Here is a 115343-nt window from a genome sequence, read left to right as displayed (position 1 = left end):
TAAAATACTTCCGCCATCAGTGCATCGCGGAAATCAATATAACGAAACAACGTAACGGTTCTCTGGGAACGATTTACCGGCGTTTTTATAACGGACATTTTCTGCCCGTAGACCAGGAAAGCGCACAGGTTCTTTCCACCCCAATGCGGCCATCCCAGCCGCGCAGATACAGCAACAAACGAACTGACAGCAGTAAGATGGAGCGCTTCTTTTGAACAACCAGACAATGACTTTTACCCCTGAACAATTGCGTAAACAGGCACAGGAAATGTTGCGACAGGCGGAACAACTGGAAAAAACAGGTGTAACAAAAGATGCCATTCGTCGGGATATGGTGCCGGCGCTCAGGGAACTGATGCAGGCGAAACATCGCGCACAAAAAGCAGTGGATGAGCTTGTTGATTGTGTGGCAGAACTGGAAACCAAAGTTGGAAAGTTTGAAAAAATGGTGCAGGAGGTGCTGCGCTGATGCGCCATGAGTTTATTTTACCTTATCCGCCGACGGTGAATACTTACTGGCGACGTCATGGCAATACGTATTTCATCTCGGAAGCCGGAAAGCGTTATCGCCGTGATGTGGCTCTAATTGTTCGCCAGCAGCGGCTGAAATTAAACCTGTCCGGAAGGCTGGCGATAAAGATTATTGCAGAGCCACCGGATAAGCGCCGTCGTGACCTGGACAACATTCTGAAAGCACCGCTGGATGCGCTGACGCATGCGGGGCTTCTCATTGACGACGAGCAGTTTGATGAAATTAATATTGTGCGCGGACTGCCTGTTCCTGGTGGTCGGTTGGGGATAAAAATCACAGAGCTGGAGCGTGCATGAATAACCAGTATTTACAGTTTGTGCGTGAGCAGCTCATTATCGCCACCGCCGATTTGAGTGGGGCAACAAAAGGTCAGCTTGAAGCCTGGCAGGAGAATGCCATGTTTGATACAGGGCGTTACAGGCGTAAAAAAATCCGGTACCGCGATGAAGTGACCGGAAAAATGATAACGCTGGATAATCCACCAATCCCGGGGAAACAATCGCTGGCGAAGGGGGCGTCAATTCCTCTGGTAAGTCAGGTTGAGTTTTCGACATCATCATGGCGACGGGCAGTTCTGTCTCTTGAGGAACACCATAAAGCCTGGTTGCTGTGGTGTTACAGTGGCAGCATTTGCTGGGAACATCAGATTGCGATAACTCAGTGGGCGTGGAATGAATTTAACGCGCAATCTGGTACCAGAAAAATTGCGGAGAAAACACGGGAGCGCCTGAAAAAATTAATCTGGCTGGCGGTGCAGGATGTGAAGAGCGAGCTGGCTGGGAGTGAGACTTATGAATATCAGGAACTGGCTGAATTGATGGGGGTTGCTAAATCCACATGGACAGAGACATACCGACCTCGCTGGGAGATTATGCGTGACTGTGTTACAGGCCTAGACAAAGATGCGCTTATATCGGCAATGCACTTACGTTCACAACAAAAGGTGTATCTAATACCAGGTTAAATATTGCAAAACCGAACTGAAAAGTGTATTTTGCGCATAAATCTGATATTTTGCCGATTTTTTACGCGATGGCAAAGTAAGCAAGGCCCGCCGCTGAGCGGGTTTTTTTATGCCTGAAAAATGGTACAGAACATTAAACGCGCTGGTGGTTGCGAATACTGGTCTTTCAGCTTGCTGGCTGTTTCGACAAGAGTTATTGGTATGTCACGTTAACCAGAAAAGGGAAAAGGCATGCTAAAACAGCAGGATATGACCGAAACCGCCAGAGTGGTGTTTAATGAATTAAGCGTCACCGAACCGGCGACCGTCGGGGAAATTGCGCAGAATACTTACCTTTCACGCGAACGCTGTCAGTTAATACTGACCCAGCTTGTTATGGCGGGTCTGGCAGATTATCAGTTCGGTTGTTACAGACGCCTTCCGCAGTGAAGGTTTTTTAATTTGTGGTAATGGGCGGCTGGTGGGTGTTAGCGGCACCTGTCAGTCATGCTCTTATGTGTTGATGAGAATTTACCTTTTGGGGCTATAATTGAGCCAACCAATTGCTAATTAAAGTAAAATTATAATGGCTGTTGTCTGTTCAGTTATCATGGTTTGCTCCCCAATTAATATTTTTCTTGAAAAGGATAAGTTGTCACTTAAGCCCGGCTCAGTCGTTCTGGCCACCAAATGCATCAGGGAACTGTTCCTTATGCATTATGGCAAAGTTAAAATTGTCGATATAAACCATTCCATAGTAAGTCAATATCTGGAAAGTCAGCATAAGCTGACGAGGACTCGTCTGACTGACATTCCGCTTTACCTGTTCCTGGAACCCAACAATCCTGCGTTGGCTGCGGCTTTAATTACCAGCCAGAGATTTTACGGAGATACCACGGATATGTTTCTTATGATGGCCTGCCTGTCGCTGTTTGAATCAGATGAACGGATGTCATTATTTTTAAGTGGATGTGTATCCAGTATAAGCACCAAAGTTAGAGCGATTATTCAAACAGATATATCATCAAGCTGGACGCTTGGTGCGATTGCTCTACAGTTGCATATGAGTGAGAGTTTGTTAAAGAAAAAACTCAAGGGTGAAGGTCTCAGGTTCAGTAGTTTGTTACTTGAGGAACGGATGCGGGTTGCTGTAAATATGCTATGTTCCCGACATGGATATGGGCAGGCTGTAGCAGAAAAATGCGGTTATTCAAGTAGGTCCTACTTTATCTCTGTATTTCACCGCTATTATGGCTTCCCGCCAGACAGATATGTATCTATGCAAGGGCTTGATTTTTGATTTCATCTGATTATTATTTTCGGCCCGGCCCTTTAGCTCAGTGGTGAGAGCGAGCGACTCATAATCGCCAGGTCGCTGGTTCAAATCCAGCAAGGGCCACCATAACGTACCGCCATTAGCTCATCAGGAAGAGCAGACGACACGATAACAGGGTTGTTGGTGCGGGGTTCGAGTCCTCGATGGCGGTCCATTATCTGCATCATGCGTTGTTAGCTCAGTCGGACAGAGCAATTGCCTTCTAAGCAATCGGTCACTGGTTCGAATCCAGTACAACGCGCCAGACTTATTTTTCCCGGCTCGCTTTGGCGGGCCTTTTTTGTATCCGCGCCACGCCCGGCGCATATCAAAAATCACAGGGTCTTACAGAAATGATTCAGCTTCATTGCGGCGACTGTCTTGATATCATGCCGCACATACCGACAGGCAGCGTGGACCTGGTTTTATGCGACCCGCCATACGGGACCATAAAAGGGCTTCCTCTTCGCACATGGAGTGGAGAGACGTAACCGGCTCATTTAAACCGTCTGGTCTGTTTCCTCCGGCTCTACAAAAATAATGTCCATCATTTTTAATGGACACTATCGTATGAAACACCGGACCTGGATCACTGAAGCTTTACGTCTTCACTTTGAAGAACATTTACCCCGGGTTGTGGCCGGGCGTCGCCTGGGTGTACCAAAATCAACAGTTTGTAGTATGTTCGTGCGCTTTCGGAGAGCTGGCCTTTCGTGGCCTTTGCCCGCAGGCATGTCGGAGCAGGAACTTGATGCCTGCCTTTACGGACAATTTTCCACGGTACCAGTCGTACGTCCTGAAAGCACCGTTATATCCGAAGCCCCCGTGGTAAAAAAACGTCCCCGGCGGCCCAACTTCCCTTATGAGTTTAAAATCGCCTTAGTGGAGAAGTCACTGCAGCCCGGAGCCTGTGTGGCGCAGATCGCCCGGGAAAACGGAATCAACGATAACCTGCTCTTCAACTGGCGCCATCAATACCGGAAAGGTGGCCTGCTGCCTTCCGGAAAAAATATGCCGGCACTGCTTCCCGTGACGTTAACGCCGGAGCCGGATAATAAAATCCCGGCCCCCGCACAGGAACCAGAGCAGATAAATACACCGTCCGACAGTCTGTGTTGTGAGCTGGTTCTGCCGGCCGGAACTCTCAGGCTTAAAGGTAAACTGACGCCGGCGTTATTACAGACACTTATCCGCGAAATAAAAGGGAGCAGCCACTGATGATATCTCTCCCTGCAGGTTCGCGTATCTGGCTGGTTGCAGGTATCACCGATATGCGAAATGGCTTTAACGGCCTGGCATCAAAAGTTCAGAACGTCCTGAAGGATGACCCGTTCTCCGGACACCTGTTCATCTTCCGCGGACGCCGGGGTGACCAGATAAAAGTGTTGTGGGCTGACAGTGACGGACTGTGCCTCTTCACCAAACGCCTGGAGCGGGGCCGCTTCGTCTGGCCAGTCACCCGTGACGGCAAGGTGCACCTTACTCCGGCTCAGTTATCCATGCTTCTTGAAGGTATCAACTGGAAGCACCCGAAACGAACGGAACGCGCTGGAATCCGCATATAACCCGTTGTAAAGTGAGGATATGGACACCTCACTTGCTCATGAGAACGCCCGCCTGCGGGCACTGTTGCAGACGCAACAGGACACCATCCGCCAGATGGCTGAATACAACCGCCTGCTCTCACAGCGGGTGGCGGCTTATGCTTCCGAAATCAACCGGCTGAAGGCGCTGGTTGCGAAACTGCAACGTATGCAGTTCGGTAAAAGCTCAGAAAAACTTCGTGCAAAAACCGAACGGCAGATACAGGAAGCACAGGAGCGAATCAGCGCACTTCAGGAAGAAATGGCGGAAACGCTGGGTGAGCAATATGACCCGGTACTGCCATCCGCCCTGCGCCAGTCTTCAGCCCGTAAACCGTTACCGGCCTCACTTCCCCGTGAAACCCGGGTTATCCGGCCGGAAGAGGAATGCTGTCCTGCCTGTGGTGGTGAACTCAGTTCTCTGGGATGTGATGTGTCAGAGCAACTGGAGCTTATCAGCAGCGCCTTTAAGGTTATCGAAACACAACGTCCGAAACAGGCCTGTTGCCGGTGCGACCATATCGTGCAGGCACCAGTACCTTCAAAACCCATTGCACGCAGTTATGCCGGAGCGGGGCTTCTGGCCCATGTTGTCACCGGGAAATATGCAGACCATCTGCCGTTATACCGCCAGTCAGAAATATACCGTCGTCAGGGAGTGGAGCTGAGCCGTGCCACACTGGGGCGCTGGACAGGTGCTGTTGCTGAACTGCTGGAGCCGCTGTATGACGTCCTGCGCCAGTATGTGCTGATGCCCGGTAAAGTCCATGCTGATGATATCCCCGTCCCGGTCCAGGAGCCGGGCAGCGGTAAAACCCGGACAGCCCGGCTGTGGGTCTACGTCCGTGATGACCGTAACGCCGGTTCACAGATGCCCCCGGCGGTCTGGTTCGCGTACAGTCCGGACCGGAAAGGTATCCATCCACAAAATCACCTGGCCGGTTACAGCGGTGTGCTTCAGGCCGATGCTTACGGTGGTTACCGGGCGTTATACGAATCCGGCAGAATAACGGAAGCCGCGTGTATGGCTCATGCCCGGAGAAAAATCCACGATGTGCATGCAAGAGCGCCCACCTACATCACCACGGAAGCCCTGCAGCGTATCGGTGAACTGTATGCCATCGAGGCAGAGGTCCGGGGCTGTTCAGCAGAACAGCGTCTGGCGGCAAGAAAAGCCAGAGCCGCGCCACTGATGCAGTCACTGTATGACTGGATACAGCAACAGATGAAAACACTGTCGCGTCACTCAGATACGGCAAAAGCGTTCGCATACCTGCTGAAACAGTGGGATGCACTGAACGTGTACTGCAGTAATGGCTGGGTGGAAATCGACAACAACATCGCAGAGAACGCCTTACGGGGAGTGGCCGTAGGCCGGAAAAACTGGATGTTCGCGGGTTCCGACAGCGGTGGTGAACATGCGGCGGTGTTGTACTCGCTGATCGGCACATGCCGTCTGAACAATGTGGAGCCAGAAAAGTGGCTGCGTTACGTCATTGAACATATCCAGGACTGGCCGGCAAACCGGGTACGCGATCTGTTGCCCTGGAAAGTTGATCTGAGCTCTCAGTAAATATCAATACGGTTCTGACGAGTCGCTTACGGAGAGACGACAACCTGGGACGATGTGATTTTACCGGAGAAGTTGTTTTCTTTGTGTGAGCGTGTATTGCGGGTGAATGGTGCGCTGGTACTGTTCGCTCAGGAGCTGTACACAAGTCAACTGATAACCAGTGCACACGGGAACCTGCCTTTTTCGTACCGGCTTGTGTGGAAAAAAGAGCATTTTGCTAATCCACTGAGTGTCCGTAAGGCTCCGGTATCGTTGTTTGAGGACGTGTTGGTATTTTTCAAAAAATACGATTCTGAAAAAACACACTCCCTCAGGGAGTACAGCCGTAGGGTCCTGGAGTTCACGGGGCTTAAATCCGGTAAGGCCGTTAATAAAGTTCTCGGTCATCGTCGTGCGGAGCATTTTTTCCAGTATGACACCCTGCAATTTGGATTGTGTACGCGCAGCACATACAGTGAGCTCGTATCCCGATTTGATATAGAGCGAATGGCGGGGTTTCTCACGTATGACGAGATGTTGAATATACACCGCCGGATTGCTGGCAGAGTATTTAATCTGCCACCGGGTCAGAAATATAAACCGAACGTGCTGGAGTACGACCGGGAGCGCGAACGATATCACCCGACACAAAAGCCGGTAGCGTTACTGGAGGACCTGATTCAGACCTACAGCAATCCGGGTGACACCGTTCTGGATTTCACAATGGGGAGTGGTTCAACGGGTGTGGCCTGCGTTAATACTGGCCGGCGGTTTATTGGTATCGAGAAAGAACCACAATATTTTGGTGTGGCATCTGAACGAATTGATGGCGCACCGATCCCAGCTACACAAATCTGAATAACACCACGCAAAATTGAACCGCCCCGGAAATCCTGGAGACTAAACTCCCTGAGAAAGAGGTAAACAGGATGACTAAAAATACTCGTTTTTCCCCCGAAGTCCGTCAGCGGGCGATTCGTATGGTTCTGGAAAGTCAGGATGAATATGACTCACAGTGGGCGGCAATTTGTTCCATTGCCCCAAAGATTGGCTGTACGCCGGAGACTCTGCGTGTCTGGGTTCGCCAGCATGAGCGGGATACCGGGGGCGGTGATGGTGGGCTCACCAGCGCTGAACGTCAGCGTCTGAAAGAGCTGGAACGTGAAAATCGTGAACTGCGCCGCAGTAACGATATCCTTCGCCAGGCTTCCGCTTATTTTGCGAAGGCGGAGTTCGACCGCCTCTGGAAAAAATGATGCCACTGCTGGATAAGCTGCGTGAGCAGTACGGGGTCGGACCGGTATGCAGCGAACTGCATATTGCCCCGTCAACGTATTACCATTGTCAGCAACAGCGACATCATCCGGATAAACGCAGTGCCCGTGCGCAGCACGATGACTGGCTGAAGAGAGAGATACAGCGCGTATACGATGAAAATCATCAGGTGTACGGTGTGCGTAAAGTCTGGCGTCAGTTGTTACGGGAAGGAATCAGGGTGGCCAGATGTACAGTGGCGCGCCTCATGGCGGTTATGGGACTTGCCGGTGTTCTCCGGGGTAAAAAGGTCCGCACTACCGTCAGCCGGAAAACCGTTGCCACAGGTGACCGCGTAAACCGTCAGTTCGTGGCAGAACGTCCTGACCAGCTGTGGGTGGCTGATTTTACTTACGTCAGCACATGGCAGGGCTTCGTCTATGTGGCGTTTATCATTGATGTGTTTGCCGGATACATCGTGGGGTGGCGGGTCTCATCGTCTATGGAAACGACATTCGTGCTGGATGCGCTGGAGCAGGCGTTGTGGGCCCGTCGTCCGTCTGGCACCATCCATCACAGCGATAAAGGCTCTCAGTATGTGTCACTGGCCTATACGGAGCGACTAAAAGAAGCCGGATTACTGGCATCAACAGGGAGTACAGGCGACTCGTATGACAACGCGATGGCTGAGAGCATCAATGGTCTTTACAAAGCGGAGGTAATACACCGTAAGAGCTGGAAAAACCGTGCAGAAGTGGAACTGGCCACACTAACGTGGGTGGACTGGTATAACAATCGACGATTGCTGGGAAGGCTGGGCCATACTCCTCCGGCAGAAGCAGAAAAAGCTTATTATGCTTCCATCGGAAACAATGATCTGGCAGCCTGAGTTCACAGATAAAACACTCTCCAGGAAACCCGGGGCGGTTCAAAGGCATCTGCGGGTACCTTTGATTGGGTGTTGTTTTTACGGGCCGCTGGTGGCCTTTTTTGTTTCCATTACACAACGCCCGCATCTGCGAGGTGGGGGTTATGAAATCCATGGACAAAATTTCAACGGGCATTGCCTACGGCACCTCCGCAGGCAGTGCTGGCTACTGGTTTTTACAGTGGCTTGATCAGGTCAGTCCGTCACAGTGGGCTGCGATTGGTGTACTGGGGAGTCTGGTTCTGGGCTTCCTGACTTATCTGACAAATCTGTACTTCAAAATCAGAGAAGACAAGCGTAAGGCTGCACGGGGAGAGTAATTCAATGACTCAAAACTATGAACTGATTGTGAAAGGGATCCGCAATTTTGAGAATAAAGTTACGGTAACTTTAGCGTTACGGGACAAAAAACGCTTTGACGGTGAAATTTTTGACCTGGACATCTCGCTGGACCGTGTTGAAGGTGCCGCGCTGGAGTTTTATGAAGCAGCAGCCAGAAGGCGCATCAGACAGGTCTTCCTGGATGTTGCTGCCGGGTTATGTGAAGGGGATGAGCAGTCGCCGGAAAAGCGCCCCGTAATTTTAGAGGCGCAGAATGTGTGGATAACCTACAAAGGAGAGCTACCAGGAAGAATTACTGGTTCTCTGAAGACTCCTCCGGAATCACAACCTTAAGTCACTGACCGGAACAGATAAACCTGTCCGTGGGCAGAAACCGATAAATCCTGATAAATATCCATGAACGCAAAAATCAGATACGGCCTGTCGGCTGCCGTTCTGGTGCTGATTGCTGCAGGCGCGTCTGCTCCTCAAATACTTGACCAGTTTCTGGATGAAAAAGAGGGTAACCACACTACGGCATACCGCGATGGTTCCGGTATATGGACCATCTGCCGTGGAGCCACCCGGGTGGATGGTAAGCCTGTTATTCCTGGCATGAAGCTGTCAAAGGAAAAATGCGACCGGGTTAACGCCATTGAACGTGATAAGGCGCTGGCATGGGTGGCGAAAAACATCAAAGTGCCACTGACTGAACCCCAGAAAGCGGGGATCGCGTCATTCTGCCCGTATAACATTGGCCCCGGTAAGTGTTTCCCGTCGACGTTTTATAAACGAATTAATGCAGGCGATCGCAGGGGAGCGTGTGAAGCGATTCGCTGGTGGATAAAAGATGGTGGGCGCGATTGCCGCATACGTTCAAATAACTGCTATGGACAGGTTATTCGTCGTGACCAGGAAAGCGCATTAGCCTGTTGGGGGATAGATCAGTGAGCAGAGTCGCCGCGATTATTTATGCTCTGGTTATCTGCATCATCGTCTGCCTGTCGTGGGCGGTCAATCATTACCGTGATAACGCCATCGCCTACAAAGAACAGCGTGATAAAAAAGTCAGTGAGCTGAAGCAGGCGACCGCCACCATCGCTGACATGCAGCAGCGCCAGCACGATGTTGCTGCGCTCGATGCAAAATACTCGAGGGAATTAGCCGATGCGAGAGCTGAAAATGAAACTCTGCGTGCTGATGTTACCGCTGGTCGTAAGCGCCTGCGGATCAACGCCACCTGTCCAGGCTCCGTGCGTGAAGCCACCGCCACCGCCCGCGTGGGCAATGATGCCAGCGTCGAACTCTCTCCAGTTGCTGGACGAAACGTTCTCGGTATCAGAGACGGAATCATCAGCGACCAGGCAGCATTGAGAACGCTTCAGGAATATATCCGTACTCAGTGCCTGAAATAGTTTTTTCAATGCGTTGTATCGTCGCCGTATTTCCGCATTAACAGAGACCGCAGCCCTACGGGGAGACTCCTCTGCGCGAGTGTGCGGGGATAATCAAAAACGATACACACCGGGGTTTACTGCGTTAACGGAGCGCGGCGTTGTCCCCTCATAGTCGCCTGGCCGGTGCGATGGTGGAAGAAACCGGAACACATTACAAAATGATAACAATTATCATTTTTCGGGTCCTCCTGGCGGGGTGGGCCTGTACACGGGGCGGGTCGGCGCGGAAAAAAGCGCATTTTTGTGATTTTATCGTCATCATCATCATGTATGTAAGCTGTTGTTTTTAATGTAATTGATGCAAAAAAGATGATGGTTGTGGCCAATTTTTGTTCGACATCTTTGGGTGGCGGCATTTCTTTACAAAAAAAACAGAATCACTTCTGTTCAGAGGGGTATGTGGAGGAGGCGTAGATGGACGGCGAGCTGAAAAATATGAAGTTAAATATTAATCAACTGGCAGCCCTTTCAGGCCTGCACCGGCAGACCGTTACCGCAAGAATGGCGGATGTTCCTCTTGCTCCGGGCAGTAATGAGAAGAAAAAACTTTATCTCCTGACGGACCTGATTACTGCGCTGCTGGCAAAAACACCATCCACCGAAGATGAGGAGATGAATCCACACGATCGCAAGGCATGGTATCAGTCCGAGCGCGAGCGTCTTAAATTTCAGCATGAAACTGTTCAGCTTGTCCCTGTCAGTGATGTCAGGCGGTCGTTTTCTGTCGTGGTGAAAGCGATAGTTCAGGTACTGGAAACCTGGCCTGACCGGCTGGAGAGGGACCGGGGGTGGACTGCATCACAACTGAATGAAGTACAGATTGTGGTTGATGAGATCCGCGACACACTGGAAAAGGCAGTCATTGACTGTTGTGATGAGGCCGATATGTGAATCAGGTGAACGAGAGCCATAGCCGCGCATCCGATATCTGGCGCGAAGTGGCCTCGCTGTTTCGCCCACCTGGCCGGTTACCAGTAGCGGAAGCCATCAGGCGTTATATGCGGGTACCACGGGGAGCCAACACTTCCGGTCCGTGGGAGTCATCACTGACGCCCTATATGATTGACCCCATTAATACATTATCAGCCCGTGAATATGACGCGGTGGTGTTTGTAGGACCGGCGCGGACCGGGAAAACCGAAGGGCTGATTGATGGCTGGATTGTGTACGGCATCATCTGTGATCCGGCGGATATGCTGGTGGTGCAGATGACCGAGACCAAGGCGCGGGAACACTCCAGAACGCGTCTTTCCAGAACGTTTCGTCACAGCCCGGAGGTCAGTAAGCGTCTCAGTCCTTCCCGTAATGACAACAACGTCCACGATAAAATGTTTCTTGACGGCTCCTTCCTGAAGATTGGCTGGCCGTCGATCACCGTATTTTCCTCCTCGGATTACCGTCGTGTGGCGCTGACGGATTATGACCGTTTCCCTGAAAACGTGGACGGGGAAGGGGATGCCTTCACCCTGGCATCAAAGCGTACCACCACCTTTATGTCTTCCGGGATGACCTTGGTCGAGAGTTCACCCGGGCGGGATATCACTGACACCAAATGGCGATGTGGCGGCACACATGAGGCACCCCCAACAACGGGGATCCTGTCCCTGTATAACCGGGGAGACCGCCGTCGGTGGTACTGGCCGTGTCCGCACTGTGGGGAATATTTTCAGCCGGTGATGGATAACATGACCGGTTACCGGAATAACCCTGATTTTGTGGCTGCCGGGCAGGCGGCCCGCCTGATGTGTCCGCACTGCTGCGGCCTGATTGCTCCGGAACAGAAACGTGAACTGAATAACCAGGGGATCTGGCTTCGTGAAGGTGAACGGGCGGCGGCGGACGGCAGTATCACCGGAACGCCACGAAATTCCCGGATTGCGTCATTCTGGATGGAGGGGCCGGCTGCGGCGTTTCAGACCTGGGAACAACTGATTTTTAAACTGCTGGCGGCAGAAGAAGAGTATGAGCGAACCGGCAGTGAAGAGACCCTGAAAGCGGTGGTGAACACCGATATCGGACGACCCTATCTGCCCCGTTCAGCCACGGAACAGCGTAAAAGTGAACTGCTTGAACAGCGTGCCGAGCCGTTTCCCCGGCGATCTGTGCCGGATGGTGTGCGTTTTATTGAGGCAACGGTTGACGTACAGGGCGGTAAAAATCGCCGTTTTGTTGTGCAGATCACCGGATACGGAGAGCAGGGGGAACGCTGGATTGTTGATCGCTACAACATCCGGCATTCACTGCGCTGCAGTCCCAACGGTGAAAGTCTGCCGGTTGATCCGGCGGCATATCCGGAGGACTGGGATTTGTTGCTGACGGATGTGTTCCATAAAACATGGCCGCTGGCTTCTGATCCGGATGTGCGCATGCGTCTGATGGCCATGGCGGTGGATACGGGAGGGGAAGCCGGGGTGACAGATAACGCCTATCGTTTCTGGCGTCGTTGCCGGAGTGACGGACTGGGCAACAGGGTGTTTCTGTTCAAGGGGGATGGTCTTCGCCGTGACAGGCTGATTAACCGTACCTTCCCGGATAATACCGGCAGAAGTGCCCGCCGTGCCAGAGCCAGTGGCGATGTCGCGCTGTGGCTGGTTCAGACGGATGCGTTTAAGGACCGTGTAAATAATGCCCTGTGGCGTGACACACCGGGGCCGAACTATATCCACTTTCCCGACTGGCTGGGGCGGTGGTTTTACGATGAGCTGACCTATGAAGAGCGCGGCAGTGACGGAAAATGGCGAAAACCGGGCAGGGGCGCTAACGAGGCGTTTGACCTGCTGGTTTATGCGGATGCGCTTGCCGTTCTGCATGGTTACGAAAAGATCCGCTGGCCCTCCGCACCGGACTGGGCACAGCGGGAAACGTGGCTCGTCTTCCCGCAGGAGCGTTCTGGTGAAACGGCATCCCCGGAACTGACGGCCGGGGCAGAAAAACGCCGTCGCCGGAAGAAAAAACTGCGGACGGAGCGTGCGGAAGATAATCCATGGATAACATCAGGAGGCTGGTTGTGAGCACAGAAGAAGCCAGAGAAATGATACAGCGGTACCGTGAAGCGGAAATGGCCGTACTGGAGGGGAAGTCTGTCACCTTCAACGGACAGCAACTGACGCTGGAAAGCCTTTCTCAGATCCGCGCCGGACGTCAGGAGTGGGAACGCAGGCTTGCCGCGATGGTGAGCCGCAGGCGGGGAAAACCGGGATTTAAACTGGCGAGGTTTTAATGGCAATTATTGATGATGTGATAGGCGTGTTCTCTCCAGGCTGGAAAGCGGCCAGACTGCGTTCAAGGGCGTTAATCATGGCCTATGAGGCGGTGAAACCGACCCGGACACATAAAGCCCGGCGTGAAAATCGATCTGCTGATCAACTCAGTAAATATGGCGCGGTTTCCCTGCGGGAGCAGGCCCGTTTTCTGGATATCAATCATGACCTGGTGATTGGTGTGTTTGACAAGCTTGAAGAGCGGGTGATTGGTGCCAGAGGAATTACTGTGGAGCCTCAGCCATTACGAAAAAACGGGGAAATGGCGGCAGAGCTGGCTGCGGATATCCGCCGGTTGTGGGCTGAATGGTCCGTGAGTCCGGATGTGACAGGGCAGTATACCCGTCCCGTGCTTGAGCGTTTACTGCTGCGGACCTGGCTGCGGGATGGTGAAGTGTTTGCGCAGATGGTCAGTGGTGCGGGAAACGGTCTGGAACGGACGGCGGGAGTGCCATTCTGGCTTGAAGCGATGGAGCCGGATTTTGTTCCCATGCACAGTGATGAATCCGCCGGGCTGAATCAGGGGGTTTTTCTTGATGAGTGGGGCAGACCGAAAAAATATCTGGTTTATAAAAATTATCCGGTCAGTGGTCGGCAGAGTGATACGAAAGAAATCGCCGCCGGAAAAATGATCCACCTGAAGTTCACTCGTCGTCTGCATCAGACGCGAGGCTCATCCATGTTATCGGGGGTGCTGATGCGGATCAGTGCCCTTAAGGAGTATGAGGATGCGGAACTGACAGCGGCGCGTATTGCTGCGGCGCTGGGACTGTATATCCGTAAAGGTGACGGACAGGACTATGAAGATCCGGGGATCAAAGAAACCGAGCGGGAAGTCCATATCACCCCGGGGATTATTTATGACGATTTGCGCAAGGGCGAGGATATCGGCATGGTCAAATCCGATCGTCCCAATCCCAACCTTGAAACTTTCCGCAACGGCCAGTTGCGTGCAGTGGCAGCTGGCAGTCGTCTGAGTTTTTCCAGTGCGGCGCGTAACTATAACGGCACCTACAGCGCCCAGCGGCAGGAGCTGGTCGAGTCCACGGATGGTTACCTGATCCTGCAGGACTGTTTTATTGGTGCGGTAACCCGCCCGGTGTACCGGACATGGCTGAATATGGTGGTTGCGGCAGGTCTGCTGAAAATTCCGGCGGATGTGGAGATGAAGACGCTATATAACGCGACGTATTCCGGTCCGGTGATGCCGTGGATCGACCCGGTTAAGGAGGCTGAAGCCTGGCGGATACAGATCCGGGGTGGTGCCGCGACGGAATCCGACTGGATCCGCGCAGGCGGGCGCAACCCGGATGAGGTCAAACGTCGCCGTAAGGCTGAAACTGAGGAAAATCGCAGGCTGGGGCTGGTCTTTGATACTGACCCCGCTAACGACAAAGGAGGCAACAGTGCCGGAACTGAACAACAGCGTCAGCAGGCCACCGACAGCCAGCATGAAGAATAAATCCTGGTTCAGGATGCAGGCGGGTGGTCAGGGTGAGGCGGATATTTATATTTATGATGAGATTGGTTTCTGGGGCGTCACCGCGAAGCAGTTTGTCAGCGATATGAATGCCCTGGGTGATATCACCCACATTAATCTCCACATCAACTCACCGGGTGGCGATGTCTTTGAAGGCATCGCCATTTTTAATGCCCTGAAAAATCACGGTGCGGCCATTACCGTGTATGTGGATGGCGTTGCCGCCTCGATGGCATCCCTGATTGCGATGGCCGGTGACACGGTCATTATGCCGGAAAATGCCTTCATGATGATCCATAAACCCTGGGGGATCAGCGGTGGTGATGCGGAGAAAATGCGCACTTATGCCGAACGTCTGGACAAACTTGAGTCGGTTATGGTGCCGGTATATGCGCAGAAAACCGGAAAAACCACCGATGAAATTGCCGCCATGCTGGCGGATGAGACCTGGATGTCCGGTGCCGAGTGTCTGGCACACGGATTTGCTGACCAGGTGACGCCAGCCGTTAAGGCAATGGCATGTATTCAGTCAAAACGTACAGAGGAATTTAAAAAGATGCCGGAATCCATCCGAAATATGATCACGCAGCCACACAACAGTGCCCCGCGTGATACCACAGTGACAATCCCTGCACCGGCGGTAACAGAACCATCACCGGTACCGGCAGTGTCTGATGAGGCGACCATTCGCGCCCGCGTTATGGCTGAGCAGAAAGCCCGCATGTCAGGCATTAACGATCTGTTTGCCATGTTTGGCGGGCGCTATCAGGCGCTTCAGGCGCAGTGTGTGGCCGATCCTGACTGTTCGCTGGAAATGGCCCGCGAGCGCCTTCTGAATGAAATGGGCAAGGAGTCCTCGCCGACCAACAAAAACACACCGGCCCATATTTATGCCGGAAACGGCAATTTTGTGGGAGACGGGATCCGCCAGGCGATGCTGGCCCGTGCCGGATTTGAAAATGTCGAGAAGGATAATGTCTATAACGGGATGACCCTGCGTGAATGGGCTCGCATGTCACTGACCGAGCGTGGTATTGGGGTGGCCAGTTATAACCCCATGCAGATGGTCGGGCTGGCGCTGACGCACAGCACCTCTGATTTTGGCAATATTCTGCTGGATGTGTCGAACAAGGGGCTGATCCAGGGCTGGGAGGAATCAGAAGAAACCTTCCAGAAGTGGACCCGTAAGGGACGCCTGTCAGACTTCAAAACAGCGTATCGCGTGGGGATGGGCGGTTTTGGTTCTCTGCGTCAGGTTCGTGAAGGGGCGGAGTATAAATACATCACCACCTCAGATCGCAAGGAGACCATTGCTCTGGCCACTTACGGGGAGATTTTCTCCATCACCCGCCAGGCCATTATCAATGATGACCTGAATATGCTGGTTGACGTGCCGATGAAGATGGGGCGTGCGGCGAAGGCAACGATTGGTGACCTGGTCTACAAGGTGCTGACGGATAACCCGAAACTGTCAGACGGTAAGGCGCTGTTCCATGCCGATCACAAAAATATTGCCACCGGCGGGATCTCCGTTTCCGGACTGGATGCGGCCCGTCAGATGATGCGCCTGCAGAAAGAAGGCGATCGCGCCCTGAATATCCGCCCGGCCTTCATGCTGGTCCCTGTGGCACTGGAGACGGTGGCGAACCAGACCATCAAATCGGCCAGTGTGAAAGGGGCGGATGCAAACGCCGGTGTCATTAACCCTATCCAGAACTTTGCTGAGGTGATTGCGGAAGCGCGTCTTGATGCGGCAGATCCGAAAACCTGGTATCTTGCGGCGGCACAGGGCACCGACACCATTGAAGTGGCCTGGCTCGATGGTGTGGACACGCCATACATTGATCAGCAGGAAGGTTTCACCACTGACGGCATTGCCACAAAAATCCGTATTGATGCCGGAGTGGCACCACTTGACTGGCGCGGGCTGGTGCGTTCGTCGGTGGCCTGATAACCGCGTTATCACAATCACTGCCCGAAAGGGCTTTTTTTATGCCTGAAAAACAGCCCCACAGGGGCTGTCCGGAGAAACAGCATTATGGCGAAAAATTTTGTACAGGACGGTACCACCATTGAACTGGTGAATGCCGGAGATCAGACCATCCTGAGCGGTGCCGCGGTGGTGGTCGGCAGTATGGTGGCAGTGGCCATTACCGATATTCCTGCCGGTGATGTCGGTGACGGTTTTGCCGAAGGCGTGTTCCTGCTGCCCAAACAGTCTGCTGACGATATTCAGGCCGGCGCGGTGGTTTATCTGAAGGACGGGGTTGTGCAGCTGGCTGCAGACGGTGCGGTGGCAGCGGGGGTAGCCTGGGAAAATGCTCCAGCAAACAGCGCCACTGTGGCGGTAAAAATCAATGTCTGATCTGTTTACGCGAATGTGTTGCCGGATGGACGTGGCGACCGTTCGGATGATGGGCAAACAGGCGGAGATTAACGGCGTCGTGTACGACGTGATGCCGGAGGAAGAGTCTGCGGAGATGGGGGCGCTTTCCGGCAGTCAGTTGTCACTGGTGGTGTTTTCAGCGCAGTACCGGCCGGCCCGCGATGATGTGGTTGTGTTTGACGGTCGCTCACTGGTGGTGACCCGTTATGACACGTACAACGGTAAACCCCGGATTTTTGTCGAGCAGGAGTAAGTATGGCGATAAAGGGAATGGCTCAGGCTATGCGAAATCTTGATGCGCTGGATCGCCGTGCCGTTCCCCGTGCGGCAGCCACCACGCTTAACCGTGTGGCGGAGTCCATCATCGCGAAAACGGCTTCTTCTGTTGCCCGTGAACTGGCGGTTCCACGCCGTCTCATCCGTGCCCGTATCCGTTTAAGTCGGGCACGGGCCGACAAGGTCAACGCAAAGGTTTACATCAATACCGGTAATCTGCCTGCAATAAAACTCGGGGAGGCCCGCGTGAGACTTTCCCGAAGCAAGCGGAGAAAGAAAGGTGAGCGTTCGGTCACGAAAGGCGGTGGCAGTGTGCTGATTGTCGGGAAACGGCGGATCCCGAATGCTTTTATTACCCGGCTGGAAAATGGCCGGTGGCATGTGATGCAGCGTATGCCGTGGGCGACGTCGTCAACCGGTGTTGACCGTAAGGGCAGGCCAGCGCGTTATCGTCTGCCGATTGAGGTGGTGAAAATACCGACGGCCAGACCGCTGGCGGAAACCTTTGAGCGCGAACGTGACCGGATGTACCGGGAGAAATTACCGGAACAGATGATGAAAGCCATGGCGTATCAGTTACGTCTCGTTATGAAACGAAAACTGTGAGGAGGTGGAATGAAACACCGGGAAATACGGGCGGCCGTTCTGTCAGCCCTGAAGGAAAATATTGTTGAGCGGGTGACATGGTTTGACGGGCGACCTGCTTTTATTGACGAGCTGGAACTTCCGGCAGTGGCGGTCTACCTGACGGATGCGTCGGCAGCTGACGAGTTCGTTGATGAGGACACCTGGGAGGCGGTACTGCATATCGAGGTGTTTCTCAGGGCGAAAGAAACGGATTCGGCACTGGATATGTGGATGGAAGAGAAAATCCTTCCTGCGCTGGAGGCGGTTCCCGGCCTCAGTGCGTTACTGCTGAAGATGAATCTTCAGGGGTATGACTACCGCCGGGATGATGAGTTTATGATGTGGGGATCGGCAGATCTCCTGTGGAAAATTACCTACGAGATGTGAGGACGATATGGCAATACCAAATCCTCTTGAGCCGGTGAAAGGTTCCGGCACCACACTATGGGTGTACACCGGCACTGGTGATGCTTATGCCAACCCGTTGTCAGACGATGAGTGGACGCGCCTGGCAAAAATAAAGGATCTGACCCCCGGCGAGATGACGGCAGAATCCTACGATGATAACTATCTGGATGATGAGGATGCTGACTGGGTATCCACCGGGCAGGGGCAGAAATCTGCCGGTGACACCAGTTTTACGCTGGCCTGGAAGCCGGGCGAGAAAGGGCAGCGCGATTTGATCGCCTGGTTTGACAGCAGTGAGACCCGGGCCTACAAAATCCGTTTCCCGAACGGCACGGTGGATGTGTTCCGTGGCTGGGTGAGCGCCATTGGTAAAGCGGTGACCGCCAGAGAGGTGATCACCCGTACCGTGAAGATCACCAATATCGGCCGTCCGTCGCTGGCGGAAGATCAGGGGGACATCACGCCGGTCACCGGTATTACCGTGACGCCATCAACGGGCAATGTGGCAAAAGGTCAGAATATCACCCTGACTGTGGCCGTTCAGCCGGAAGGGGCGACGGATAAAACCTTCCGCGCCACGTCAGCGAATCAGAATTTCGCCACCATTACCGTGAAAGGGAACACGATCACGGTGAAAGGTGTTGCGGCCGGTAAAGCGCAGATCCCTGTGGTGACCGGAAATGGTCAGTTTGCGGCAGTGGCAGAAATTACCGTCACGGATGGTGCTGCGGGTTAAGCTGAGGGAGTGATAAAAGCATGTTTCTGAAAACAGAACAATTTGAATATAACGGCGTGTCCGTCACCCTTTCCGAACTGTCTGCGCTGCAGCGTATTGAGCATCTTGCCCTCCTGAAACGGCGGGCAGAAGAGGCTGAAGCCAGCGGCAACCTGCAGGTGAGCGTGGAAGACCTTGTCAGAACCGGGGCGTTTCTGGTGGCGATGTCCCTGTGGCATAACCATCCACAGAAAACGCAGTCACCGTCAATGAATGAGGCCGTGATGAAGATAGAGCAGGAAGTGCTCACCACCTGGCCTGCTGATGCCATTGCCCGGGCGGAAGAAGTGGTGTTGTGCCTGTCCGGGATGAGTGAGCCTGTTCATGTGGATACGGATATCACCGAAGTGGCGAAAAATAATGCGCTTACTGATGATGATTTTTCTGCGGGAAAGTCTTCGACGGCGAGCTGAATTTTGCCCTCAGACTGGCGCGTGAGATGGGGAGGCCTGACTGGCGCGCCATGCTTGCCGGGATGACATCCACCGAATATGCCGACTGGCACCGTTTTTACCGCACGCATTATTTTCAGGATACCCAGCTGGATATGCATTTTTCCGGGCTGATGTACGCCGTACTCAGCCTGTTTTTTTGCGATCCGGATATGCATCCGGCGGATTTCAGTCTGCTTGCACCCCGACGTGATGATGAGCAGACGGAGATGCCGGATGAGGACGATATGCTGATGCGGAAAGCGGCAGGACTTTCTGGTGGTGTCCGCTTTGGGGCTGACGGGAAGGAAATCGTTACGGTCAGTGATGACATGCGGAGCAGTACAGAGGATGAAGCCATGCTGATGATGGTGTCTGAGGGAATTCCAGGAGGTGTACGCTATGGCGGGTAATTTTGCCGATCTGACAGCTGTTCTTACACTGGATTCAACCCGTTTTTCTGAAGAGGCTGCACGGGTAAAGAAAGAACTGGGTGAAACCAGTGACCTTGCGGATTTGATGGCCGGGCGTGTCAGCCAGTCTTTTAAGAAACAGGCCACTGCCGTTGAACAGGGCCTGAGCCGTCAGGCGCTGGCTGCACAAAAAGCCGGGATTTCCGTCGGGCAGTATAAAGCGGCCATGCGTACCCTGCCTGCACAGTTTACGGATATCGCCACGCAGCTTGCCGGTGGTCAGAATCCCTGGCTTATTCTGCTGCAACAGGGCGGTCAGGTGAAGGACGCCTTCGGCGGGATGCTCCCCATGTTCAGGGGGCTTGCCGGTGCGATCACCCTGCCGATGGTCGGGGTCACCTCGCTGGCGGTGGCGACAGGTGCGCTGGCGTATGCCTGGTACCAGGGGGATTCCACGCTTTCAGCGTTTAATAAAACCCTGGTTCTTTCCGGTAATCAGTCCGGACTGACTGCCGATCGCATGCTGACGCTCTCCAGAGCCGGACAGGCAGCAGGGCTGACGTTTAACCAGGCGAGTGAGTCACTGGCAGCCCTGGTGAATGCCGGTGTGCGTGGTGGTGAACAGTTTGATGCCATCAACCAGAGTGTGGCGCGTTTTGCTTCTGTATCCGGTGTGGAAGTGGACAAGGTTGCAGAGGCTTTTGGAAAGCTGACCACCGACCCGACGTCGGGACTGATGGCTATGGCGCGCCAGTTCCGTAACGTGACGGCAGAGCAGATTGCGTATGTTGCGCAGCTGCAGCGTTCGGGTGATGAGGCAGGGGCCTTACAGGCGGCGAACGATATCGCCACAAAAGGCTTTGATGAGCAGACCCGTCGCCTGAAAGAAAACATGGGGACGCTGGAAACCTGGGCGGATAAAACCGGGAAGGCATTCAAATTGATGTGGGATGCCATCCTGGATATCGGTCGTCCTGAATCCTCAGCGGATATGCTCGCCAGTGCGCAGAAGGCATTTGATGAGGCGGATAAAAAATGGCAGTGGTACCAGAGCCGGAGTCAGCGCCGGGGAAAGACCTCCTCTTTCCGTGCCAACCTTCAGGGTGCATGGGATGACCGTGAAAATGCCCGTCTGGGGCTGGCGGCAGCCACGCTGCAGTCGGATATGGAAAAAGCCGGTGAACTGGTGGCAAGGGACCGGGCTGAGCGTGAGGCGTCACAGCTGAAGTATACCGGAGAGGCGCAGAAGGCGTATGAGCGCCTGCTGACGCCACTGGAGAAATATACTGACCGGCAGGAAGAGCTGAATAATGCCCTGAAAGACGGGAAAATCCTGCAGGCGGATTACAACACGCTGATGGCGGCGGCGAAAAAGGATTATGAATCGACGCTGAAAAAACCGAAGTCGTCAGGTGTCAAAGTGTCAGCCGGGGAGCGTCAGGAAGACCGGGCGCATGCAGCCCTGCTGACGCTTCAGGCAGAACTCCGGACGCTGGAGAAGCATGCCGGAGCGAATGAGAAAATCAGCCAGCAGCGCCGGGATTTGTGGAAGGCGGAGAGTCAGTTCGCGGTACTGGAGGAGGCGGCGCAACGTCGCCAGCTGTCTGTACAGGAGAAATCCCTGCTGGCGCATAAAGACGAGACGCTGGAGTACAAACGCCAGCTGGCTGCACTTGGTGACAAGGTTACGTATCAGGGGCGCCTGAACACGCTGGCGCAGCAGGCGGATAAATTCGCACAGCAGCAACGGGCAAAACGAGCGGCTATTGATGCGAAAAGCCGGGGGCTGACTGACCGGCAGGCAGAACGGGAAGCCACAGAACAGCGCCTGAAGGAACAGTATGGCGATAATCCTCTGGCGCTGAATAACGTCATGTCAGAGCAGAAAAAGACCTGGGCGGCTGAAGACCTGCTTCGCGGGAGCTGGATGGCAGGCCTCAGGTCCGGCTGGAGCGAGTGGAAAGAGAGTGCCACGGACAGCATGTCGCAGGTTAAAAGTGCTGCCACGCAGACCTTTGACGGTATTGCACAGAATATGGCGGCGATGCTGACCGGCAGTGAACAGAACTGGCGCAGCTTCACCCGTTCCGTGCTGTCCATGATGACAGAAATTCTGCTTAAGCAGGCAATGGTGGGGATTGTCGGGAGTATCGGCAGCGCCATTGGCGGGGCTGTTGGTGGCGGCGCATCAGCATCAGGCGGTACAGCCATTCAGGCCGCTGCGGCGAAATTCCATTTTGCGACCGGGGGATTTACGGGAACCGGCGGCAAATATGAGCCAGCGGGGATTGTTCACCGTGGTGAATTTGTCTTCACGAAGGAGGCAACCAGCCGGATTGGCGTGGGAAATCTCTACCGGCTGATGCGCGGCTATGCGGAAGGTGGTTATGTGGGCGGTGCCGGAAGTCCGGCGCAGATGCGGCGGGCGGAAGGCATTAATTTTAATCAGAACAATCACGTGGTGATTCAGAACGACGGTACGAATGGTCTGCCAGGTCCACAGATGATGAAGGCAGTGTATGACATGGCCCGCAAGGGTGCCCGTGATGAAATTCAGGCACAGATGCGCGATGGTGGTCTGTTCTCCGGAGGTGGACGATGAAGACCTTCCGCTGGAAAGTGAAACCCGGTATGGATGTGGCTTCGGCCCCTTCCGTAAGAAAGGTGCGCTTTGGTGATGGCTATTCCCAGCGTGCGCCTGCCGGGCTGAACGCTGACCTGAAAACGTACAGCGTGACGCTTTCTGTCTCCCGCGAGGAGGCCACGGCACTTGAGTCGTTTCTGGCTGAGCACGGGGGCTGGAAATCCTTTCTGTGGACGCCGCCTTATGAGTGGCGGCAGATAAAGGTGACCTGCGCAAAATGGTCGTCGCGGGTCAGTATGCTGCGTGTTGAGTTCAGCGCAGAGTTTGAACAGGTGGTGAACTGATGCAGGATATCCAACAGGAAACACATCATGAGACGACACGCCTCACTCAGTCAGCCCAGGTGGTGCTCTGGGAAATCGATCTGACAGTGGTCGGTGGAGAACGTTATTTTTTCTGTAATGAGCAGAACGAAAAAGGTGAGCCGGTCACCTGGCAGGGGCGACAGTATCAGCCGTATCCCATTCAGGGGAGTGGTTTTGAACTGAATGGCAAAGGCACCAGTACGCGCCCCACGCTGACGGTTTCTAACCTGTACGGTATGGTCACCGGGATGGCGGAAGATCTGCAGAGTCTGGTCGGCGGAACGGTGGTCCGGCGTAAGGTCTACGCCCGTTTTCTGGATGCGGTGAACTTCGTCAACGGAAACCGTGACGCCGATCCGGAGCAGGAGGTGATCAGCCGCTGGCGCATCGAGCAGTGCAGCGAACTGAGCGCAGTCAGTGCCTCTTTTGTACTGTCCACGCCGACGGAAACGGACGGCGCTGTTTTTCCGGGACGTATTATGCTGGCCAACACCTGCACCTGGACCTATCGCGGCGATGAGTGCGGTTATCACGGTCCGGCGGTCGCGGATGAATATGACCAGCCAACGTCCGATATCACGAAGGATAAATGCAGCAAATGCCTGAGCGGTTGTAAGTACCGCAATAATGTCGGCAACTTTGGCGGCTTCCTTTCCATTAACAAACTTTCGCAGTAAATCCCATTTTATGACACAGACTGAATCAGCGATTCTGGCGCACGCCCGGCGGTGTTCGCCTGCGGAATCGTGCGGCTTCGTGGTGAGAACGCCGGAGGGAGACAGGTATCTTCCCTGCGTGAATATCTCCGGTGAGCCGGAGGCGTATTTCCGGATGTCGCCGGAGGACTGGCTGCGGGCAGAAATGCAGGGTGAGATTGTGGTGCTGGTCCACAGCCACCCCGGTGGACTGCCCTGGCTGAGTGAGGCCGACAGGCGGCTGCAGGTGCAGAGTGATTTGCCGTGGTGGCTGGTCTGCCGGGGGGCGATTCACAAGTTCCGCTGTGTGCCACATCTTACCGGGCGACGCTTTGAGTACGGGGTGACGGACTGTTACACGCTGTTCCGGGATGCTTACCATCTGGCGGGGATTGAGATGCCGGATTTTCATCGCGGGGATGACTGGTGGCGTAACGGCCAGAATCTCTATCTGGATAATCTGGAGGCAACTGGTTTTTACCGTGTCGCACTGACAGCGGCGCAGCCGGGCGATGTGCTACTGTGCTGTTTTGGTTCATCGGTGCCGAATCATGCCGCCATTTACTGTGGTGATGGCGAGCTGCTGCACCATATTCCTGAACAACTGAGCAAACGAGAGAGGTATACCGACAAATGGCAGCGACGCACACACTCCCTCTGGCGTCACCGGGCATGGCACGCATCTGCCTTTACGGGGATTTACAACGATTTGGCCGCCGCATCGACCTTCGTGTGAAAACGGGGGCCGAAGCCATCCGGGCGCTGGTCACACAGCTCCCGGCGTTTCGTCAGAAACTGAGCGACGGCTGGTATCAGGTACGGATTGCCGGGCGGGACGTCAGCACGTCCGGGTTAACGGCGCAGTTACATGAGACTCTGCCTGATGGCGCTGTGATTCATATTGTTCCCAGAGTCGCCGGGGCCAAGTCAGGTGGCGTATTCCAGATTGTCCTGGGGGCTGCCGCCATTGCCGGATCATTCTTTACTGCCGGAGCCACCCTTGCAGCATGGGGGGCAGCCATTGGGGCCGGTGGTATGACCGGTATCCTGTTTTCTCTCGGTGCCAGTATGGTACTTGGTGGTGTGGCTCAGATGCTGGCACCGAAAGCCAGAACTCCCCGTACACAGACAACGGATAACGGTAAGCAGAACACCTATTTCTCCTCACTGGATAACATGGTTGCCCAGGGCAATGTTCTGCCTGTTCTGTACGGTGAAATGCGCGTGGGGTCGCGGGTGGCTTCTCAGGAGATCAGCACGGCAGACGAGGGGGACGGTGGTCAGGTTGTGGTGATTGGTCGCTGATGCAAAATGTTTTATGTGAAACCGCCTGCGGGCGGTTTTGTCGTTTATGGAGCGTGAGGAATGGGTAAAGGCAGCAGTAAGGGGCATACCCCGCGTGAAGCGAAGGACAACCTGAAGTCCACGCAGTTACTGAGTGTGATTGATGCCATCAGCGAAGGGCCGATTGAAGGTCCGGTGGATGGATTAAAAAGCGTGCTGCTGAACAGTACGCCGGTGCTGGACACTGAGGGGAATACCAACATCTCCGGTGTCACGGTCGTGTTCCGGGCAGGTGAGCAGGAGCAGGCACCGCCGGAGGGATTTGAATCCTCCGGTTCCGAGACGGTGCTGGGTACGGAAGTGAAATACGACACGCCGATCACCCGGACCATCACATCTGCAAACATTGACCGATTGCGCTTTACCTTCGGTGTGCAGGCTCTGGTGGAAACCACTTCAAAGGGGGACCGGAATCCGTCGGAAGTCCGCCTGCTGGTTCAGATTCAGCGTAACGGTGGCTGGGTGACGGAAAAAGACATCACCATTAAGGGCAAAACCACCTCGCAGTATCTGGCCTCGGTGGTGGTGGATAATCTGCCGCCGCGCCCGTTCAACATCCGGATGCGCAGGATGACGCCGGACAGCACCACAGACCAGCTGCAGAACAAAACGCTCTGGTCGTCATACACCGAAATCATCGATGTGAAACAGTGCTATCCGAACACGGCACTGGTCGGCGTGCAGGTGGTTTCGGAGCAGTTCGGCAGCCAGCAGGTGAGTCGTAATTATCATCTTCGCGGGCGTATTCTGCAGGTGCCGTCGAATTATAACCCGCAGACGCGGCAATACAGCGGTATCTGGGACGGAACGTTTAAACCGGCATACAGCAACAACATGGCCTGGTGTCTGTGGGATATGCTGACCCATCCGCGCTACGGCATGGGGAAACGTCTTGGTGCGGCGGATGTGGATAAATGGGCGCTGTATGTCATCGGCCAGAATTGCGACCAGTCGGTGCCGGACGGCTTTGGCGGCACGGAGCCGCGCATCACCTGTAACGCTTACCTGACCACACAGCGTAAGGCGTGGGATGTGCTCAGTGATTTCTGTTCGGCGATGCGCTGTATGCCGGTATGGAACGGGCAGACGCTGACGTTCGTGCAGGACAGACCGTCGGATAAGGTGTGGACCTATAACCGCAGTAATGTGGTGATGCCGGATGATGGCGCGCCATTCCGCTACAGCTTCAGCGCCCTGAAGGACCGCCATAATGCCGTTGAGGTGAACTGGATTGACCCGGATAACGGCTGGGAGACGGCGACAGAGCTTGTTGAAGATACGCAGGCCATTGCCCGTTACGGTCGTAACGTCACGAAGATGGATGCCTTTGGCTGTACCAGGCGGGGGCAGGCGCACCGCGCCGGGCTGTGGCTGATTAAAACGGAACTGCTGGAAACGCAGACCGTGGACTTCAGCGTGGGTGCCGAAGGGCTTCGCCATGTACCAGGCGATGTCATTGAAATCTGTGATGATGACTATGCGGGGATCAGCATCGGTGGGCGTGTGCTGGCAGTGAACAGCCAGACGCGGACACTGACGCTCGACCGTGAAATCACGCTGCCATCCTCCGGCACCACGCTGATAAGCCTGGTTGACGGTGAGGGTAATCCGGTCAGTGTGGAGGTCCAGTCCGTCACCGACGGCGTGAAGGTGAAAGTGAGCCGGGTTCCTGACGGCGTTGCCGAGTACAGCGTGTGGGGGCTGAAGCTGCCGACGCTGCGCCAGCGCCTGTTCCGCTGCGTGAGTATCCGTGAGAACGACGACGGCACGTATGCCATCACCGCCGTGCAGCATGTACCGGAAAAAGAAGCCATCGTGGATAACGGGGCGCACTTTGACGGCGACCAGAGCGGCACGGTGAATGGTGTCACACCGCCAGCGGTGCAGCACCTTACCGCCGAAGTCACCGCAGACAGCGGGGAGTATCAGGTACTGGCCCGCTGGGACACGCCGAAGGTGGTGAAGGGCGTGAGCTTCATGCTTCGCCTGACCGTGGCAGCGGACGACGGCAGTGAGCGGCTGGTCAGCACAGCCCGGACAACGGAAACCACATACCGCTTCAGACAACTGGCGCTGGGGCGTTATATGCTGACGGTCCGGGCGGTAAATGCCCGGGGGCAGCAGGGTGATCCGGCGTCGGTATCGTTCCGGATTGCGGCACCGGCAGCGCCTGTCACTATTGAACTGATACCGGGGTATTTTCAGATAACGGCAGTCCCGCGTCTTGCGGTGTATGACCCGACGGTGCAGTTTGAGTTCTGGTTCTCGGAAAATCAGATTACGGATATCCGGCAGGTTGAAACCACAGCCCGCTATCTTGGTACGGCGATGTACTGGACAGCTGCCAGTATTAATATCAGGCCGGGCCATGATTATTACTTTTATATCCGCAGTGTGAACATCGTCGGTAAATCAGCGTTTGTGGAAGCTGTCGGCCAGCCGGTTAATGATGCTGAGGTGTATCTCAATTTTTTTGAAGGGAAAATAAACAGCACCCTGCTGGGGCAGGAGCTGAACGATCGTATTAATGCCTCGGCATTGCGCAGTGAAGTTGAGCAACTGGAGGATGAGATCAATCAGCAGATAGAGAGTGATATTGCTGAAGTGACCCAAAAAATCGGGGAGACAGAAAACAGCCTCACACAGCTGGTTGCGAAAAAAAATGATGAGCTGTCACTGGGTATATCACAGGTGAGCCAGAGAGTGGATAACGTCAGCAGCGAACTCACGCAGACGGTCAGTCAGAGTAATGAGGAGAATGCACGCCAGATAGCGCAGGTTCGCCAGTATGTGGATCAAAAAAGCAGTGAAATCATGACGACAACGGACCAGAAGCTGGGAGATCAGGAGGCCACCATCCAGCAGATACAAAAGGTTCAGACGGACACCAGTAATAACCTGAACAGTATGTGGGCCGTGAAACTGCAGCAGATGCAGGATGGTCGCCTTTATATTGCGGGTATCGGTGCCGGTATTGAGAACACCCCTGACGGCATGCAGAGTCAGGTGCTGCTGGCGGCAGACAGGATTGCGATGATTAATCCTGCAAATGGCAACACAAAACCGATGTTTGTTGGTCAGGGTGATCAGATATTCATGAATGAAGTGTTCCTGAAATATCTGACGGCTCCCACCATTACCAGCGGCGGTAATCCTCCTGCATTTTCCCTGACACCGGACGGAAAGCTGACCGCTAAAAATGCCGATATCAGCGGTAACGTGAATGCGAACTCCGGGACGCTCAACAACGTCACGATAAATGAGAACTGTCAGATTAAGGGGAAACTGTCAGCCAATCAGATTGAAGGCGATCTCGTTAAAACAGTGGGCAAAGCTTTCCCCCGGGACTCCCGTGCACCGGAACGGTGGCCATCAGGGACCATTACCGTCAGGGTTTATGACGATCAGCCGTTTGACCGGCAGATTGTTATTCCGGCGGTGGCATTCAGCGGCGCTAAACATGAGAAAGAGCATACTGATATTTACTCCTCATGCCGTCTGATAGTGCGGAAAAACGGTGCTGAAATTTATAACCGTACCGCGCTGGATAATACGCTGATTTACAGTGGTGTTATTGATATGCCGGCTGGTCATGGTCACATGACACTGGAGTTTTCGGTGTCAGCATGGCTGGTAAATAACTGGTATCCCACAGCAAGTATCAGCGATTTGCTGGTTGTGGTGATGAAGAAAGCCACTGCAGGCATCACGATTAGCTGAATTTTATAACCCAGATACGGGCGCCAGAAATGGCGCCTTTTTTATTGCAGAAAAGCGAGAGGTAATTATGCGTAAATTATGTGCTGTTATTCTGTCTGCAGTAGTCTGGCTGGTCGCCGCTGGTACGCCAGCGAGTGCAGCAGAGCATCAGTCCACACTAAGCGGCGGGTATCTTCAGTCCCATACTGATATGCCCGGAAACGATGACCTGAAGGGCATTAACGTGAAATACCGTTATGAATTTACGGACACGCTGGGGCTGGTGACGTCATTCAGCTATGCAGGAGACAAGAATCGCCAGCTGACCCGTTACAGTGATACCCGCTGGCATGAAGATTCCGTTCGTAACCGCTGGTTCAGCGTAATGGCGGGGCCGTCTGTGCGCGTGAATGAATGGTTCAGCGCGTATGCGATGGCGGGTGTGGCTTACAGCCGTGTGTCGACTTTCTCCGGGGATTATCTCCGCGTAACTGACAATAAGGGGAAAACGCACGATGTGCTGACCGGAAGTGATGACGGTCGCCACAGCAACACGTCTCTGGCGTGGGGAGCTGGCGTGCAGTTTAACCCGACCGAATCCGTGGCCATTGATATTGCTTATGAAGGCTCCGGCAGTGGCGACTGGCGCACTGACGGTTTCATCGTGGGTGTCGGTTATAAATTCTGATTAGCCAGGTAACACAGTGTTATGACAGCCCGCCGGTTCAGGCGGGCTTTTTTGTGGGGTGAATATGGCAGTAAAGATTTCAGGTGTCCTGAAGGACGGAGCGGGTGAGCCTGTCGTAAACTGTGCGATTGAATTGCGTGCCAGAAGAACCAGTCCGACAGTTGTGGTTAATATTGTGGCAACCTGTCTTACGGGAAGTGATGGCGGGTATACTATTAATGCTGAGCCGGGATTTTATGATGTATTTTTGTCCCGCTCAGGGCATCCTCCTGTAAAGGCGGGGGAAATTTATGTTGCACCGACAGATGAGCCGGATACGCTGAATGCTTTTCTGGATGCACCAAAGGAGGGTGATTTACGCCCTGAGGTAATGAAGCGTTTTGAGGAAATGGTAAATACCGTTGTTCGCTTGTCTGAGCAGGTGGTCAGTGACAGGGAGAGAGCAGAAACAGCTGCTGATGATGCAATCAATGCAGCAACATCTGCGGCGGTTAGTAAGGATGAGGCAGAAGAGCTAAAAAATCAGACACAGCAGAGCGCCGAAGCTGCAGCCGGAAACGCACAGCAGACGGCACAGGATGTGACGACAACCGCAACGGCCCGTGATGATGCGGAACGTTTTGCGGGTGAGGCAGAAAACAGCGCACAGTCATCAGGCACATCGCGGGATGAATCAGTCGATGCCGCCGAACGTGCCCGCCTTTATCATAATGCCGCATCATCAGCTGCAACCAGCGCGGAAAATGCAGCAAATGCTGCACTCGGGCATGAAAATAACGCTGCCGAATACGCCCGACAGGCTAAAGCCAGCCAGGATGCAGGTGCAGACAATGCGCAGGAAGCGAAACAGTACAGGGATGAGGCGCAGCAGATAGTTGATGACCTGAATGCAACAAATGCCTCCACGACAGAAAAAGGTCTGGTGCAACTGTGTAGTGATACGGACAACGACAGCGAGGAACTGGCTGCCACGCCAAAGGCTGTCAAAACCGTCATGGACGAGACGAAAACAAAAGCGCCACTGGACAGCCCGGCCTTCACCGGCACCCCAACCACCCCAACCCCACCGGATGATGCCGCCGGTCTGGAAGCAGCGAACGCAGCGTTTGTGCGCAAACTGCTTGCTGCGCTGGTTGGCTCATCGCCGGAAGTTCTGGACACCCTGAACGAGCTGGCAGCGGCGCTGGGCAATGACCCGAACTTTGCGACGACAATCACAAACGCGCTGGCAGGCAAACAACCGCTTAATGACGTCTTAACGGCAATCAGCGCACTGACGCAACGGTCAGATAATCTTCTGTACTTCAATACAGACGGGAATGCCTCACTGTCTCTGCTGTCAGAGAAGGGCCGCGCATTACTGGCGCATGACACAGCTGAAGCCATGCGCACGGAGCTTGAGCTGAAAGCAGCTGCGACGATGGAACCCCAGAGTGATATTCGCGACCGCACACCGGGCAGGCTGGCCCTGTCCGGGATGCATGGATTTGGTCAGGCATTCACCAGCGCCGACGCTCTGTCATTTAACGGACAGGCTGATTTCGTAGTATGGCTGCAGACAGTCACACCGGGGCGTTATGCGGTCAGTATTGCGGACTCCTCCACGCTGCTGAAGGGGACCACGAAATTTAACGGTATCATTGATGTGATGTGGTCACCCTCTGATAACGATGGTTCAGACTCAGCGCGTAAATTCAAAATGCTGCTGTACTACAACCAGTATTACGAGGATGAGCACAGCATACATTGTATGCGTTATCGCTACAGTGGTAACAGCTGGAATGCAACATCAAGCCTTATTGTGTATGACGGCAACTCCCTGGCATATCTGATGTCCTCAACCGCCGGTAATGGTCCGTTCTCATATTACCAATACCCGGCCGTCGGTGTGCCGATTATGGCGGTATATCAGGGAGAAAGTTTTGGTGAAAATGCTTCTCTGGGACTCGGTGATACTGTGCCGGGTTCCCGTCTTGGTCCTCTGGCCATGAGTGCACCGGTTAGTGATACAGGGACATACGCATCCTCACCGCAGGTTGTGATTGGCGGTGCCGGTGAATACAACTTCCCCGGTCGTTACACGGCGCTTTCGGGCCTGGGTAACAATTATGGTACTCAGCGTGGCTTTATCGGTCTTTTTGTACGCATTGAGTAATGAGGAAATCAGGCATGAAAATCAGAGCGGTGAAAGGCATCAGAAACGCACATTATCTTGAAAATGGTGCGGTTGACTGCGAGGTGTTATTTGAAGGTGAAACGGAGTTCGCCCTGTATACTGCCATACAGGATGATATGGCCCCGACAGGCCAGCATGTCTGGCAGGAGCTGCAAAGCGGGAAATGGGGCGAAATCGCCCCGTTCACCGTCACGCCGGAACTTATTGCAGCGGCAAAGGATGCCAAAAGGCGGGAAATTGAGGCATGGCGCGACAGTCAGGAAAACGTTGAGTTTATTTTCACGTTTGATGGCCGTCGTTTTGATGGCGGAAAAACCTCGCAGTCACGCCTTGCCCCCGTGGTTGCAACAGCGCAGGCCGGACTGCTTCCGGATGGTTTTTTCTGGACTGATGCGGATAATAACAACGTCGTACTGACCAGGGAGAAACTTATTGCGCTGAACGATGCCATGATGGTGGCCATGGTGGCGGAGGGCTTTAAAATCCACGAACGCCAGCGCGAGATGAAGGAACAACTGAATAATCTGAATGACTTGGCTTCAATTCGAGCGCTTGACGTTACGTAATAAAAATCACTGATATGCCAGCCCCTTGTAAAGATATTGATCAGGGTTGTTTTGATGTGAATTAGATTTACATGGGGTGCTTTGGGGCATGTATGGGACAGAAATGTCTGTTTTGGGACATTTTGGGGCATGGTTGGGACACTATAACACATACGAACTTAACCGAATTTCGTATGGTGTTAATTTTTAACGTGTTGAATACACTAGAGAAAGCGAATGCTCTTAGGCGTTCTTTAGTGATTTTTAAAATAGTCCTGTCATGCAGTTAAAGTGGCGGGCATACTCTTCAAGGCTGGTGATCCCCAACCGCACCCATTTAGGATGCGACCATTGCGGCAGACCGATGTAAATCATAATGCGTTGAGGATCTCTTCCACACTGCGCACACGGGCGATGCGTGGGTAGATATGGTTGATGCTGTTATTATGCTGCTCAGCGCTGGCGGCGCTGCAGGCGTCTTCGGCAATCACCAGATTAAAACCAAGTTCCCAGGCATTGCGGGCGGTGGATTCAACACCGATATTGGTCGAGATCCCACATAATACTATTGTATCGATACCCCGGCGGCGTAATTGCAACTCCAGATCCGTACCGTAAAACGCACCCCATTGACGTTTGATGATTTCAATATCGCTGTCTGTTGCACCCAATGCAGCAGGATGTTGCCACCAATTTTCGGGCAACACTTTAGCGGGGGAGGAGGCATCAACCGGCTGTTTTAATGCTTCGGCGTAATCGGTAGACCAACCAACGCGCACCAGAAACACGGGCTGACCGTTCGCGCGAAATTTCGCCGCCAGCTTCCCTGCTCGATTAACCACCTCATCGGCAGTATGAGGACCACCGGCAAAAGGTAAGATGCCTTCTTGTAAGTCAATTACCACCAGCGCAGTGGTATTAGCATTCAGTTCAAGCATATTGTCTCCTGATAAAACAAAATCGTGCCTCTCACCTTAATGCGATTAGCCGATGGCGGAACGACAAATTTTGTTAATTTTTATGAGTTCGGGCAACACCTTTATAGCAAACTGGCGTAGAGTCTGATTTCAGGCCCGATATAAAGTGGTAACGAGGCGTTCCAGCGCGGGCCAGGCTCTTACGGTGCGGCAGAATTTCCAGTATAATAGCCGCCTTTTTTCATTCAGTTGTGACATACAGCTAACGCTGCGACTTGGTCACCTGCGCAGCAGGGGGCATCCGCCGGCAGCTAAGTTAAGGGATATCTCATGCGTACAGAATATTGTGGACAGCTCCGTTTGTCCCACGTGGGGCAGCAGGTGACTCTGTGTGGTTGGGTCAACCGTCGTCGTGATCTTGGTAGCCTGATCTTCATCGATATGCGCGACCGCGAAGGTATCGTGCAGGTATTTTTCGATCCGGATCGTGCGGACGCGTTAAAGCTGGCCTCTGAACTGCGTAATGAGTTCTGCATTCAGGTCACGGGCACCGTACGTGCGCGTGATGAAAAAAATATCAACCGCGATATGGCGACCGGCGAAATCGAAGTGCTGGCCTCCTCGCTGACCATCATCAACCGCGCAGACGTTCTGCCGCTTGACTCTAACCACGTCAACACCGAAGAAGCGCGTCTGAAATACCGCTACCTCGACCTGCGTCGCCCGGAAATGGCTCAGCGCCTGAAAACCCGCGCTAAAATCACCAGCCTGGTGCGCCGTTTTATGGATGACCACGGCTTCCTTGACATCGAAACTCCGATGCTGACCAAAGCCACGCCGGAAGGCGCACGTGACTACCTGGTGCCTTCTCGTGTGCACAAAGGGAAATTCTACGCACTGCCGCAGTCTCCGCAGCTGTTCAAACAGCTGCTGATGATGTCCGGTTTTGACCGCTACTATCAGATTGTAAAATGCTTCCGTGACGAAGACCTGCGTGCTGATCGTCAGCCTGAATTCACCCAGATCGATGTGGAAACCTCTTTCATGACCGCGCCGCAAGTGCGTGAAGTGATGGAAGCGCTGGTACGCCATTTGTGGCTGGAAGTGAAGGGCGTGGATCTCGGTGATTTCCCTGTAATGACCTTTGCGGAAGCAGAACGCCGTTATGGTTCTGATAAACCGGATCTGCGTAACCCGATGGAACTGACTGACGTTGCCGATCTGCTGAAATCCGTTGAGTTCGCGGTATTCGCAGGTCCGGCGAACGATCCGAAAGGCCGCGTTGCTGCTCTGCGTGTTCCGGGTGGCGCATCGCTGACCCGTAAGCAGATCGACGAATACGGTAACTTCGTTAAAATCTACGGCGCGAAAGGTCTGGCGTACATCAAAGTTAACGAACGTGCGAAAGGTCTGGAAGGTATCAACAGCCCGGTAGCGAAGTTCCTCAACGCTGAAATCATCGAAGCCATCCTGGATCGTACTGCCGCGCAAGATGGCGATATGATTTTCTTCGGTGCTGATAACAAGAAAATTGTTGCCGACGCGATGGGCGCATTGCGTCTGAAAGTGGGTAAAGACCTTGGTCTGACCGACGAAAGCAAATGGGCACCGCTATGGGTTATCGACTTCCCGATGTTTGAAGACGACGGTGAAGGCGGCCTGACGGCAATGCACCATCCGTTCACCTCACCGAAAGATATGACGGCGGCAGAGTTGAAAGCTGCACCGGAAAATGCGGTGGCGAACGCTTACGATATGGTCATCAATGGTTACGAAGTGGGCGGTGGTTCTGTGCGTATCCATAATGGGGATATGCAGCAGACGGTGTTTGGTATTCTGGGGATCAACGAAGAGGAACAGCGCGAGAAATTCGGCTTCCTGCTCGACGCCCTGAAATACGGTACTCCGCCGCACGCAGGTCTGGCATTCGGTCTTGACCGTCTGACCATGCTGCTGACCGGTACCGACAACATCCGTGACGTTATCGCCTTCCCGAAAACCACGGCGGCAGCGTGTCTGATGACCGAAGCGCCAAGCTTTGCTAACCCGACTGCTCTGTCCGAGCTGAGCATTCAGGTTGTGAAGAAGGCAGAGAATAATTGATATGACTTATAAGCGTCCCGTTTCTATTCTGGTGGTTATTTATGCGCAAGATACGAAACGGGTGCTGATGTTACAGCGGCGTGATGATCCCGATTTCTGGCAGTCAGTAACCGGCAGTGTGGAAGAGGGGGAAACCGCGCCGCAAGCCGCCATGCGCGAAGTAAAGGAAGAGGTCACCATTGATGTTGTCGCTGAACAACTGACCTTAATTGACTGTCAGCGCACGGTGGAGTTTGAAATTTTTTCACATTTACGTCATCGCTATGCGCCGGGCGTAACGCGTAATACGGAATCTTGGTTCTGTCTTGCACTCCCGCACGAGCGCCAGATCGTTTTCACTGAACATCTGGCCTACAAGTGGCTTGATGCGCATGCTGCGGCGGCGCTCACAAAGTCATGGAGCAACCGGCAGGCGATTGAACAGTTTGTAATTAACGCTGCCTGAACAGGCAGGGCTATCTGGAGATATTTTTATGGCAGGTCATAGTAAATGGGCCAACACCAGACATCGTAAAGCTGCGCAGGATGCTAAGCGCGGTAAAATCTTCACTAAAATCATTCGTGAGCTGGTAACCGCGGCTAAGTTGGGCGGTGGCGATCCGGATGCTAACCCGCGTCTGCGAGCAGCTATTGATAAAGCACTGTCTAACAACATGACCCGTGACACCCTGAACCGCGCAATTGCCCGTGGTGTGGGTGGTGATGATGATGCAAACATGGAAACCATCATCTACGAAGGTTACGGTCCTGGCGGCACGGCAATCATGATTGAATGTCTGTCTGATAACCGCAACCGTACCGTTGCTGAAGTGCGTCACGCATTCAGCAAATGTGGCGGTAACCTCGGTACTGATGGTTCCGTAGCCTATCTGTTCAGCAAAAAAGGCGTGATCTCCTTTGAGAAAGGCGATGAAGACACCATCATGGAAGCAGCTCTGGAAGCTGGTGCTGAAGATGTTGTGACCTATGATGATGGCGCGATTGACGTCTACACTGCATGGGAGGAAATGGGCAAAGTACGCGACGCTCTGGAAGCTGCAGGTCTGAAAGCAGACAGCGCGGAAGTTTCCATGATCCCGTCCACCAAAGCTGATATGGATGCAGAAACCGCACCGAAACTGATGCGTCTGATCGATATGCTGGAAGATTGCGACGACGTGCAGGAAGTCTACCATAACGGTGAAATCTCTGATGAGGTTGCAGCGACTCTCTGATGAGGCCTGCTAAACAGCAAAACGGAGACGCGTGATGGCTATTATTCTCGGCATTGACCCGGGTTCGCGCGTGACCGGCTATGGCGTCATCCGCCAGGTGGGCAGGCAGCTGTCCTACCTGGGTAGCGGATGTATACGCACCAAAGTGGATGATTTACCGTCTCGTCTTAAGCTCATCTATGCGGGCGTGACGGAAATCATCACCCAGTTCCAGCCTGATTATTTCGCCATTGAACAAGTCTTTATGGCGAAGAACGCTGACTCGGCCCTGAAGCTGGGGCAGGCGCGTGGCGTGGCGATTGTGGCGGCGGTGAATCAGGAATTACCGGTATTTGAATACGCGGCACGTCAGGTAAAGCAAACGGTGGTAGGTATTGGTAGTGCCGAAAAAAGCCAGGTGCAGCATATGGTTCGCACCTTGCTGAAACTCCCCGCTAATCCTCAGGCGGATGCCGCTGATGCGCTGGCAATTGCCATCACCCACTGCCACGTTAGTCAGAATGCGATGCAGATGAGCGAATCGCGGCTGAACCTGGCGAGAGGGCGACTGCGTTAAGTTATACCGCCTCGGTCAATTCAGGCTGAGGCGTTTCTACTCCCTCCGCATGAATCAACACCAAACCCGGATGATGCCACAAACTGGCTGGCGTGACGGTTTTACGCTCCCACGGAATAGAACCTAAGAACCAGAATTTCCAGAAAGTGAGTTTTGCATTCGGATTGCTATTTAACAGTTCTCCAAACGTCTCAATTTCACCCACCGGGATACATAGCGCCTCTTTATAAATATCAAAAACGAATTTTGAACAGAACTGGCGGGAAGATTCGTATTTAAAACCGGTGTGGTAGAACTTATGCAACCGGGCAGGGACCTTTTCGACAAGAGCAAGTTTCTGCTCTGCGGTTAAACCTCCTGCCAGGCGGCGAACACCGTAGCGTTGATCGGTCGACCGTTCAATAAATCGTGACAAAGTTGTGATTGTGGAGAGCGGAACTCGACTCTCCGCAACCAGGTAATCATCACCGTCATGTCCGATGATTATCCCCACATGGTTGCTCCAGCATTTCGAGGCTGCAGAGATTTGCCCAAACAGGCGAGCACCGATGCAGGTAAAAACAATATCACCGGTTTCATATTTAGCTGGGTAATTTATTTTCACTATATCAATCCATTATTTATATATAAAACAGCATCTATCTTTCGTGATGGTAAAGCATTAGCATTGTATTGTAATAATGACAAGGAATGTTTTATGCGGTTATTTATTAATGTGATAATTATAGTTTCGATCAGTCAATGCGTGAATGTATTTGCTCAAGATAATGTCATTCGCTATCCCTGGCGATATGGACGTATTTCTTTAAATGAGAATAATGAGTTTGTGCCTCAAATTATTCATATGCGTGATGATATCTACGGCGTGGGTGAAGCTGGTGCAAGCCTTAACGATGCGAGAATGGCGCAAAGTGGTGTCACCGTGAGGCTTAGCGTTATACAGCAGGGGCAGGTGGTGAATGCTTTACTGGATTTCTACAATAGCAATAATCAACCTGCTTATATCTTTGAAGGTGGTTTGATGCCTTGCAATAAAGCCTTTGACATCACAACAAGCAACATTGTCCTTGATGGGATGTGTGGAATTTATGATGGGGTCGATGGCTGGCAAGTTATTCCTGCGGGTGATCATTATAAAGAATCATTTTCACTCACTCAGGCTTTTGAATTTCTGCCGGGAAAACATCATTATAAAATTAATGCCGGAAGTTTTATCATCAGAGTGGGGGATGATATTTTTGCAAGAGAGGACGCCGAAAGCATTCTTTTTGATTTGATTAACTGGCGATATGGCTATGTGCTAAAAAGTTATGAAAGGGTGTCGAAGGGGGATTTGATGGCAGGATATTATGCTCTGTATGAATACTCAGGCGCTGACATAATTGATGAGTATGATATTTACTCAAACCAGGTCTCGATTGATCTTAATGGTGACGAGTTAGCGCATACGGAGTCATATCAGTGGCGTATTGATAGTGGAATGATCCCGCAAAAATTCAGCGTTCAGGGACTCGCTGAATGATTAGTCCTCTACCTGCTTGCCAGATACAGAGGCGCGGATGAATTTATCAAGCGTATTCAATCAGCTTTTAATCTCATTTGCTCTTGCCGGGACGTTGATATTAAGCATCTATCTCATGGAAGCTCACTACCCACGTTTCAGGAAGCCAATTGCGCTCTTTTACTTCTTTTTAGCGATTTATACCAGTTATGCTGCCGTTCAGGAGTATGAGTACCACCGCAATAGCTTGACTACGCTCGCAAAAGTTTCTTCGATTCGTTATACCAGTAATTTTAAGCGTAGCGCCTCGCACTCCTGCAATTTACTGCGGGGAGGAAGGATTGATTGCTCGGGGCTGTATGCCTATGACCTGACCTGGCAGATTGACGGTAAGACATGGAATTTGCATGTTGAGGACAAGCGTATAAAACCAGGAATCACCATGTGCGTGAAGGTTGTAAAAGATCGCCCCGCCATCGGGAAACCCTGTGAAAACGTGTTTTTCAATATCAGCCCTTTGCCGATTCTGATAGCTATATGGGCAATAAGCGCATTTATATTTGCGGTCTTACTCCTTCACCAACTAAAAAAATGCCGCGAATGGAAGCACGCCAGCAAGGAACGTGGAAAAATTGGCCATTAGAAGTCAAAGAAAGAGTGCGATGTAAGGTGATTCATAGAAAATTTCAGATACCGTGAGCCAAAGGATTATCAGTTCTGAAATGATTTAATATCATCCCTCGCTGGATATCTATCCAGCATTTTTTTATCATACAGCATTATCTTTGATTCATTACGCAGGAGCGTCATGTGATAGGCAGACTCAGAGGCATCATCATTGAAAAACAACCCCCGCTGGTATTAATTGAAGTGGGCGGCGTAGGCTATGAAGTGCATATGCCGATGACCTGTTTTTATGAACTCCCTGAAGCGGGTCAGGAAGCGATCGTTTTCACCCACTTTGTGGTGCGTGAAGACGCGCAACTGCTGTACGGTTTTAACAATAAACAAGAGCGCACGTTGTTCAAAGAGTTGATCAAAACCAACGGCGTTGGGCCTAAACTGGCATTGGCAATCCTCTCCGGAATGTCAGCGCAGCAGTTCGTTAATGCCGTTGAGCGTGAAGAAGTCGGGGCTCTGGTGAAACTGCCGGGTATTGGCAAAAAAACCGCCGAACGCTTGATTGTCGAAATGAAAGACCGATTTAAAGGTTTACATGGCGATCTCTTTACGCCAGCTGCCGACCTGGTACTCACGTCACCTGCCAGCCCGGCGACCGACGATGCTGAACAGGAAGCGGTTGCCGCGTTGGTGGCGCTGGGCTATAAACCACAAGAAGCAAGCCGGATGGTGAGCAAAATCGCTCGCCCTGACGCCAGCAGTGAAACATTAATTCGTGAAGCCCTGCGCGCCGCGTTATGAGGTAAAGGATGATTGAAGCAGACCGTCTGATTTCTGCCGGTACCACTTTGCCGGAAGATGTGGCAGATCGCGCCATTCGCCCTAAATTACTGGAAGAGTATGTTGGTCAACCGCAGGTTCGTTCACAGATGGAGATTTTCATCAAAGCAGCGAAACTGCGCGGAGATGCCCTCGATCATCTGTTGATTTTTGGTCCTCCTGGTTTAGGTAAAACTACGCTTGCCAACATTGTCGCCAATGAAATGGGCGTGAATTTACGCACGACTTCCGGTCCAGTGCTGGAAAAGGCGGGCGATCTGGCAGCGATGCTCACTAACCTTGAACCGCATGACGTGCTGTTTATTGATGAGATCCACCGTCTTTCGCCAGTGGTGGAAGAGGTGTTGTATCCGGCAATGGAAGACTACCAACTGGATATTATGATTGGTGAAGGTCCGGCGGCACGCTCCATTAAAATTGATTTGCCGCCGTTTACCCTGATTGGTGCAACCACGCGCGCAGGTTCGCTGACATCACCGTTGCGCGATCGTTTTGGTATTGTGCAACGTCTGGAGTTTTATCAGGTGCCGGATCTGCAATATATCGTCAGTCGTAGTGCCCGTTTTATGGGGCTTGAGATGAGTGATGACGGCGCGTTGGAAGTTGCTCGCCGGGCGCGTGGTACGCCACGTATTGCCAACCGTCTGCTGCGTCGTGTTCGCGATTTTGCCGAAGTGAAGCACGATGGCACCATCTCGGCGGATATCGCCGCCCAGGCACTGGATATGCTGAATGTTGATGCTGAAGGTTTCGATTATATGGACCGCAAATTGTTGCTGGCGGTAATCGATAAGTTCTTTGGTGGGCCGGTAGGCCTGGATAACCTGGCGGCAGCTATTGGTGAAGAACGTGAAACCATTGAGGATGTACTGGAACCTTATTTGATTCAGCAAGGCTTTTTGCAGCGTACACCGCGCGGGCGTATGGCGACAGTGCGGGCGTGGAACCACTTCGGCATCACGCCACCAGAAATGCCTTAAGTTGAATAAGGCATTCAAGCCGCTTCCGACATTGGCGATAAGCCTGATGCGACGCTGTTCGCGTCTTATCAGGCCTTGTATTATCCCTCCTGTGCAGAGAAAATCGGCCAGTTTTCTCTGCCTGCAGTCCGCATGCCGTATCGGGCCTTAGGTTTTCAACCTGTTGCGTAGATTTATGCAGCGGACTGCCTTTCTCCCAAAGTGATAAACCGGACAGTATCATGGACCGGTTTTCCCGGTAATCCGTATTTGCAAGGTTGGTTTCACGATGGAACATGAACTTCATTATATCGGTATCGACACCGCTAAAGAGAAACTGGATGTCGATGTGTTGCGTCCTGATGGTCGTCATCGCACCAAAAAATTCGCTAACACCACTAAAGGGCACGATGAGCTGGTGAGCTGGCTGAAGGGTCACAAGATTGACCATGCGCATATCTGCATCGAAGCGACCGGCACCTATATGGAACCTGTCGCAGAGTGCCTTTACGATGCAGGCTACATAGTGTCAGTCATTAATCCTGCGTTGGGTAAAGCTTTCGCTCAGAGTGAAGGACTGCGTAACAAGACTGATACCGTGGATGCGCGCATGCTGGCAGAGTTCTGTCGTCAGAAGCGCCCTGCAGCCTGGGAAGCGCCTCACCCGCTTGAACGCGCGTTGCGTGCCCTGGTAGTACGCCACCAGGCGCTGACAGATATGCACACGCAGGAACTGAACCGCACTGAAACGGCGCGGGAAGTCCAGAGACCGAGCATTGATGCTCACCTTCTGTGGCTTGAAGCAGAGCTGAAGCGTCTTGAGAAGCAGATAAAAGACCTGACAGACGATGATCCGGATATGAAACACCGCAGGAAACTGCTGGAAAGTATCCCGGGTATCGGAGAGAAAACATCTGCGGTATTACTGGCTTATATCGGTCTGAAGGACCGCTTCGCCCATGCCAGACAGTTCGCCGCTTTTGCGGGTCTGACACCACGGCGTTATGAATCAGGCAGTAGTGTGAGAGGGGCAAGCCGGTTGAGTAAAGCCGGACATGTGTCGCTTCGCAGGGCGTTGTATATGCCTGCAATGGTAGCCACCAGTAAGACTGAGTGGGGACGGGCGTTCCGCGACCGTCTGGCGGCTAATGGCAAGAAAGGAAAAGTGATTCTCGGCGCGATGATGCGCAAGCTGGCACAGGTGGCGTATGGAGTGCTGAAGTCAGGCGTACCGTTCGATGCGTCACGGCATAATCCGGTAGCTGCGTAAAAATCGCGGAAGGGATGAAAAAAACAGCGCCTGACGGCGCTGTGTCTGGCATGCCTGCAATCTGGGAAACCAGGGTAGAAAAAAACTTGCAGGCCATAACAGTATCTACCAAAAGTAGCGAACCGTAGGTCGGATAAGGCGCTCGCGCCGCATCCGACAAATGTGTTCAGCGACATATTAGCTGGCCTGCTTTTTCATCATACTGATAATAAATAACAGTGCCGCACATAGCACTACCGACGGACCCGCCGGCGTATCGTAAAATGCGGAAAAGGTTAAACCGCCAGTTACCGCAACCATCCCCACCAAAACCGCGACACCCGCCATCTGTTCCGGCGTGCGGGCAAAGCGACGCGCAGTAGCTGCAGGAATAATCAGCAACGAAGTAATAATCAACGCGCCGACAAATTTCATCGCTACACCAATCGTCAATGCTGTCACCAGCATCAACAACAATTTCACGCGCTGTAATTTCACACCATCAACAAACGCCAGATCCGGGCTAATCGTCATTGACAGCAAATTGCGCCATTGCCAGAACAGAATCGCCACTACGATGACCACGCCAATCGCAATAGAGATGAGATCTTCTGGCGTCACTGCCAGCAAATCACCGAACAGGTAAGCCATCAAATCAACACGAATGTTAGACATCAGACTAACGACCACCAGGCCCAGCGACAGGGCACTGTGCGCCATAATCCCTAATAACGTGTCGATCGCCAGCTGTGGGCGCTTCTCCAGCCATACCAGACCGCCCGCCAGCAGCAGCGTAACGGCAATTACCGCATAGAATGGATTCACGTCCAGCAACAAACCAAACGCGACGCCAAGTAATGAGGCATGAGCCAGTGTATCACCGAAATAAGACATACGACGCCAGACCACAAACGAACCCAGCGGACCCGCGGCACAGGCGAGCATGATCCCGGCTAACCAACCAGGAAAAAGTAATTCAATCATGAGCGATCATTTCCCCGACGCAGAACAATTCGCCCCTGTAAATCGTGACGATGATTATGATGATGGCGATAGATACCCAGTTGTTCAGCTCCACGAGGACCAAACATTGAAATAAACTCCGGATGCAGGGAAACAACTTCCGGTGTGCCGGAACAACAAATGTGGTGATTCAGGCAAAGCACTTCATCGGTTTTTGCCATTACCAAATGCAGATCGTGAGACACCATTAAAACGCCACAATCCAGTTCGCGACGCAGTTGGTCAATAAGGTCATACAGCGCTACCTGACCATTTACATCCACGCCCTGAGTGGGTTCATCCAGCACTAATAATTGCGGTCGATTTAACAATGCTCGTGCTAACAGTACACGCTGCGTTTCGCCACCAGAGAGCTTTTGCATCGGTGCGTTAATAAGATGCCCGGCCTGGACACGTTTCAGTGCAGGCAAAATATCTTCTTTATGTGTTCCAGGGCGTAAGCGTAAAAAACGGTTTACGGTCAGTGGCAAAGTGGTGTCGAGATACAGCTTCTGCGGTACATAGCCGATGCGCAGTTTTCCGTTGCGCTTGATAACCCCTTCATCGGGTGTTACCAGCCCGAGCACTACCCGTACCAGTGTCGACTTACCTGCGCCATTTGGCCCAAGTAAAGTCAAAATTTTTCCAGGTTTAAGTTCCAGCGACACATCAGAGAGGACGCGGCGTTGGCCAAAAGAAACCGAGACATTTTCCAGGGAAACCAGACTTGTCATGTTAATTTTAGTCTTGCAGTAGTCATGAAATGTTATAATATCACACTTCTCATATTCATTACGATGATTGGTCGCATTATGTTACATAAAAAAACGCTTCTTTTCGCAGCATTATCTGCCGCTCTCTGGGGCGGTGCAACTCAGGCCGCAGATGCCGCCGTTGTCGCTTCGCTTAAACCCATTGGGTTCATCGCATCTGCCATTGCTGATGGGGTAACAGAAACGGAGGTTTTACTTCCTGACGGCGCTTCAGAACATGATTATTCACTGCGTCCATCAGATGTAAAACGCTTACAGAACGCGGACTTAGTTGTTTGGGTTGGCCCGGAGATGGAAGCGTTCATGCAAAAACCGGTAAGTAAATTACCTGAAGCCAAACAGGTAACGATTGCGCAGCTAGAGAATGTGAAACCGCTGCTGATGAAAAGTATTCACGGAGATGATGATGATCACGACCACGCAGAAAAAAGTGACGAAGATCACCATCACGGCGATTTCAACATGCATCTTTGGCTTTCCCCAGAGATAGCGCGGGCTACAGCGGTTGCAATCCATGGAAAATTAGTGGAACTTATGCCGCAAAGTCGAGCCAAACTTGACGCCAACCTGAAGGATTTTGAGGCACAATTAGCCTCAACCGAAAAGCAGGTTGGTAACGAGCTCGCGCCGCTCAAGGGGAAAGGTTATTTCGTTTTTCACGATGCTTACGGCTATTTCGAAAAACAGTTCGGACTGACACCGCTTGGTCATTTTACCGTTAACCCTGAGATTCAACCTGGCGCGCAGCGTTTACATGAAATAAGAACACAGTTGGTTGAGCAAAAAGCAACCTGCGTTTTTGCTGAGCCACAGTTCAGGCCAGCGGTCGTTGAGAGCGTCGCACGAGGGACATCCGTTCGTATGGGAACGTTGGATCCCCTGGGGACGAATATCAAACTGGGTAAAACAAGCTATTCAGAATTCCTGAATCAATTAGCCAACCAGTATGCGAGCTGCCTGAAAGGAGATTAATGAGGAAGTGATTACGTGCAACAGATAGCCCGCTCTGTCGCCCTGGCGTTTAATAATTTACCGCGACCACACCGCGTTATGTTGGGGTCGCTCACCGTTCTTACTCTGGCCGTCGCTGTCTGGCGGCCCTATGTTTATCACCGCGATGCCACGCCAATTGTCAAAACCATTGAGCTGGAACAGAACGAAATTCGTTCGCTCTTACCTGAAGCCAGTGAGCCGATTGATCAAGCTGCACAAGAAGATGAAGCCATTCCCCAGGATGAACTGGATGACAAAATCGCCGGTGAAGCGGGCGTGCATGAATATGTTGTTTCCACTGGCGATACGCTAAGCAGCATTCTCAATCAGTATGGTATTGATATGGGTGATATCACCCAACTGGCTGCTGCCGACAAAGAATTGCGTAACCTGAAAATCGGTCAACAACTTTCCTGGACATTAACCGCGGACGGCGAACTGCAGCGCCTCACCTGGGAAGTGTCTCGTCGTGAAACCCGAACCTATGACCGTACTGCCGCTAACGGTTTTAAAATGACCAGCGAAATGCAGCAAGGGGAATGGGTTAACAATCTGCTGAAAGGTACTGTCGGAGGAAGTTTTGTTGCCAGCGCCAGAAACGCCGGTTTAACCAGCGCCGAAGTGAGCGCTGTGATTAAAGCTATGCAGTGGCAAATGGATTTCCGCAAACTGAAAAAAGGCGATGAATTTGCGGTGTTAATGTCACGAGAAATGCTTGATGGCAAACGTGAGCAAAGTCAGCTGCTGGGCGTACGTTTGCGTTCAGAAGGTAAAGATTATTACGCAATCCGCGCTGAAGATGGCAAATTCTACGACCGTAACGGCACTGGTCTGGCGAAAGGATTCTTGCGATTCCCGACGGCGAAACAATTCCGTATCTCTTCTAACTTTAACCCGCGTCGTACTAACCCGGTGACTGGTCGCGTTGCACCGCACAGAGGTGTTGATTTCGCCATGCCACAGGGTACGCCAGTACTTTCAGTGGGTGACGGTGAAGTGGTGGTTGCCAAACGCAGTGGCGCAGCAGGTTATTATGTGGCTATTCGTCATGGTCGCAGCTACACCACGCGTTATATGCACTTGCGCAAGATTCTGGTGAAACCAGGACAGAAAGTGAAACGTGGCGACCGTATCGCGCTTTCCGGTAATACCGGACGTTCAACCGGGCCGCATCTGCACTATGAAGTATGGATAAACCAGCAGGCCGTAAACCCGTTGACGGCAAAACTGCCGCGTACCGAAGGACTGACTGGATCCGATCGTCGCGAATTCCTGGCGCAGGCCAAAGAGATTGTGCCACAGCTACGGTTTGATTAATTAACATCCATTCGCAGCCGGTACGCAGTCAGTACCGGCTTTTTTATTTGGTGCGGGGCAAGTTGCGCCGCTACACTATCACCAGATTGATTTTTGCCTTATCCGAAACTGGAAAAGCATGGAAACGAAAAAAAATAATAGCGAATACATTCCTGAGTTTGATAAATCCTTTCGCCACCCGCGCTACTGGGGTGCATGGCTGGGCGTAGCAGCGATGGCGGGTATCGCTTTAACGCCACCAAAGTTCCGTGATCCCATTCTGGCACGGCTGGGACGTTTTGCCGGACGACTGGGAAAAAGCTCACGCCGTCGTGCGTTAATCAATCTGTCGCTCTGCTTTCCAGAACGTAGTGAAGCTGAACGCGAAGCGATTGTTGATGAGATGTTTGCCACTGCGCCGCAAGCGATGGCAATGATGGCTGAGTTGGCAATACGCGGGCCGGAGAAAATTCAGCCGCGCGTTGACTGGCAAGGGCTGGAGATCATCGAAGAGATGCGGCGTAATAACGAGAAAGTGATTTTTCTGGTGCCGCACGGTTGGGCCGTCGATATCCCGGCCATGCTGATGGCCTCGCAAGGGCAGAAAATGGCAGCGATGTTCCATAATCAGGGCAACCCGGTTTTTGATTATGTCTGGAACACGGTGCGTCGTCGCTTTGGCGGTCGTCTGCATGCGAGAAATGATGGTATTAAGCCTTTCATCCAGTCGGTACGTCAGGGCTACTGGGGATATTATTTACCCGATCAGGATCATGGTCCAGAGCACAGCGAATTTGTTGATTTCTTTGCCACCTATAAAGCGACGTTGCCCGCGATTGGTCGTTTGATGAAAGTGTGTCGTGCGCGCGTTGTACCGCTGTTTCCGATTTATGATGGCAAGACGCATCGTCTGACGATTCAGGTGCGCCCACCGATGGATGATCTGTTAGAGGCGGATGATCATACGATTGCGCGGCGGATGAATGAAGAAGTCGAGATTTTTGTTGGTCCGCGACCAGAACAATACACCTGGATATTAAAATTGCTGAAAACTCGCAAACCGGGCGAAATCCAACCGTATAAGCGCAAAGATCTTTATCCCATCAAATAAAAAAAGCCTCTCAAATTATTGAGAGGCTGTACTTGATAAAAAATCTCAATGAGTGTTCCCACTATTTTGAGTTTTTAGGTTAGTACGCTATTGAGTTAATCGTAGCGTGATAATTTCAAAAGGTTTGAACTCAAGATTGCAATATTGATTGCAATAAAAACTGTCGGCTAACTTATTTTCTTGAAGATCGACATATTGAACGTAGTGATAATTACATACCCACGAAAGCATGGCTGAAATTTCTAATCCATGACTCTCATATAATCTTACGATTATACCGTCGCCGTCTTCAGCTAATTTTATTGTTTCGATGATAACGCTGTTAGTATCGATAGCAAAAAATGATAGTGAAGGGGGTAATTCACCCGGGTGCGGTTTGACAGGGACGACCTGTAAGGGATGATTCATTATATAGGCTTGATTAATAACACCACCCACACGGTAATCTCCATGATGAGGAAATAAGGAGAATATGAATTTTTGTTTACCAATATCTGCAAAATTATTAATCAGGAAATTATCATAATTGTCTGTCTTAACAACTTCCCCAGGTTTATGCTGCGAACGCAGCAAAGTTAATTCAAGCGTCTGGTCTTTGACACGATAGCCATATTTGTTTTTTGCTATTAAAGCTATGCCAGTTTCTTGATCAGAAAGGTCGACCCAGTGATGTGCTGGTATTTCATCTTTGGCAAAAGCGAACGAATCATCACTATGCGTTGGTCTGTCAATTACACCGAACTGAATTTGACATTGTGCAAGAGATGTTTGTACTGACACCGGGAATTTGACTTTGAGAGAAACATTAGGTTCGTGCCAATCAATAAAAGTTTGGACATCAACGCGTGGACTGTCCTGTGTCAGGGTAAATGCGAAGCGAAGATAAGAGGAATTGTAGTGATAAATCAGCGTCATCGTAGTTTTAGGACCGCTGATTACAGTTGTCATTTTTTCAGCGAGTAAAACATATGATTCCCCATCACGATAATTTGAAGCAAAATCCCAGGCCGCGAAAAAACCTGCATCTTCGTGGTATGCACGGATCTCACTGTGCATATTTTCAGTAATGTATTCTTTACCATATCTTTTATCATATAGCGAAATTAAATCACCGTTTTCTGAAAAAAGTAGTTTAATGTAATTATTTTCAATACTTCGAGATTCTGCCTTCAGACCATTTACGATCTTATTCTTTGGATCAATCACAGCATAACCATAAGAGTTTACTCGTGCTTTGAGCCAGTTGTTGTTTATATTGATCCATTCGTTACGAGCAAAACAGGTGGTATTAAATAAAATGTGTGGATCTTTATAAGATGAAGTGTCAATTTTACTTAATAAAGTAGACTGCGCATCAGAAATAATTTTCTCGGTTTTTGCTTCTAGTTTAAGATATTCCTTTTCAGTTTCATGATAAACTCTTGAAATACATGAGCCGGGAAGGATGTCATGGAATTGCAAGGTCAGCATCGCTTTCCATATTTCATCAAACTCACTGCGAAGAATTGATGTCATATTATTAGTAATAGTTATAAAAAATTCAGCATCATGGAGCTTATTTTCCATAATTCGATTATGGGCTTTAGTTGCTGACTCTGACGTATAGCACCCTTGATGAGCCTCGAAGTAAAGTTCACCCGAAATAATGGGCAAGGATTCGCGAAAGGCGTCGGCGTGTGTGAAGAACTTATCAACACGGCTGAAATCAACATGAGGTAAGCCATCAATATTGCGTATACGTGTTAATCGTTCTATATGTTCCTCACCGGGGCCAGCACCGCCATCACCGACGCCATACACCATAAGCGCATAGGGACAGATCTCTTTTTCATTATAGTTTTGTTCAATATATTCTAAAGAGCGAGCACGTGCTCGGCTATCATACGTATCTTCAGGAAAGTTATGCATCAGAATTTCTGAGCCATCCAGGCCCTGCCAGCGGAAAAGGTAATTATTAAATTTATTAATCTTGTTTTGTGAGAGCTTTTGCGATGCAATATAGTTAATGCCTGATTTTTTGAGAATTTGTGGAAGCGTTGCGGGGAATCCAAAGACATCCGGTTGCCAGACATAATTTATCTTCTTTGAAAAATTCTGCAATGTGAATCGTGTCCCATGCATGATTTGCCTTATAAGCGATTCACCACTTACCAGATTTAAATCGCATTCGACCCAAAAGCAACCTTGTAATTCAAAGCGGCCTGCGGCGATTTGTTTTTTTAACTTTTCGAAGAAATAGGGATAATCTTTTTTTATCCAGTGAAAAAGTTGATACTGACTAGCGCCAAAAATGTAATCAGGATATTTTTCAATGTTTGCAAGGGCAGTAGCAAATGTTCTTATTGCTTTTCTGCGTCCTTCTCTTAAAGGCCACATCCAGGCTATATCTAAATGGGCATGACCAGTAGCCATAATCCTGAACTGTGAAGGATTATTGTTTTTATTGATTATGGATTGGATTGCAATTTGACATTTAATTATTTCTTCATTGCTAAAGGTAATTAACGTATTATCAATATATTCGAGAATTCTTATGATTTCGTCAGTACGCTCGCTTCTTTTGGTGATAATTTTTTCTGGGATGATACCTTTAGGATGTATGGATTCAAACTTCTGACCATCATTAATCCAGTCGAAAAGCACTTCAACATCATAATAAAGGGATTTCAGTAGTTGATTACATGTCGCGATATGAACATCAGTAATAATCCCTCCATTAGTGACATAGCCAAATAAATCGTTGCACGCAGCATCAATCCAAAACTCAACCTCGTCATTTTCACTAACGAGAGAAAGATCAACCACCCATTTACCCGGTTTATCTGGCGGTACGCCATAAGATGATGTTTTATTCGTGATGCCGTAGATGGGTGAACCATTCTTATCCACAACAAGACCTTCGCCACCGATATCAACGAGAGCGACAAGTTTGTGTCTAAATTTATCTACTGGACGTTTACCATAAACTCTCATCCAGGCACAGTCAAAAAGTTGACCCCAGTCTGAGCCAACGGTGAGTTTCTGGTAAGCGCCGCTACGGCGATAAACAAAAGGCTGCGGTTCTTTTGTTATCCATGCTTCAATCGACATTTCAGAGACAACAGTATAAACTCTCTGACCTATTTTATTCGACAACTTGATAATATTATCAGTAAGATACATAAAAATCCCTTTAATTAATTATAATACTCGATAAATGTTAACTCTCTATATTGGAGAAAGTTACTTTGCGAAGAATAGTTTGACCAAATGGTATAAGTTTTCTGACTATTTTAGTCTTGTTTAAATAAAAACACCCTTCAATGTATTGTTTGCCCTCTGGTGAGGTTGAATATGAAAAAGATTCCAAATCAGCATAAGAGAACTGGATAGATTCATCAGCTCTACTACAGGGTATGTATCCTAAGTCACAATATTTCCCGTTTAGCAGGTTTTTTTTGATTAAAATATCGCTCTCAAGCTCAATTGCATATAAAACTGGACCTCTGGAAATATAAGTGTCACCACATAAGTCAGTATTAAACTGTATATCAGCTATAAATTTTATGTCGATCACATCATGATGTTGCCATGTTCTATCTAAAATAATAAGTGAGTTTTGGGTATCATTTTTAGTAAAAGTAACACCATTAATAATCATCACTTTTGCCCAGCTGGGGTAACGCAAAGTGAGAGCAAAACGAACAGATGACTCAGGCTCAATGAGACATTTTACGCTTAAATCATGAGGGTATTCAGTTAATTGTGTAATTTTAACTGCAACGTTATTATATGTACCATAAAACTCACACGGACCATAAAATAATGCAGTAAAACCATTGTTATTTTCGTGAAACATATTTTCGACAAAAGCCGGTATGGTTCTTGCTGTATTTGGAACGCAGCAGACAGCAGCCTCCTCATGAGTAGGGGAGTATTTATATCTGGTATTAAACTGATTACTGTCCGGATGTTTCCTTTCATTTGCTTCATAACAATTATCAGTCTTGCAGTACATTATCGCGTGATGTATGGGATGCTGCATGCCAAAACTGGCATTATAGAATAGCCACTCAGCATCATCGGCCAGACCAATGTTAGTGGTCAGTTTTATCAACATAACATAAGTGCTAAATAGCTCATGAACAGAACAATATTCATAGCCTGTATAAGTGGCATTAGCTGTGCGTCCTGTAATCCACTCATCACCAATGGGAGCGCCAGATGGTGTAAGATAATATTTCAACTGGGATAAAAAAATATCTAATGCAGTTTGATACTGTGGCCGTTGGCTCGCTGCGATGGCTAATGCTCTAATATGCTCATATGTATGCACGCCATGACCTTTAAGAAGGTAACCTGGGTCTATGACATTTTTATATTGCAGATCTTGCTCCGACACGCATCCTGCGGAATAATCTTCATACAGCCACAAGCAATATGATAGATATTCAATGTTATTGGTTATTTCATAAAGGCGGTAGAAAACATCTGTTATTGTTAATCCGTGGCTATGTCCAGCAAAACCATGTTTCACAACGAAAGGATGTGACGTTTCTTTAGGGTAACCAGCCATAATGCATTGTGCGGCTTGGGTAAGAGAAGTTAATAAACTCTCATTACGGGTGGACTCATAACATCCAAGCACAAAACGCAAGGCAGTAGCTTGTGCCCAGAACTCTCCGTTTTCTGCTTTACAGTTAAATTTTAATGATGAATCATAAATTCCAATGTAGCCATCATCATCTTGCGTATCGATAAGTTCCAAACATAAATCGCTCGCTTTTTCCTGCCATTCTTTATTATCTAACAAGTAGGCACTGCGGCAATATCCATCCTTCCAATTCGATTGAGTTTCACTATCCCACCAATAATATTGCATCATGTTATCATCGGGATTATTCTGTTTTTTGATAACGCTATCTTCAGCAGAAACAGTGAGTGGAGTTATACGATCTCTTCCATATATTTTATGCTCCGTAATAAGATGGGGAACTAATTTATCCAGTTCTCCTATATGACCGATCATATACCATTCCATCTTATTCTTTAACCAACCAGTGGGCTTTATATCGTTAAAAAAAATCATAAATATACCTTTGCATAAAAAAGTTTAGACGTTATAAAAGACAAATAGATTGTGATCGCCTACAGACGATCACAATGAAAGGAAAATATTAACGGTTTTTGCTATCACTCAAATGTTTTTCATCCTGCACCATATCATTGCCAGATTCATGCAAAGTATTTATTAATGCATTGGCATCAGGATATTGTTGCTGATACTTGGTTAGATATATATCACTATGGATATGTTCGGCAATTATATTGATAAGCAAGCGATTATTCGAGTATAACCCCAGTGATTCAGCTCGTTGTGAAAAAACCATTACTGTCTTCATATCAACAACAAGCATAAAACGATGAGAAGGGTAATATTCTTCTTCATGGTTGAAACGGTAATATAGTTCTACGCGTGGGTCAGGAGTAATAAGTTTATTAAATGAAAAAACAATAACTCGAACATGTCGATTTAGAGCCTCACAAATTTCATTTTTCAAAAAATGTAAATCAAAATCCGTGTTGAGGTAAATTTCATACTCTGCAGAAGAGAGCATCTCTTTAGCTTTCTGATGTAAATTATCAAAACCAGAGACATTATAAATGAATTCGCGTTCATTCTGAAACATCATCTGTGATAATTCTTTTTTCAAGATTTTTATATTGTCAATAGTGCTTTTTTCAATTTGCGAAAGTATGAGTTCAGGAGATTTTGCTTCATATTCTTTGGTTTCACCATCGACAAGAAAGATATAACCGTTCTTGTAAAGATTATCAATTGATGAGTATACAGACGAACGTGAAAGTGAAATTTCCTTTGCAATCTTGTAACCACTGCTACGACCGTTTTTCAAAAGACTGATGTAAACCTGTGCATCGGTACGAGTGAAACCAAAATTTATCAATTTATTTACCAAATGTATCATAGACGCGCTCCTGAACTGAAAATGAAATCTTACCAATTTTAACATTATTAATTAACATTTTCGAAAAAATTGCTGAGATAAAATGTGCATTTATCGTCATTCATCCTCAAGCTGGCTACAGGTCTACAGCACGTAAGCATTGTGAACTGTGAATCTGAATGCCCTCCAACTATGGTCAGAAGACATGCTCTGACCTAATTAGTGGACTCACTGAGTAAGCGGTGTTTTCAACGGTTTATTCATATATGCTCTTTTTTATTGATGGAATTTTGTAACTCAATTACCTGGATAAGAATCATTTCGTGAAGTTAATTACATTACCAATAGACAGTTCGAGCAGTAAGAAGCCTTATGGAATGGTAAGGGTTTAATACCGGTATTCAACCTGGGGTTATTATCATATCAATCACAAATAATTAGTTATATTTTCTTCTGTGTAAAAATCAAATATATGACAGAAGCTCGTATCAAGGTTGAAATACAAATTTTTTCCAATATCGGCTGTAGTAATTGATTGATCGTTGACTTTTGCAATAAACTCTTTGTTGTTAACGGTAAAGTAAAGATATTTTTCACTCCCCATATTTTCAATAATACTTAATGCACCTGTAACAGTATTCATTTCTTTGCAATTCACACTCAAAGAGATATGTTCTGGACGAATACCAAAACAAACGGGTTTATCTATATACGCTTTGAGTACTGATTGTTTATTCTCAGGTATATACAACCGAATATTTTGGGCAATGTCAATATAGAGTTTACCGTCTTCCTCACGTACAACCGCATCTATCAAATTCATTGACGGGGAACCAATAAAGCCAGCAACGAATCTGTTAGCAGGGTGGTTATACAGATTAACTGGTGTGTCGACTTGCATTATTCGCCCCTGATTAAGCACACAAATACGATCACCGAGGGTCAATGCTTCAATTTGATCGTGTGTAACATAAATCATGGTTGCTGGATGCCCTTCATCCTTGAGAGACTGATGCAATTGAGCAATTTTGACTCGCATTGAGACACGAAGTTTAGCATCAAGGTTAGATAGTGGCTCATCAAATAAGAAAACATCTGGCTTACGAACAATTGCACGGCCTACCGCAACACGCTGACGCTGACCACCCGACATTTCTTTCGGTTTTCGGTAAAGTAAATCGCTAATTTCAAGTTTTTCTGCAACTTCTTCGACAATTTTCTTAATCTCTTCTTTTGGCCTTTTTTGCATTTTTAAGCCAAAGGCCATATTGTCAAATACAGTCTTATGGGGATACAGCGCATAGTTCTGGAACACCATTGCAATGCTGCGATCTTTAGGCGGTAGGGTATTAACAAGGCGGTCGCTAATGTAAATTTCACCACCTGATACGTCTTCAAGACCTGCAATCATGCGTAATGTAGTTGATTTGGCACACCCAGATGGTCCAACAAAAACCATGAATTCACCATCGTTTATATCGAGATCAATGCCGTGAACAGCTTTGAATCCATTGTCATAAATTTTTTCAACTTTGCGTAGAATTACCGCGGCCATAATCTGCTCTCATTAACAAGAATTTTGGAATACTGATACTCCACCATTCAACGAATGTTGAATGGTGGAGTGCTAAAAATAACTATTTACATGGTGCTACCATGGCGGCTATTGCCTTTTTATCAGGACCAATTTGAATCGTCCAAACATACTTTCCATCGGCAGGAATGACGACTTTTGTATTTTTATCCATGCCGCCTTTTTTAAGTGTTTTAGCCTGATTTAATGGCAATTCAAGACCTGTTACAGTGAACTGCGGGTTCCAGTTCATAGTCGCAAATTGCATTGTTAACGCACCGGCTTTTTCTGAATAAATAAGCTGATAGATACCATCTCCTTTATAATGCATTTTTCTCTCTGGCTTCATTAACCAATAGCCTTCCGGGAGAGTTCCAGAAATGTAAAGACCTGCAGCAATTGGCCCTCTTTCATTTACATCGGGGAGGTTACATTCTGAATAGCGGGGATCCGCTTTCACAACACCTTCCTGACTGCCAGAGGGTGAATTGCCATCGACGCATCCTGAAAGAAGACCAGTCAACATAACAGCAATAAATAATTTATTTTTCATTTAAACTCTCAATAAAGGTAGCTTAGTTAAGCTATTTCTGTGTCAGTGTTAATGTATATAAATAATACTTCGCAACGACTCACTGTTTATATACACCATGTTGTTTAGTTAGTTTATTAAGGACAGCGAGATTTTTGTTATATTCTCGCGTATTTTTGGCAGGGTAACCAAAAAGGTCACTCTTTTCTGGACAAGAATGGCTTACACCTGATTTAGCCTTTATTACCGAATAACTACCAATTGATATGTGACCGGCGATACCGACTTGACCATGTGTAATAACATGGTCGCCTAAAACTACGTGTCCTGAAAATCCGCATTGTGAAACAATCAGGCAGTTATTGCCGATTATGCAGTCATGTCCAATTTGCACTTGATTATCAATACGAGTGCCTTGACCTATAATCGTATCTCCCAGTGTTCCTCGGTCAATGGTGTTGTTACAACCGATTTCAACATCATCACCTATGATAACGCGACCGATGCTATCAACTCGGACATATGAGTTACGCTCATCCGACATATATTCAAAACTATAATTACCGATGGAGTTATTAGAATCAATAATAACATCATTACCAATAATAGTGCCTTCTTTAATTACTGTATTCGCATGTATGGCAACATTATCACCTATGGTCACACAGTTCATAATTTTAACACCCGGCATAAAATGGCAGTTCATACCAATCTGGCAGTGTTTACCAATGTATACATCGGGTATTGTTGAAGTGTTTTCTTGCTCAAACAAACGATACTTATGTACCTTATAATATCTTAAAATTTTGTTAAGATTATTTACGTTCAGGTAATCGACTACAATCTTTGCTTTAGCATTAGAGCTAATGATCTGTTCCGGTCCGATAATTATATCCGCACCAGTCGTTGGTATATGCAACAAATCTCCAGGTGTCATAACAATCGAGAGTCCGCCAACTAAAGGACTGTTGATTGGCCGAATCGTATCAACCCTGAGCGATGGGTCACCATATAAAGTTCCTTGCATCAACGTTTTAATATCTAGTGCGCTGAACATAGGTTTCCCTCTGTTTAATTAAAAGCGATAGAAAGCATGTACATAAATATTATCCTGATTGAGCACATTATATTTTTCTTGATCTCTTGGATCATAGAAGTTTTTGTGTTCTTTCTCCCAGGCATGTTTATATTCAATCTTGGCTATCCAGTTGTCACCTATGTTTTGTTCATAACCAAGAGTGGCTTTTCGGATTGTCTTGAAATAGGTTCTGTTTGCATTGTATTGCAAACTATCTGCGCTTTCTGTTTTCCCGTGACCGAAGCGAGTTCGAAGATAAATATTACCTGCGTTTTCAAAAGCATATTTGATGATTGGCTCGTAGTAACTTTCGGTATAGATACCACGATCATTTATTTTACCGTGATTAAATTCATCGGTATGCTTTTTCTGGTAGAAAAACTCAACGCCAAATTCCCAGGCACCAAAACGCTTATAGGGTTGAAATAGTATGCTTTGACCTTCTTCTTCGCGTACCCCCCAGGAACTCTTATCATTTCGACTGTATAAGTATTCAACGTTTGAATAAAAACCTGCGTTCCAGTCAGAGTTGAAGTAAGTCAGCGTAGGGCGGAAACTGTTGTCAACTGTAACGGTATGTAAACCTGTTACATACGGGCTATCTATATTCCCGTCGGTATACATAATGTCGTAAACCAGACTGAAGTCGAAACCGTTACCAATAGTGAACGTTTTGTTTAGTGATATATAGTTTTGCAGACTTGTTTCATTTTCGTGATAGCCTTTTTCTTCTTGCCGGCGATCGATAGACTTAAGCCCATAGATAGCTGCAAATTGCCAATTAGGTTGGCTGAAATAGGCCTGGAAAATCTCGTGTGTTTTAGTATATTCTTTTACTGTTTTCCCTAAATAGTTATCAGTGCTTTTGGTCTCATATTCAAATGTAGTACCAACATGTCCATTAAAGCCAGCTTGTTCTTCTGACCAGTCACTGTCGGCGGTAAAGCCGCGATCGTTTGCCGCAAAGGCTCCTGTTGATCCTAAAAGGACTGTTGCAATTGAAGCCGATAAGACATTTTTTTTTATTAAAACCATAAATGAGTTCCTTCCAAAATATCAATCTAAGATATGATTTCTGCTATTCCATATAGTCGTACCTCATGTACTCCTAAATACTCTGCGGCAATAAAATATTTTTTTCCTCTACAAATTACTGCAAATGGGATATGCATCACTATTTACAGTTATTCATCATTAAAATCTTATTTGACAGTTGATTGGGCTTGATTTGTGTTGATAATGGCGTGAATGCTTATATAGGCGTACAGTATGTACTACTTACGAATGTTATTCACGAGGTAAATATAATGAAGCTTTCAAATATCGTCAAAGTTATAATTCTTGCAATTTCCAGTACGTTAACACCCCAGGCGATGGCAGAAAAATTGATTCCTGAAACTGATGCTGAGTTGTTGGTCTGGTCTGATGCAACAAGCGCGGAATATATGAAATATGCTGCAAAGGAATTTAATAAAGATTTTGGCTACAAGGTAAAGTTTACGTTTCGCAATATAGCGCCAATGGATGCAGCATCAAGAATTATGCAGGATGGTGGTACGACTCGTGTAGCTGATGTAGCTGAAATTGAACATGATACCTTGGGGCGGTTAGTCGTTGCTGGCGGGGTTATGGAAAACATGGTCTCAGCTGAGCGGATTAAGAAAACATTTATTCCAGGCGCAGTATCGGCAGCTACATATAATAACATCAGCTATGGTTTTCCTGTAAGTTTCGCAACGCTGGCGCTTTTCTATAATAAGGATTTGTTAAACGCCGCACCAAAAACATTCGAAGAAATTAATACTTTCAGTGAAAAGTTTAATAATTCATCTGAGCATAAATATGCTCTGCTGTGGGATGTACAAAATTATTATGTTTCACGTATGTTTATTACCTTATATGGTGCCAACGAATTCGGTAAAACCGGTAACGATCCCAAAGCTTTAGGCATCGCTTCATCTGAAGCGAAGAAAGGGTTAGAGACAATGAAACGCTTAAAGAAAGCGAATCCCTCTAATCCTCTTGATATGGGAAATCCACAGGTTCTAAGAGGTCTGTTTAATGAAGGAAAAGTTGCTGCTGTAATCGACGGACCTTGGTCCATACAAGGTTACATTGACAGCGGAATCAATTTTGGCGTAACACGCATCCCAACATTAGATGGTCATCAGCCTCGCTCATTTTCAACAGTACGGCTGGCCGTTGTAAGCTCATTTACCGAATATCCTCATGCCGCTGAATTATTCGCTGACTACCTGACAACGGATAAGATGTTGATGAAGCGTTATGAAATGACGAATCTCATCCCACCAGTCGATTCGCTTATGAAGAAAATTAGCCAGACAGGTAGTGAAGCTATAAAAGCAATTATTGCTCAAGCTAATTATTCTGATGCAATGCCATCAATACCGGAAATGTCTTATCTATGGTCTCCAATGACTAATGCTATTTTGGCTACCTGGGTTGAGAATAAAACACCGGATGAAGTTTTAAATCATGCACAAACAATTATTGAAGAACAACTTTCGCTTCAGGAGTAATTGTGAATACTCAACAACTGAAAATGAAGAGTGCACCTGTGCTACCCATTTCCTGTTTGATTATGGGCGGGACTCAGTTATCACGTCATTATTATGTGAAAGGCGGGATATTCTTTGCAATACAAGTATGCTTTTTGCTTTATCTTTCCGAGATTGTGCACACATTAATAGGTATGTTCACATTAGGTGATGTCGCGCAAATTCGAAAAGGGTTGACTGTCATTCAGGGTGACAATTCTATATTTCTGCTTGTAGAAGGCGTGATAGCGACAATTGTTGTTGGCTTATTCGCCACTATTTATATCCTTAATATTAAAGATGCGCGGAACTCATCTTATTGCCATCTGACTTTTAAACAACAGTTATATAAACTCTATGAGGATAAATTTGCCTTTATAGTTCTAACGCCCGCATTTTTAGCGAGTATAGCATTCATTGTTTTACCTATTGTAATTACAGTTCTTGTATCCTTTACAAACTATGCTGCGCCAAATCACATCCCACCAAAGAACCTGGTTGATTGGGCTGGGATTAAAAATTTTATTATGTTGTTTAAGTTTAAAATATGGTCTGATACGTTTCTGGGTGTCGCTCTCTGGACATTCATTTGGGCAATTTGCGCAACGATTTTTACTTTCAGTTTTGGCTTTATTCTGGCTTTGGCACTGGCTAAAAAAAATATACGTTTCGCAAAAGTCTGGCGATTGATATTTATACTGCCATATGCCATACCCACATTTGTAACGTTACTTATTTTCCGTCTTCTTTTAAATGGAATTGGTCCGGTTAACTCGTTTCTGAACAGTATCGGAATGAATTCAGTTGATTTTCTGTCGGTTCCATTAAATGCAAAAATAACAGTAATTGCCGTTTGTGTTTGGGTAGGGGCACCGTATTTTATGCTATTGATCGCGGGTGCATTAACCAACATATCCCGAGATTTGTATGAGGCTAGTGAGGTCGATGGCGCAACTAAGTGGCAACAGTTTAAGGAAATTACATTGCCAATGGTGTTACATCAGGTTGCGCCAATTCTGGTAATGACATTTGCTTATAACTTCAATAATTTTGGTGCAATTTATCTTCTGACTGAAGGTGGTCCGACTAATCCGGAATATAGATTTGCTGGGCATACAGATATTTTTATTACCTGGATTTATAAACTTACATTGAATTTCCAGCAATATCATATAGCGTCTGTAATCTCTATCATAATATTTATCTTCTTATCGGTTATAGCAATATGGCAATTCAGACGGATGAAATCATTCAAAGATGATGTAGGGATGTAACTATGGATAAAATTTTACGTAAAATTTCAACGCTCGTAGTTTATCTTTTTTTAATCTGCAACTCCATTGCTGTGCTTGGGCCAGTGATATGGACGATAATGGCATCTTTTAAAAAAGGGAATAATCTATTTAGTTCCACATTTAGTGGCATTGAGTTTACCTTTGATCACTACGTAACATTGTTCACGGATACGCCATATATGCAGTGGTATTTGAACACTTTCATACTTGCAACCGCTAACATGTTAATTTCACTGGTCGTTGTGACGATGACCGCCTACGTTTTTTCACGGTATCGATTTCGTGGAAAGCGTAATACTTTAATGAGTATTCTTGTATTGCAAATGTTTCCTGCATTTTTATCAATGACTGCCATTTATATCCTGCTTTCAAAAGCCAATTTGATAGACACATATACTGGGTTGCTTCTGGTTTATGTAACCGGTTCATTGCCCTTCATGACGTGGTTGGTAAAAGGTTATTTTGATGCTATTCCAACTTCTTTGGATGAGGCCGCTAAGATAGATGGAGCAGGGCATCTGACTATTTTTATTCAGATAATATTGCCATTGGCTAAGCCGATTCTCGTATTCGTTGGATTAGTTTCGTTCACTGGACCATGGATGGACTTCATTTTGCCAACGTTGGTGCTTCGTAGTGAGGATAAAATGACCCTGGCGATTGGCATTTTTAGTTGGATTGCTTCTAATTCAGCAGAAAATTATACGCTTTTTGCTGCTGGAGCGCTTTTAGTTGCAGTACCTATCACATTGTTATTTGTTTTCACGCAGAAGCATATAACTACTGGACTTGTTAGCGGTGCCGTTAAGGAATAATTTAGGGATTAGTATTTATGATTACAGTTAGTTCGTTAAAACATTCAGCAAAAAGTGAAGATAGCTATGCTTATGATAACGAAACTTTGCATGTACGGTTACGCACATTAAAAGGAGAAGTGGATAAAGTTATTCTCTGGATAGGCGATCCTTATAATTGGGCTGAAGGTGGTCTTGACGGCGGAAACATGGCCGGTACAGAAGCACTCGGCTGGATTGGTGGCAACGAGATCGAGATGGAACAAGAAGCTGTCTCCGAATTCCACGATCATTGGTTTGCCGTGTTCAAACCTCAAAAACGCCGTTGCCGTTACGGTTTTATACTTTTTGGGAAAGAGGGAGAGAAGTTTCTTTTTGGTGAGAAAAGGTGTGTTGATATCAGTTCACCGGAGTGCGAAGAACGAGAGTTAAGCCGCTTAAATAACTTTTTCTGCTTCCCTTATCTTAATAAAATTGACGTTCTAAATACGCCCTCATGGGTAAAAGAGACGGTATGGTACCAAATTTTTCCAGACCGTTTCTGTAATGGCAGACCTGAAATATCCCCAGAAGGGGTAGAACCGTGGGGCAGCACACCGACTTCATTCAATTTTATGGGTGGGGATCTGTGGGGGGTTATTGATAAACTCGATTATCTGGAAGATCTGGGTATTAATGGGATTTATTTTTGTCCTATTTTTACTTCAGCTTCCAACCATAAATATGACACTATCGATCATTTTAGCGTTGATCCACATTTAGGTGGGAATATTGCTTTTCATAATTTGATTGAGGAAGCGCATAAGCGTGGAATAAAAATCATGTTGGATGCAGTATTCAATCATTTAGGCGCTGACTCTCCCATATGGCTTGACGTCGTACGCAATGGTGCCAATTCTCGCTACGCCGATTGGTTCTGGATTCATAAATTCCCTGTTTATCCTGATACGCCAAAAAGTGAATGGGATTTCAAAAATTTTAACTATGAAACCTTTGGCAATGTTATTGAAATGCCCAAGCTTAACACTGAGAATGAAGAGTGCCGTGAATACTTACTTAGTATAGTTCGCTATTGGACGCAAAATTTTGATATTGATGGTTGGCGTCTGGATGTTGCGAATGAAGTGGATCATCATTTCTGGCGTGATTTCAGAAAAGTTATTAAAGATATCAACCCGGACTGTTATATTTTGGGTGAGATATGGCATGAAGGTACCCCCTGGTTGCGTGGTGATCAGTTTGATTCATTAATGAACTACCCCTTAACATATGGAATTATTGACTATTTTGCTTTGCAGGATACGACAAAAGAAGAATTTATGACATCCGTCACACGTTCTTATCTTTGTTATCCTAAAAACATAACTGAAGTAATGTTTAATCTTCTGGATAGTCATGACACCGCGCGTATTTTAAGCGTTTGTTTGAATGATAAACGGAAAGTTAAACTCGCGTATTTATTTATGCTGACTCAATCGGGATCTCCCTGTATTTATTACGGTGGAGAAATAGGTATTGATGGTTATAAAACAATGACGCTTGAGAACAACAGAAAATGTATGGAATGGGATGAAAGTAAACAAGATCTTGAATTACGGAAATTTATACGTTGGTTGATAAGTTTACGTAAAAAACATCCACAATGGTGTGAAGCATCAATACAATGGAAAGACGTTGAACATTCTACGGTGGTCGCTTATCAACGCGGTAACATTACGTTCTTCTTAAATAATAGTGAAGACACCGCTCACTTTATTTATGATGGAAAAAGTATGGAGATCCCAGGTTTCAGTTATGAAATTGTAGGTTTACCTGCTGCTGAACTATATGATTAATAAATTTCTATTAGGACATTCATTATGATAATTGATGCACACACTCATATTGGTGACTTTGTGAAAATCAGCATGCCAGAAGATGTTTTCCTGGCTTCGCTGGATAAGTATAAGATTGATTTTGCGTTATGTTCTTGTGGATCTGCCGTAGAAGTTGACCATGACCAGAACCCGATTCCGGATGAAGATCAAGTTACACAGCATGATAATAATGAACGTATGCTCAGACTTGTTCGTCAACATTCAAAGCGAATTGGCGCGTTTATGTGGATTAAGCCTCGTCTGGAAAGTTGTGATCAAGACTTTGAAGATATGATTGCCAGCAATCGCGATATCATTTATGGCATCAAAGTTCACCCATATCATTCAAAAATGGCTTTCAACTCAGAAAAAGTTCAGGATTATATACGCCTTGCGCAAAAATATGATCTCCCGGTAGTTAGCCATACTTCTAATGATTATGAATCCAGCCCACAGTTGGTTTATGAGATGGCACTTAAGTATCCAGACGTGAATTTTGTAATGTGTCATATGGGGCTCGCGACAGATAATCAGGAAGCAATCGAATTGATTGCAAAACTACCTAATCTCTATGGCGATACTGCGTGGGTTAGGGCGGATATGGTTTACCAGGCGATAAAAATCTGTGGTAGCGATAAGATTTTATTCGGTACCGATAATCCTATTAATGGACTAGATACGTATAATGATGATGATTTTTATAATACGTATTTTACTGAATTAAAAAGTAAATTAACGCAAAGTGAGTTTGAACAACTTATGTTTACGAATGCGAAAAAACTTTTTAAGATAAAAATATAGACATTAGTCATTTCTAAGTGCTCCCCATATAGAATGTGGTAGGGGAGTGCTTAGATGTTATATTTCTTTTGTGTATTGAGGTTAATTTAAATCATGAACGATATTGAGAACTATGGGAATCGCTATCATGTGTTGCAATCCTTTCCTATGCCACAATTGGCAAGTAGTCGAGAAATAAGAATATTACTGCCTGCGTCCTATTATGAATCTGATGTCAGTTACCCTGTATTGTATATGCACGATGGGCAAAATTTATTTGATAAATCTGTATCTTTTGGTCCACATGTATGGGATATACCTGAGGCGGTAGATGCTTTTTTCCCAAATTCACTATACGACGGTGTTATCATTGTGGGGATTGATAATGCATCGTCTCATGGTAAATTCAGCCGTATGGATGAGTATTCTCCATGGCCGCGAAACACATCTTTTTCCTTACCTGGCTGGGACCCTGATGTGGATTATAGTGGAGGAAAAGGTGCGCTGTATGTTGATTTTATTGTGGACACGCTCAAGAACTATATTGACAGCAATTTTCGAACTCTCCCAGATCGTAATAATACAGCGATAGCAGGTAGTTCTATGGGGGCGTACATCAGTTTGTTTGCCGCAATCCTTCGTCAGGACGTTTTTTCAAAAGTTGGCGTTTTTTCGCCAGCACTATGGTTTAATGATAGCGCAATGCTGAGTTTTATTCAGGACAATAATATAGTTGAAAATCTTACCCTGTATCTCGATGTCGGTACGCAGGAAACCAGTGGTATGCGCGAAAACTTTCCTGAAATTTATATTTCCGGTGCTGAAAAATTATGCGCGAGTCTTCGTAAACAACGCAATGTAACTATGGATTATCACCTATGGGGAGGTAATACCCACTCTGAGTCTGCATGGGCAAAACGCTTCCCAGAGATGTTGAAATTATTTTATTGCTGATGAAACATGTGAAGGATATTGAATGCATCATATTAAAACAGCCGCAGATCTTAATTGTTTTTTAAATTCAATGGTTGCCGTTTCGCAGCCAACTGTTGATAAAATTATTTTTGGTGCTGAGGCGACACTTATTAATAAAATTGGGACCTGCTGGGTTGCCTCAATGGATGTTTTAAGAAAGGCTGTTTTTGAAGGTGTCAATATCATTATTACTCATGAGCCTACATTTTATTCTTATGCTGATCTGGAGGGGGACGATCTTGAGTTTTCATGGGCCAGAAAAATAATGGATTATACTCGCGGTGAACTCAGTTATTTAAAAATAATTGAGCAAAAAAAGGAGTTTTTGCATAAAAATAATTTGGTAATCATTCGTTGCCATGATGTCATGGATCGAGAGCCTATGTTCGGAATGTCTAAGGCTTTGGCTCAGCAGTTAGAACTGGATGTTACAAATATTATTGCTTCTGATGAGATGTACCATGTATATGCTATAGAACCTGACAGTGCCATTAATATTACCAAACGTTTTGCCAAAAATTTGAAAACTTATAATCTTCCTGGGATCCAATTTTATGGAGATAGAGCCAGAATAGTTAGAACTATTGGGATTGGGGCAGGCTGTTTTTGTGATCCAATACAATATATGGAATATCAGGCTGATTATTATATTACGATTAACGATTCAATTAAAACATGGGTGCAGACACAATACTCCAAAGATAGTGGCTTACCGATGGCAGTTATTGGACATAGTGTTGCAGAGGAAGCGGGTATGCGACGTCTTGCAAGCTATTTAGATCTCCATTCAGGCTATCCCTGTATTCATTTTACAGGGGGCTGTGATTATGATTGGATTGAATGAGTAGTCCTAATTTATGTGTTGCTAAATACCCCGGTCATCAGCGGCCGGGGCAGGTGAGATTACTCTACAGTTAAAATACGCGTGGTATTAGTAGAACCCACGGTACTCATCACGTCGCCCTGGGTGACAATCACCAGGTCACCAGACATCAAGTAACCTTTATCGCGCAGCAGATTAACCGCTTCGCTGGCAGCTGCTACGCCGTCATTAGCGCTATCAAAGTGCACCGGCGTAACGCCGCGATAGAGAGCAGTCAGATTCAGCGTACGTTCATGGCGCGACATAGCGAAAATCGGCAGACCGGAGCTGATACGGGAGGTCATCAGAGCGGTACGACCCGATTCGGTCATAGTGATGATCGCCGTAACGCCTTTCAGGTGGTTAGCCGCGTACATTGCTGACATGGCGATAGCTTCTTCCACATTGTCGAACTGAACGTCCAGACGGTGTTTAGAAACGTTGATGCTCGGGATTTTTTCCGCACCCAGGCAAACACGCGCCATGGCTGCAACGGTTTCTGAAGGATACTGACCAGCAGCAGTTTCTGCAGACAGCATCACAGCGTCAGTACCATCCAGAACGGCGTTTGCTACGTCCATGACTTCTGCACGCGTCGGCATCGGGTTAGTAATCATTGACTCCATCATCTGGGTCGCAGTGATTACTGCGCGGTTTAGTTGACGTGCACGACGGATCAACGCTTTCTGAATGCCGACCAGTTCCGGATCGCCAATTTCCACACCGAGGTCTCCGCGAGCAACCATTACCACGTCAGAGGCGAGGATGATGTCATCCATTGCATCCTGGCTGCAAACGGCTTCCGCACGTTCAACTTTGGCGACAATTTTTGCATCACAACCTGCGTCGCGAGCCAGGCGGCGTGCATAGTTCAGATCTTCGCCGCAGCGCGGGAAGGAAACAGCCAGGTAATCTACGCCAATCAACGCTGCAGTCTTAATGTCTGCTTTGTCTTTTTCGGTCAGCGCTTCAGCCGACAAACCACCGCCGAGTTTGTTGATACCTTTATTGTTGGAGAGCGGACCGCCGACGGTCACTTCGGTGAATACTTTCATGCCTTGAACTTCCAGTACTTTTAACTGGACGCGACCATCGTCCAGCAGCAGGATGTCACCAGGCACGACGTCAGCAGGCAGGCCTTTGTAGTCGATACCGACTTTTTCTTTATCGCCTTCACCTTTACCCAGGTTGGCGTCGAGCAGGAATTTATCCCCAATATTGAGGAAAACTTTGCCTTCTTTAAAGGTGGATACACGGATTTTGGGCCCCTGGAGGTCACCCAGAATAGCCACATGACGCCCCAGTTTTGCGGCAATTTCACGAACTTTATCCGCGCGCATTTTGTGATCTTCAGGAGAGCCGTGAGAAAAGTTCATACGTACAACGTTTGCACCCGCAGCGATAACTTTCTCAAGGTTATTATCGCGATCTGTTGCTGGGCCTAACGTGGTAACGATTTTTGTTCTGCGAAGCCTTCTGGACATGTAATACTCCGTTGACTGAAACAACCAGGTGTTGCTTGAACATGAAATCCGAATGAAATAACGCCGTTATGGCGATAAAGTAATCTCATTCGGATGTCGTATAAGATTAGAACAGTGACAGTCGTTTTTACCGATCGTCACTTAAATTAAGTAACTGCTTATCAAAACGCGATTCCTTCAGCGCTTCCTTGACCCGCTTCAAGTTATCTCTGAATTTTGCACCGCGTCGCAAAGTAAAACCTGTTGCCAGCACATCTATCACGGTCAGCTGTGCAAGTCGAGAAACCATGGGCATATAAATGTCAGTATCTTCCGGTACATCGAGGGTAATTGCCAGCGTTGCTTCCCGGGCGAGCGGGGTACCCGCAGAGGTGAGGGCAATCACCATGGCGTCGTTTTCGCGTGCCAACTGCGCCAACTCGACCAGATTTTTTGTTCTTCCAGTGTGAGAAATCAGCACCACCACGTCTCCGTCGCTACAATTCATACAACTCATGCGTTGCAGCACGATATCATCGGAGTACACCACCGGAACATTAAAACGAAAGAACTTATTCATCGCATCGTGGGCAACGGCGGCAGAAGAGCCTAATCCAAAAAACGCGATTTTTTTGGCCTGAGTGAGCAAGTCGACGGCGCGGTTGACGGCAGATTTATCCAGTGAATGACGGACATGATCGAGCGTCGCCATTGCCGACTCAAATATTTTCCCCGTGTATGATTCAACGCTGTCATCTTCATTGACGTTGCGATTAACATAGGGGGTGCCATTCGCCAGACTTTGTGCCAGATGCAGTTTAAAATCAGGAAAACCGCGCGTGTCCATACTGCGACAGAAACGATTCACCGTCGGTTCACTAACATTGGCCTCCAGCGCCAGAGCAGCAATACTCGAATGGATCGCGTTATCGGGCGAAGCCAGAATGACCTCGGCAACTTTGCGCTCTGATTTGCTCAAATGTTCCAGCTGAGACTGGATTTTTTCCAGCATATTCATGATGTAAAGAGACTCACGGGTAATGACGATTTCCGCACTGAAAGAAATCGAAATGCAGTTTTGTCAGATATTACGCCTGTGTGCTGTGTTAATGACAAAAGCAGATAAAAAAGTTGTTATTTTTTTTCATAACATGATCAGTGTCAGATTTTTACCCAATGGAAAACGATGATTTTTTTATCAGTTTTGCCGCACTTTGCGCGCTTTTACTGTAATCGCACGGGTGGATAAGCGTTTACAGTTTTCGCAAGCTCGTAAAAGCAGTACAGTGCACCGTAAGAAAATTACAAGTATACCCTGGCTTAAGTACCGGGTTAGTTAACTTAAGGAGAATGACATGGCGGTAACGCAAACAGCCCAGGCCTGTGACCTGGTCATTTTCGGCGCGAAAGGCGACCTTGCGCGTCGTAAATTGCTGCCTTCCCTGTATCAACTGGAAAAAGCCGGTCAGCTCAACCCGGACACCCGGATTATCGGCGTAGGGCGTGCTGACTGGGATAAAGCGGCATATACCAAAGTTGTCCGCGAGGCACTCGAAACTTTCATGAAAGAAACCATTGATGAAGGTTTATGGGACACCCTGAGTGCACGTCTGGATTTTTGTAATCTCGATGTCAATGACACAGCTGCATTCAGCCGTCTCGGCGCGATGCTGGATCAAAAAAATCGTATCACCATTAACTACTTTGCCATGCCGCCCAGCACTTTTGGTGCAATCTGCAAAGGGCTTGGCGAGGCAAAACTGAATGCTAAACCGGCACGCGTAGTTATGGAGAAACCGCTGGGGACGTCGCTGGCGACCTCGCGGGAAATCAACGATCAAGTTGGTGAATATTTTGAGGAGTGCCAGGTATACCGTATCGACCATTACCTTGGTAAAGAAACGGTGCTGAACCTGTTGGCGCTGCGTTTTGCTAACTCTCTATTTGTGAACAACTGGGATAATCGCACCATTGACCATGTTGAGATTACCGTGGCAGAAGAAGTGGGGATCGAAGGTCGCTGGGGCTATTTTGATAAAGCCGGTCAGATGCGCGACATGATCCAGAATCACCTGCTACAAATTCTCTGCATGATTGCGATGTCTCCACCGTCTGATCTGAGTGCAGACAGTATCCGCGATGAAAAAGTGAAAGTACTGAAGTCTCTGCGCCGCATCGATCGCTCCAACGTACGCGAAAAAACCGTCCGTGGGCAATACACAGCGGGCTTCGCCCAGGGCAAAAAAGTTCCGGGCTACCTGGAAGAAGAGGGCGCGAACAAGAGCAGCAATACAGAAACCTTCGTGGCGATCCGCGTCGATATCGACAACTGGCGCTGGGCCGGTGTGCCATTCTACCTGCGTACTGGTAAACGCCTGCCGACCAAATGCTCTGAAGTTGTGGTCTATTTCAAAACACCTGAACTGAATCTGTTCAAAGAGTCGTGGCAGGATTTGCCTCAGAATAAACTGACTATCCGTCTACAACCTGATGAAGGCGTGGATATCCAGGTACTGAATAAAGTTCCTGGCCTTGACCACAAACATAACCTGCAAATCACCAAGCTGGACCTGAGCTATTCAGAAACCTTTAATCAAACGCATCTGGCAGATGCCTATGAACGTCTGCTGCTGGAAACTATGCGTGGTATTCAGGCACTGTTTGTACGTCGTGATGAAGTAGAAGAAGCCTGGAAATGGGTGGACTCCATTACTGAGGCGTGGGCGATGGACAATGATGCGCCGAAACCCTATCAGGCCGGAACCTGGGGACCGGTTGCCTCGGTGGCGATGATTACTCGTGATGGCCGTTCCTGGAATGAGTTTGAGTAATATCTGCACTCATCCTTTATGGTTATTTTACCGGTAACATGATCTTGCACAGATTGTAGAACAATTTTTACACTTTCAGGCCTCGTGTGGATTCACCCACGAGGCTTTTTTTATTACACTGACTGAAACGTTTTTGCCCTATGAGCTCCGGTTACAGGCGTTTCAGTCATAAATCCTCTGAATGAAACGCGTTGTGAATCATCCTGCTCTGACAACTCAATTTCAGGAGCCTTTATGAATCCACAATTGTTACGCGTAACAAATCGAATCATTGAACGTTCGCGCGAGACTCGCTCTGCTTACCTCGCCCGGATAGAACAAGCGAAAACTTCGACCGTTCATCGTTCGCAGTTGGCATGTGGTAACCTGGCACACGGTTTCGCTGCCTGCCAGCCAGAAGACAAAGCCTCTTTGAAAAGCATGTTGCGTAACAATATCGCCATCATCACTTCCTATAACGACATGCTCTCCGCACACCAGCCTTATGAACACTATCCAGAAATCATTCGTAAAGCCCTGCATGAAGCGAATGCGGTTGGTCAGGTTGCGGGCGGTGTTCCGGCGATGTGTGATGGTGTCACCCAGGGGCAGGATGGAATGGAATTGTCGCTGTTAAGCCGCGAAGTGATTGCGATGTCTGCGGCGGTGGGGCTGTCCCATAACATGTTTGATGGTGCGCTGTTCCTCGGTGTGTGCGACAAGATTGTTCCGGGTCTGACGATGGCAGCCCTGTCGTTTGGGCATTTGCCTGCGGTGTTTGTGCCGTCAGGTCCGATGGCAAGCGGTTTGCCAAATAAAGAAAAAGTGCGTATTCGCCAGCTTTATGCTGAAGGTAAAGTGGACCGCATGGCGCTGCTGGAGTCAGAAGCTGCGTCTTATCATGCTCCAGGGACATGTACTTTCTACGGTACCGCCAATACGAATCAGATGGTGGTGGAGTTTATGGGGATGCAGTTGCCGGGCTCTTCTTTTGTTCATCCGGACTCCCCGCTGCGCGATGCTTTGACCGCTGCAGCTGCGCGCCAGGTTACACGCATGACCGGCAATGGTAATGAATGGATGCCGATCGGTAAGATGATCGATGAGAAAGTGGTGGTGAACGGTATTGTTGCACTGCTGGCGACCGGTGGTTCCACTAACCACACCATGCACCTGGTGGCGATGGCGCGCGCGGCTGGTATTCAGATTAACTGGGATGACTTCTCTGACCTTTCTGATGTTGTACCGCTGATGGCACGTCTCTACCCGAACGGTCCGGCCGATATTAACCACTTCCAGGCGGCAGGTGGCGTACCGGTTCTGGTGCGTGAACTGCTCAAAGCAGGCCTGCTGCATGAAGATGTCAATACGGTGGCAGGCTTTGGTCTGTCTCGTTATACCCTTGAACCATGGCTGAATAATGGTGAACTGGACTGGCGGGAAGGGGCGGAAAAATCACTCGACAGCAATGTGATCGCTTCCTTCGAACAACCTTTCTCTCATCATGGTGGGACAAAAGTGTTAAGCGGTAACCTGGGCCGCGCGGTTATGAAAACCTCTGCCGTGCCGGTTGAGAACCAGGTGATTGAAGCGCCTGCGGTTGTTTTTGAAAGCCAGCATGACGTTATGCCGGCCTTTGAAGCGGGTTTGCTGGACCGCGATTGTGTCGTTGTTGTCCGTCATCAGGGGCCAAAAGCGAACGGAATGCCAGAATTACATAAACTCATGCCGCCACTTGGTGTATTATTGGACCGGTGTTTCAAAATTGCGTTAGTTACCGATGGACGACTCTCCGGCGCTTCAGGTAAAGTGCCGTCAGCTATCCACGTAACACCAGAAGCCTACGATGGCGGGCTGCTGGCAAAAGTGCGCGACGGGGACATCATTCGTGTGAATGGACAGACAGGCGAACTGACGCTGCTGGTAGACGAAGCGGAACTGGCTGCTCGCGAACCACACATTCCTGACCTGAGCGCGTCACGCGTGGGAACAGGACGTGAATTATTCAGCGCCTTGCGCGAAAAACTGTCCGGTGCCGAACAGGGCGCAACCTGTATCACTTTTTAAGACGACAAATTTGTAATCAGGCGAGAGAAAACTCTGATGAAAAACTGGAAAACAAGTGCAGAATCAATCCTCACCACCGGCCCGGTTGTACCGGTTATCGTGGTAAAAAAACTGGAACACGCGGTGCCGATGGCAAAAGCGTTGGTTTCTGGTGGGGTGCGCGTTCTGGAAGTGACTCTGCGTACCGAGTGTGCAGTTGACGCTATCCGTGCTATCGCCAAAGAAGTGCCTGAAGCGATTGTGGGTGCCGGTACGGTGCTGAATCCACAGCAGCTTGCAGAAGTCACCGAAGCGGGTGCACAGTTCGCAATTAGCCCGGGTCTGACCGAGCCGCTGCTGAAAGCTGCTACCGAAGGGACTATTCCTCTGATTCCGGGGATCAGCACTGTTTCCGAACTGATGCTGGGTATGGACTACGGTTTGAAAGAGTTCAAATTCTTCCCGGCTGAAGCTAACGGCGGCGTGAAAGCCCTGCAGGCGATCGCGGGTCCGTTCTCCCAGGTCCGTTTCTGCCCGACAGGTGGTATTTCTCCGGCTAACTACCGTGACTACCTGGCGCTGAAAAGCGTGCTCTGCATCGGTGGTTCCTGGCTGGTTCCGGCAGATGCGCTGGAAGCGGGCGATTACGACCGCATTACTAAGCTGGCGCGTGAAGCTGTAGAAGGCGCTAAGCTATAAAAGTCAAAATGCCCGATCGTGAATCGGGCATTTTTGTAGCGTTTTTCGCCGGGGTTAAGCTTGTACTTTTACCTGTGCTGCGGCGTGCTTTGCGCGCTCAATCGCTTCATCAACACTCTCAGCGGTCGCCAGCGCTACACCCAGACGACGGCTGCCATCAATTTCCGGCTTACCAAATAAACGAATCTGCAAACCTGCCCCTACGGCATTCTGCACATTATCAAACGTGACATTCTGACTGGTCAGTTGTGGCAGGATAACGGCAGAAGCTGCAGGGCCATACTGGCGGATCCCGCCAACCGGAAGTCCGAGGAAAGCACGCACATGCAGGGCAAATTCCGAGAGATCCTGAGAAATTAACGTCACCATCCCGGTGTCATGCGGGCGAGGGGAGACCTCACTGAAAATCACCTCATCACCACAGACAAACAGCTCGACACCAAACAGACCATAACCGCCCAGTGCCAGTACTACTTTGCGGGCAATCTCCTGCGCACGTTTCAGAGCCAGCTGACTCATTTGCTGCGGTTGCCAGGATTCACGATAGTCGCCATCTTCCTGGCGATGACCTACCGGTGCACAGAAATGGACGCCATCCACTGCGCTGACGGTTAGCAGGGTAATTTCGAAGTCAAACTTAACGACGCCTTCAACAATCACGCGGCCCGCTCCGGCGCGTCCACCTTGCTGAGCGTATTCCCACGCATGTGTAAGCTGCTCGGCGGAACGAATAAACGTCTGCCCTTTGCCGGAAGAGCTCATTACCGGTTTAACTATGCAGGGATAGCCAATAGCGGCAACTGCTTCGCGGAAAAGACTTTCACTATCGGCAAAACGATAAGTTGAAGTGGGTAGCTGCAGTTCTTCTGCCGCCAGGCGACGGATACCCTCGCGATTCATCGTTAATTTCGTTGCGCGAGCGCAGGGGACAACATTCCGTCCTTCCTTTTCAAGCTGGATCAGCATATCGGTGGCAATAGCTTCGATCTCCGGCACGATATAATGTGGTTTTTCCAGTTCAACCACACGGCGTAATGCATCACCATCAAGCATATTAATGACATGGGAGCGATGCGCGACATGCATGGCTGGTGCGTCGGCATAGCGATCGACGGCAATCACCTCGACACCGAGACGCTGACACTCGATTGCCACTTCTTTACCCAGTTCACCGGAGCCTAATAACATCACGCGAGTTGCTGCCGGACGCAGCGCAGTGCCTAATAACGTCATAACGAATATCCCCTGATTAATTCCGCGCGCAGTATAAACGAAAACGTTTGCGCGTGTCTTTATTGTTGCTGTTGATTTCCCAATCGAGAAGAAATATACTGTATAAAATCACAGTTATTATGAGAGGCTGCAAATGGCGGTTGAAGTTAAATACGTAGTCATTCGTGAGGGCGAAGAGAAAATGTCGTTTACCAGCAAAAAGGAAGCCGATGCTTATGACAAAATGCTTGATACGGCGGATCTGCTTGACACCTGGCTGACAAATTCTCCAGTGCAAATGGAAGACGAGCAACGTGAAGCCCTTTCGCTATGGCTGGCAGAACAAAAAGATGTGCTGAGCACCATTCTGAAAACCGGCAAATTACCGTCCCCACAGGTCGTCGGTGCTGAATCCGAAGAGGAAGATGCCTCACACGCGGCCTGAAGCAACTTGCGCTCCTGACAATTTGTACCATGCTTTCTCCTGAATCATTGTGCTATGGAGAAAAACATGAAAAAAAGAGGGGCGTTTTTAGGGCTGTTGTTGGTTTCTGCCTGCGCATCAGTTTTCGCTGCCAATAATGAAACCAGCAAGTCGGTCACTTTCCCAAAGTGTGAAGGTCTGGATGCTGCCGGAATTGCCGCGAGCGTAAAACGTGATTATCAACAAAATCGCGTGGCGCGCTGGGCAGATGATCAAAAAATTGTCGGTCAGGCCGATCCTGTGGCATGGGTCAGTTTGCAGGACATTCAGGGTAAAGATGATAAATGGTCAGTACCGCTAACCGTGCGTGGTAAAAGTGCCGATATTCATTACCAGGTCAGCGTGGACTGCAAAGCGGGAATGGCGGAATATCAGCGGCGTTAATGGCCTCTGATAATTCGATTGACCGTCGGCGGATGCGGCGCGAGTGCCTGGTCCGCCCTATAAGGCACTTCAATCGTAGGCCTGGGAAGACGCAACAGTGTCGCATCGGGCAATCAGCATCAAACAATGCCACTCAAAACGTCAAATTACGTTCACCTAAAATACCCTTATCACCTGATATACAGTGAACACCTTACCTGGCGCGAATTTCTTTGAATAACGGCCTGCCGACCGGCTTATTTGCGCATCTTTTGTCTCGATATACATTTTCTGACATCCTCATCCGCTATGCTACAGGCACTAAAAATGGTTATTGAGGAGCAAATATGGCTAACTGGTTAAATCAACTGCAATCCCTGCTTGGGCAAAGCAGTTCTTCTACCTCCTCGTCTGCGGATCAGGGATTGGGCAAACTTTTAGTGCCTGGCGCATTAGGCGGACTGGCTGGGCTGCTGGTCGCAAATAAATCAGCACGTAAACTTCTTACGAAATATGGCACCAACGCGTTGCTGCTTGGCGGCGGAGCGGTAGCGGGTACGGTGCTGTGGAATAAATACAAAGATAAAATTCGCGCGGCGCATCAGGACGAACCGCAGTTTGGCGCGCAAAGTACGCCGCTGGATGAGCGTACGGCACGTTTGATCCTTGCGCTGGTCTTTGCCGCTAAAAGTGATGGTCATATTGATGCCAAAGAACGTGCGGCAATCGACCAGCAATTGCGTGAAGCCGGCGTGGAAGAGCAGGGGCGTGTACTCATTGAGCAGGCAATAGAACAACCGCTGGATCCACAACGCCTGGCTACCGGGGTTCGTAATGAAGAAGAGGCGCTGGAAATCTATTTCCTGAGCTGCGCGGCTATTGATATTGACCATTTTATGGAACGCAGTTACCTGAATGCCCTGGGTGACGCGCTGAAAATCCCCCAGGATGTTCGTGAAGGTATTGAACGCGATCTCGAACAGCAAAAACGTACTTTGGCGGAATAATTCCGCTCTCTGGATAGCCTGAAGTTGACTATTTCGGGCTATCCAGAACCGCACAGCCATTTGAACAGGCTGATCTTCTCTGTCTGCATAACATTCGAAATCCGCGCCATTACCTGTCATCATCTAAGCAATGACTCCCCTGTTTCGCTTGCATCCCCGGTGAGTTTTGCCACCCTTATAAGATGTTTCAACCAGAAAGAACAATAACATGCTACCAAAAGCCGCTCGCATTCCCCACGCCATGACGCTTCATGGCGATACGCGCATCGATAATTACTACTGGCTGCGGGACGATACGCGTTCTCAGCCGGAAGTCCTGGACTACCTGCAGCAAGAAAATAGTTACGGTCATCGGGTGATGGCCTCGCAACAAGCCTTACAGGATCGCATCTTAAAGGAAATCATCGACCGCATTCCGCAAAGAGAAGTTTCTGCTCCCTACATCAAAAATGGCTACCGCTATCGGCATATTTATGAACCAGGCTGTGAATATGCTATCTACCAGCGTCAATCGGCGTTCAGCGAAGAGTGGGATGAGTGGGAAACATTGCTCGATGCCAACAAGCGCGCGGCGCACAGTGAGTTTTATTCGATGGGCGGAATGGCGATTACGCCCGATAACACCATTATGGCACTGGCAGAAGATTTTCTTTCCCGACGCCAGTACGGCATTCGTTTTCGTAATCTGGAAACAGGTAACTGGTATCCGGAACTGCTGGATAACGTTGAACCCAGCTTTGTCTGGGCAAATGATTCCTGGACTTTCTACTATGTTCGCAAGCATCCGGTGACGCTGCTTCCTTATCAGGTCTGGCGTCACGCCATCGGTACGCCAGCATCGCAGGATAAACTGATCTACGAAGAAAAAGACGATACCTATTACGTCAGCCTGCATAAAACGACCTCGAAGCACTATGTAGTCATTCATCTGGCCAGCGCCACCACCAGTGAAGTTCGCCTGCTGGACGCGGAAATGGCCGATGCCGAGCCGTTTGTTTTTCTGCCGCGACGCAAAGATCACGAATACAGCCTTGATCACTACCAGCATCGGTTTTATCTGCGTTCCAACCGCCACGGCAAAAACTTTGGCTTATACCGTACCCGTATGCGTGATGAGCAACGGTGGGAAGAGTTAATTCCGCCACGCGATAACGTCATGCTTGAAGGCTTTACGCTGTTTACCGATTGGCTGGTGGTAGAAGAGCGTCAGCGCGGGTTAACCAGTTTGCGCCAAATTAACCGCAAGACTCGGGAAGTCATCGGCATTGCCTTTGATGATCCGGCCTATGTGACCTGGATTGCCTACAATCCAGAACCTGAAACCGCGCGATTGCGTTATGGTTATTCTTCCATGACCACACCAGATACTTTGTTTGAACTGGATATGGATACCGGTGAGCGTCGTGTATTAAAACAAACGGAAGTTCCCGGTTTTGATGCGGCGAATTACCGCAGTGAACACCTGTGGATAGTCGCCCGTGATGGCGTCGAAGTCCCGGTTTCGCTGGTTTATCATCGCAAACATTTTCGCAAAGGACACAACCCGCTACTGGTGTATGGCTACGGTTCTTACGGCGCAAGTATTGATGCCGATTTCAGTTTTAGCCGCTTGAGTTTGTTGGATCGTGGATTTGTCTACGCCATTGTCCATGTTCGCGGCGGTGGTGAGCTGGGGCAACAATGGTACGAAGACGGAAAATTTCTGAAGAAGAAAAATACGTTTAATGATTATCTTGATGCCTGCGATGCATTGTTAAAACTGGGCTATGGCTCTCCTTCGCTCTGTTATGCGATGGGCGGGAGTGCGGGGGGCATGTTGATGGGCGTTGCAATTAATCAACGCCCGGAATTGTTCCACGGCGTTATCGCCCAGGTACCGTTTGTTGATGTTGTAACAACAATGCTTGATGAATCAATTCCTCTTACCACCGGCGAATTCGAAGAGTGGGGGAATCCGCAGGATCCGCAATATTACGAGTACATGAAAAGCTACAGCCCCTATGACAACGTCACCGCACAGGCTTATCCGCATTTACTGGTAACGACCGGTTTACACGATTCTCAGGTGCAATATTGGGAACCGGCAAAATGGGTCGCTAAATTGCGCGAGCTGAAAACCGATAACCATCTTTTATTGCTCTGTACCGACATGGACTCAGGCCATGGCGGTAAATCTGGTCGCTTTAAATCGTACGAAGGCGTAGCGATGGAATATGCTTTTCTGGTCGCGCTGGCGCAGGGAACATTACCCGCTAAGCCAGTAGATTAAGTATTTTCCAGATAATGCTTCAGTGTTAAACGCAGCTCCGGGCTCATGCTGTCCAGGTTATTAAATAACCAGCGCAGATAGCCCGGATCGCGTTCGGCAACGTCGGAAACCGCTTTGCCACGGTATTTGCCAAAGGTGAAGGTCGTCATCAACGATGGACGTCCGGTGATATCGGCCATCTGTTCTGCCGTCCAGCCGGAGGTGTTCATAATATCGATAAGCAACGCAGCGGTGATATAACAGTCATACAACGCGCGGTGATGATGCAGGCCCGGCGGCGTCTGTACATTGAGCTTCCGTGTTTTATATAACGCCATATTGCTGTACTTGATCCCTGGCCACAGACGACGGGCCAGTTTCATAGTGCAAATCCACTCACCGGGCATCTCAGGCAGTACGCGGCGGTCAAAGCTGGCGTTGTGCGCGACATACCATTCACTACCGTAATAGTGCGGGATCACATCTTCAATCCACGGTTTATCGGCGACCATGGCTTCGGTGATGCGATGAATCGCCATCGCCTGTGGACTAATAGGACGATCGGGGCGCACCAGGTGGCTCATGGGGTTGACGATTTTTCCGTCAATGACATCAACAGAGGCAATCTCAACGATCCCTCCCTGCAAACCGCAGGTTTCTGTATCGATAATGCGCAACATGGCATGCTCCAGGCCGAAAAAGCCTAGCGTAATGGAATGATATCGCCTTGCCAACCCTGTGATGAACGCTGACCGACTAACAATAATGAACCACGATCGGCGCGAACGATGAGACGACCATGTTCATCCCATAGTGCACTGTTACCACGGGCATTTGCCATCAGCACGGCAATTGAGTACTGATGTGAAAAAAATTGTAAGCGGCGGGTCGACGCCAGCAGGTCGGGTTCCCCCAGACATTGCCCTGTCGTAAATAGTGAACAGGTCGGATCCATATCCATACCTTGCGGTTGTTCATCGACCACCGTGATGGTTCTGGAACGACGGCCCAGACATGCACCATGACTCTGATGGTAGATCCCTGGCGTTTTTCGCCACGGTGCGAACACCGCAATTCCACGAATAAAGCGATCGTTATATTCAACGGGAAGGCCGGCAATGATGGTCATTCGCCAGGTCGTTGCAGCATAACAAAGCGGGTCTAACAGCGAGAGATCGGGTGGGGCAGGAAGGGCACGTCGCGAATAATCACACCCCAGTAAAGAAAGCGATGGAAAAACTAACAGCTGACATTGTTGCCTGGCGGCGGCCCTCACAAACTCCAGATGATGAGCTACCTGTTCGGTCAGTGAGGTTGTACGAGGCTCATATTGCGCTGCTGCAACTTTCCAGAACGACATAATGACTTCCTTTTCAAAATGACTGCAAATTATGGGTGCGGTTTAGAAAATACTCATAATTTAGCAGGCGTTATGTAAGAAAGTGTAACTCTGTATAAGTTTTATTTAAGTTTGGGCTCGTAAGGTAAACGTGACAGATTGACCGAAGCCAAACGGTGGGCGATAAGCCGCTCGCGAAACCAGCTGCGCAAATGTTCAGGCTGTTCACGTTCAACCGCTTCAGCGATCACCGGCATATTGTAGCGTTCTTTAAATGCCACCCCGGCTGCCGCCAAATCGACATTCACTTTATCCATTTCTGTTTGATCCAGTTTAGCCAGATTCTTCAGCATTCTTAATCTCCTCATCATTCGCGGGCAAAAGTTACTAAGAGTGAGCCTGGATGGCAAGCCGGAATTGATGATCCTCGACTCAGACATTAGACAAGGTTATGCTCTGTAAAAAAGTTATTACAAAAAGGAATAGATAATATGACTTCAACTGCACGCTCCCTTCGCTACGCGCTGGCAATCCTGACCACTACGTTGGTGACACCTTCCGTCTGGGCACATGCGCATTTAACGCATCAGTATCCTGCGGCAAACGCGCAAGTGACAGCTGCCCCGCAGGCAATCACTTTAAACTTCTCGGAAGGCGTTGAAACAGGATTCAGTGGTGCAAAAATCACGGGGCCAAAAAACGAAAATATTAAAACATTACCGGCGAAGCGGAATGAGCAGGACCAAAAGCAACTGATTGTTCCACTGGCCGATTCGCTGAAACCCGGAACCTACACCGTTGACTGGCATGTTGTTTCGGTGGACGGGCATAAAACGAAAGGACACTACACCTTTAGCGTGAAATAAATCATGCTGGCGTTTACCTGGATCGCGCTGCGATTTATCCATTTCACCTCGCTGATGCTGGTTTTTGGCTTCGCAATGTACGGTGCCTGGCTGGCCCCCTTAACGATTCGTCGCTTGCTGACGAAGCGTTTTCTGCGTTTACAACAGCACGCTGCCATCTGGAGTTTGATCAGTGCCACTGCAATGCTCGCCGTTCAGGGCGGGTTGATGGGAACGGGATGGTCAGATGTATTTTCGCCAAACATTTGGCAGGCTGTTTTGCAAACGCAGTTTGGTGGCGTCTGGTTATGGCAAATTGTTCTCGCCCTCGTAACGTTGATCGTCGCCCTTATGCAACCGCGGAATATGCCACGTTTGCTGTTTATGCTCACTACCGCGCAATTTATTCTGCTGGCGGGAGTCGGGCATGCGACGCTGAATGAAGGGGTAACGGCGAAAATCCATCAGACTAATCACGCGATTCACCTGATCTGTGCGGCGGCGTGGTTTGGAGGATTACTTCCGGTGCTCTGGTGTATGCAACTCATCAAAGGCCGTTGGCGACACCAGGCTATTCAGGCGCTGATGCGTTTTTCCTGGTGCGGGCATTTTGCGGTGATCGGCGTACTGGCAAGCGGCGTGCTTAATGCATTGTTGATTACCAGATTTCCCCCCACGCTTACGACTTACTGGGGCCAACTCTTATTGCTCAAAGCCATACTGGTGATGATTATGGTGGTCATCGCGCTGGCTAATCGTTATGTTCTTGTACCGCGCATGAGGCAGGATGAAGATCGTGCGGCTCCCTGGTTTGTGTGGATGACTAAACTCGAATGGGCGATAGGTGCGGTAGTGCTGGTGATCATCAGCCTGCTTGCGACTCTCGAACCTTTTTGATGGATTACGAAAATGATGAAAAAAAGTATTCTGGCGTTTCTGTTACTCACCAGTTCTGCAGCGGCGCTGGCGGCACCGCAGGTGATTACCGTCAGTCGTTTTGAAGTGGGTAAAGACAAATGGGCATTTAACCGCGAAGAGGTGATGCTGACATGCCGACCGGGCCATGCGTTGTATGTTATTAATCCGAGTACCCTCGTGCAGTATCCTTTGAACGATATCTCACAAAAGGAAGTCGCCAGCGGGAAGACCAATGCCCAGCCCATTTCGGTGATTCAGATTGATGATCCTAACAATCCAGGTGAAAAAATGAGTCTGGCACCGTTTATAGAGCGAGCTGAAAAACTCTGTTAATTACCTAAAATAGCCTTTTGATTTCCAATAAAAAACCGCCTCAGTTCTTTCACCAGAACAGGCGGTTTTTAACATTTAAGCTGATGACCACCACGCTTTTTATTGACCATTTTGCACGCAAACTGGAAAACCTGGCGTCGTCATCTATTCTTAAAGGGCAAGGCAACTAAGCCTGCATTAATGCCAACTTTTAGCGCACGGCTCTCTCCCAAGAGCCATTTCCCTGGACCGAATACAGGAATCGTGTTCGGTCTCTTTTTATCTGTTAAAAGCCAGAAGCATTCCCTTCGCTGACTTTATAGTCAACCATAACACACACTCTACTGTCTGAGTCCAGCGTTTTTTAACATTCTTGTTAAGATTATGTGATCTTTAGCGCGGGAGGAAAATATTGATGAAACAGCCTGCGCCCGTTTATCAGAGAATTGCGGGTCATCAATGGCGACATATCTGGCTTTCAGGCGATATACACGGTTCTCTTGAGCAGTTGCGCCGCAAATTATGGCATTGTCGTTTTGATCCGTGGCGAGATTTACTTATCTCAGTGGGAGACGTTATCGATCGTGGGCCGCAAAGTTTACGTTGCCTGCAGTTACTGGAACAACATTGGGTTCGTGCGGTAAGAGGCAATCATGAACAGATGGCGATGGATGCGCTGGCATCCCAGCAGATGTCTTTGTGGTTGATGAATGGCGGCGACTGGTTTATTGCGCTGGCAGATAATCAACAGAAACAAGCGAAAACGGCGCTGGAAAAATGTCAGTATTTGCCCTTTATTCTTGAAGTACACAGTCGCACCGGCAAACATGTTATTGCCCATGCCGATTATCCGGATGATGTTTATGAATGGCAAAAGGACGTCGATTTGCATCAGGTCTTGTGGAGCCGCTCACGATTACGTGAAGGCCAAAAAGGGCAGGGAATTACAGGTGCTGATCATTTCTGGTTTGGTCATACACCGTTGCGCCATCGCGTGGATATTGGCAACCTACATTATATTGATACCGGTGCTGTCTTTGGGGGAGAACTGACTCTTGTGCAATTGCAATAATTAAAAATCACCGTACTCCTGTGCAGGTCGCCAGAAACCATCTATAAAATCCTCAATCGGAAAACAACCGCCATGGCGGATCCGTTGATCGCTCATAGAATAAAGACACTGTTGTTCCGTGTTGTAGACATCCACAACAATATCTTCACAACCGCCATCCAGGTAGCAAACAAAAAGTACCAGCGCGAACATTTCATCCCCGAAGTGTGGTGCCGTACCGTTAAGTTTAGGAGAGATTTTACAACGGGGGAATAACCAGGACAAATAACCCGCCATGCCGACGGGTTCTTTTTGGATCAGGCAAGACGCATAATCCAGGCATCAGATTGTTGATCGTAACGGGTACGGTAAAGGACAGAGTGTTCGCCATTTAGCAGGGCAGGGATACTGGTTTCAGCATCCCAGGCATCCAGTTGCATACATAAATCGGGGTCTGATTTACAAGGAATGGTTAACGTTCGATCACCCGGCGATTCGCCGTGTAATTCGCCGTCGTCGATTTCAAAAGCGCCTATGCGCACACTGGTTTTCATCTTCGTGCTCTCCATTTAGCTGCCGGTTGTGGTACGACCAGTCCGATCGCACCATTTTTCAGCCTAGTTGAGGCAGCCGAATGTGCCAGTCAAAAAGTGCGCTTTTTTTGTGCGCTGTCAGGCGTTACCTGTAAAAAGTTTCCCGTCCCGCACCAGTTCACGCGGGTAGCTGTTTTTCAGTCGCGAACCAATCCGTTTGGCTAAACCAATCGGCTGATGCTGGAAAGTAACCAATACATCATCCGCTACTGGCGCGGCTTGCGGGTAAACATCGCGCCCGCGATACCATTCTTCCGCTTCCTGCGGTGTCAGTTCAAAAGCGTTCACATTGTCGGGGGAGGCAAGGGCAATAACCGCTTCATGCTGCCAGCGATAACCTTTGTTATGTGTTTCGGCAAGTTTAATCCCCAACCGAGAAAATCGGACTTTACCGATCAAGGCTTCAATGCCCACCGGGAACAACCACAGTTCTTTGTCGCGTTGCCAGAGTCGCAGGTTTCCATCCCAGTTTAAGCCAACACTTGCAGCCGCCTGACGAATTTGACCGGCTTCGCGATCTTTCACCGGGCTAAACGGAAAATTGCCCACTTTGTATTTTGGGGCGGGTAAGACGGGGATCGCCTGAGTTTTACGCAGACGAGCAACGAAGAAGCCTTCGCAGTCGTAAATTTGTGGGAAAACATGCAAAAAGCCTTCTTCGGTCAGCGCCTTATTTGCACCAGGGAAGAGATCGCCAAGCGGTATAAACTCTACTGCGTCGGGGTAAGTCTCTTTCAGCCACCGGCAGACGGCTTCATTTTCTTCCTGGTTTAAGGTACAGGTCGAGTAAATCAGCGTACCGCCAGGGCGTAATGCATGAAAGGCGCTGTCGATCAGTTCCCGTTGGGTAGCTGCGATTTCCTGATTGCTTTCTGGTGACCAGTTTTTTAGCGCATCGGGATCTTTACGCACCACGCCTTCGCCGGAGCAGGGAGCGTCCAGCAAAATGGCATCGAACATTTCTGGCACTGCCGCACCAAATACACGGCCATCAAAATGCGTGAGCGCAACATTACGGATGCCACAGCGGCTGATATTGGCATGTAACACTTTTACCCGACTGGCGGAAAACTCATTGGCAAGGATCGCCCCTTCGTTATTCATCCGCGCGGCAATTTGCGTCGTTTTGGAGCCGGGCGCGGCAGCGACATCCATCACCCGCTGTGGTGCATTACCGTCAGCAAACAAGGCGGCGACGGGCAACATTGAACTGGCTTCCTGAATATAAAACAGGCCACTTAAATGCTCGGCGGTACTACCCAATGGCAAGGCATCTTCATCGTCGCGTTCAATCCAGAAACCTTCTTCACACCACGGAATTGGCGTAAGCGTCCAGCCATAAGGGGCGGTTAATTGCAGGAAATCAGCAACGGAGATTTTCAGCGTATTAACGCGAATACTGCGGCGCAACGGGCGCTGACAGGCGGCAAGAAAATCATCAAATGAGAGCGTCGAAGGCATTGCTTCGCGCATTTGTGTCAGAAAGGCGTCCGGGAAATAAACGGTGTGTTGGGCCACGAGCATGTACCACTGGCAAAAAAACAGGCGCGCAGTTTAGCATAAACGCTCCGGCGCAGGCACGCCGGAGCAGTGGGCATTATTTGGGAAGCGCTGTTCCCCATTCACGCCACTCTTTCGGTTCACTTTCCTGCAACAGGAAGTGCTTGCCTTCCTGGGCTTTCGGTGCCAGCGGCGTACCCGGAGGCGTAGCGAAGGCGATGCCGCCACGGATAAACTGGTTAAAGGTGCCGGTTTTCACGACGCCGCCCGTCAGACCAAAGTCCAGACTGTAACCCGATGCCAACCAGAAGACGGAATTGTTACGCACCAGGTGTTGATAGCGTTTACTGATGCGCATCGCAATCATCACGCGATCTGACAATGTCCCCAGCGTCATTCCGGTAACCGTACCGACTTCCAGACCACGGAACAGCACAGGCGTACCGATGCCTAACGAACCGGCTTCCGGCGCTTCAACAATAATGCTTAAGCCATCCAGGTAACGCGAATCAGTTATGGTGGCCTCTTGTAATTCAAAGTCGCGGCGAGGATTGCCCCGGCCTGGTTCGACGTTGATATACGGCTGGAGGATAGTATCAAGATGCTCAACGCCAGCTGCCGAAATTTGCGGTGTGACCACTGAGAAGCGTGTACCACCGCGTGCAAAGGTCTGGACATATTCCGGATAGAGTACCGCCTTTGCCTGTACTTCATTGCGCGCGGTAATCAGATCCAGCGTCTGGATTTGCCCGATATCAATACCGAGATAGCGAATTGGCATCCCGACCGCCAGTTTTCCGGCATCGAAAGCGTGAAGCGTAATTTGCCCGCCAACCGCACGGGCCGCTGTTTCGGAAGCATACAGAATACGCTTGTCGCCTTTACGCTGACTGGCGCTGGCACCGCTGAGGTTATCGAAGCTAATAGCTCCCTTTAATGCTCTGGAGAGCGGGGATGCCTGTACAGTCAGACCACTACCATTTAGCTGAACTTTCGCCCCACCTTCTGCCCAGAACACGCTGTTGCTGGTCAGAAGGTTGCGATACTCCGGCTTAATATGCAGATCGATATCAAACGCGTTAGCTCGCGGACGCACAGTAATAACTTCACCAACTTCAAATTTACGGTACAGTACTACCGATCCTGCCTGCACATCTGGCAATGTCTCTGCACTCAAACTCACGGTTGTGGTGGGCAAATCGCTAAGGCTGTTCTCCAGTGCTTTTTCCAGATTGGCATACAGCGGATAGCTGGGTTTCATTGCGCCTTTATCACCAGGAAGAATGCGGATCCCGCCGTTGATCCATTCTGAGGCGCTGGCTCCGAGAAACTCGACGCCGTCCAGCCCCACTTTCACGTCGACACGACTGTTGACGACAAATTTGCTATCGCCTTTTACCAGGTCGCGATGCTGAGGCTCGATGGCGACGGTAAAGGTGACGCCTTTGCTGGTGAGTTTACGATCGATAACCTGGCCTACCTGCACGCCGTGAAGAATGAGCGGCTGACCAGCATCAATGCCGTAACTTTCTGGTGCTGTCAGGGTCAGCGTCAGAACATCTGGCTCATGGAGCAGGGCTTTTTCGCCAGGAACAACAATAAACTCTTTACGTGGCTCACCGTCGCCCGGCACCAATTCGAAGGTTTTGCCGGTCAGCAGGGCACTGAGATTAGCATCGCTAAGGGATAATTTTGGATTACGTAATTCGATGCGGGTATTTTCCCGTAACAGCGTTACGACGCTGGGATCAACGGTCATTTCTCCGGTGACTTTACCGCCAGGATTTAAATCCAGTTTAGTCAGTTGTCCAACTTCCAGCCCCTGATACATTAACGGTGTAGAGTCGGCGGTTAATCCAGCACCGCTCGGCAGTTCCAGTTTTATTATTACGCCACGCTGGCTATGGGCCAGATCTTCATACAGACCAAAGGTATCTTCCGCCTCGGCAGGTTTCGACTCTTCAGGTGAATCGAAGGCAATCGCACCGTTAACCAGTGCCGCCAGACTTTCCAGTTTCACCTTCGCACCACTGATACTGACGTTGGCATCAACGCCAGAAACGTTCCAGAAACGGCTACCTTTTTTCACCAGATCGGTAAAACGCCGCTCAATCAGGACATCTATCACCACACCTTGTTTATTGGGATTGATGGCATAGTCGTAGACTTTACCCACCGGGATCTTGCGGAAATAGACCAGTGAACCACTGTTCAGTGAACCGAGATCGGGGGCTTGCAGGTGGATCATCAGATCGCCATTATCCAGCCGATATTTCGGTTGGGTATCGAGTGCGACAAAGTGATCCTGCTCTTTACCTTTACCCGGCATCATGCCGATATAGTTACCCCCGACGAGGGCGTCCAGCCCGGAGACTCCTGCCAGCGAGGCTTTTGGCGTCACCAGCCAGAACTGTGTCTCCTCGCGCAGCGCATCTTTCATATCGGACTTGATGCTGACTTTGACTTCAATCTTACGAAGATCGTCGCTCAGGCTGATATCTTGCACTGTTCCGACCTCAACGCCCTGATAACGAACAGGTGTGCGGCCCGGGACAATACCATCCGCCGACATAAAGTCGATGGTGACGGTATTACCCCGATCCTGATAACTGTCCCAAATCAGCCAACCGGCAATCATAAGCGCGATGAACGGCAGCAGCCAGAAAGGTGAGATACGGCGTTTATTTTTAATCTGCGCTTCAGTCGTCGAAGCGGGCGTTTCCTGACTCATGTGCATCCCAAAGTAAGCGGCTGTCCAGCCATTCCACAGCAAGAATAGTCAAAATTACCGCTGCGCCGAAATAAAACGCAGCCGGTCCCATAGTAAAAGCGAGGATCTGATCGCGATTAATTAGCGACATGGTTAAAGATATGACAAACAGGTCGAGCATCGACCAGCGACCGATCCAGGCCACCATCCGCAGTAACAGAATCCGTGTGCGTAAACCTTGCTGGCATTTAAAATGAATGCTCAACAGTAAAGTGAACATGACGATCACTTTGGTAAATGGCACCAGAATACTGGCGATAAACACGATTCCGGCGACCGCAATGTTGCTACTTGCCAGCGACATAATCCCGGAAAGGATCGTATCTTCCTGCCGCCCACCATTCAGATAAATGATAGAAATAGGTAACAGGTTGGCAGGTAACAACAACACGATTGATGCTAACAGCGCCGCCCAGCACTTTTGCAGACTATGACGGCGACGCAGGCGTAGCGGGATATGGCAACGCGGGCAGCGACCACGCTGATCGGGATAGCCGGTAAAATGGCATCCCAGGCAGACACGAAGTTTCTCGTCCCTACGCGTAGCGGGGCGCTGTGGATAAAATCGCGCCCACAGTTCCTCGACATTAAGATGTGACAACGTCACCGTGGTCAATATCACTAATGCAACAAAAGAGAACAGACCAATACCCGCCTGAATGTGCGCATAATCCTGCACCTTTATAGAAGCAACGCCAATACCGACCAGATAGATGTCCAGCATCACCCACTCTTTCAATCGCTCAAGCATCAGCAGTACCGGGCGTAGATTCATTCCCAGTCGGTTACCAAACCATAAATAAGCTATGGAGGTCACCAGAATAAGGGGGGCACCAATAACGCAAAAAAAGACCATCGCCCCCGTTATTGCATCGCCCTGTTTGGTCATTTGCCAGATGCCTTGCATGACATTGGCGTCAATACGAATACCTAACAGCCAGATATGCAACAGCGGTTCGCCCCAGGCAAACGGCATCAGCAACAGCATAGCGAACGCCATTGCCGCCAGGCGCGTCAGCGACCAGTCGCGCCCGTCACGAATTTTTGCCTGACAGCGCGGACAATAGGCACTTTGATGAGAGTTTATCTCGGGTAGGCTAAACAGCATGTCACATTGCGGGCAACGTTGGTAATCACCACGCGGCAGTTCCTCGCCAATTGCCCTCACTGTTATCTTTTTTGTCGGCGTAATTTGTGGTGTGTTAAGAGCCATGACGTGCCAAATGTAATAAGAATTAACATTAATCTTAACCCATGATGGGAATGATCTTGAGCATTAACGCATTTAATGCTTATTTTAATAGGCTGGCAGTTCCAGGTAAGACAACCAAGTGATTACATAATGAACAAAACAGAATTTTACGCGGATTTAAACCGTGACTTTAACGCGCTGATGGCGGGAGAAACCAGTTTTCTGGCAACGCTGGCAAACACCAGTGCGTTGTTATATGAGCGTCTCACTGACGTAAACTGGGCAGGTTTTTATTTACTTGAGGACGAGACGTTGGTTCTCGGACCGTTTCAGGGCAAAATTGCTTGTGTACGCATCCCCGTCGGGCGCGGTGTGTGTGGCACTGCAGTTGCCCGTAATGAAGTGCAGCGAATCGAGGATGTTCACGCTTTTGACGGACATATTGCCTGTGATGCAGCAAGTAATTCTGAAATTGTCCTGCCGCTGGTGGTGAAAAATCAGATTATTGGTGTTCTCGATATCGACAGTACCGTCTTCGGTCGCTTTACAGACGAGGACGAGCAGGGCTTACGTCAGCTTGTGGCACAGCTTGAAAAGGTGCTTGCAATGACGGATTACAAAAAATTCTTTGCGAGCGTCGCAGGATAATCAACGGATAACGTAGCATTTACTGATGGCGTCATTATAATGACGCCTGTTCATGCCTGCGCTTGTTGGCTACGTCCGTTGTAATCAGGAAATTTCATGGAAAATCAACCTAAGTTGAATAGCAGTAAAGAAGTAATCGCGTTTCTGGCCGAACGTTTTCCCCACTGTTTCAGTGCGGAAGGTGAAGCGCGTCCGCTGAAAATCGGTATTTTTCAGGATTTGGTCGATCGTGTTGCCGGGGAAATGAACCTGAGCAAAACGCAATTGCGATCCGCTTTACGTCTCTATACCTCGAGCTGGCGTTACCTTTACGGTGTTAAACCCGGCGCAACGCGTGTCGATCTTGACGGCAACCCATGCGGTGAGCTGGACGAGCAACATGTAGAGCATGCTCGCAAGCAGCTTGAAGAAGCGAAAGCACGTGTTCAAGCACAGCGTGCTGAGCAGCAAGCGAAAAAACGCGAAGCTGCCGCAGCTGCTGGTGAGAAAGAAGACGCACCGCGCCGTGAACGCAAGCCACGTCCGACCACGCCACGCCGCAAAGAAGGCGCTGAGCGTAAACCACGTGCGCAAAAGCCGGTAGAGAAAGCGCCAAAAACAGCAAAAGCACCTCGCGAAGAACAGCACACCCCAGTTTCCGACATTTCAGCTCTGACTGTCGGACAAGCCCTGAAGGTGAAAGCGGGTCAAAACGCGATGGATGCCACCGTATTAGAAATCACCAAAGACGGCGTCCGCGTCCAACTGAATTCGGGTATGTCTTTGATTGTGCGCGCAGAACACCTGGTGTTCTGAAACGGAGGCCGGGCCAGGCATGAACATGTTTTTTAGGCTTACCGCGTTAGCTGGCCTGCTTGCAATAGCAGGCCAGACCTTCGCTGTAGAAGATATCACGCGTGCTGATCAAATTCCGGTGTTAAAGGAAGAGACGCAGCATGCGACGGTGAGTGAGCGCGTAACGTCGCGCTTCACCCGTTCTCATTATCGCCAGTTCGACCTCGATCAGGCATTTTCGGCTAAAATCTTTGACCGCTACCTTAATCTGCTCGATTACAGCCACAACGTGCTGCTGGCAAGCGATGTTGAACAGTTCGCAAAAAAGAAAACCGAGTTGGGTGATGAACTGCGTTCAGGCAAACTCGACGTTTTCTACGATCTCTACAATTTGGCGCAAAAGCGCCGTTTTGAACGTTACCAGTACGCTTTGTCGGTACTGGAAAAGCCGATGGATTTTACCGGCAACGACACTTATAACCTTGACCGCAGCAAAGCTCCATGGCCGAAAAACGAGGCTGAGTTGAACGCGCTGTGGGACAGTAAAGTCAAATTCGACGAGTTAAGCCTGAAGCTGACAGGAAAAACGGATAAAGAAATTCGTGAAACCCTGACTCGACGCTATAAATTTGCCATTCGTCGTCTGGCGCAAACCAACAGCGAAGATGTTTTCTCGCTGGCAATGACGGCGTTTGCTCGTGAAATAGACCCGCATACCAACTATCTTTCCCCGCGTAATACCGAACAGTTCAACACTGAAATGAGTTTGTCGCTGGAAGGTATTGGCGCAGTGCTGCAAATGGATGATGACTACACCGTTATCAATTCGATGGTGGCAGGTGGCCCGGCAGCGAAGAGTAAAGCTATCAGCGTTGGTGACAAAATTGTCGGTGTTGGTCAAACAGGCAAGCCGATGGTTGACGTGATTGGCTGGCGTCTTGATGACGTGGTTGCCTTAATTAAAGGGCCGAAGGGCAGTAAAGTTCGTCTGGAAATTTTACCTGCTGGTAAAGGGACCAAGACCCGTACTGTAACGTTGACCCGTGAACGTATTCGCCTCGAAGACCGCGCGGTTAAAATGTCGGTGAAGACCGTCGGTAAAGAGAAAGTTGGCGTGCTGGATATTCCTGGCTTCTATGTGGGTTTGACAGATGATGTCAAAGTACAACTGCAGAAACTGGAAAAACAGAATGTCAGCAGTGTGATCATCGACCTGCGTAGCAATGGCGGTGGGGCGTTGACCGAGGCAGTATCGCTTTCAGGCCTGTTTATTCCTGCAGGTCCGATTGTTCAGGTTCGTGATAACAACGGTAAAGTTCGTGAAGACAGCGATACCGACGGTCAGGTCTTCTATAAAGGCCCGCTGGTGGTGCTGGTTGACCGCTTTAGTGCTTCGGCTTCAGAAATCTTTGCTGCGGCAATGCAGGATTACGGTCGTGCGCTGGTTGTGGGTGAACCGACATTTGGTAAAGGCACTGTCCAGCAGTACCGTTCATTGAACCGTATTTACGATCAGATGTTACGTCCTGAATGGCCAGCTTTGGGTTCTGTTCAATACACGATCCAGAAATTCTATCGCGTTAACGGCGGCAGTACGCAACGTAAGGGCGTAACGCCAGACATCATCATGCCGACAGGTAATGAAGAAACGGAAACGGGAGAGAAATTTGAAGATAACGCGCTGCCGTGGGATAGCATTGATGCTGCAACCTATGTGAAATCAGGCGATTTAACGGCCTTTGAACCGGAGTTGCTGAAGGCGCATAATGCGCGTATCGCGAAAGATCCTGAGTTCCAGAACATCATGAAGGATATCGCGCGCTTCAACGCCATGAAGGACAAGCGCAATATCGTTTCTCTGAATTACGCGGTGCGTGAGAAAGAGAATAATGAAGATGATGCGACGCGTCTGGCGCGTTTGAACGAACGCTTTAAACGCGAAGGTAAACCGGAGTTGAAGAAGCTGGATGATCTACCGAAAGATTACCAGGAACCGGATCCTTATCTGGATGAGACGGTGAATATCGCACTCGATTTGGCGAAGCTTGAAAAAGCCAGACCCGCGGAACAACCCGCTCCCGTCAAGTAACATCAATCAGGCACAAGAAATTGTGCCTGATTTTTTAACAGCGGCAAGATGCCGTAAATCAGATGCTAGAAAATGTAAAGTTGTGTCTTTCTGGTGACTTACGCACTATCCAGACTTGAAAATAGTCGCGTAACCCATACGATGTGGGTATCGCATATTGCGTATTGTTAAACTGAGGTAAAAAGAAAATTATGATGCGAATCGCGCTCTTCCTGCTAACGAACCTGGCCGTAATGGTCGTTTTCGGGCTGGTACTGAGCCTGACAGGGATACAGTCGAGCAGCGTTCAGGGGCTGATGATCATGGCCTTGCTGTTCGGTTTTGGTGGTTCCTTCGTTTCGCTTCTGATGTCCAAATGGATGGCATTACGATCTGTTGGCGGGGAAGTGATCGAGCAACCGCGTAACGAAAGGGAACGTTGGCTGGTCAATACTGTAGCAACCCAGGCTCGTCAGGCGGGGATCGCTATGCCGCAAGTGGCTATCTACCATGCGCCGGACATCAACGCTTTTGCAACCGGTGCGCGCCGTGATGCCTCTCTGGTTGCTGTCAGCACCGGTTTGCTGCAGAACATGAGCCCGGATGAAGCTGAGGCGGTAATTGCTCACGAAATCAGTCACATCGCCAATGGTGATATGGTCACCATGACGCTGATTCAGGGCGTGGTGAACACCTTCGTTATCTTTATTTCCCGTATTCTGGCGCAGCTTGCTGCGGGTTTTATGGGCGGAAATCGTGATGAAGGTGAAGAGAGCAACGGCAACCCGCTGATCTACTTTGCCGTCGCGACGGTGCTGGAACTGGTGTTTGGTATTCTGGCGAGCATTATCACCATGTGGTTCTCGCGTCACCGTGAATTCCACGCCGATGCGGGTTCAGCAAAACTGGTTGGTCGTGAGAAAATGATTGCCGCGCTGCAACGCCTGAAAACCAGCTATGAACCACAAGAAGCAACCAGCATGATGGCTTTCTGTATTAACGGGAAGTCGAAATCGCTCAGTGAGTTGTTCATGACTCACCCGCCGCTGGATAAACGTATTGAAGCTCTGCGTACGGGTGAATACCTGAAGTAATATGAAGTAAATACTAAAAAGCGCGTCCTGATCGACGCGCTTTTTTTATGCCCTGGATCGTGGCTGGGTAATACGTAAGCCACTGACACAGGCAGCAATCACTGCCAGAATAGCCGCAGCCATCAGCGAGACGTGTGTACCATTATCACCAAACTGATTTAGCATCAGCGCCACCAGCGCCGCGCCACTACTCTGACCCAATAGACGAGCCGTCCCTAACATGCCACTGGCCCCACCGCTACGTTCGCGCGGAGCGGAGGTAATAATGGTGTGGTTATTGGGTGACTGGAATAAGCCAAATCCAGCGCCACATAAGATCATCGGCCAGATAATATTGATATCCGCAGGTGACGCGGGCAGCAGAACCAGGGAAAAAAGCCCCGCAGCCATGATGAACAACCCTAAAGCACCCAGCAATCCTGCATGTACGCGTTCAATCAAATAGCCTGCCAGCGGAGCCATCACCATTGTTGCTAACGGCCACGGTGTCAGAAGTAAACCTGTTTCGACTTCACTACGCCCGAGCACGGTTTGCAGGTAAAAGGGTAGGGAAACCATTGCCAGCATTTGTGCGCAGAAAGAGCAAACAGATGTGCAAATAGAAAGTGAAAACAGCGGGATACGCAGTAAATCCACCGGTAGCAGCGGTACGGGAAGAGAAAGCTGGCGGCGAATAAAGAAAATACCAACGACAACCATTACCACCAGTTCCGCGCCAATCAACGTCAGCGATTGCCCCTGAGCGAAACCACTCAATGCAGTAATAAGCAGGCCGAAGGTTAACGCGTTCATCACGGCGCTGGGCAGGTCGAAACGGGGTTTACTGGCACGAGAGCCATTGGGTGGCAGAAAACGCATGGCCAGAAGCAGGGCGATAATACCCAACGGTACGTTGATTAAAAATAACCATTTCCAGGATGCGATGGAGAGGATTGCTGCAGCAATTGTCGGCCCGGCAGCAGAAGAGACGGCAACAATAAACGAGTTTATGCCCATCCCTCTACCCAGAAAACGTTGTGGATAGATCAGGCGGATAAGTGCGGTATTAACGCTCATCAACGCTGCACCGCCGAAACCTTGTATGACACGCGCAAGGGTGAGCATTTGTAGCGAATCAGAAAGGGCACAGAACAGTGAAGACAACAGAAAAACGACCAGACCGCATTTATAAATACGTCGATAGCCAAACATATCGCCCAGAAACGAAAACGAGAGCAGGGAGATGACAATGGCGATTTGATAGGCGTTCACTACCCAGATGGAACTGGCCGGTGTGGCATGAAGGTCTGTGGCGATTGTTGGCAAGGCGACGTTGGCGATTGCGCCGTCAAGCACAGCCATCGAAATACCAATCACAATGGTTAATATCGCACCGTATCGCTGGGGCAACGGCAGGCCGTCGGCCTGAACTTTTGGCATAGGAATTTTATATCTTTGGTGAATAATCAACAGGGGTAAGATTCTAGCACTGATATTCACGGTGGATGTCGCAGAATTGTAACTAACCGGCAAAAGATGGATTGCGACCACCCAGGTGCGAAATTATAATAAAAAACAGTTCTGATTTTTATAAAACACTCGCAATGAGGTGATAAATGGCTAACGCAGATCTGGATAAACAGCCTGATTCTGTATCTTCCGTGCTGAAAGTTTTTGGCATTTTGCAGGCGCTGGGTGAAGAGCGCGAAATAGGGATAACCGAGCTGTCGCAGCGCGTCATGATGTCAAAAAGCACCGTTTATCGCTTTTTACAGACCATGAAAACCTTGGGTTATGTGGCGCAGGAAGGGGAGTCGGAGAAATATTCGCTGACCCTGAAATTGTTTGAACTGGGCGCTCGTGCGTTACAAAACGTCGATTTAATTCGTAGTGCAGATATCCAGATGCGTGAGATCTCCCGCCTGACCAAAGAAACGATCCACCTCGGTGCTCTGGACGAAGACAGTATTGTTTACATCCACAAAATTGACTCTATGTACAATTTGCGCATGTATTCACGGATTGGGCGTCGTAATCCGCTGTACAGCACCGCGATTGGTAAGGTACTGCTGGCATGGCGCGATCGCGATGAAGTGAAGCAAATTCTTGAGGGCGTGGAGTATAAACGCAGTACCGAACGGACCATCACCAGTACAGAAGCGTTATTACCCGTTCTGGACCAGGTGCGCGAGCAGGGGTATGGCGAAGATAACGAAGAGCAGGAAGAAGGACTGCGTTGCATTGCGGTTCCGGTATTTGATCGCTTTGGCGTGGTCATTGCCGGTCTGAGCATCTCCTTCCCGACGTTGCGTTTCTCTGAAGAGCGTTTACAGGAATATGTCGCAATGTTGCATACCGCGGCGCGCAAAATTTCTGCACAAATGGGTTATCACGACTATCCGTTCTGATGAGAGTAAGAACCTGTCTGAATATCAAACAGACAGGTTCTTTATTTAGCATGAGAAAAATAAAGTTGAAGGTGGCGTTATATTAAACGCACTTGCGATAAGAATATTTTACTTATGAGTGAGAATCTGGTTATTTATTACCCTTAACCATTATCGACCACAATATTGCTTTTACGTAACAACGGGCAATCTGTTATCCCCAGAAAACCACTTTTAGTGTGCAGGTATTGTACCGTGCTGGTGCCTCTGGCGGTCAGATAGGTACATTGCAAACCTAATCCCGCGGCATTCTCTTTGCTTCCAATCAAAACGCCATATCCGCTGAGTAATAATCCTATCCATACCAGTGCTATCAGCATAGCTGTGCGAATGATGAATCGCATTACAACCTCTTCTCTTTTTATGTTCGCTTAATCGTAGCGGCAATATGCGCTGAAGCAAGCGACTCATTCTGAAAAAGCACGAATATCGACATAGTTAGGCGCTGTTTAACTAACACATGCTAGTTTAATGACATAAGGTAGGTGAAACGGAGATTGGAGTGAAAAAGTTTCGATGGGTCGTTCTGGTTGTCGTGGTGTTGGCTTGCTTGCTGCTTTGGGCGCAGGTATTCAACATGATGTGCGATCAGGATGTACAATTTTTCAGCGGAATTTGTGCCATTAACCAGTTTATCCCGTGGTGATATCATTTTTTCAGCACTAGATTTTCTTCCTCTCCAGCAGTGGTAGAATAGCGCCTCTACTCAGAGGTGGTGAAATGAACGAAGTTGTAAATTCAGGCGTGATGAACATTGCGTCTTTGGTTGTATCGGTGGTGGTTCTTCTTATCGGGCTCATCTTGTGGTTTTTTATCAATCGTGCCAGTTCACGAACTAACGAACAGATTGAACTGCTTGAGGCGTTGCTGGATCAGCAAAAACGTCAAAATGCACTGTTACGTCGTTTGTGCGAAGCAAACGAACCTGAGAAAGAAGATAAAAAGACCGTTGAGAGTCAAAAATCGGTTGAAGACGGAGATATTATTCGTCTGGTCGCCGAACGGTAATCCTTCCTCAATCTTGAGTAACCCCGTCGTTGAAGGGTTACTCCATTCATCCTGATTATACGCACTGTCATGGTGCAACTGCTTCAAATTAAAACTCTGGTCTGACTTCAAATAATTATCATATTATTTATTTGCGTAACGGGATATCAGAAAAAGATATTTAGCCCATTAATTTATTAGGATGTTTACATCGGATTTGTGATTAAGCGTGTTATTATTTATTAGCGAAACGTTTCTCTCTTGATTTTTTTGCGCATTCATCAATTTTTCTTATTTTAAATTTACAATACCTTTGGCGATTGACTTCTCTTTGGGGTGATTGATAGCCGTTAACTGACTGTTTTATGAGAAAAAGTGATATAACTTTTTATTCATTGCATAGCAGAAAATGTGATATTGCACGCACTATGTAATAACTTCTCCCATTGGCCTGGAACAACTGAACTTATTGAACTATGTTAGAAAATACGTCAGTTTAAGTATCTGCCTGAACTGGCAAGGTTAAGCACAATGATATATCGGCGCGTATTCCGTTGCATAAGTGTGCAAAAAAAGTGGAAGACGTATCGAGATTTGTGCGTCTGATCGAGACATGTTTAAAAATGGCTTGCCATAATTAACGTTGTATGTGATAACAGATTTCGGGTTAAACGAGGTACAGTTCTGTTTATGTGTGGCATTTTCAGTAAAGAAGTCCTGAGTAAACACGTTGACGTTGAATACCGCTTCTCTGCCGAGCCTTATATTGGTGCCTCATGCAGTAATGTGTCAGTTTTATCTATGTTATGCCTGCGGGCGAAGAAAACAATCTAAGGAATTTTTCAAATGGCAAAGATTAAAGGTCAGGTTAAGTGGTTCAACGAGTCTAAAGGTTTTGGCTTCATTACTCCGGCTGATGGCAGCAAAGACGTGTTCGTACACTTCTCCGCTATCCAGGGTAATGGCTTCAAAACTCTGGCTGAAGGTCAGAACGTTGAGTTCGAAATTCAGGACGGCCAGAAAGGTCCGGCAGCTGTTAACGTAACAGCTATCTGATCGAATCCACTGATCTGAAGTGTGAATACGCTTCAATCTCGCTATAAAGCCTCGTCGAATGCGAGGCTTTTTACTTTGCTTTATCTTCGCTCCTGGCATTCGGATATTTGCCCGCCGCGTGATTCGCGTTACACTTGCGGCCTTTAGTATCCTGCCGGAGTTGTCATGTCGTTTTCCTGTCCACTTTGCCATCAGCCTCTTTCGCGTGAAAAAAACAGCTATATCTGTCCCCAGCGACATCAGTTTGATATGGCGAAAGAAGGGTATGTCAATCTGCTGCCCGTTCAGCATAAACGGTCTCGTGATCCGGGCGACAGCGCGGAAATGATGCAAGCACGACGCGCATTCTTAGATGCCGGACATTATCAGCCGCTGCGTGATGCAATTGTTGCCCAACTGCGGGAACAGCTTGATGAAACGGCCACGGCGGTGCTGGATATCGGCTGTGGTGAAGGGTATTACACACACGCATTTGCCGATGCGTTGCCCGAAATCACCACGTTTGGTCTGGATGTCTCGAAGGTGGCGATCAAAGCTGCGGCAAAACGCTATCCGCAGGTCACTTTTTGTGTCGCTTCCAGTCACCGTTTGCCGTTTGCCGATGCCAGCATGAACGCCATTATTCGCATCTATGCGCCGTGTAAAGCAGAAGAATTAGCGCGCGTAGTGAAGCCCGGCGGTTGGATCATTACAGCTACGCCGGGACCGCGACATTTGATGGAGCTGAAGGGGCTGATTTACAATGAAGTACATCTTCATGCACCTCATGCAGAACAACTGGAAGGTTTTACATTACAGCAGAGTGATGAGTTGTGTTATCCGATGCGTCTTCGCGGTGACGAAGCCGTCGCGTTATTGCAGATGACGCCGTTTGCCTGGCGTGCGAAGCCAGAAGTCTGGCAAACGCTGGCAGCAAAAGAAGTGTTTGACTGCCAGACGGACTTTAATATTCACCTCTGGCAGCGCTCTTATTAACCGTGGTAGTGCGTCCAGAGGATCTGGACGCCGATGCCGATCAGCACCAACCCGCCGAGAATTTCTGCTTTTTTCCCAATAATTGAGCCAATAAAGCGACCAACCATCATCCCTAATGTCGACATAATCAAGGTTGCACAACCAATGGCCAATGCGGTCGCGATAATGTTGACCTGCAGGAAGGCGAGACCAACACCCACAGCCATGGCATCCAGGCTGGTGGCAATCGCGGTGGTTACCAGTAGCCAGAAACCGTGTCGACGGCGCGGTTCTTCATCTTCATCATCTGCGCCACGAAAACCCTCAATAATCATTCGCCCGCCGAGGAATATCAGCAGCACAAACGCAATCCAGTGGTTCCATTCAAGGACAAACCGGCTGGCTAACATGCCCATTCCCCAGCCGATCAGCGGCGTCAGGGTTTCGACGGCACCAAAAATAAGGCCAGTTCGCAAAGCTTCAGAAAATTTCGGTTTATGGAGGGTGGCACCTTTACCGATTGATGCAGCAAATGCATCCATCGACATACCAAACGCAAGAAGAACAGTAGCAGTGATATTCATGACAACGTCCTGACCGGGGTATCCATAAAACACATCATCGCCCCCAGCAAACATGCATACATGAACAACAAACCGCGATGATTTTCGCGTTCATGCAGGCATAGCGATTGATGTGCATATGGTCTCGCCTGACTGAAAGTGTTCAGTCCGTACGTGCCACGTTTTGCAACGAGTATGTTGACACGTACATTTCCGGAATCTGGAAATCGGCTACTCCCCAAATGAGGGCGCAACATTAACATATTTTTAGAATATAAAACAACTGTTGGGATATATTATTTCAGTAGTTAATTGATAACGATTTTCATTTAGATTTATATATCAATGAAACGTTAAAATAAATAACAAATAAGGGATGGGATAATATAGCCTAAGCTATGTCTGATTATTTAAAATACAGCAAACATAGCTTTGGCTAAATTCATAACTTATTGAATGGAAACAAGAAGTTTATAAATTTTCTCCAGGTCGTCGATATTTCGAACGCGGATTAACAGCCGGCGCTGTTCTAATTGCATCACTAACACGCCATCTTCAGACAAGTTCATCGCTTTAATTCGACTATATTCAATCCAGACATTGGCGAAGAAAAAACCTTTTTGTTTAAAGATGATCTTCGGAACGCGGATCCAGAAAATATAAAACCCCATTAGAGCCAGTGCACTTAATAACCATGTCGTTATTTGCGCGCCATGATTCGTGACGTTGTTATAGATAAGAATGACAATCAGTCCTACGAAGATAACGCTGTCGATGCGGCCACGTCGGAGCAAAGGAATTGCCAGCAGGGTGGGGCCGTTGCGGCGGGGCATGATGAACTGATCGTAGATCGCGAAGGTCAGGAGTGCGGCGATGAAAAGAATCAGTACCAGGTCCGTGATTGTCATTAATCCTCCAGATAAAAAAACGGGGCCAAAAGGCCCCGGTAGTGTACAACAGTCTTACAGTCCCAGCAGGCCGCAAGCGTAACCAGCGATACCGATGACGAAGAAGCCAACGATGATCCACAGCGGGTTAACTTTTTTGCGCAGCAGCCACATACAAGCAAAGGTCAGCAGCAGTGGTACCAGGCCCGGCATTAACTGGTCAAGAATAGTCTGGACAGTGGTAACGTGTTCTTTGCCCGTCTGGTCAGTAATGCGAGAGACAACCAGCGGGATGTTGACATGTGTCCACTTGTTAACCAATGCCCCCATGACAAACAGGCCGAGAATAGACGCCCCTTCCGTCAGTTTTTGCAGGAAGCCGCCACCCATATCTTTAACGATATCGATACCTTTGGAGTAACCATACGCTACGCCGTAGTAACGGGTTGCCAGACGCACCAGGTTAAACAAGATGAAGAACAGCAGCGGACCTAACAGGCTGCCGCTCATTGCGATACCGGCACCCAGTGCTGCAAATACCGGACGTACGGTTCCCCAGAAGATCGGGTCGCCTACACCAGCCAGCGGCCCCATCAAACCGACTTTGATACCGTTGATAGCACCGTCATCGATCTCTGCGCCATTAGCACGCTGTTCTTCCAGCGCCAGGGTTACGCCGAGAATCGGCGCAGCCACGAACGGCTGGGTGTTAAAGAACTCCAGGTGACGGCGAATAGCTTGTTTACGAGCTTCGTTGTTCTCAGGGTAGAGGCGACGAATTGCCGGTACCATAGAGAAGCAGAAACCCAGTGCCTGCATACGTTCGAAGTTCCATGAACCCTGGAAGAGGTTAGAACGCAGGAAGACGCCACGAATATCACTTTGAGTGAGTTTTTTCTCGGTGGTAGTTTGAGTTGTATCAACCATTTCGCTCACCTGTTAGTCCAGTTCGTTATCGAGATCGTTGTTACCAGCTGCCTGAGCAGGCGCACCGGCTACGCGGTTGTATTTCGGGCTAAGTTGGATGTAGAGCACTGCCATAACAGTACCAATCACACCCAGAGCAACCAGGTTAAAGTTGGTGAATGCTGCGGTTACGAAGCCGAGGTAGAAGAACGGCATCAGGTAGCCAGCACGCATCATGTTGATAACCATCGCATAACCAACCACCACGATCATGCCACCGGCGATATTCAGACCATTGGTTACCACTTCCGGAATCGCATTCAGCATGTTCTGTACTTCGCTGGTACCAACAGACAGCGCAACGATGACGGCTGGAATAGCCACACGCATTGCTTGCAGGAACAGAGAAGAAACGTGGATCCAGGAAATCGCTGTCAGGTTGCCGTTATCTGCAGCCTTATCCGCAGCGTGCTGGAAAGCAACGGTAATAGTACGAACGATGATGGTCAGTACCTGGCCCGCAGCGGCCAGAGGGATTGCCAGTGCGATACCCGCACCAATGCTCTGATGACCTGCAATAACCAGAATGGTAGAAATGATAGAAGCCAGAGCGGCGTCAGGCGCAACGGCAGCACCGATGTTCATCCAGCCCAGCGCGATCATTTCCAGCGTACCACCGATAATAATACCGGTTTTCATATCCCCAAGAACGATACCCACCAGGGTACACGCGATTAGCGGACGGTGAAACTGAAATTCATCGAGGATTGATCCCATACCTGCGATACAGGCTACGATAAATACCAGCACAATTTGAAGAGTGGTAATCTCCATTGTACTTCTCCTGTTTACGTAAGACTTAAGTGTGAAAACTGAGTGATAATCAACACAATACGTTACTTATCGATTTTGCTGATCAGATCCATCATTTTCAGTTTCGGATCGGTGGAAACCTTACGGACTTCCAGCTCAATACCGCGCGCATTCAGTTTCTTGAACGCCTCGATATCTTTTTCATCAACCGAAACCGCGTTATTCACCTGGGTTTTACCCTGACGGAATGCCATACCACCGACGTTAACAGAGGTGATTTTCACGCCGCCTTCAACGAGACGCTCAACATCTGTAGGGTTGGTAAATAACAGCATTACGCGTTCGCCAGCATATTTCGGGTTGTTGTAGACGCGAATCATTTTGGCGACATCAACCACGTGCGCTGTTACGCCCGGAGGTGCAACCTGGGTGAGCAGTGTCTTACGAACGGTATCCGCAGCCACTTCATCACTAACAACAATAATACGGGAGACATTGGTTTCTTTAGTCCAGCGGGTAGCGACTTGACCGTGAATCAGACGGTCGTCGATACGCGCAAGACCGATGACCATGTAGTCGTTTGGTCCCATTGGTTTTGCCGGAGTTGGAGCCGTTTTTGGGGCAGCGGCAGCGGGGGCTGGCGCGGCTTTTTCAACCGGTTTGGCTTTTAGTGCTTTCACGCCTTCACGGCCTGTTTCTACTGCCAGTGCCACCAGTTCATCAAAGCTTGGGTCATCATCACGGGCCATTAACGTTTCCACGAGCATTGGAATGTTAACGCCTGCAATGACTTCATAATGCTCTTTGTCGACGACAATGCGGCTGGCAGCATTGAACGGGCTGCCTCCCCATGTATCAACGAGAAACAGCACGCCTTTAGTGGTGTCGAGTTTTGCCAACTGAGCGTTATACTTTTCAATCAGCGTTTCGGCATTTTCACCTGGAACGAAATCGATCCAGCCGACGTTTTCCTGCTCGCCTAACAGCATTTCTGCCGTTTTAAGCAACTGCTCTGCAGCCCAACCATGTGTGCCTATAACAATAGCAATGGTCACTTGCTACCTCCTTTATTATCGTTAACACCTCAACGTGCCAGATGTATTTTTGAATCGTCGTCCACAATCGAATCGATTCAGATAAGGGCTACAACCAAAAACCCCTGCGTTTCGCGATTTATTTTAGATATCGAAAAAATTATTTTATGTGATGAAGATCCGTAATTTAACTTTCGATTAGCAGAAATTTCGAAAGGTAAAATATCCTTGTCACATTCGTTTGCAAAGGAAGGTAAATCTTTGCCAAATCAGATGTGTCTCTGATATGTTTAACTCCCGTTTAACAACCATGGAGTATAGGGCAGTAGCCCGCAGTATGGATCGTCACCGACGTCATTTCAGCATCAGGCCTTTTAACGCCTGCTTTTCTGGCACTTTATGCCGCACCTTTCGTTTGCCTTTTGTCGTTACGCCTGCATTATTTCTGGCGCCGAATAGCTATTCCTTAAGCAGGAGCTTGTCATGGAATTCTTAATGGACCCCTCAATTTGGGCGGGGCTACTCACGCTTGTTGTTCTCGAAATTGTGCTGGGTATCGATAACCTGGTCTTCATCGCCATTCTTGCTGACAAACTGCCGCCAAAACAACGCGATAAAGCGCGTTTGCTGGGATTATCACTGGCGCTGATTATGCGTCTGGGGCTGCTGTCGCTGATTTCATGGATGGTCACGCTGACCAAACCGCTCTTTACCGTCATGGATTTCTCCTTCTCCGGACGCGACCTGATTATGTTGTTCGGGGGGATATTCTTGCTGTTCAAAGCAACAACCGAACTGCATGAACGGCTGGAAAACCGCGATCATGATTCCGGCCACGGTAAAGGCTACGCCAGTTTCTGGGTGGTCGTCACACAGATCGTCATCCTTGACGCCGTCTTCTCGTTGGATGCGGTGATTACTGCTGTAGGGATGGTTAACCATCTACCGGTGATGATGGCTGCGGTGGTGATTGCGATGGCGGTCATGTTGCTGGCATCGAAACCGCTGACGCGATTTGTTAATCAGCATCCAACGGTAGTGGTGCTCTGTCTGAGCTTCCTGTTAATGATTGGTCTGAGTCTGGTGGCAGAAGGTTTCGGTTTCCACATTCCGAAAGGTTACCTGTATGCCGCGATTGGCTTCTCGATCATCATCGAAGTGTTTAACCAGATTGCGCGTCGCAACTTTATTCGTCACCAGTCGACTTTGCCGCTGCGTGCGCGTACTGCCGATGCCATCCTGCGTTTGATGGGGGGGAAACGTCAGGCCAATGTTCAGCACGATGCCGATAACCCGATGCCTATCCCGGTACCGGAAGGTGCGTTTGCCGAAGAAGAACGTTACATGATTAACGGCGTACTGACGCTGGCGTCGCGTTCTCTGCGCGGGATCATGACGCCGCGCGGTGAAATAAGTTGGGTTGACGCTAATCTCGGGGTGGATGAAATCCGTGAGCAGCTGCTCTCCTCACCGCACAGTCTGTTCCCGGTATGTCGCGGTGAACTGGATGAAATCATCGGTATCGTACGTGCTAAAGAACTGCTGGTGGCGCTCGAAGAAGGTGTTGATGTGGCGGCGATTGCTTCGGCGTCTCCGGCGATTATCGTCCCTGAAACCCTTGACCCGATCAACCTACTGGGCGTGCTGCGTCGTGCTCGCGGGAGCTTCGTTATCGTGACCAACGAGTTTGGTGTGGTACAAGGCCTGGTCACGCCGCTGGATGTGCTGGAAGCCATTGCGGGTGAATTCCCGGACGCTGACGAAACGCCGGAAATCATTACCGATGGTGACGGCTGGCTGGTAAAAGGCGGTACAGATTTGCATGCCTTGCAGCAGGCGCTTGATGTTGAGCACCTTGCCGATGACGATGATATCGCGACGGTCGCGGGCCTCGTGATCTCGGCAAATGGTCACATTCCCCGTGTGGGCGATGTGATTGATGTAGGGCCACTGCATATCACCATCATTGAAGCCAATGATTATCGTGTTGATCTGGTTCGCATTGTTAAAGAGCAACCGGCGCACGATGAAGATGAGTAAGCGTTAACGTAACGGCATAACGGGCGTGATATGTCCATTATGCCGGGCGGGCGGCGGTTGGCTGCCCGCCAGCCATTTGGGAAAATCACGTAGCGGCATCGGCTGTGCGTACAAATACCCTTGCAAAATATGCACGCCATGACGGCGCAAATACTTCGCCTGTTCTTGTGTTTCCACACCCTCCGCCACCAGTTCAATATTCAGTCTTTGCCCCAGTGCGATGATGATATCGGTCACCGTCGAGTTAACCGCGTCAGAACCTATAGCTGCGGTAAATGACTTATCAATTTTCAGCACGTCAGGACGTAATGTTTCAAGCCAGGAAAATGAACTGTTGCCGGTGCCGAAGTCATCAATCGCCAGTTTGACGTTTTTACGATGCAGCTCGCGGGCAATCCGATAATCAACATCCAGTAAGGCATCGCGTTCGGTGATTTCGAGGATTAGTTGCTGAATCGGGTGAGCGCTAAACCAGTACTGATTGAGATCTTTTATCAGCACACCACGGCGAAAATGGCTGGGTGCGACGTTAATGCCAATATGAAACTGACTACTCATTGGGAAAACATGCCGCTGACGGATGGTTTCTGCCATCACATAGCGGGTCAGTGGCACAATTAAATGATGTTCTTCCGCGATAGGAATAAACACATCCGGTGAAATCCAGCCCTGACGTGGATTGTTCCAGCGCAGCAAAATCTCTACACCAATACATTGCTGGCTGCGCGCATTAAGCAAAGGCTGGCAGAACAATTCGAACTCATGTTGCGCCAGGCCCAGATTGATTTCACGGGAAAAACTCATCCGGTAAGCGGTCGCCAGCCAGGCGATATAGCCCACAAGTAAACTTAGCAGCACCGCCAGCGGTAATTGTGTTGGAAGATAGTGCCATGCCAGCGCCGTAGCCCCCGGACCATTAACGTTAATGGTAAAAGGAAAGCGTTGCGAAGAAACATGATAGTTTTCATTGTCTTCAGGTTGCGGAAGGGAATCTACCAGCCCATTACCATAGAGCAAATGCCGATCGTCCACCGTCAGGCTGGCGCTACTGATTTGCGGCAGTTGTGGCTCAAGCAGCATTGCCGCCAGTAAGTCGATGTTGATCATCTCCATGACCCCAGCATTGCTGCTGCCCGCTGCAGGCGTCCATTGAATCAAAACCGGACTGCCTTTAATCAGGGCATGGTCGGTCGTCAGTCGTAAAAGTGGTTGCGGTGCAGGAAGTTCAGCCAGAATGTCCACGACGGGCACATTGCGATAACCAAAAATGCTGGAGCAATAAAGTGTGCCGTCTTGCACCAGGCCAATGGATCGCACAGTTTGGAGTTTTGCCGCCTGTTTACGTAATGGCAAATGGGCGACAGAGCAGGGCAGACCAATTAGCGGAAGTAAGACTTCGCTACCTGCCTGTAGGGGAAGCAGTACTTTATCTAATTCCTCTACAGCGTGATTGGCGAATTGTACTACCCGTTGTTGATTTAAGTTACGCTGTGAAATAAATCGCACGCTCAGGGTCGAAGCGAGCGTAACGAGTGCGCAAATCGTACAAACAATCATTCGATTACGGCGATAGGTTTTAATGATCCGTTGTGCTTTTTGCATGCGGGCCACCCTGTAAGCGTATGGCGACAAACGCCTGACGCAACAGTGGAAGTGTAGTGGGGAAAATTACAGCAGACGAGAAAGCAGGGATAAATTCGCCCATCCGTTGCAGATGGGCGAGGATAAAGTATTAGTCACACTGGACTTTAATTGCCAGACCACCACGAGACGTTTCGCGGTACTTGGCGTTCATGTCTTTACCGGTTTCGTACATCGTTTCGATGACTTTATCCAGCGAGACGCGCGGCGCACTGGTGCGACGCAGGGCCATCCGCGCGGCGTTAATCGCCTTGACTGACGCAATGGCGTTACGTTCAATGCACGGCACCTGAACTTGCCCTGCAACAGGGTCACAGGTCAGACCGAGGTTGTGCTCCATGCCAATTTCCGCTGCCACACAAACCTGTTCCGGGCTACCGCCCAACAGCTCGGCAAGGCCCGCAGCAGCCATTGAACAGGCAACACCCACTTCGCCCTGGCAACCGACTTCCGCACCGGAAATAGAGGCGTTCATTTTATACAGTGCACCAATCGCGCCCGCAGCCATAAAGTAACGGGTATAGATGTCCGGGCTAACCGATTCAATAAAGTGGTCATAATAAGCCAGCACTGCCGGAACAATGCCACAAGCACCGTTGGTTGGCGCAGTTACCACACGACCACCGGCGGCGTTTTCTTCGTTAACTGCCAGCGCAAACATGTTTACCCAGTCAATGACATTCATCGGATCGTTAGACAGTTTATCGCTGGAAACCAGCATCCGGCGCAGGGCCGACGCACGACGCGGCACGCGCAGCGGGCCTGGCAGTACGCCTTCGGTGTTCATCCCGCGATCGATACATGCCTGCATGGTTTGCCAGACATGCGCGAAATACTCATCGATCTCTTTCTTGCTGTGCAGCGCCAGTTCGTTCTGCATAGCGAGACCAGACAGCGAATAGCCGGTTTCATTACAGTACGCGAGCAGTTCGGTGGCAGATTTGAACGGATACGGCACGCTCACTTCGTTGGCTGCATCCTGACCAAAGTGTTCTTCATCGACGATAAAACCGCCGCCGATGGAATAATAAGTTTTGCTGTAGACGACTTCATCGCCGTTATAGGCGTGGATTTGCATACCGTTTTCATGCAGCGGCAGGTTGCCGTTATGAAAACGCATCCCGTTGTCGCGCGGGAAATCCACTTCATGCCGTCCCTGTGCCAGCAGCAGACGTTCGCGCTCTTCTACGTCGCGAATAAAACCGGGAATACTGTCGATATCCACGGTGGCAGGTTCGTTACCTGCAAGACCCATAATAATGGCGATATCGGTGTGGTGGCCTTTACCCGTCAGCGACAGTGAACCATAAACGTCCACGGCAACGCGAGTAACGCTATCCAGTAAGCCTTTTTCGACCAGATCATCGACAAACTGTTTACCCGCCTTCATAGGCCCTACGGTATGGGAAGATGAGGGACCAATCCCCACCTTAAACATGTCGAATAGACTAATCACGATAATACTCCTGACAAGGTGACTGGACTTCCAGTAACGAACGAATAACAGCGCATAGTGTAAGAGGGAACGCGGCGACTGGCTTAACTATTCACATGAATTAAACTAATCAAAAACCGCGATTTAACTAATATTGCGATGATTGTCTCAAGTAGTGTTTTGTAGATGTAAAGATAAGTATAGTCAGGGTTTCACACCAATTTGCAGCGCCAGCTCACGAATTATGCCTGCGGTCATTCCCCATACAAAATACTGTTCATACCAGGACAGCCATACCCGATGTGAATCGCCACGGCGGTAGATATCTAAAGGGTGATAACGACCCAGATGTAATGCCTGGGCGAGCGGCATTTCAAACACAGCGGAGACTTCATCTTCACTGGCGCGATACGGTAGATCGGGCGGGATAATGCCGACCACTGGGGTTACCTGGTAGCCAGTTACGCTATCGACGGGCGGCAGCACGCCGATAACTTCAACGGCGGAAGGCGGTATAGCGACCTCTTCTTCAGCTTCGCGCAGCGCGGCGGCGATAACTGACGCGTCCGTGTCATCGACTGCACCTCCAGGGAATGCCACTTGTCCGGCGTGTTTACGCAGATGAATCGAACGCTGAGTCAGCAACAACCCCGGTTGCGGTCGACGGACGATGGGGATTAACACGGCAGCCTGACGATGATTTAGGGTTTCCCGGTTAATTTGCGGGCGCAAAAGTTGAAAGCGCAATAAAAAATCATCAAGCGTCAGGCTACGGTATTCCACGTCTTACTTCTCCAGTTGGCGTAATATCTTATTAACTTTATCAAAAGTTTCCTGATATTCCGCTTCTTCCTGGCTATCGGCGACAATTCCACCGCCCGCAGAGCAGTAAATTTGTCCGTTAATGGCAGTCAGCGTGCGGATAGTTATGCTGGTATCCATGTTGCCGCAAAAGCTCAAATAGCCAATGCTACCGCACCAGGCATTGCGTCGCTGCGGTTCCAGTTCGTCGATAATTTCCATAGCCCGTACTTTCGGTGCTCCAGTTATTGAGCCACCAGGAAAAGCTGCGCGCAGCAGATCGCTGGTGTGTAACTGTTCTGGTAGTTGCGCCGTTATGGTGCTGACCAGATGATGCACGGCAGGGAAGGGTTCCACCACGAACAGCTCTGGTACTTTTACCGAACCTGCTACGGCAACACGACCGATATCATTACGCATTAAATCGACAATCATCAGATTTTCGGCACGATCTTTCGCTGAGTTCGCCAGTTTTTCTGCTTGTTTGCTATCTTCCTGAGGATCGGGCAGGCGTGGTAGCGTGCCTTTAATCGGGCGGGTCTGGATTTCACTATTATCACAAAGAATAAACCGCTCTGGCGAAAGGCTTAAAATCGCGCCCTGTTCAAGACGTAAAAAAGCGCTAAATGGCGCGCGGTTGGCCTGATTAAGCTGAAGGAATGCCTGCCATTCATCGCCAGAATAGGTCGCATGGAAACGCTGGGCGAGATTCACCTGATAGCAATCACCGCTGTGCAGATATTCCTGTACCTGGCGAAATTTTTCGCCGTACAGCTCGCGGGTCATATTGGATTGCCAGTCGGAAGTGAGCGTGAAATCTTCCTGCGGCGAGAATTGCTGGCTTTCCAGCCAGGCCCGACGGGCATTGACATCATTATGACTCAGCAAAGAAACTGTTTGACGCTGGTGGTCGACAATGAGCGCCCAGTCGTAGATACCCACAGCCATATCCGGCAGAACGATATCTTGCTGCGCAATTTCTGGCAGTGACTCAAAACGGCGGCCCAGATCGTAGCCAAACAACCCCAGCGCGCCGCCCTGAAATGGCAAATCTTCGTTATGCGCTGGGCGAATGTCTGCGCGATCCAGCACCTGCTGGAGCACCTGTAGCGGGTCATCAGTGGTCGTTGTGCGTTTTTCGCTTTCACTAACAACGGTTTCTTTACCGAAAGTGGTTAAAGTGCAAATCGGCTCGGCGACCACAATATCAAAGCGGCTATATGGATGATCGGCATAGCCGGAGTGTAAAAGCATCGCCCACGGCAGGTGACTTAAGCGGGAGAAATAAAATTCAGCGGCGTCCTGACGCCAGGGTAAAGTAATCACAGCGGGAGATAACGTCTTCATTAGTCCTGACTCTACTGGCTATGTGCCGGGTAGCATGAAATAATTAGCGCCAACAATTTAGCAGGAGTTAACAATGTTTGCAGGTTTACCTTCACTCACCCATGAACAGCAGCAAAAAGCTGTCGAGCGGATCCAGGAACTGATGGCTCAAGGGATGAGCAGCGGCCAGGCAATCGCGTTGGTGGCAGAAGAGCTGCGTGCCAACCATTCCGGCGAGCGAATCGTGGCGCGTTTTGAGGATGAAGACGAGTAACACACTAACCCGTATCGCTTTCGTTATAGAAGCCGATGATTATTTGATTGTGAGAAAAAGGACGCTTTTCATATGTGATTAAAAGCGTCCTGACCAATTTATGCTGATGTAAATTTTACTCAGACCAGTGCTTTTAGTTCTTCCTGCATATATGTTGAAAAGTATTCAGGATTTTTAATCACAGAGCGTTCACCAGACTCCATTTTTTTTGCCCATCCAACCATTTTTTCCGTGAACCCAGGGTTCCAGTCTTCCTGGTCAGCTCGCGCCGTAATATCAGCGGCACTCGCGGGTACTCCCAGTTCTTTCAAATATTTAAAGATTCCCTTCGCCGTGCTTTCATTCATCGAACTTGGTGTTGGCGCTGATACATCCATGGCACCAATGAAATCCAGGGCTTTATCTATTACAGCAGGCATATTCTTATCCTTAAAATTAACCATGTTATCGATAAGGCTATATATGACCTTAATTTGCATCTAATATCAAAGGGATTATAACGATATGGCACGAGTTAACCTGTTGACATTCAGGTGTTTTAAAGGTAGCAGCTCATGGTGTGTTATCCAGTAAGAGGGAGAAAATTAACGGTCAGTTCTCACGCTATAACCAGATTGTTCAGCTAAGAAAGAAAACCAGAGATGCTAATCGAAGGGCGAACACAACGGCATTGTTATGTTTATTTATATAGTTAGTTTTATAGCTAAAATTGAAATTATAAAAATAAATAATGAATTAGCAGGAGCATCAACAGTAATATCTTAATCTCTGGTCGATTTATGTAAAACCGACCAGTATTATCGATAAATTATCGTCTGACTTATTTTGCTTCGATAAAGCTTACACCGCAGCCACAATCTTAATTTCAACTTTATACTTCGGGTTCATCAAACCCGCTTGTACCGTGCAGCGCACCGGCGCATGACCCGCGACAACCCAGGCATCCCACGCTTTATTCATCGCCGCGAAGTCGTTTTTATCAGCCAGGAAAATGGTGGCATCCAGAATGCTCGATTTATTGCTGCCCTGTTTTTCCAGCACGGCGTCAATCTGCGCCAGCGTGTTGGCGGTTTGCTCAAAGGCATTGGCGTCAAGGTTTTCCGGCACACCCGTATAGTAGAGAGTGTTGTTGTGGATCACGACATCAGACCAGCGGGCTTCGGCGTCGATACGAACGATAGTCATCATTTTGTCCTCATTATACTTCCATTTTCGTGCTGCAAAGACTGCCACAATGTGAGGTCGCCGTCACCACTTCAACTGGCGAAAGCGCCCTCATCCTGACATAATCCCTGTTCAAATCAACAGGGGGTAGTGTGACGGACGATTTTGCACCAGATGGTCAGCTGGCGAAAGCAATACCAGGCTTTAAGCCGCGAGAACCACAGCGACAGATGGCGGTAGCCGTCACCCAGGCGATAGAAAAAAGCCAGCCGCTGGTGGTGGAAGCCGGAACCGGTACGGGCAAAACCTACGCTTACCTGGCCCCTGCGCTGCGGGCGAAAAAGAAAGTCATTATCTCGACCGGCTCAAAAGCGTTGCAGGATCAGCTCTACAGCCGCGATTTGCCAACGGTCTCAAAGGCGTTGAAATACACGGGCAACGTGGCGTTGCTGAAAGGGCGCTCAAACTATCTCTGCCTCGAACGACTGGAACAGCAGGCGCTGGCGGGCGGCGATTTGCCGGTACAAATCTTAAGCGATGTGATCCTGCTGCGCTCCTGGTCCAATCAGACGGTAGATGGCGATATCAGCACCTGCGTCAGCGTGGCGGAAGATTCGCAGGCGTGGCCGTTGGTCACCAGCACCAACGACAACTGTCTTGGCAGCGATTGCCCGATGTATAAAGATTGCTTTGTGGTTAAAGCACGCAAAAAAGCGATGGACGCCGATGTGGTGGTGGTAAACCATCATCTGTTTCTGGCGGATATGGTGGTGAAAGAGAGTGGATTTGGCGAACTGATCCCGGAAGCTGACGTGATGATCTTCGACGAAGCCCACCAACTGCCTGACATTGCCAGCCAGTATTTTGGTCAGTCATTCTCCAGTCGACAACTGCTCGACCTGGCAAAAGACATCACCATCGCCTACCGCACCGAATTAAAAGACACCCAGCAGTTACAAAAGTGCGCCGACCGCCTTGCCCAGAGCGCGCAGGATTTTCGCCTTCAATTAGGTGAGCCAGGTTATCGTGGCAACCTGCGCGAACTGTTAGCTAATCCGCAAATTCAGCGAGCATTTTTACTGCTCGATGACACCCTGGAACTTTGTTATGACGTGGCGAAACTGTCGCTGGGGCGTTCCGCCTTGCTGGATGCGGCATTTGAGCGCGCCACGTTGTATCGTACGCGGCTGAAACGGCTAAAAGAGATCAATCAGCCGGGCTACAGCTACTGGTACGAATGCACTTCGCGCCATTTTACTCTGGCACTCACGCCGCTCAGCGTGGCGGATAAATTCAAAGAATTAATGGCGCTAAAACCAGGTAGCTGGATCTTTACCTCAGCAACGCTGTCGGTGAATGACGATCTGCATCATTTTACCTCGCGGCTTGGCATTGAACAGGCAGAGTCGTTGCTGTTACCCAGCCCGTTTGATTACAGCCGCCAGGCGTTACTCTGTGTGCCGCGCAACCTGCCGCAAACCAATCAACCGGGCTCCGCACGGCAACTGGCGGCAATGTTGCGACCGATCATCGAAGCTAACAACGGTCGTTGTTTTATGCTTTGTACCTCGCACGCCATGATGCGCGATCTGGCCGAGCAGTTCCGCGCTACCATGACGCTTCCCGTTTTGTTGCAGGGGGAAACCAGCAAAGGGCAACTGTTGCAGCAATTTGTCAGCGCCGGTAACGCGCTGCTTGTGGCAACCAGCAGCTTCTGGGAAGGGGTGGATGTGCGTGGCGATACATTGTCATTGGTGATTATCGACAAGTTGCCGTTTACCTCACCGGATGATCCACTATTAAAAGCGCGCATGGAAGATTGCCGTTTGCGCGGAGGCGACCCGTTCGATGAAGTACAGCTGCCGGATGCGGTCATTACTCTCAAGCAGGGGGTAGGGCGACTGATTCGCGACGCCGACGATCGAGGGGTTTTGGTGATTTGCGACAATCGGCTGGTGATGCGCCCTTACGGCGCGACGTTTCTCGCCAGTCTGCCGCCAGCGCCGCGCACCCGTGACATTGCCCGTGCGGTTCGTTTCCTTGCGATACCATCCTCCAGGTAATTTGTGATGGAGTATGGTATGATGCGCGCCTTTTTATTGATCTAAGCACGAAGACCCATGCGAATTCTGGCTATCGATACCGCGACAGAGGCCTGCTCTGTCGCCCTGTGGAACGACGGTACTGTCAACGCTCATTTTGAGCTTTGCCCTCGTGAACATACTCAACGAATCTTACCGATGGTGCAGGATATCCTGACCACCAGCGGAACTTCCCTGACGGACATAAATGCTCTGGCTTACGGGCGCGGCCCCGGTAGCTTTACCGGCGTGCGCATTGGTATTGGCATTGCGCAAGGGCTGGCGCTTGGCGCGGAATTACCGATGATTGGCGTCTCCACGCTAATGACGATGGCGCAAGGGGCGTGGCGCAAAAACGGCGCAACCCGCGTGCTGGCAGCCATTGACGCGCGAATGGGCGAAGTTTACTGGGCCGAATATCAGCGTGATGAAAATGGTATCTGGCACGGTGAAGAAACCGAAGCCGTACTCAAACCTGAACTCGTTCATGAACGGATGCAACAGCTTTCCGGCGAATGGGTGACGGTAGGGACGGGCTGGCAAGCCTGGCCGGATCTCGGTAAAGAGAACGGTTTGGCCCTGCGCGATGGCGAAGTGTTACTGCCCGCTGCAGAAGATATGCTGCCGATTGCTTGTCAGATGTTTGCCGAGGGTAAAACGGTGGCGGTGGAACATGCCGAACCGGTTTATTTACGTAACAACGTCGCATGGAAGAAACTTCCGGGCAAAGAATGAATCTTAAGAGTATGCCCTGAGAAAAAAGGAGTCGCATCATGGCGGTTCAAAAGAATGTTATCAAAGGCATACTGGCAGGTACGTTTGCGCTAATGCTGAGCGGTTGTGTTACTGTGCCGGATGCCATTAAAGGCAGCAGTCCCACGCCGCAACAAGATTTAGTTCGGGTGATGAGTGCGCCGCAGCTGTACGTTGGTCAGGAGGCACGCTTTGGCGGCAAAGTGGTTGCGGTACAAAACCAGCAAGGGAAAACCCGCCTGGAAATTGCTACCGTACCGCTCGACAGCGGAGCCAGACCAACTTTGGGAGAACCTTCTCGCGGTCGCATTTATGCCGATGTGAACGGTTTTCTGGATCCGGTAGATTTTCGTGGACAATTGGTCACGGTAGTTGGACCAATCACCGGTGCGGTTGACGGCAAAATCGGCAACACGCCCTATAAATTTATGGTGATGCAGGTAACGGGTTACAAACGTTGGCATTTAACCCAGCAGGTGATTATGCCGCCTCAGCCGATTGATCCATGGTTTTATGGCGGTCGTGGCTGGCCCTATGGCTACGGTGGATGGGGCTGGTATAATCCCGGCCCCGCGAGAGTACAAACTGTTGTAACTGAATAATTGCTTGTTTTTAAAGAAAAAGAAACAGCGGCTGGTCCGCTGTTTCTGCATTCTTACGGTAAAGATAAAAATAAATAGTGACGCGCTTCGCAACCTTTTCGTTGGGTAATCATCAAGCTGGTATGATGAGTTAATATTATGTTAACGGCATGTATATCATTTGGGGTTGCGATGACGACGAACACGCATTTTAGAGGTGAAGAATTGAAGAAGGTTTGGCTTAACCGTTATCCCGCGGACGTTCCGACGGAGATCAACCCTGACCGTTATCAATCTCTGGTAGATATGTTTGAGCAGTCGGTCGCGCGCTACGCCGATCAACCCGCGTTTGTGAATATGGGGGAGGTGATGACCTTCCGCAAACTGGAAGAACGCAGTCGCGCGTTTGCCGCTTATTTGCAACAAGGGTTGGGACTGAAGAAAGGCGATCGCGTTGCGTTGATGATGCCTAATTTATTGCAATATCCGGTGGCGCTGTTTGGCATTTTGCGTGCCGGGATGATTGTCGTAAACGTTAACCCGTTGTATACCCCGCGTGAACTTGAGCATCAGCTTAACGATAGCGGCGCATCGGCGATTGTTATCGTGTCTAACTTTGCCCACACTCTGGAAAAAGTGGTTGATAAAACCGCCGTTCAGCACGTAATTCTGACCCGTATGGGCGATCAGCTATCTACGGCAAAAGGCACGGTAGTCAATTTCGTTGTTAAATACATCAAGCGTCTGGTGCCGAAATACCATCTG

Annotated in this window: 117 protein-coding genes, 3 tRNA genes, 2 pseudogenes and 1 other annotated feature (1 of these 123 running past the window's edge); of the genes and pseudogenes, 86 read left to right on the top strand and 36 right to left on the bottom strand. The window is 49.3% G+C overall.

The genetic code is table 11. The features are described 5' to 3' along the window. Positions 1–23 precede the first annotated feature (23 nt). The 39 genes and pseudogenes from QUF14_RS11480 to QUF14_RS11285 all read left to right on the top strand — a co-directional run. Positions 24–215, top strand: a pseudogene (locus QUF14_RS11480) (replicative DNA helicase); the annotation flags it as partial. Beyond that, positions 212–469 (top strand): hypothetical protein, encoded by a 258-nt coding sequence (locus tag QUF14_RS11475; protein ID WP_001064806.1) that lies wholly within the window; start codon positions 212–214, stop codon positions 467–469. The pseudogene QUF14_RS11480 and the gene QUF14_RS11475, both read left to right, overlap by 4 nt. Further along, positions 469–828 (top strand): RusA family crossover junction endodeoxyribonuclease, encoded by a 360-nt coding sequence (locus QUF14_RS11470; RefSeq protein ID WP_100733570.1) that lies wholly within the window; start codon positions 469–471, stop codon positions 826–828. Before QUF14_RS11475 ends, QUF14_RS11470 begins: the two co-directional genes overlap by 1 nt. Then, the gene (locus QUF14_RS11465; protein WP_100733571.1) at positions 825–1496 is read left to right on the top strand and encodes a bacteriophage antitermination protein Q; all 672 of its coding nucleotides are present in this window, start codon (positions 825–827) and stop codon (positions 1494–1496) included. Before QUF14_RS11470 ends, QUF14_RS11465 begins: the two co-directional genes overlap by 4 nt. A 231-nt stretch (positions 1497–1727) precedes the next feature. Further along, the gene (locus tag QUF14_RS11460; protein WP_000917767.1) at positions 1728–1925 is read left to right on the top strand and encodes a hypothetical protein; all 198 of its coding nucleotides are present in this window, start codon (positions 1728–1730) and stop codon (positions 1923–1925) included. A 136-nt stretch (positions 1926–2061) separates the two neighbouring features. After that, on the top strand, positions 2062–2775 hold the full coding sequence (locus QUF14_RS11455) for a helix-turn-helix domain-containing protein (RefSeq protein WP_100733572.1): 714 nt from the start codon (positions 2062–2064) through the stop codon (positions 2773–2775). Positions 2776–2801: 26 nt separating this feature from the next. Continuing rightward, positions 2802–2877: transfer RNA gene (locus QUF14_RS11450), tRNA-Ile, on the top strand. A gap of 7 nt (positions 2878–2884) precedes the next feature. Then, a tRNA-OTHER gene (locus QUF14_RS11445) sits at positions 2885–2965 on the top strand. Between the two features lie 13 nt (positions 2966–2978). Next, positions 2979–3055 (top strand) — tRNA-Arg (locus tag QUF14_RS11440). A gap of 275 nt (positions 3056–3330) precedes the next feature. After that, entirely contained in the window at positions 3331–4008 is a 678-nt protein-coding gene (tnpA, locus tag QUF14_RS11435; protein ID WP_100733974.1) for an IS66-like element accessory protein TnpA, read from the top strand. Beyond that, complete coding sequence (tnpB, locus tag QUF14_RS11430) at positions 4008–4355, top strand: IS66 family insertion sequence element accessory protein TnpB (RefSeq protein WP_000624622.1); 348 nt, start codon at positions 4008–4010, stop codon at positions 4353–4355. Before tnpA ends, tnpB begins: the two co-directional genes overlap by 1 nt. A gap of 19 nt (positions 4356–4374) precedes the next feature. Continuing rightward, on the top strand, positions 4375–5946 hold the full coding sequence (locus tag QUF14_RS11425) for an IS66-like element ISCro1 family transposase (protein ID WP_000381395.1): 1572 nt from the start codon (positions 4375–4377) through the stop codon (positions 5944–5946). Positions 5947–6000: 54 nt separating this feature from the next. After that, positions 6001–6783 carry a DNA-methyltransferase gene (locus QUF14_RS11420; RefSeq protein ID WP_249822551.1) on the top strand — a complete coding sequence of 261 codons (783 nt, stop codon included), beginning with the start codon at positions 6001–6003 and terminating at the stop codon, positions 6781–6783. Positions 6784–6854: 71 nt separating this feature from the next. Next, positions 6855–8068, top strand: a protein-coding gene (locus QUF14_RS11415) for an IS3 family transposase (protein ID WP_371829233.1) whose coding sequence is annotated in 2 segments (ribosomal slippage) — positions 6855–7143 and positions 7143–8068 — 1215 coding nt in all. Because the reading frame shifts where the segments join, the coding sequence is not laid out codon by codon here. Continuing rightward, positions 7136–7252 (top strand) — a sequence feature (AL1L pseudoknot). Its footprint overlaps the gene before it by 117 nt. Positions 8069–8211: 143 nt before the next feature. Then, the gene (locus QUF14_RS11410; protein WP_000839572.1) at positions 8212–8427 is read left to right on the top strand and encodes a class II holin family protein; all 216 of its coding nucleotides are present in this window, start codon (positions 8212–8214) and stop codon (positions 8425–8427) included. Positions 8428–8431: 4 nt separating this feature from the next. Further along, a complete protein-coding gene (locus tag QUF14_RS11405; protein WP_000193267.1) occupies positions 8432–8782 on the top strand; it encodes a YdfR family protein in 351 nt (116 codons plus the stop codon). Between the two features lie 63 nt (positions 8783–8845). Further along, positions 8846–9379, top strand: coding sequence for a lysozyme (locus QUF14_RS11400; protein ID WP_100733854.1), 534 nt, complete (start codon positions 8846–8848; stop codon positions 9377–9379). Next, a complete protein-coding gene (locus QUF14_RS29020; RefSeq protein ID WP_052934284.1) occupies positions 9376–9843 on the top strand; it encodes a lysis protein in 468 nt (155 codons plus the stop codon). The genes QUF14_RS11400 and QUF14_RS29020 overlap by 4 nt, the downstream gene beginning before the upstream one ends. A gap of 456 nt (positions 9844–10299) precedes the next feature. Further along, the gene (locus tag QUF14_RS11385; RefSeq protein WP_040091145.1) at positions 10300–10776 is read left to right on the top strand and encodes a DUF1441 family protein; all 477 of its coding nucleotides are present in this window, start codon (positions 10300–10302) and stop codon (positions 10774–10776) included. Continuing rightward, positions 10773–12896, top strand: a complete 2124-nt coding sequence (locus QUF14_RS11380) for a phage terminase large subunit family protein (RefSeq protein ID WP_042965930.1) — start codon at positions 10773–10775, stop codon at positions 12894–12896. The genes QUF14_RS11385 and QUF14_RS11380 overlap by 4 nt, the downstream gene beginning before the upstream one ends. Further along, complete coding sequence (locus tag QUF14_RS11375; protein ID WP_000102415.1) at positions 12893–13105, top strand: DUF6148 family protein; 213 nt, start codon at positions 12893–12895, stop codon at positions 13103–13105. Before QUF14_RS11380 ends, QUF14_RS11375 begins: the two co-directional genes overlap by 4 nt. Continuing rightward, positions 13105–14607 (top strand): phage portal protein, encoded by a 1503-nt coding sequence (locus QUF14_RS11370; protein ID WP_040091148.1) that lies wholly within the window; start codon positions 13105–13107, stop codon positions 14605–14607. The genes QUF14_RS11375 and QUF14_RS11370 overlap by 1 nt, the downstream gene beginning before the upstream one ends. Then, positions 14597–16576, top strand: a complete 1980-nt coding sequence (locus QUF14_RS11365) for a ClpP-like prohead protease/major capsid protein fusion protein (protein WP_135564911.1) — start codon at positions 14597–14599, stop codon at positions 16574–16576. The genes QUF14_RS11370 and QUF14_RS11365 overlap by 11 nt, the downstream gene beginning before the upstream one ends. An 87-nt stretch (positions 16577–16663) precedes the next feature. Continuing rightward, positions 16664–16990 (top strand): DUF2190 family protein, encoded by a 327-nt coding sequence (locus QUF14_RS11360; RefSeq protein ID WP_040091150.1) that lies wholly within the window; start codon positions 16664–16666, stop codon positions 16988–16990. Further along, the gene (locus QUF14_RS11355) at positions 16983–17264 is read left to right on the top strand and encodes a DNA breaking-rejoining protein (protein WP_052934290.1); all 282 of its coding nucleotides are present in this window, start codon (positions 16983–16985) and stop codon (positions 17262–17264) included. The genes QUF14_RS11360 and QUF14_RS11355 overlap by 8 nt, the downstream gene beginning before the upstream one ends. 2 nt (positions 17265–17266) lie before the next feature. Continuing rightward, positions 17267–17893, top strand: a complete 627-nt coding sequence (locus QUF14_RS11350; RefSeq protein ID WP_040091152.1) for a phage tail protein — start codon at positions 17267–17269, stop codon at positions 17891–17893. 9 nt (positions 17894–17902) lie between these two features. Further along, positions 17903–18301: a phage tail terminator protein gene (gene gpU / locus QUF14_RS11345; protein WP_040091154.1), complete on the top strand. Its 399-nt coding sequence runs from the start codon at positions 17903–17905 to the stop codon at positions 18299–18301. 7 nt (positions 18302–18308) lie between these two features. After that, positions 18309–19058, top strand: a complete 750-nt coding sequence (locus tag QUF14_RS11340; protein ID WP_040091156.1) for a phage tail protein — start codon at positions 18309–18311, stop codon at positions 19056–19058. Positions 19059–19078: 20 nt separating this feature from the next. Then, positions 19079–19510, top strand: a complete 432-nt coding sequence (gpG, locus tag QUF14_RS11335) for a phage tail assembly chaperone G (protein ID WP_052934292.1) — start codon at positions 19079–19081, stop codon at positions 19508–19510. A gap of 26 nt (positions 19511–19536) precedes the next feature. Beyond that, entirely contained in the window at positions 19537–19941 is a 405-nt protein-coding gene (locus QUF14_RS11330; RefSeq protein ID WP_052934293.1) for a phage tail assembly protein T, read from the top strand. Further along, the gene (locus QUF14_RS11325) at positions 19931–22543 is read left to right on the top strand and encodes a phage tail tape measure protein (protein ID WP_286333516.1); all 2613 of its coding nucleotides are present in this window, start codon (positions 19931–19933) and stop codon (positions 22541–22543) included. Before QUF14_RS11330 ends, QUF14_RS11325 begins: the two co-directional genes overlap by 11 nt. After that, positions 22540–22869, top strand: coding sequence for a phage tail protein (locus QUF14_RS11320; RefSeq protein ID WP_021535896.1), 330 nt, complete (start codon positions 22540–22542; stop codon positions 22867–22869). Before QUF14_RS11325 ends, QUF14_RS11320 begins: the two co-directional genes overlap by 4 nt. Next, positions 22869–23567, top strand: a complete 699-nt coding sequence (locus tag QUF14_RS11315; RefSeq protein WP_040089961.1) for a phage minor tail protein L — start codon at positions 22869–22871, stop codon at positions 23565–23567. The genes QUF14_RS11320 and QUF14_RS11315 overlap by 1 nt, the downstream gene beginning before the upstream one ends. Before the next feature lie 10 nt (positions 23568–23577). Further along, positions 23578–24321, top strand: coding sequence for a C40 family peptidase (locus QUF14_RS11310; protein WP_047085485.1), 744 nt, complete (start codon positions 23578–23580; stop codon positions 24319–24321). Continuing rightward, entirely contained in the window at positions 24318–24890 is a 573-nt protein-coding gene (locus tag QUF14_RS11305) for a tail assembly protein (RefSeq protein ID WP_040089958.1), read from the top strand. The genes QUF14_RS11310 and QUF14_RS11305 overlap by 4 nt, the downstream gene beginning before the upstream one ends. A gap of 60 nt (positions 24891–24950) precedes the next feature. Further along, complete coding sequence (gpJ, locus tag QUF14_RS11300; RefSeq protein WP_286333515.1) at positions 24951–28649, top strand: phage attachment tail tip protein J; 3699 nt, start codon at positions 24951–24953, stop codon at positions 28647–28649. 67 nt (positions 28650–28716) lie between these two features. Then, positions 28717–29316 carry an Ail/Lom family outer membrane beta-barrel protein gene (locus QUF14_RS11295; protein WP_047085483.1) on the top strand — a complete coding sequence of 200 codons (600 nt, stop codon included), beginning with the start codon at positions 28717–28719 and terminating at the stop codon, positions 29314–29316. Positions 29317–29380: 64 nt separating this feature from the next. Beyond that, the gene (locus QUF14_RS11290; RefSeq protein ID WP_286333514.1) at positions 29381–31471 is read left to right on the top strand and encodes a prophage tail fiber N-terminal domain-containing protein; all 2091 of its coding nucleotides are present in this window, start codon (positions 29381–29383) and stop codon (positions 31469–31471) included. Positions 31472–31485: 14 nt separating this feature from the next. Continuing rightward, complete coding sequence (locus tag QUF14_RS11285) at positions 31486–32058, top strand: DUF4376 domain-containing protein (RefSeq protein ID WP_065225639.1); 573 nt, start codon at positions 31486–31488, stop codon at positions 32056–32058. Between the two features lie 252 nt (positions 32059–32310). Here the strand turns inward: QUF14_RS11285 and QUF14_RS11280 are convergent. Both QUF14_RS11280 and QUF14_RS11275 read right to left on the bottom strand, forming a co-directional pair. After that, a pseudogene (locus QUF14_RS11280) lies at positions 32311–32412 on the bottom strand (DUF72 domain-containing protein); the annotation flags it as partial. Further along, entirely contained in the window at positions 32409–32975 is a 567-nt protein-coding gene (locus QUF14_RS11275; RefSeq protein WP_000891650.1) for a hydrolase, read from the bottom strand. The pseudogene QUF14_RS11280 and the gene QUF14_RS11275, both read right to left, overlap by 4 nt. A 309-nt stretch (positions 32976–33284) precedes the next feature. On the opposite strand from QUF14_RS11275, the gene aspS reads away from it, so the two are divergent. The 4 genes from aspS to ruvC are packed head-to-tail and all read left to right on the top strand — an operon-like array spanning position 33285 to position 36827. Further along, complete coding sequence (gene aspS / locus QUF14_RS11270; protein WP_001258663.1) at positions 33285–35057, top strand: aspartate--tRNA ligase; 1773 nt, start codon at positions 33285–33287, stop codon at positions 35055–35057. Next, positions 35050–35502 carry a dihydroneopterin triphosphate diphosphatase gene (gene nudB, locus QUF14_RS11265; RefSeq protein ID WP_077626310.1) on the top strand — a complete coding sequence of 151 codons (453 nt, stop codon included), beginning with the start codon at positions 35050–35052 and terminating at the stop codon, positions 35500–35502. Before aspS ends, nudB begins: the two co-directional genes overlap by 8 nt. 28 nt (positions 35503–35530) lie before the next feature. After that, entirely contained in the window at positions 35531–36271 is a 741-nt protein-coding gene (locus QUF14_RS11260) for a YebC/PmpR family DNA-binding transcriptional regulator (protein ID WP_000907234.1), read from the top strand. 34 nt (positions 36272–36305) lie between these two features. Continuing rightward, entirely contained in the window at positions 36306–36827 is a 522-nt protein-coding gene (gene ruvC, locus QUF14_RS11255) for a crossover junction endodeoxyribonuclease RuvC (protein ID WP_001295503.1), read from the top strand. A gap of 1 nt (position 36828) precedes the next feature. Here the strand turns inward: ruvC and QUF14_RS11250 are convergent, their stop codons facing one another. Next, positions 36829–37392, bottom strand: a complete 564-nt coding sequence (locus QUF14_RS11250; RefSeq protein ID WP_235841534.1) for a YebB family permuted papain-like enzyme — start codon at positions 37390–37392, stop codon at positions 36829–36831. Between QUF14_RS11250 and QUF14_RS11245 the strand changes: the two genes are divergently transcribed. From QUF14_RS11245 to QUF14_RS11225, 5 genes are all read left to right on the top strand, one after another. Beyond that, positions 37300–38349 carry a hypothetical protein gene (locus QUF14_RS11245; protein WP_235841535.1) on the top strand — a complete coding sequence of 350 codons (1050 nt, stop codon included), beginning with the start codon at positions 37300–37302 and terminating at the stop codon, positions 38347–38349. The two genes, QUF14_RS11250 and QUF14_RS11245, sit on opposite strands and share 93 nt — an antisense overlap. A gap of 37 nt (positions 38350–38386) precedes the next feature. Continuing rightward, complete coding sequence (locus tag QUF14_RS11240; protein WP_001054409.1) at positions 38387–38971, top strand: hypothetical protein; 585 nt, start codon at positions 38387–38389, stop codon at positions 38969–38971. A gap of 167 nt (positions 38972–39138) precedes the next feature. Next, positions 39139–39750: a Holliday junction branch migration protein RuvA gene (ruvA, locus tag QUF14_RS11235; RefSeq protein WP_000580323.1), complete on the top strand. Its 612-nt coding sequence runs from the start codon at positions 39139–39141 to the stop codon at positions 39748–39750. Positions 39751–39758: 8 nt separating this feature from the next. Next, complete coding sequence (gene ruvB / locus QUF14_RS11230; RefSeq protein ID WP_000568522.1) at positions 39759–40769, top strand: Holliday junction branch migration DNA helicase RuvB; 1011 nt, start codon at positions 39759–39761, stop codon at positions 40767–40769. 268 nt (positions 40770–41037) lie between these two features. Next, on the top strand, positions 41038–42018 hold the full coding sequence (locus QUF14_RS11225; protein WP_000399629.1) for an IS110-like element IS621 family transposase: 981 nt from the start codon (positions 41038–41040) through the stop codon (positions 42016–42018). A gap of 177 nt (positions 42019–42195) precedes the next feature. On the opposite strand, the gene znuB is transcribed toward QUF14_RS11225, so the two are convergent. Both znuB and znuC read right to left on the bottom strand, forming a co-directional pair. Next, positions 42196–42981 carry a zinc ABC transporter permease subunit ZnuB gene (znuB, locus tag QUF14_RS11220; RefSeq protein ID WP_000571478.1) on the bottom strand — a complete coding sequence of 262 codons (786 nt, stop codon included), beginning with the start codon at positions 42979–42981 and terminating at the stop codon, positions 42196–42198. Continuing rightward, positions 42978–43733: a zinc ABC transporter ATP-binding protein ZnuC gene (gene znuC, locus QUF14_RS11215; protein ID WP_000202996.1), complete on the bottom strand. Its 756-nt coding sequence runs from the start codon at positions 43731–43733 to the stop codon at positions 42978–42980. Before znuC ends, znuB begins: the two co-directional genes overlap by 4 nt. A 78-nt stretch (positions 43734–43811) precedes the next feature. Between znuC and znuA the strand changes: the two genes are divergently transcribed. From znuA to lpxM, 3 genes are all read left to right on the top strand, one after another. Beyond that, a complete protein-coding gene (znuA, locus tag QUF14_RS11210; RefSeq protein WP_024212292.1) occupies positions 43812–44744 on the top strand; it encodes a zinc ABC transporter substrate-binding protein ZnuA in 933 nt (310 codons plus the stop codon). A 15-nt stretch (positions 44745–44759) separates the two neighbouring features. After that, positions 44760–46082 carry a murein DD-endopeptidase MepM gene (gene mepM / locus QUF14_RS11205; protein WP_001184045.1) on the top strand — a complete coding sequence of 441 codons (1323 nt, stop codon included), beginning with the start codon at positions 44760–44762 and terminating at the stop codon, positions 46080–46082. A gap of 118 nt (positions 46083–46200) precedes the next feature. Beyond that, positions 46201–47172: a lauroyl-Kdo(2)-lipid IV(A) myristoyltransferase gene (gene lpxM, locus QUF14_RS11200; RefSeq protein WP_000448381.1), complete on the top strand. Its 972-nt coding sequence runs from the start codon at positions 46201–46203 to the stop codon at positions 47170–47172. An 87-nt stretch (positions 47173–47259) separates the two neighbouring features. On the opposite strand, the gene QUF14_RS11195 is transcribed toward lpxM, so the two are convergent. The 7 genes from QUF14_RS11195 to QUF14_RS11165 all read right to left on the bottom strand — a co-directional run bounded on the left by QUF14_RS11195 (position 47260) and on the right by QUF14_RS11165 (position 57335). After that, complete coding sequence (locus tag QUF14_RS11195; RefSeq protein WP_000281544.1) at positions 47260–50334, bottom strand: alpha-mannosidase; 3075 nt, start codon at positions 50332–50334, stop codon at positions 47260–47262. 37 nt (positions 50335–50371) lie between these two features. Further along, positions 50372–52240, bottom strand: coding sequence for a beta-L-arabinofuranosidase domain-containing protein (locus QUF14_RS11190; protein WP_100733793.1), 1869 nt, complete (start codon positions 52238–52240; stop codon positions 50372–50374). Between the two features lie 88 nt (positions 52241–52328). After that, positions 52329–53138 (bottom strand): TrmB family transcriptional regulator, encoded by an 810-nt coding sequence (locus QUF14_RS11185; protein WP_000581611.1) that lies wholly within the window; start codon positions 53136–53138, stop codon positions 52329–52331. 406 nt (positions 53139–53544) lie between these two features. After that, positions 53545–54672, bottom strand: coding sequence for an ABC transporter ATP-binding protein (locus QUF14_RS11180; protein ID WP_000741724.1), 1128 nt, complete (start codon positions 54670–54672; stop codon positions 53545–53547). Positions 54673–54754: 82 nt separating this feature from the next. Further along, positions 54755–55243 (bottom strand): hypothetical protein, encoded by a 489-nt coding sequence (locus tag QUF14_RS11175; protein ID WP_024212054.1) that lies wholly within the window; start codon positions 55241–55243, stop codon positions 54755–54757. A 79-nt stretch (positions 55244–55322) separates the two neighbouring features. Beyond that, positions 55323–56279 carry a UDP-3-O-(3-hydroxymyristoyl)glucosamine N-acyltransferase gene (locus QUF14_RS11170; RefSeq protein ID WP_000490387.1) on the bottom strand — a complete coding sequence of 319 codons (957 nt, stop codon included), beginning with the start codon at positions 56277–56279 and terminating at the stop codon, positions 55323–55325. An 18-nt stretch (positions 56280–56297) separates the two neighbouring features. Next, on the bottom strand, positions 56298–57335 hold the full coding sequence (locus tag QUF14_RS11165; RefSeq protein ID WP_000242971.1) for a hypothetical protein: 1038 nt from the start codon (positions 57333–57335) through the stop codon (positions 56298–56300). A gap of 272 nt (positions 57336–57607) precedes the next feature. On the opposite strand from QUF14_RS11165, the gene QUF14_RS11160 reads away from it, so the two are divergent. From QUF14_RS11160 to QUF14_RS11130, 7 genes are all read left to right on the top strand, one after another. Then, positions 57608–58840, top strand: a complete 1233-nt coding sequence (locus tag QUF14_RS11160) for a sugar ABC transporter substrate-binding protein (RefSeq protein WP_000777712.1) — start codon at positions 57608–57610, stop codon at positions 58838–58840. A gap of 2 nt (positions 58841–58842) precedes the next feature. Further along, entirely contained in the window at positions 58843–60132 is a 1290-nt protein-coding gene (locus tag QUF14_RS11155) for a carbohydrate ABC transporter permease (protein WP_213080786.1), read from the top strand. Between the two features lie 2 nt (positions 60133–60134). Next, positions 60135–60968 carry a sugar ABC transporter permease gene (locus QUF14_RS11150; RefSeq protein ID WP_000357931.1) on the top strand — a complete coding sequence of 278 codons (834 nt, stop codon included), beginning with the start codon at positions 60135–60137 and terminating at the stop codon, positions 60966–60968. Positions 60969–60985: 17 nt separating this feature from the next. Beyond that, complete coding sequence (locus tag QUF14_RS11145) at positions 60986–62782, top strand: glycoside hydrolase family 13 protein (protein ID WP_100733792.1); 1797 nt, start codon at positions 60986–60988, stop codon at positions 62780–62782. A gap of 24 nt (positions 62783–62806) precedes the next feature. After that, entirely contained in the window at positions 62807–63604 is a 798-nt protein-coding gene (locus tag QUF14_RS11140) for an amidohydrolase family protein (RefSeq protein ID WP_000582554.1), read from the top strand. A 93-nt stretch (positions 63605–63697) separates the two neighbouring features. After that, positions 63698–64537: an alpha/beta hydrolase gene (locus tag QUF14_RS11135; RefSeq protein ID WP_024212055.1), complete on the top strand. Its 840-nt coding sequence runs from the start codon at positions 63698–63700 to the stop codon at positions 64535–64537. A 22-nt stretch (positions 64538–64559) separates the two neighbouring features. Next, complete coding sequence (locus QUF14_RS11130) at positions 64560–65402, top strand: Nif3-like dinuclear metal center hexameric protein (RefSeq protein WP_286333513.1); 843 nt, start codon at positions 64560–64562, stop codon at positions 65400–65402. A gap of 59 nt (positions 65403–65461) precedes the next feature. On the opposite strand, the gene pyk is transcribed toward QUF14_RS11130, so the two are convergent. After that, on the bottom strand, positions 65462–66904 hold the full coding sequence (gene pyk / locus QUF14_RS11125; protein WP_000091148.1) for a pyruvate kinase: 1443 nt from the start codon (positions 66902–66904) through the stop codon (positions 65462–65464). A gap of 127 nt (positions 66905–67031) precedes the next feature. Continuing rightward, a complete protein-coding gene (gene hexR, locus QUF14_RS11120) occupies positions 67032–67901 on the bottom strand; it encodes a DNA-binding transcriptional regulator HexR (RefSeq protein WP_001056701.1) in 870 nt (289 codons plus the stop codon). A gap of 337 nt (positions 67902–68238) precedes the next feature. Between hexR and zwf the strand changes: the two genes are divergently transcribed. From zwf to kdgA, 3 genes are all read left to right on the top strand, one after another. Beyond that, on the top strand, positions 68239–69714 hold the full coding sequence (zwf, locus tag QUF14_RS11115; RefSeq protein WP_000301730.1) for a glucose-6-phosphate dehydrogenase: 1476 nt from the start codon (positions 68239–68241) through the stop codon (positions 69712–69714). Positions 69715–69948: 234 nt separating this feature from the next. After that, positions 69949–71760, top strand: coding sequence for a phosphogluconate dehydratase (gene edd / locus QUF14_RS11110; RefSeq protein ID WP_001069467.1), 1812 nt, complete (start codon positions 69949–69951; stop codon positions 71758–71760). Positions 71761–71796: 36 nt separating this feature from the next. After that, complete coding sequence (gene kdgA, locus QUF14_RS11105) at positions 71797–72438, top strand: bifunctional 4-hydroxy-2-oxoglutarate aldolase/2-dehydro-3-deoxy-phosphogluconate aldolase (RefSeq protein WP_000800525.1); 642 nt, start codon at positions 71797–71799, stop codon at positions 72436–72438. Positions 72439–72492: 54 nt separating this feature from the next. Here the strand turns inward: kdgA and purT are convergent, their stop codons facing one another. Next, positions 72493–73671 carry a formate-dependent phosphoribosylglycinamide formyltransferase gene (gene purT / locus QUF14_RS11100; RefSeq protein ID WP_000173500.1) on the bottom strand — a complete coding sequence of 393 codons (1179 nt, stop codon included), beginning with the start codon at positions 73669–73671 and terminating at the stop codon, positions 72493–72495. A 133-nt stretch (positions 73672–73804) separates the two neighbouring features. On the opposite strand from purT, the gene yebG reads away from it, so the two are divergent. From yebG to ptrB, 4 genes are all read left to right on the top strand, one after another. Beyond that, positions 73805–74095 (top strand): DNA damage-inducible protein YebG, encoded by a 291-nt coding sequence (gene yebG, locus QUF14_RS11095; RefSeq protein WP_000257738.1) that lies wholly within the window; start codon positions 73805–73807, stop codon positions 74093–74095. A 66-nt stretch (positions 74096–74161) separates the two neighbouring features. Then, positions 74162–74518: a protein YebF gene (gene yebF / locus QUF14_RS11090; protein WP_001295500.1), complete on the top strand. Its 357-nt coding sequence runs from the start codon at positions 74162–74164 to the stop codon at positions 74516–74518. A 326-nt stretch (positions 74519–74844) separates the two neighbouring features. Continuing rightward, a complete protein-coding gene (locus QUF14_RS11085; RefSeq protein WP_000024743.1) occupies positions 74845–75504 on the top strand; it encodes a tellurite resistance TerB family protein in 660 nt (219 codons plus the stop codon). A gap of 208 nt (positions 75505–75712) precedes the next feature. Next, positions 75713–77773 (top strand): oligopeptidase B, encoded by a 2061-nt coding sequence (gene ptrB, locus QUF14_RS11080; protein ID WP_000936957.1) that lies wholly within the window; start codon positions 75713–75715, stop codon positions 77771–77773. Here ptrB and exoX read toward each other — a convergent pair. The 3 genes from exoX to holE form a co-directional block, all read right to left on the bottom strand. Next, entirely contained in the window at positions 77770–78432 is a 663-nt protein-coding gene (gene exoX / locus QUF14_RS11075) for an exodeoxyribonuclease X (RefSeq protein ID WP_000944256.1), read from the bottom strand. The genes ptrB and exoX overlap by 4 nt on opposite strands. 23 nt (positions 78433–78455) lie before the next feature. After that, complete coding sequence (gene yobB / locus QUF14_RS11070) at positions 78456–79112, bottom strand: carbon-nitrogen hydrolase family protein YobB (protein ID WP_000011674.1); 657 nt, start codon at positions 79110–79112, stop codon at positions 78456–78458. Positions 79113–79213: 101 nt separating this feature from the next. After that, entirely contained in the window at positions 79214–79444 is a 231-nt protein-coding gene (gene holE / locus QUF14_RS11065) for a DNA polymerase III subunit theta (protein ID WP_000916763.1), read from the bottom strand. A gap of 138 nt (positions 79445–79582) precedes the next feature. On the opposite strand from holE, the gene yobA reads away from it, so the two are divergent. The 4 genes from yobA to pphA all read left to right on the top strand — a co-directional run bounded on the left by yobA (position 79583) and on the right by pphA (position 82238). After that, a complete protein-coding gene (gene yobA, locus QUF14_RS11060; RefSeq protein ID WP_000204701.1) occupies positions 79583–79957 on the top strand; it encodes a CopC domain-containing protein YobA in 375 nt (124 codons plus the stop codon). A gap of 3 nt (positions 79958–79960) precedes the next feature. Continuing rightward, the gene (gene copD, locus QUF14_RS11055) at positions 79961–80833 is read left to right on the top strand and encodes a copper homeostasis membrane protein CopD (RefSeq protein WP_100733791.1); all 873 of its coding nucleotides are present in this window, start codon (positions 79961–79963) and stop codon (positions 80831–80833) included. 12 nt (positions 80834–80845) lie between these two features. After that, a complete protein-coding gene (locus tag QUF14_RS11050; RefSeq protein WP_000976468.1) occupies positions 80846–81187 on the top strand; it encodes a YebY family protein in 342 nt (113 codons plus the stop codon). Positions 81188–81581: 394 nt separating this feature from the next. Next, a complete protein-coding gene (gene pphA / locus QUF14_RS11045) occupies positions 81582–82238 on the top strand; it encodes a protein-serine/threonine phosphatase (RefSeq protein ID WP_000812751.1) in 657 nt (218 codons plus the stop codon). On the opposite strand, the gene QUF14_RS11040 is transcribed toward pphA, so the two are convergent. The 5 genes from QUF14_RS11040 to yebS all read right to left on the bottom strand — a co-directional run bounded on the left by QUF14_RS11040 (position 82239) and on the right by yebS (position 88293). Continuing rightward, the gene (locus QUF14_RS11040) at positions 82239–82430 is read right to left on the bottom strand and encodes a YdfD/YebW family protein (protein ID WP_001296140.1); all 192 of its coding nucleotides are present in this window, start codon (positions 82428–82430) and stop codon (positions 82239–82241) included. Between the two features lie 104 nt (positions 82431–82534). Beyond that, entirely contained in the window at positions 82535–82771 is a 237-nt protein-coding gene (locus tag QUF14_RS11035; RefSeq protein ID WP_001295499.1) for a YebV family protein, read from the bottom strand. 117 nt (positions 82772–82888) lie between these two features. Further along, a complete protein-coding gene (gene rsmF / locus QUF14_RS11030) occupies positions 82889–84328 on the bottom strand; it encodes a 16S rRNA (cytosine(1407)-C(5))-methyltransferase RsmF (RefSeq protein WP_024212059.1) in 1440 nt (479 codons plus the stop codon). A 79-nt stretch (positions 84329–84407) separates the two neighbouring features. Continuing rightward, positions 84408–87041, bottom strand: coding sequence for a lipid-binding membrane homeostasis protein YebT (gene yebT / locus QUF14_RS11025; RefSeq protein WP_002432104.1), 2634 nt, complete (start codon positions 87039–87041; stop codon positions 84408–84410). After that, positions 87010–88293: a membrane integrity lipid transport subunit YebS gene (yebS, locus tag QUF14_RS11020; protein ID WP_024212060.1), complete on the bottom strand. Its 1284-nt coding sequence runs from the start codon at positions 88291–88293 to the stop codon at positions 87010–87012. Before yebS ends, yebT begins: the two co-directional genes overlap by 32 nt. 129 nt (positions 88294–88422) lie before the next feature. On the opposite strand from yebS, the gene msrC reads away from it, so the two are divergent. The 4 genes from msrC (at position 88423) to htpX (ending at position 92856) form a co-directional block, all read left to right on the top strand. Then, on the top strand, positions 88423–88920 hold the full coding sequence (gene msrC, locus QUF14_RS11015) for a free L-methionine (R)-S-oxide reductase MsrC (protein WP_001043890.1): 498 nt from the start codon (positions 88423–88425) through the stop codon (positions 88918–88920). Between the two features lie 96 nt (positions 88921–89016). After that, the gene (gene proQ, locus QUF14_RS11010) at positions 89017–89715 is read left to right on the top strand and encodes an RNA chaperone ProQ (RefSeq protein WP_000431368.1); all 699 of its coding nucleotides are present in this window, start codon (positions 89017–89019) and stop codon (positions 89713–89715) included. A gap of 19 nt (positions 89716–89734) precedes the next feature. Continuing rightward, positions 89735–91783, top strand: a complete 2049-nt coding sequence (gene prc, locus QUF14_RS11005) for a carboxy terminal-processing peptidase (protein WP_001055790.1) — start codon at positions 89735–89737, stop codon at positions 91781–91783. Positions 91784–91974: 191 nt separating this feature from the next. After that, complete coding sequence (gene htpX, locus QUF14_RS11000; RefSeq protein ID WP_000984517.1) at positions 91975–92856, top strand: protease HtpX; 882 nt, start codon at positions 91975–91977, stop codon at positions 92854–92856. A gap of 45 nt (positions 92857–92901) precedes the next feature. Here the strand turns inward: htpX and QUF14_RS10995 are convergent, their stop codons facing one another. Continuing rightward, positions 92902–94275 (bottom strand): MFS transporter, encoded by a 1374-nt coding sequence (locus QUF14_RS10995; protein ID WP_001354729.1) that lies wholly within the window; start codon positions 94273–94275, stop codon positions 92902–92904. 176 nt (positions 94276–94451) lie between these two features. Between QUF14_RS10995 and kdgR the strand changes: the two genes are divergently transcribed. Then, positions 94452–95243 (top strand): DNA-binding transcriptional regulator KdgR, encoded by a 792-nt coding sequence (gene kdgR, locus QUF14_RS10990; RefSeq protein ID WP_001262182.1) that lies wholly within the window; start codon positions 94452–94454, stop codon positions 95241–95243. Positions 95244–95386: 143 nt separating this feature from the next. On the opposite strand, the gene QUF14_RS10985 is transcribed toward kdgR, so the two are convergent. Beyond that, on the bottom strand, positions 95387–95626 hold the full coding sequence (locus tag QUF14_RS10985; protein ID WP_001211002.1) for a YobH family protein: 240 nt from the start codon (positions 95624–95626) through the stop codon (positions 95387–95389). 158 nt (positions 95627–95784) lie between these two features. Here QUF14_RS10985 and mgrB point away from each other — a divergent pair, with 158 nt between their 5' ends. The 5 genes from mgrB to rlmA all read left to right on the top strand — a co-directional run bounded on the left by mgrB (position 95785) and on the right by rlmA (position 98300). Then, positions 95785–95928, top strand: a complete 144-nt coding sequence (mgrB, locus tag QUF14_RS10980; protein ID WP_000714550.1) for a PhoP/PhoQ regulatory lipoprotein MgrB — start codon at positions 95785–95787, stop codon at positions 95926–95928. Between the two features lie 74 nt (positions 95929–96002). Further along, positions 96003–96290: a YebO family protein gene (locus QUF14_RS10975; protein ID WP_001006868.1), complete on the top strand. Its 288-nt coding sequence runs from the start codon at positions 96003–96005 to the stop codon at positions 96288–96290. A gap of 669 nt (positions 96291–96959) precedes the next feature. After that, the gene (locus QUF14_RS10970) at positions 96960–97103 is read left to right on the top strand and encodes a DUF2627 domain-containing protein (protein WP_001295496.1); all 144 of its coding nucleotides are present in this window, start codon (positions 96960–96962) and stop codon (positions 97101–97103) included. Between the two features lie 12 nt (positions 97104–97115). After that, positions 97116–97325, top strand: coding sequence for a transcription antiterminator/RNA stability regulator CspE (cspE, locus tag QUF14_RS10965; RefSeq protein ID WP_001062678.1), 210 nt, complete (start codon positions 97116–97118; stop codon positions 97323–97325). A gap of 165 nt (positions 97326–97490) precedes the next feature. After that, positions 97491–98300: a 23S rRNA (guanine(745)-N(1))-methyltransferase gene (gene rlmA, locus QUF14_RS10960; protein WP_000010111.1), complete on the top strand. Its 810-nt coding sequence runs from the start codon at positions 97491–97493 to the stop codon at positions 98298–98300. On the opposite strand, the gene mntP is transcribed toward rlmA, so the two are convergent. The 5 genes from mntP to manX form a co-directional block, all read right to left on the bottom strand. Next, entirely contained in the window at positions 98297–98863 is a 567-nt protein-coding gene (gene mntP / locus QUF14_RS10955; protein ID WP_001353153.1) for a manganese efflux pump MntP, read from the bottom strand. The two genes, rlmA and mntP, sit on opposite strands and share 4 nt — an antisense overlap. 428 nt (positions 98864–99291) lie before the next feature. Beyond that, positions 99292–99750, bottom strand: a complete 459-nt coding sequence (locus tag QUF14_RS10950; RefSeq protein WP_000156289.1) for a DUF986 family protein — start codon at positions 99748–99750, stop codon at positions 99292–99294. A gap of 54 nt (positions 99751–99804) precedes the next feature. After that, a complete protein-coding gene (gene manZ, locus QUF14_RS10945; RefSeq protein WP_000228655.1) occupies positions 99805–100656 on the bottom strand; it encodes a PTS mannose transporter subunit IID in 852 nt (283 codons plus the stop codon). A 12-nt stretch (positions 100657–100668) separates the two neighbouring features. Further along, the gene (gene manY / locus QUF14_RS10940; protein WP_000406926.1) at positions 100669–101469 is read right to left on the bottom strand and encodes a PTS mannose transporter subunit IIC; all 801 of its coding nucleotides are present in this window, start codon (positions 101467–101469) and stop codon (positions 100669–100671) included. A gap of 62 nt (positions 101470–101531) precedes the next feature. Then, positions 101532–102503: a PTS mannose transporter subunit IIAB gene (manX, locus tag QUF14_RS10935; RefSeq protein WP_000150546.1), complete on the bottom strand. Its 972-nt coding sequence runs from the start codon at positions 102501–102503 to the stop codon at positions 101532–101534. 316 nt (positions 102504–102819) lie between these two features. Between manX and QUF14_RS10930 the strand changes: the two genes are divergently transcribed. Together QUF14_RS10930 and yoaE are read left to right on the top strand one after the other, a co-directional pair. Then, positions 102820–102978, top strand: coding sequence for a protein YoaL (locus tag QUF14_RS10930; RefSeq protein WP_269218577.1), 159 nt, complete (start codon positions 102820–102822; stop codon positions 102976–102978). Next, a complete protein-coding gene (gene yoaE, locus QUF14_RS10925) occupies positions 102966–104522 on the top strand; it encodes a CNNM family cation transport protein YoaE (protein ID WP_000394976.1) in 1557 nt (518 codons plus the stop codon). Before QUF14_RS10930 ends, yoaE begins: the two co-directional genes overlap by 13 nt. 3 nt (positions 104523–104525) lie before the next feature. Here yoaE and pdeD read toward each other — a convergent pair whose 3' ends face one another. From pdeD to pabB, 4 genes are all read right to left on the bottom strand, one after another. After that, positions 104526–106124: a cyclic di-3',5'-guanosine monophosphate phosphodiesterase PdeD gene (pdeD, locus tag QUF14_RS10920; protein WP_024212061.1), complete on the bottom strand. Its 1599-nt coding sequence runs from the start codon at positions 106122–106124 to the stop codon at positions 104526–104528. Between the two features lie 130 nt (positions 106125–106254). Further along, on the bottom strand, positions 106255–107619 hold the full coding sequence (sdaA, locus tag QUF14_RS10915) for an L-serine ammonia-lyase (RefSeq protein ID WP_000624298.1): 1365 nt from the start codon (positions 107617–107619) through the stop codon (positions 106255–106257). 183 nt (positions 107620–107802) lie between these two features. After that, positions 107803–108381: a CoA pyrophosphatase gene (locus QUF14_RS10910; RefSeq protein WP_000456707.1), complete on the bottom strand. Its 579-nt coding sequence runs from the start codon at positions 108379–108381 to the stop codon at positions 107803–107805. A 3-nt stretch (positions 108382–108384) separates the two neighbouring features. Next, complete coding sequence (pabB, locus tag QUF14_RS10905) at positions 108385–109746, bottom strand: aminodeoxychorismate synthase component 1 (protein ID WP_000855010.1); 1362 nt, start codon at positions 109744–109746, stop codon at positions 108385–108387. 73 nt (positions 109747–109819) lie between these two features. Between pabB and QUF14_RS10900 the strand changes: the two genes are divergently transcribed. Further along, a complete protein-coding gene (locus tag QUF14_RS10900; protein WP_000457334.1) occupies positions 109820–109999 on the top strand; it encodes a YoaH family protein in 180 nt (59 codons plus the stop codon). 119 nt (positions 110000–110118) lie between these two features. Here QUF14_RS10900 and QUF14_RS10895 read toward each other — a convergent pair whose 3' ends face one another. Together QUF14_RS10895 and QUF14_RS10890 are read right to left on the bottom strand one after the other, a co-directional pair. Further along, on the bottom strand, positions 110119–110418 hold the full coding sequence (locus QUF14_RS10895; RefSeq protein ID WP_001111985.1) for a DUF1889 family protein: 300 nt from the start codon (positions 110416–110418) through the stop codon (positions 110119–110121). A gap of 421 nt (positions 110419–110839) precedes the next feature. Next, positions 110840–111184, bottom strand: coding sequence for a RidA family protein (locus tag QUF14_RS10890; RefSeq protein WP_001354727.1), 345 nt, complete (start codon positions 111182–111184; stop codon positions 110840–110842). A 131-nt stretch (positions 111185–111315) separates the two neighbouring features. Between QUF14_RS10890 and yoaA the strand changes: the two genes are divergently transcribed. The 4 genes from yoaA to fadD form a co-directional block, all read left to right on the top strand. Then, positions 111316–113226, top strand: a complete 1911-nt coding sequence (gene yoaA / locus QUF14_RS10885; protein ID WP_000128867.1) for a DNA repair helicase YoaA — start codon at positions 111316–111318, stop codon at positions 113224–113226. Between the two features lie 57 nt (positions 113227–113283). Beyond that, the gene (tsaB, locus tag QUF14_RS10880; protein WP_001220971.1) at positions 113284–113979 is read left to right on the top strand and encodes a tRNA (adenosine(37)-N6)-threonylcarbamoyltransferase complex dimerization subunit type 1 TsaB; all 696 of its coding nucleotides are present in this window, start codon (positions 113284–113286) and stop codon (positions 113977–113979) included. A 38-nt stretch (positions 113980–114017) separates the two neighbouring features. Further along, positions 114018–114599, top strand: a complete 582-nt coding sequence (gene yeaY / locus QUF14_RS10875; protein WP_000290576.1) for a Slp family lipoprotein YeaY — start codon at positions 114018–114020, stop codon at positions 114597–114599. A 204-nt stretch (positions 114600–114803) separates the two neighbouring features. Then, positions 114804–115343 carry the start of a long-chain-fatty-acid--CoA ligase FadD gene (fadD, locus tag QUF14_RS10870; RefSeq protein ID WP_000758422.1) on the top strand. It continues 1146 nt past the right edge of the window, so the window shows 540 of its 1686 coding nt (coding positions 1–540); the start codon lies at positions 114804–114806; the stop codon falls past the right edge of the window.

Origin of the sequence: Escherichia sp. HH091_1A (assembly GCF_030295175.1) — a bacterium.
GTDB lineage: Bacteria > Pseudomonadota > Gammaproteobacteria > Enterobacterales > Enterobacteriaceae > Escherichia > Escherichia coli_F.
This window is presented reverse-complemented; position numbering and strand designations above follow the sequence as displayed.

Coding starts and splice junctions, on each gene's coding strand:
- QUF14_RS11410 (WP_000839572.1), top strand. CDS start 8,212: ATGAAATCCATGGACAAAATTTCAACGGGCATTGCCTACGGCACCTCC.
- QUF14_RS11160 (WP_000777712.1), top strand. CDS start 57,608: ATGAAGCTTTCAAATATCGTCAAAGTTATAATTCTTGCAATTTCCAGT.
- htpX (WP_000984517.1), top strand. CDS start 91,975: ATGATGCGAATCGCGCTCTTCCTGCTAACGAACCTGGCCGTAATGGTC.
- ptrB (WP_000936957.1), top strand. CDS start 75,713: ATGCTACCAAAAGCCGCTCGCATTCCCCACGCCATGACGCTTCATGGC.
- QUF14_RS10900 (WP_000457334.1), top strand. CDS start 109,820: ATGTTTGCAGGTTTACCTTCACTCACCCATGAACAGCAGCAAAAAGCT.
- QUF14_RS11150 (WP_000357931.1), top strand. CDS start 60,135: ATGGATAAAATTTTACGTAAAATTTCAACGCTCGTAGTTTATCTTTTT.
- manY (WP_000406926.1), bottom strand. CDS start 101,469: ATGGAGATTACCACTCTTCAAATTGTGCTGGTATTTATCGTAGCCTGT.
- gpU (WP_040091154.1), top strand. CDS start 17,903: ATGAAACACCGGGAAATACGGGCGGCCGTTCTGTCAGCCCTGAAGGAA.
- yobA (WP_000204701.1), top strand. CDS start 79,583: ATGACTTCAACTGCACGCTCCCTTCGCTACGCGCTGGCAATCCTGACC.
- copD (WP_100733791.1), top strand. CDS start 79,961: ATGCTGGCGTTTACCTGGATCGCGCTGCGATTTATCCATTTCACCTCG.
- znuA (WP_024212292.1), top strand. CDS start 43,812: ATGTTACATAAAAAAACGCTTCTTTTCGCAGCATTATCTGCCGCTCTC.
- QUF14_RS11195 (WP_000281544.1), bottom strand. CDS start 50,334: ATGTATCTTACTGATAATATTATCAAGTTGTCGAATAAAATAGGTCAG.
- pabB (WP_000855010.1), bottom strand. CDS start 109,746: ATGAAGACGTTATCTCCCGCTGTGATTACTTTACCCTGGCGTCAGGAC.
- znuC (WP_000202996.1), bottom strand. CDS start 43,733: ATGACAAGTCTGGTTTCCCTGGAAAATGTCTCGGTTTCTTTTGGCCAA.
- QUF14_RS11185 (WP_000581611.1), bottom strand. CDS start 53,138: ATGATACATTTGGTAAATAAATTGATAAATTTTGGTTTCACTCGTACC.
- znuB (WP_000571478.1), bottom strand. CDS start 42,981: ATGATTGAATTACTTTTTCCTGGTTGGTTAGCCGGGATCATGCTCGCC.
- QUF14_RS11425 (WP_000381395.1), top strand. CDS start 4,375: ATGGACACCTCACTTGCTCATGAGAACGCCCGCCTGCGGGCACTGTTG.
- QUF14_RS11330 (WP_052934293.1), top strand. CDS start 19,537: ATGGGGAGGCCTGACTGGCGCGCCATGCTTGCCGGGATGACATCCACC.
- QUF14_RS10995 (WP_001354729.1), bottom strand. CDS start 94,275: ATGCCAAAAGTTCAGGCCGACGGCCTGCCGTTGCCCCAGCGATACGGT.
- gpG (WP_052934292.1), top strand. CDS start 19,079: ATGTTTCTGAAAACAGAACAATTTGAATATAACGGCGTGTCCGTCACC.
- QUF14_RS11355 (WP_052934290.1), top strand. CDS start 16,983: ATGTCTGATCTGTTTACGCGAATGTGTTGCCGGATGGACGTGGCGACC.
- QUF14_RS11225 (WP_000399629.1), top strand. CDS start 41,038: ATGGAACATGAACTTCATTATATCGGTATCGACACCGCTAAAGAGAAA.
- QUF14_RS11460 (WP_000917767.1), top strand. CDS start 1,728: ATGCTAAAACAGCAGGATATGACCGAAACCGCCAGAGTGGTGTTTAAT.
- QUF14_RS11130 (WP_286333513.1), top strand. CDS start 64,560: ATGCATCATATTAAAACAGCCGCAGATCTTAATTGTTTTTTAAATTCA.
- QUF14_RS11240 (WP_001054409.1), top strand. CDS start 38,387: ATGAATTTATCAAGCGTATTCAATCAGCTTTTAATCTCATTTGCTCTT.
- QUF14_RS11190 (WP_100733793.1), bottom strand. CDS start 52,240: ATGATTTTTTTTAACGATATAAAGCCCACTGGTTGGTTAAAGAATAAG.
- edd (WP_001069467.1), top strand. CDS start 69,949: ATGAATCCACAATTGTTACGCGTAACAAATCGAATCATTGAACGTTCG.
- QUF14_RS11040 (WP_001296140.1), bottom strand. CDS start 82,430: ATGTTCGCGCTGGTACTTTTTGTTTGCTACCTGGATGGCGGTTGTGAA.
- QUF14_RS11165 (WP_000242971.1), bottom strand. CDS start 57,335: ATGGTTTTAATAAAAAAAAATGTCTTATCGGCTTCAATTGCAACAGTC.
- QUF14_RS11175 (WP_024212054.1), bottom strand. CDS start 55,243: ATGAAAAATAAATTATTTATTGCTGTTATGTTGACTGGTCTTCTTTCA.
- ruvB (WP_000568522.1), top strand. CDS start 39,759: ATGATTGAAGCAGACCGTCTGATTTCTGCCGGTACCACTTTGCCGGAA.
- QUF14_RS11385 (WP_040091145.1), top strand. CDS start 10,300: ATGGACGGCGAGCTGAAAAATATGAAGTTAAATATTAATCAACTGGCA.
- QUF14_RS11360 (WP_040091150.1), top strand. CDS start 16,664: ATGGCGAAAAATTTTGTACAGGACGGTACCACCATTGAACTGGTGAAT.
- QUF14_RS10985 (WP_001211002.1), bottom strand. CDS start 95,626: ATGCGATTCATCATTCGCACAGCTATGCTGATAGCACTGGTATGGATA.
- yebT (WP_002432104.1), bottom strand. CDS start 87,041: ATGAGTCAGGAAACGCCCGCTTCGACGACTGAAGCGCAGATTAAAAAT.
- lpxM (WP_000448381.1), top strand. CDS start 46,201: ATGGAAACGAAAAAAAATAATAGCGAATACATTCCTGAGTTTGATAAA.
- mntP (WP_001353153.1), bottom strand. CDS start 98,863: ATGAATATCACTGCTACTGTTCTTCTTGCGTTTGGTATGTCGATGGAT.
- yoaE (WP_000394976.1), top strand. CDS start 102,966: ATGGAATTCTTAATGGACCCCTCAATTTGGGCGGGGCTACTCACGCTT.
- QUF14_RS11245 (WP_235841535.1), top strand. CDS start 37,300: ATGTCCGATGATTATCCCCACATGGTTGCTCCAGCATTTCGAGGCTGC.
- manZ (WP_000228655.1), bottom strand. CDS start 100,656: ATGGTTGATACAACTCAAACTACCACCGAGAAAAAACTCACTCAAAGT.
- QUF14_RS10975 (WP_001006868.1), top strand. CDS start 96,003: ATGAACGAAGTTGTAAATTCAGGCGTGATGAACATTGCGTCTTTGGTT.
- pphA (WP_000812751.1), top strand. CDS start 81,582: ATGAAACAGCCTGCGCCCGTTTATCAGAGAATTGCGGGTCATCAATGG.
- QUF14_RS11135 (WP_024212055.1), top strand. CDS start 63,698: ATGAACGATATTGAGAACTATGGGAATCGCTATCATGTGTTGCAATCC.
- exoX (WP_000944256.1), bottom strand. CDS start 78,432: ATGTTGCGCATTATCGATACAGAAACCTGCGGTTTGCAGGGAGGGATC.
- pdeD (WP_024212061.1), bottom strand. CDS start 106,124: ATGCAAAAAGCACAACGGATCATTAAAACCTATCGCCGTAATCGAATG.
- QUF14_RS10890 (WP_001354727.1), bottom strand. CDS start 111,184: ATGACTATCGTTCGTATCGACGCCGAAGCCCGCTGGTCTGATGTCGTG.
- yebF (WP_001295500.1), top strand. CDS start 74,162: ATGAAAAAAAGAGGGGCGTTTTTAGGGCTGTTGTTGGTTTCTGCCTGC.
- QUF14_RS11370 (WP_040091148.1), top strand. CDS start 13,105: ATGGCAATTATTGATGATGTGATAGGCGTGTTCTCTCCAGGCTGGAAA.
- QUF14_RS11035 (WP_001295499.1), bottom strand. CDS start 82,771: ATGAAAACCAGTGTGCGCATAGGCGCTTTTGAAATCGACGACGGCGAA.
- QUF14_RS11170 (WP_000490387.1), bottom strand. CDS start 56,279: ATGTTCAGCGCACTAGATATTAAAACGTTGATGCAAGGAACTTTATAT.
- QUF14_RS11455 (WP_100733572.1), top strand. CDS start 2,062: ATGGCTGTTGTCTGTTCAGTTATCATGGTTTGCTCCCCAATTAATATT.
- QUF14_RS11365 (WP_135564911.1), top strand. CDS start 14,597: ATGAAGAATAAATCCTGGTTCAGGATGCAGGCGGGTGGTCAGGGTGAG.
- cspE (WP_001062678.1), top strand. CDS start 97,116: ATGGCAAAGATTAAAGGTCAGGTTAAGTGGTTCAACGAGTCTAAAGGT.
- QUF14_RS10970 (WP_001295496.1), top strand. CDS start 96,960: ATGTGTGGCATTTTCAGTAAAGAAGTCCTGAGTAAACACGTTGACGTT.
- aspS (WP_001258663.1), top strand. CDS start 33,285: ATGCGTACAGAATATTGTGGACAGCTCCGTTTGTCCCACGTGGGGCAG.
- purT (WP_000173500.1), bottom strand. CDS start 73,671: ATGACGTTATTAGGCACTGCGCTGCGTCCGGCAGCAACTCGCGTGATG.
- QUF14_RS11290 (WP_286333514.1), top strand. CDS start 29,381: ATGGCAGTAAAGATTTCAGGTGTCCTGAAGGACGGAGCGGGTGAGCCT.
- tsaB (WP_001220971.1), top strand. CDS start 113,284: ATGCGAATTCTGGCTATCGATACCGCGACAGAGGCCTGCTCTGTCGCC.
- kdgA (WP_000800525.1), top strand. CDS start 71,797: ATGAAAAACTGGAAAACAAGTGCAGAATCAATCCTCACCACCGGCCCG.
- QUF14_RS11285 (WP_065225639.1), top strand. CDS start 31,486: ATGAAAATCAGAGCGGTGAAAGGCATCAGAAACGCACATTATCTTGAA.
- pyk (WP_000091148.1), bottom strand. CDS start 66,904: ATGTCCAGAAGGCTTCGCAGAACAAAAATCGTTACCACGTTAGGCCCA.
- QUF14_RS10930 (WP_269218577.1), top strand. CDS start 102,820: ATGGATCGTCACCGACGTCATTTCAGCATCAGGCCTTTTAACGCCTGC.
- proQ (WP_000431368.1), top strand. CDS start 89,017: ATGGAAAATCAACCTAAGTTGAATAGCAGTAAAGAAGTAATCGCGTTT.
- QUF14_RS11085 (WP_000024743.1), top strand. CDS start 74,845: ATGGCTAACTGGTTAAATCAACTGCAATCCCTGCTTGGGCAAAGCAGT.
- QUF14_RS11350 (WP_040091152.1), top strand. CDS start 17,267: ATGGCGATAAAGGGAATGGCTCAGGCTATGCGAAATCTTGATGCGCTG.
- QUF14_RS10950 (WP_000156289.1), bottom strand. CDS start 99,750: ATGACAATCACGGACCTGGTACTGATTCTTTTCATCGCCGCACTCCTG.
- QUF14_RS11325 (WP_286333516.1), top strand. CDS start 19,931: ATGGCGGGTAATTTTGCCGATCTGACAGCTGTTCTTACACTGGATTCA.
- zwf (WP_000301730.1), top strand. CDS start 68,239: ATGGCGGTAACGCAAACAGCCCAGGCCTGTGACCTGGTCATTTTCGGC.
- QUF14_RS11470 (WP_100733570.1), top strand. CDS start 469: ATGCGCCATGAGTTTATTTTACCTTATCCGCCGACGGTGAATACTTAC.
- prc (WP_001055790.1), top strand. CDS start 89,735: ATGAACATGTTTTTTAGGCTTACCGCGTTAGCTGGCCTGCTTGCAATA.
- msrC (WP_001043890.1), top strand. CDS start 88,423: ATGAACAAAACAGAATTTTACGCGGATTTAAACCGTGACTTTAACGCG.
- kdgR (WP_001262182.1), top strand. CDS start 94,452: ATGGCTAACGCAGATCTGGATAAACAGCCTGATTCTGTATCTTCCGTG.
- QUF14_RS11465 (WP_100733571.1), top strand. CDS start 825: ATGAATAACCAGTATTTACAGTTTGTGCGTGAGCAGCTCATTATCGCC.
- yobB (WP_000011674.1), bottom strand. CDS start 79,112: ATGTCGTTCTGGAAAGTTGCAGCAGCGCAATATGAGCCTCGTACAACC.
- yeaY (WP_000290576.1), top strand. CDS start 114,018: ATGGCGGTTCAAAAGAATGTTATCAAAGGCATACTGGCAGGTACGTTT.
- ruvC (WP_001295503.1), top strand. CDS start 36,306: ATGGCTATTATTCTCGGCATTGACCCGGGTTCGCGCGTGACCGGCTAT.
- QUF14_RS11260 (WP_000907234.1), top strand. CDS start 35,531: ATGGCAGGTCATAGTAAATGGGCCAACACCAGACATCGTAAAGCTGCG.
- tnpB (WP_000624622.1), top strand. CDS start 4,008: ATGATATCTCTCCCTGCAGGTTCGCGTATCTGGCTGGTTGCAGGTATC.
- hexR (WP_001056701.1), bottom strand. CDS start 67,901: ATGAATATGCTGGAAAAAATCCAGTCTCAGCTGGAACATTTGAGCAAA.
- yebG (WP_000257738.1), top strand. CDS start 73,805: ATGGCGGTTGAAGTTAAATACGTAGTCATTCGTGAGGGCGAAGAGAAA.
- gpJ (WP_286333515.1), top strand. CDS start 24,951: ATGGGTAAAGGCAGCAGTAAGGGGCATACCCCGCGTGAAGCGAAGGAC.
- holE (WP_000916763.1), bottom strand. CDS start 79,444: ATGCTGAAGAATCTGGCTAAACTGGATCAAACAGAAATGGATAAAGTG.
- QUF14_RS11340 (WP_040091156.1), top strand. CDS start 18,309: ATGGCAATACCAAATCCTCTTGAGCCGGTGAAAGGTTCCGGCACCACA.
- QUF14_RS11050 (WP_000976468.1), top strand. CDS start 80,846: ATGATGAAAAAAAGTATTCTGGCGTTTCTGTTACTCACCAGTTCTGCA.
- QUF14_RS10895 (WP_001111985.1), bottom strand. CDS start 110,418: ATGCCTGCTGTAATAGATAAAGCCCTGGATTTCATTGGTGCCATGGAT.
- QUF14_RS11145 (WP_100733792.1), top strand. CDS start 60,986: ATGATTACAGTTAGTTCGTTAAAACATTCAGCAAAAAGTGAAGATAGC.
- QUF14_RS11140 (WP_000582554.1), top strand. CDS start 62,807: ATGATAATTGATGCACACACTCATATTGGTGACTTTGTGAAAATCAGC.
- QUF14_RS11275 (WP_000891650.1), bottom strand. CDS start 32,975: ATGCTTGAACTGAATGCTAATACCACTGCGCTGGTGGTAATTGACTTA.
- rlmA (WP_000010111.1), top strand. CDS start 97,491: ATGTCGTTTTCCTGTCCACTTTGCCATCAGCCTCTTTCGCGTGAAAAA.
- QUF14_RS11400 (WP_100733854.1), top strand. CDS start 8,846: ATGAACGCAAAAATCAGATACGGCCTGTCGGCTGCCGTTCTGGTGCTG.
- QUF14_RS11310 (WP_047085485.1), top strand. CDS start 23,578: ATGACACAGACTGAATCAGCGATTCTGGCGCACGCCCGGCGGTGTTCG.
- QUF14_RS11180 (WP_000741724.1), bottom strand. CDS start 54,672: ATGGCCGCGGTAATTCTACGCAAAGTTGAAAAAATTTATGACAATGGA.
- QUF14_RS11405 (WP_000193267.1), top strand. CDS start 8,432: ATGACTCAAAACTATGAACTGATTGTGAAAGGGATCCGCAATTTTGAG.
- tnpA (WP_100733974.1), top strand. CDS start 3,331: ATGTCCATCATTTTTAATGGACACTATCGTATGAAACACCGGACCTGG.
- QUF14_RS11295 (WP_047085483.1), top strand. CDS start 28,717: ATGCGTAAATTATGTGCTGTTATTCTGTCTGCAGTAGTCTGGCTGGTC.
- QUF14_RS11315 (WP_040089961.1), top strand. CDS start 22,869: ATGCAGGATATCCAACAGGAAACACATCATGAGACGACACGCCTCACT.
- QUF14_RS11320 (WP_021535896.1), top strand. CDS start 22,540: ATGAAGACCTTCCGCTGGAAAGTGAAACCCGGTATGGATGTGGCTTCG.
- yebS (WP_024212060.1), bottom strand. CDS start 88,293: ATGGCTCTTAACACACCACAAATTACGCCGACAAAAAAGATAACAGTG.